Annotated in this window: 118 protein-coding genes and 1 tRNA gene (1 of these 119 running past the window's edge); 44 read left to right on the top strand and 75 right to left on the bottom strand. The window is 43.7% G+C overall.

The features are described 5' to 3' along the window. Positions 1-65 carry the end of an ABC transporter substrate-binding protein gene (locus DLD82_RS01315; protein ID WP_146199652.1) on the top strand. 1,129 nt of this gene lie to the left of the window's left edge, so the window shows 65 of its 1,194 coding nt (coding positions 1,130-1,194); its start codon lies beyond the left edge, outside the window; its stop codon occupies positions 63-65. Positions 66-212: 147 nt separating this feature from the next. Here DLD82_RS01315 and DLD82_RS01310 read toward each other — a convergent pair. The 6 genes from DLD82_RS01310 to DLD82_RS01285 form a co-directional block, all read right to left on the bottom strand. Beyond that, positions 213-286: transfer RNA gene (locus tag DLD82_RS01310), tRNA-Val, on the bottom strand. Between the two features lie 67 nt (positions 287-353). Further along, positions 354-1,940 (bottom strand): phosphoglycerate dehydrogenase, encoded by a 1,587-nt coding sequence (gene serA / locus DLD82_RS01305; protein WP_109939293.1) that lies wholly within the window; start codon positions 1,938-1,940, stop codon positions 354-356. Further along, complete coding sequence (locus DLD82_RS01300; protein ID WP_109939292.1) at positions 1,937-2,263, bottom strand: HEPN domain-containing protein; 327 nt, start codon at positions 2,261-2,263, stop codon at positions 1,937-1,939. Before DLD82_RS01300 ends, serA begins: the two co-directional genes overlap by 4 nt. Before the next feature lie 191 nt (positions 2,264-2,454). Further along, on the bottom strand, positions 2,455-3,876 hold the full coding sequence (gene purF, locus DLD82_RS01295) for an amidophosphoribosyltransferase (protein ID WP_109939291.1): 1,422 nt from the start codon (positions 3,874-3,876) through the stop codon (positions 2,455-2,457). A gap of 2 nt (positions 3,877-3,878) precedes the next feature. Next, on the bottom strand, positions 3,879-4,061 hold the full coding sequence (locus tag DLD82_RS01290; RefSeq protein ID WP_109939290.1) for a 50S ribosomal protein L37e: 183 nt from the start codon (positions 4,059-4,061) through the stop codon (positions 3,879-3,881). A gap of 12 nt (positions 4,062-4,073) precedes the next feature. Further along, entirely contained in the window at positions 4,074-4,301 is a 228-nt protein-coding gene (locus DLD82_RS01285) for an LSM domain-containing protein (protein ID WP_109939289.1), read from the bottom strand. A 130-nt stretch (positions 4,302-4,431) separates the two neighbouring features. Between DLD82_RS01285 and DLD82_RS01280 the strand changes: the two genes are divergently transcribed. From DLD82_RS01280 to DLD82_RS01270, 3 genes are all read left to right on the top strand, one after another. Continuing rightward, the gene (locus DLD82_RS01280) at positions 4,432-4,929 is read left to right on the top strand and encodes an RNA-binding protein (protein ID WP_109939288.1); all 498 of its coding nucleotides are present in this window, start codon (positions 4,432-4,434) and stop codon (positions 4,927-4,929) included. A gap of 70 nt (positions 4,930-4,999) precedes the next feature. Continuing rightward, entirely contained in the window at positions 5,000-5,362 is a 363-nt protein-coding gene (locus tag DLD82_RS01275; RefSeq protein WP_109939287.1) for a cell division protein SepF, read from the top strand. A 2-nt stretch (positions 5,363-5,364) separates the two neighbouring features. Next, positions 5,365-5,889: a ZPR1 zinc finger domain-containing protein gene (locus tag DLD82_RS01270; protein WP_109939286.1), complete on the top strand. Its 525-nt coding sequence runs from the start codon at positions 5,365-5,367 to the stop codon at positions 5,887-5,889. Here the strand turns inward: DLD82_RS01270 and purM are convergent. Next, the gene (gene purM, locus DLD82_RS01265; protein ID WP_109939345.1) at positions 5,886-6,878 is read right to left on the bottom strand and encodes a phosphoribosylformylglycinamidine cyclo-ligase; all 993 of its coding nucleotides are present in this window, start codon (positions 6,876-6,878) and stop codon (positions 5,886-5,888) included. The two genes, DLD82_RS01270 and purM, sit on opposite strands and share 4 nt — an antisense overlap. Positions 6,879-6,880: 2 nt before the next feature. After that, positions 6,881-8,278: an aspartate kinase gene (locus tag DLD82_RS01260; RefSeq protein ID WP_109939285.1), complete on the bottom strand. Its 1,398-nt coding sequence runs from the start codon at positions 8,276-8,278 to the stop codon at positions 6,881-6,883. Between the two features lie 120 nt (positions 8,279-8,398). Here DLD82_RS01260 and tfrA point away from each other — a divergent pair, with 120 nt between their 5' ends. From tfrA to DLD82_RS01245, 3 genes are read left to right on the top strand one after another with little or no spacing between them, the layout of a single operon-like run. Continuing rightward, the gene (tfrA, locus tag DLD82_RS01255; protein ID WP_109939344.1) at positions 8,399-10,021 is read left to right on the top strand and encodes a fumarate reductase (CoM/CoB) subunit TfrA; all 1,623 of its coding nucleotides are present in this window, start codon (positions 8,399-8,401) and stop codon (positions 10,019-10,021) included. Further along, complete coding sequence (gene tfrB, locus DLD82_RS01250; protein ID WP_181391183.1) at positions 10,018-11,466, top strand: fumarate reductase (CoM/CoB) subunit TfrB; 1,449 nt, start codon at positions 10,018-10,020, stop codon at positions 11,464-11,466. The genes tfrA and tfrB overlap by 4 nt, the downstream gene beginning before the upstream one ends. A 1-nt stretch (position 11,467) precedes the next feature. Then, positions 11,468-12,730, top strand: a complete 1,263-nt coding sequence (locus tag DLD82_RS01245) for a DNA methyltransferase (RefSeq protein WP_109939284.1) — start codon at positions 11,468-11,470, stop codon at positions 12,728-12,730. Positions 12,731-12,782: 52 nt separating this feature from the next. Here the strand turns inward: DLD82_RS01245 and DLD82_RS01240 are convergent, their stop codons facing one another. The 6 genes from DLD82_RS01240 to DLD82_RS01215 all read right to left on the bottom strand — a co-directional run bounded on the left by DLD82_RS01240 (position 12,783) and on the right by DLD82_RS01215 (position 19,877). Next, a complete protein-coding gene (locus tag DLD82_RS01240) occupies positions 12,783-14,564 on the bottom strand; it encodes an LIC_10190 family membrane protein (protein ID WP_109939283.1) in 1,782 nt (593 codons plus the stop codon). Positions 14,565-14,610: 46 nt separating this feature from the next. Continuing rightward, positions 14,611-15,765, bottom strand: coding sequence for an FAD-dependent oxidoreductase (locus DLD82_RS01235; RefSeq protein ID WP_109939282.1), 1,155 nt, complete (start codon positions 15,763-15,765; stop codon positions 14,611-14,613). A gap of 59 nt (positions 15,766-15,824) precedes the next feature. Beyond that, positions 15,825-16,346, bottom strand: a complete 522-nt coding sequence (locus DLD82_RS01230; RefSeq protein WP_109939281.1) for a hypothetical protein — start codon at positions 16,344-16,346, stop codon at positions 15,825-15,827. Between the two features lie 64 nt (positions 16,347-16,410). After that, positions 16,411-17,427 carry a hypothetical protein gene (locus DLD82_RS01225; protein ID WP_109939280.1) on the bottom strand — a complete coding sequence of 339 codons (1,017 nt, stop codon included), beginning with the start codon at positions 17,425-17,427 and terminating at the stop codon, positions 16,411-16,413. Continuing rightward, on the bottom strand, positions 17,424-18,974 hold the full coding sequence (locus tag DLD82_RS01220) for a hypothetical protein (protein ID WP_109939279.1): 1,551 nt from the start codon (positions 18,972-18,974) through the stop codon (positions 17,424-17,426). The genes DLD82_RS01225 and DLD82_RS01220 overlap by 4 nt, the downstream gene beginning before the upstream one ends. A gap of 120 nt (positions 18,975-19,094) precedes the next feature. Continuing rightward, the gene (locus tag DLD82_RS01215) at positions 19,095-19,877 is read right to left on the bottom strand and encodes a cache domain-containing protein (RefSeq protein WP_146199651.1); all 783 of its coding nucleotides are present in this window, start codon (positions 19,875-19,877) and stop codon (positions 19,095-19,097) included. A 204-nt stretch (positions 19,878-20,081) separates the two neighbouring features. On the opposite strand from DLD82_RS01215, the gene DLD82_RS01210 reads away from it, so the two are divergent. Continuing rightward, entirely contained in the window at positions 20,082-21,635 is a 1,554-nt protein-coding gene (locus DLD82_RS01210) for a tetratricopeptide repeat protein (RefSeq protein WP_109939277.1), read from the top strand. A 20-nt stretch (positions 21,636-21,655) separates the two neighbouring features. Here the strand turns inward: DLD82_RS01210 and DLD82_RS01205 are convergent, their stop codons facing one another. Then, entirely contained in the window at positions 21,656-22,102 is a 447-nt protein-coding gene (locus tag DLD82_RS01205; RefSeq protein ID WP_109939276.1) for a hypothetical protein, read from the bottom strand. After that, positions 22,096-24,087, bottom strand: coding sequence for a M13-type metalloendopeptidase (locus tag DLD82_RS01200; RefSeq protein WP_219968279.1), 1,992 nt, complete (start codon positions 24,085-24,087; stop codon positions 22,096-22,098). Before DLD82_RS01200 ends, DLD82_RS01205 begins: the two co-directional genes overlap by 7 nt. A 173-nt stretch (positions 24,088-24,260) precedes the next feature. On the opposite strand from DLD82_RS01200, the gene DLD82_RS19100 reads away from it, so the two are divergent. Continuing rightward, positions 24,261-25,550 (top strand): PKD domain-containing protein, encoded by a 1,290-nt coding sequence (locus DLD82_RS19100; protein WP_109939274.1) that lies wholly within the window; start codon positions 24,261-24,263, stop codon positions 25,548-25,550. Between the two features lie 47 nt (positions 25,551-25,597). Then, positions 25,598-26,620 carry a tetratricopeptide repeat protein gene (locus DLD82_RS01190; RefSeq protein ID WP_109939273.1) on the top strand — a complete coding sequence of 341 codons (1,023 nt, stop codon included), beginning with the start codon at positions 25,598-25,600 and terminating at the stop codon, positions 26,618-26,620. Here the strand turns inward: DLD82_RS01190 and DLD82_RS01185 are convergent. Genes DLD82_RS01185 through DLD82_RS01170 form a run of 4 tightly spaced genes read right to left on the bottom strand, consistent with a single transcriptional unit; the run spans position 26,612 to position 31,140 of the window. Continuing rightward, a complete protein-coding gene (locus tag DLD82_RS01185; protein WP_109939272.1) occupies positions 26,612-26,992 on the bottom strand; it encodes a response regulator in 381 nt (126 codons plus the stop codon). The two genes, DLD82_RS01190 and DLD82_RS01185, sit on opposite strands and share 9 nt — an antisense overlap. 27 nt (positions 26,993-27,019) lie before the next feature. Further along, positions 27,020-27,415 carry a response regulator gene (locus DLD82_RS01180; protein WP_109939271.1) on the bottom strand — a complete coding sequence of 132 codons (396 nt, stop codon included), beginning with the start codon at positions 27,413-27,415 and terminating at the stop codon, positions 27,020-27,022. 19 nt (positions 27,416-27,434) lie between these two features. Further along, positions 27,435-28,502, bottom strand: a complete 1,068-nt coding sequence (locus tag DLD82_RS01175) for a sensor histidine kinase (protein ID WP_109939270.1) — start codon at positions 28,500-28,502, stop codon at positions 27,435-27,437. A gap of 4 nt (positions 28,503-28,506) precedes the next feature. Then, positions 28,507-31,140 carry a PAS domain S-box protein gene (locus tag DLD82_RS01170; RefSeq protein ID WP_109939269.1) on the bottom strand — a complete coding sequence of 878 codons (2,634 nt, stop codon included), beginning with the start codon at positions 31,138-31,140 and terminating at the stop codon, positions 28,507-28,509. A gap of 113 nt (positions 31,141-31,253) precedes the next feature. Between DLD82_RS01170 and DLD82_RS01165 the strand changes: the two genes are divergently transcribed. Next, the gene (locus DLD82_RS01165) at positions 31,254-31,676 is read left to right on the top strand and encodes a DUF2178 domain-containing protein (RefSeq protein WP_109939268.1); all 423 of its coding nucleotides are present in this window, start codon (positions 31,254-31,256) and stop codon (positions 31,674-31,676) included. After that, positions 31,666-31,869, top strand: coding sequence for a helix-turn-helix transcriptional regulator (locus DLD82_RS01160; RefSeq protein WP_109939267.1), 204 nt, complete (start codon positions 31,666-31,668; stop codon positions 31,867-31,869). Before DLD82_RS01165 ends, DLD82_RS01160 begins: the two co-directional genes overlap by 11 nt. 8 nt (positions 31,870-31,877) lie before the next feature. Here the strand turns inward: DLD82_RS01160 and DLD82_RS18345 are convergent, their stop codons facing one another. From DLD82_RS18345 to DLD82_RS01145, 3 genes are all read right to left on the bottom strand, one after another. Further along, positions 31,878-32,168 carry a hypothetical protein gene (locus DLD82_RS18345; protein ID WP_109939266.1) on the bottom strand — a complete coding sequence of 97 codons (291 nt, stop codon included), beginning with the start codon at positions 32,166-32,168 and terminating at the stop codon, positions 31,878-31,880. 79 nt (positions 32,169-32,247) lie between these two features. Continuing rightward, positions 32,248-32,622, bottom strand: a complete 375-nt coding sequence (locus tag DLD82_RS01150; RefSeq protein ID WP_109939265.1) for a response regulator — start codon at positions 32,620-32,622, stop codon at positions 32,248-32,250. Positions 32,623-32,707: 85 nt separating this feature from the next. Next, a complete protein-coding gene (locus tag DLD82_RS01145) occupies positions 32,708-33,979 on the bottom strand; it encodes an ArsB/NhaD family transporter (RefSeq protein WP_245920330.1) in 1,272 nt (423 codons plus the stop codon). 58 nt (positions 33,980-34,037) lie between these two features. Between DLD82_RS01145 and DLD82_RS01140 the strand changes: the two genes are divergently transcribed. The 3 genes from DLD82_RS01140 to hxlB all read left to right on the top strand — a co-directional run bounded on the left by DLD82_RS01140 (position 34,038) and on the right by hxlB (position 37,356). Next, the gene (locus tag DLD82_RS01140) at positions 34,038-35,111 is read left to right on the top strand and encodes a DUF3821 domain-containing protein (protein ID WP_181391181.1); all 1,074 of its coding nucleotides are present in this window, start codon (positions 34,038-34,040) and stop codon (positions 35,109-35,111) included. Between the two features lie 75 nt (positions 35,112-35,186). Then, on the top strand, positions 35,187-36,674 hold the full coding sequence (purH, locus tag DLD82_RS01135) for a bifunctional phosphoribosylaminoimidazolecarboxamide formyltransferase/IMP cyclohydrolase (RefSeq protein ID WP_109939263.1): 1,488 nt from the start codon (positions 35,187-35,189) through the stop codon (positions 36,672-36,674). A 49-nt stretch (positions 36,675-36,723) separates the two neighbouring features. Further along, positions 36,724-37,356 carry a 6-phospho-3-hexuloisomerase gene (gene hxlB, locus DLD82_RS01130; RefSeq protein WP_245920329.1) on the top strand — a complete coding sequence of 211 codons (633 nt, stop codon included), beginning with the start codon at positions 36,724-36,726 and terminating at the stop codon, positions 37,354-37,356. A gap of 10 nt (positions 37,357-37,366) precedes the next feature. Here hxlB and DLD82_RS01125 read toward each other — a convergent pair whose 3' ends face one another. The 23 genes from DLD82_RS01125 to DLD82_RS01015 form a co-directional block, all read right to left on the bottom strand. Further along, the gene (locus DLD82_RS01125; RefSeq protein WP_245920328.1) at positions 37,367-37,933 is read right to left on the bottom strand and encodes a HemK2/MTQ2 family protein methyltransferase; all 567 of its coding nucleotides are present in this window, start codon (positions 37,931-37,933) and stop codon (positions 37,367-37,369) included. Next, positions 37,926-38,696 (bottom strand): 16S rRNA (adenine(1518)-N(6)/adenine(1519)-N(6))-dimethyltransferase RsmA, encoded by a 771-nt coding sequence (gene rsmA, locus DLD82_RS01120; protein WP_109939261.1) that lies wholly within the window; start codon positions 38,694-38,696, stop codon positions 37,926-37,928. Before rsmA ends, DLD82_RS01125 begins: the two co-directional genes overlap by 8 nt. Then, on the bottom strand, positions 38,693-39,253 hold the full coding sequence (locus DLD82_RS01115; RefSeq protein ID WP_109939340.1) for a DUF655 domain-containing protein: 561 nt from the start codon (positions 39,251-39,253) through the stop codon (positions 38,693-38,695). The genes rsmA and DLD82_RS01115 overlap by 4 nt, the downstream gene beginning before the upstream one ends. 10 nt (positions 39,254-39,263) lie before the next feature. Further along, positions 39,264-39,617 (bottom strand): RNA polymerase Rpb4 family protein, encoded by a 354-nt coding sequence (locus tag DLD82_RS01110; RefSeq protein ID WP_109939260.1) that lies wholly within the window; start codon positions 39,615-39,617, stop codon positions 39,264-39,266. Between the two features lie 22 nt (positions 39,618-39,639). Next, complete coding sequence (locus DLD82_RS01105) at positions 39,640-39,933, bottom strand: 50S ribosomal protein L21e (protein ID WP_109939259.1); 294 nt, start codon at positions 39,931-39,933, stop codon at positions 39,640-39,642. Next, positions 39,920-41,167, bottom strand: coding sequence for a tRNA pseudouridine(54/55) synthase Pus10 (locus tag DLD82_RS01100; RefSeq protein WP_109939258.1), 1,248 nt, complete (start codon positions 41,165-41,167; stop codon positions 39,920-39,922). Before DLD82_RS01100 ends, DLD82_RS01105 begins: the two co-directional genes overlap by 14 nt. Then, complete coding sequence (trmY, locus tag DLD82_RS01095) at positions 41,158-41,742, bottom strand: tRNA (pseudouridine(54)-N(1))-methyltransferase TrmY (RefSeq protein ID WP_109939257.1); 585 nt, start codon at positions 41,740-41,742, stop codon at positions 41,158-41,160. Before trmY ends, DLD82_RS01100 begins: the two co-directional genes overlap by 10 nt. Further along, the gene (locus DLD82_RS01090) at positions 41,742-43,055 is read right to left on the bottom strand and encodes a signal recognition particle protein Srp54 (protein WP_109939256.1); all 1,314 of its coding nucleotides are present in this window, start codon (positions 43,053-43,055) and stop codon (positions 41,742-41,744) included. Before DLD82_RS01090 ends, trmY begins: the two co-directional genes overlap by 1 nt. Then, positions 43,055-44,113, bottom strand: coding sequence for a signal recognition particle-docking protein FtsY (ftsY, locus tag DLD82_RS01085; protein WP_109939255.1), 1,059 nt, complete (start codon positions 44,111-44,113; stop codon positions 43,055-43,057). The genes DLD82_RS01090 and ftsY overlap by 1 nt, the downstream gene beginning before the upstream one ends. 34 nt (positions 44,114-44,147) lie before the next feature. Next, positions 44,148-44,597 carry a prefoldin subunit alpha gene (gene pfdA, locus DLD82_RS01080; RefSeq protein ID WP_245920327.1) on the bottom strand — a complete coding sequence of 150 codons (450 nt, stop codon included), beginning with the start codon at positions 44,595-44,597 and terminating at the stop codon, positions 44,148-44,150. Positions 44,598-44,602: 5 nt separating this feature from the next. Beyond that, a complete protein-coding gene (rpl18a, locus tag DLD82_RS01075; protein ID WP_109939254.1) occupies positions 44,603-44,797 on the bottom strand; it encodes a 50S ribosomal protein L18Ae in 195 nt (64 codons plus the stop codon). 1 nt (position 44,798) lies between these two features. Further along, positions 44,799-45,461 carry a translation initiation factor IF-6 gene (locus DLD82_RS01070; protein WP_109939253.1) on the bottom strand — a complete coding sequence of 221 codons (663 nt, stop codon included), beginning with the start codon at positions 45,459-45,461 and terminating at the stop codon, positions 44,799-44,801. After that, positions 45,462-45,725, bottom strand: coding sequence for a 50S ribosomal protein L31e (locus DLD82_RS01065; protein ID WP_109939252.1), 264 nt, complete (start codon positions 45,723-45,725; stop codon positions 45,462-45,464). It abuts the gene before it with no gap. 6 nt (positions 45,726-45,731) lie between these two features. Continuing rightward, positions 45,732-45,884: a 50S ribosomal protein L39e gene (locus DLD82_RS01060; protein ID WP_109939251.1), complete on the bottom strand. Its 153-nt coding sequence runs from the start codon at positions 45,882-45,884 to the stop codon at positions 45,732-45,734. A gap of 8 nt (positions 45,885-45,892) precedes the next feature. After that, positions 45,893-46,486: a DUF7411 family protein gene (locus tag DLD82_RS01055; RefSeq protein WP_109939250.1), complete on the bottom strand. Its 594-nt coding sequence runs from the start codon at positions 46,484-46,486 to the stop codon at positions 45,893-45,895. Then, the gene (locus DLD82_RS01050) at positions 46,483-46,815 is read right to left on the bottom strand and encodes a DNA-binding protein (RefSeq protein ID WP_109939249.1); all 333 of its coding nucleotides are present in this window, start codon (positions 46,813-46,815) and stop codon (positions 46,483-46,485) included. Before DLD82_RS01050 ends, DLD82_RS01055 begins: the two co-directional genes overlap by 4 nt. Positions 46,816-46,834: 19 nt before the next feature. Continuing rightward, entirely contained in the window at positions 46,835-47,257 is a 423-nt protein-coding gene (locus DLD82_RS01045) for a 30S ribosomal protein S19e (RefSeq protein WP_109939248.1), read from the bottom strand. A gap of 174 nt (positions 47,258-47,431) precedes the next feature. Further along, positions 47,432-49,621, bottom strand: coding sequence for a PKD domain-containing protein (locus tag DLD82_RS01040; protein ID WP_109939247.1), 2,190 nt, complete (start codon positions 49,619-49,621; stop codon positions 47,432-47,434). A gap of 193 nt (positions 49,622-49,814) precedes the next feature. Continuing rightward, positions 49,815-50,066, bottom strand: a complete 252-nt coding sequence (locus DLD82_RS01035; protein ID WP_109939246.1) for a YhbY family RNA-binding protein — start codon at positions 50,064-50,066, stop codon at positions 49,815-49,817. Then, on the bottom strand, positions 50,041-50,385 hold the full coding sequence (locus DLD82_RS01030) for a ribonuclease P protein component 4 (RefSeq protein WP_109939245.1): 345 nt from the start codon (positions 50,383-50,385) through the stop codon (positions 50,041-50,043). Before DLD82_RS01030 ends, DLD82_RS01035 begins: the two co-directional genes overlap by 26 nt. 6 nt (positions 50,386-50,391) lie before the next feature. Then, on the bottom strand, positions 50,392-51,003 hold the full coding sequence (gene purN / locus DLD82_RS01025) for a phosphoribosylglycinamide formyltransferase (protein WP_109939244.1): 612 nt from the start codon (positions 51,001-51,003) through the stop codon (positions 50,392-50,394). Further along, on the bottom strand, positions 51,000-52,289 hold the full coding sequence (locus DLD82_RS01020; protein WP_109939243.1) for a hemolysin family protein: 1,290 nt from the start codon (positions 52,287-52,289) through the stop codon (positions 51,000-51,002). Before DLD82_RS01020 ends, purN begins: the two co-directional genes overlap by 4 nt. Before the next feature lie 103 nt (positions 52,290-52,392). Beyond that, entirely contained in the window at positions 52,393-53,205 is an 813-nt protein-coding gene (locus DLD82_RS01015) for a sugar phosphate isomerase/epimerase family protein (protein ID WP_109939242.1), read from the bottom strand. 44 nt (positions 53,206-53,249) lie between these two features. Between DLD82_RS01015 and xseA the strand changes: the two genes are divergently transcribed. The 4 genes from xseA to DLD82_RS00995 are packed head-to-tail and all read left to right on the top strand — an operon-like array spanning position 53,250 to position 55,601. Next, entirely contained in the window at positions 53,250-54,644 is a 1,395-nt protein-coding gene (gene xseA, locus DLD82_RS01010) for an exodeoxyribonuclease VII large subunit (protein ID WP_109939241.1), read from the top strand. Next, positions 54,628-54,813: an exodeoxyribonuclease VII small subunit gene (xseB, locus tag DLD82_RS01005; RefSeq protein ID WP_109939240.1), complete on the top strand. Its 186-nt coding sequence runs from the start codon at positions 54,628-54,630 to the stop codon at positions 54,811-54,813. The genes xseA and xseB overlap by 17 nt, the downstream gene beginning before the upstream one ends. Next, positions 54,810-55,235, top strand: coding sequence for a hypothetical protein (locus tag DLD82_RS01000; protein ID WP_109939239.1), 426 nt, complete (start codon positions 54,810-54,812; stop codon positions 55,233-55,235). The genes xseB and DLD82_RS01000 overlap by 4 nt, the downstream gene beginning before the upstream one ends. A gap of 48 nt (positions 55,236-55,283) precedes the next feature. Next, positions 55,284-55,601, top strand: coding sequence for a hypothetical protein (locus tag DLD82_RS00995; protein WP_109939238.1), 318 nt, complete (start codon positions 55,284-55,286; stop codon positions 55,599-55,601). An 18-nt stretch (positions 55,602-55,619) separates the two neighbouring features. Here DLD82_RS00995 and DLD82_RS00990 read toward each other — a convergent pair whose 3' ends face one another. Together DLD82_RS00990 and hmgA are read right to left on the bottom strand one after the other, a co-directional pair. Next, positions 55,620-56,555, bottom strand: coding sequence for a carboxypeptidase-like regulatory domain-containing protein (locus DLD82_RS00990; RefSeq protein ID WP_109939237.1), 936 nt, complete (start codon positions 56,553-56,555; stop codon positions 55,620-55,622). A 53-nt stretch (positions 56,556-56,608) separates the two neighbouring features. Further along, entirely contained in the window at positions 56,609-57,814 is a 1,206-nt protein-coding gene (gene hmgA, locus DLD82_RS00985; protein WP_109939236.1) for a hydroxymethylglutaryl-CoA reductase (NADPH), read from the bottom strand. A 39-nt stretch (positions 57,815-57,853) separates the two neighbouring features. Here hmgA and DLD82_RS00980 point away from each other — a divergent pair, with 39 nt between their 5' ends. Further along, positions 57,854-58,771 carry a class I SAM-dependent methyltransferase gene (locus DLD82_RS00980; protein WP_109939235.1) on the top strand — a complete coding sequence of 306 codons (918 nt, stop codon included), beginning with the start codon at positions 57,854-57,856 and terminating at the stop codon, positions 58,769-58,771. A 10-nt stretch (positions 58,772-58,781) separates the two neighbouring features. Here the strand turns inward: DLD82_RS00980 and DLD82_RS00975 are convergent, their stop codons facing one another. Both DLD82_RS00975 and DLD82_RS00970 read right to left on the bottom strand, forming a co-directional pair. Continuing rightward, positions 58,782-59,120: a hypothetical protein gene (locus DLD82_RS00975; RefSeq protein ID WP_109939234.1), complete on the bottom strand. Its 339-nt coding sequence runs from the start codon at positions 59,118-59,120 to the stop codon at positions 58,782-58,784. A gap of 35 nt (positions 59,121-59,155) precedes the next feature. Then, on the bottom strand, positions 59,156-60,931 hold the full coding sequence (locus tag DLD82_RS00970) for a PEGA domain-containing protein (protein ID WP_109939233.1): 1,776 nt from the start codon (positions 60,929-60,931) through the stop codon (positions 59,156-59,158). Between the two features lie 76 nt (positions 60,932-61,007). Here DLD82_RS00970 and DLD82_RS00965 point away from each other — a divergent pair, with 76 nt between their 5' ends. After that, positions 61,008-61,364: a transcriptional regulator gene (locus DLD82_RS00965; protein ID WP_181391179.1), complete on the top strand. Its 357-nt coding sequence runs from the start codon at positions 61,008-61,010 to the stop codon at positions 61,362-61,364. On the opposite strand, the gene DLD82_RS00960 is transcribed toward DLD82_RS00965, so the two are convergent. Together DLD82_RS00960 and DLD82_RS00955 are read right to left on the bottom strand one after the other, a co-directional pair. Further along, complete coding sequence (locus DLD82_RS00960) at positions 61,351-62,622, bottom strand: PAS domain S-box protein (protein ID WP_109939232.1); 1,272 nt, start codon at positions 62,620-62,622, stop codon at positions 61,351-61,353. The genes DLD82_RS00965 and DLD82_RS00960 overlap by 14 nt on opposite strands. 107 nt (positions 62,623-62,729) lie before the next feature. Further along, entirely contained in the window at positions 62,730-63,206 is a 477-nt protein-coding gene (locus DLD82_RS00955) for a pyridoxamine 5'-phosphate oxidase family protein (protein WP_109939337.1), read from the bottom strand. Between the two features lie 192 nt (positions 63,207-63,398). Here DLD82_RS00955 and DLD82_RS00950 point away from each other — a divergent pair, with 192 nt between their 5' ends. After that, a complete protein-coding gene (locus DLD82_RS00950) occupies positions 63,399-64,349 on the top strand; it encodes a tetratricopeptide repeat protein (protein WP_181391178.1) in 951 nt (316 codons plus the stop codon). Here the strand turns inward: DLD82_RS00950 and DLD82_RS00945 are convergent. Then, positions 64,340-65,185, bottom strand: a complete 846-nt coding sequence (locus tag DLD82_RS00945) for a thiamine pyrophosphate-dependent enzyme (protein ID WP_109939230.1) — start codon at positions 65,183-65,185, stop codon at positions 64,340-64,342. The two genes, DLD82_RS00950 and DLD82_RS00945, sit on opposite strands and share 10 nt — an antisense overlap. Beyond that, positions 65,182-66,822, bottom strand: coding sequence for a 2-oxoacid:acceptor oxidoreductase subunit alpha (locus DLD82_RS00940; RefSeq protein WP_109939229.1), 1,641 nt, complete (start codon positions 66,820-66,822; stop codon positions 65,182-65,184). Before DLD82_RS00940 ends, DLD82_RS00945 begins: the two co-directional genes overlap by 4 nt. 208 nt (positions 66,823-67,030) lie before the next feature. On the opposite strand from DLD82_RS00940, the gene DLD82_RS00935 reads away from it, so the two are divergent. Further along, positions 67,031-67,591 (top strand): flavodoxin family protein, encoded by a 561-nt coding sequence (locus DLD82_RS00935; RefSeq protein ID WP_109939228.1) that lies wholly within the window; start codon positions 67,031-67,033, stop codon positions 67,589-67,591. Positions 67,592-67,600: 9 nt separating this feature from the next. Here DLD82_RS00935 and DLD82_RS00930 read toward each other — a convergent pair whose 3' ends face one another. The 5 genes from DLD82_RS00930 to DLD82_RS00910 all read right to left on the bottom strand — a co-directional run bounded on the left by DLD82_RS00930 (position 67,601) and on the right by DLD82_RS00910 (position 73,987). Next, positions 67,601-69,169, bottom strand: coding sequence for a Ppx/GppA phosphatase family protein (locus tag DLD82_RS00930; protein ID WP_109939227.1), 1,569 nt, complete (start codon positions 69,167-69,169; stop codon positions 67,601-67,603). Next, on the bottom strand, positions 69,160-69,741 hold the full coding sequence (locus DLD82_RS00925) for an HD domain-containing protein (RefSeq protein ID WP_109939226.1): 582 nt from the start codon (positions 69,739-69,741) through the stop codon (positions 69,160-69,162). Before DLD82_RS00925 ends, DLD82_RS00930 begins: the two co-directional genes overlap by 10 nt. Further along, complete coding sequence (locus DLD82_RS00920; protein WP_109939225.1) at positions 69,741-71,687, bottom strand: CHAD domain-containing protein; 1,947 nt, start codon at positions 71,685-71,687, stop codon at positions 69,741-69,743. Before DLD82_RS00920 ends, DLD82_RS00925 begins: the two co-directional genes overlap by 1 nt. Positions 71,688-71,761: 74 nt before the next feature. After that, entirely contained in the window at positions 71,762-72,460 is a 699-nt protein-coding gene (locus DLD82_RS00915) for a VTT domain-containing protein (protein ID WP_109939224.1), read from the bottom strand. Between the two features lie 117 nt (positions 72,461-72,577). Then, positions 72,578-73,987: a response regulator gene (locus DLD82_RS00910; RefSeq protein ID WP_109939223.1), complete on the bottom strand. Its 1,410-nt coding sequence runs from the start codon at positions 73,985-73,987 to the stop codon at positions 72,578-72,580. Positions 73,988-74,217: 230 nt separating this feature from the next. Between DLD82_RS00910 and DLD82_RS00905 the strand changes: the two genes are divergently transcribed. Continuing rightward, a complete protein-coding gene (locus DLD82_RS00905; RefSeq protein ID WP_109939336.1) occupies positions 74,218-75,117 on the top strand; it encodes a phosphate ABC transporter substrate-binding protein in 900 nt (299 codons plus the stop codon). A gap of 294 nt (positions 75,118-75,411) precedes the next feature. On the opposite strand, the gene phoU is transcribed toward DLD82_RS00905, so the two are convergent. The 3 genes from phoU to pstA are packed head-to-tail and all read right to left on the bottom strand — an operon-like array spanning position 75,412 to position 78,783. Next, on the bottom strand, positions 75,412-76,062 hold the full coding sequence (gene phoU / locus DLD82_RS00900; RefSeq protein WP_109939222.1) for a phosphate signaling complex protein PhoU: 651 nt from the start codon (positions 76,060-76,062) through the stop codon (positions 75,412-75,414). Between the two features lie 4 nt (positions 76,063-76,066). Beyond that, the gene (pstB, locus tag DLD82_RS00895; RefSeq protein WP_109939335.1) at positions 76,067-76,828 is read right to left on the bottom strand and encodes a phosphate ABC transporter ATP-binding protein PstB; all 762 of its coding nucleotides are present in this window, start codon (positions 76,826-76,828) and stop codon (positions 76,067-76,069) included. 5 nt (positions 76,829-76,833) lie between these two features. Then, positions 76,834-78,783 carry a phosphate ABC transporter permease PstA gene (pstA, locus tag DLD82_RS00890; RefSeq protein WP_109939221.1) on the bottom strand — a complete coding sequence of 650 codons (1,950 nt, stop codon included), beginning with the start codon at positions 78,781-78,783 and terminating at the stop codon, positions 76,834-76,836. An 867-nt stretch (positions 78,784-79,650) separates the two neighbouring features. Between pstA and DLD82_RS00885 the strand changes: the two genes are divergently transcribed. Genes DLD82_RS00885 through comE form a run of 6 tightly spaced genes read left to right on the top strand, consistent with a single transcriptional unit; the run spans position 79,651 to position 85,368 of the window. Beyond that, positions 79,651-80,436: an ATP-binding cassette domain-containing protein gene (locus tag DLD82_RS00885; RefSeq protein WP_109939220.1), complete on the top strand. Its 786-nt coding sequence runs from the start codon at positions 79,651-79,653 to the stop codon at positions 80,434-80,436. Further along, the gene (locus DLD82_RS00880; protein WP_109939219.1) at positions 80,436-81,140 is read left to right on the top strand and encodes a GTP-binding protein; all 705 of its coding nucleotides are present in this window, start codon (positions 80,436-80,438) and stop codon (positions 81,138-81,140) included. The genes DLD82_RS00885 and DLD82_RS00880 overlap by 1 nt, the downstream gene beginning before the upstream one ends. Continuing rightward, positions 81,140-81,772, top strand: coding sequence for a (Fe-S)-binding protein (locus DLD82_RS00875; RefSeq protein WP_109939218.1), 633 nt, complete (start codon positions 81,140-81,142; stop codon positions 81,770-81,772). The genes DLD82_RS00880 and DLD82_RS00875 overlap by 1 nt, the downstream gene beginning before the upstream one ends. Further along, entirely contained in the window at positions 81,769-82,986 is a 1,218-nt protein-coding gene (locus DLD82_RS00870) for a methanogenesis marker 16 metalloprotein (protein WP_109939217.1), read from the top strand. The genes DLD82_RS00875 and DLD82_RS00870 overlap by 4 nt, the downstream gene beginning before the upstream one ends. Continuing rightward, on the top strand, positions 82,983-84,248 hold the full coding sequence (locus DLD82_RS00865) for a cysteate synthase (protein WP_109939216.1): 1,266 nt from the start codon (positions 82,983-82,985) through the stop codon (positions 84,246-84,248). The genes DLD82_RS00870 and DLD82_RS00865 overlap by 4 nt, the downstream gene beginning before the upstream one ends. Next, positions 84,241-85,368, top strand: a complete 1,128-nt coding sequence (gene comE, locus DLD82_RS00860; RefSeq protein WP_109939215.1) for a sulfopyruvate decarboxylase subunit beta — start codon at positions 84,241-84,243, stop codon at positions 85,366-85,368. The genes DLD82_RS00865 and comE overlap by 8 nt, the downstream gene beginning before the upstream one ends. Here comE and DLD82_RS00855 read toward each other — a convergent pair whose 3' ends face one another. Then, a complete protein-coding gene (locus DLD82_RS00855; protein WP_109939214.1) occupies positions 85,369-87,645 on the bottom strand; it encodes a methyl-accepting chemotaxis protein in 2,277 nt (758 codons plus the stop codon). It abuts the gene before it with no gap. A 76-nt stretch (positions 87,646-87,721) separates the two neighbouring features. Further along, entirely contained in the window at positions 87,722-88,342 is a 621-nt protein-coding gene (locus tag DLD82_RS00850) for a superoxide dismutase (RefSeq protein ID WP_109939213.1), read from the bottom strand. Positions 88,343-88,449: 107 nt separating this feature from the next. On the opposite strand from DLD82_RS00850, the gene DLD82_RS19095 reads away from it, so the two are divergent. The 3 genes from DLD82_RS19095 to DLD82_RS00835 are packed head-to-tail and all read left to right on the top strand — an operon-like array spanning position 88,450 to position 90,650. Continuing rightward, positions 88,450-89,277, top strand: coding sequence for a deaminase (locus DLD82_RS19095; protein ID WP_109939212.1), 828 nt, complete (start codon positions 88,450-88,452; stop codon positions 89,275-89,277). A 59-nt stretch (positions 89,278-89,336) separates the two neighbouring features. Further along, positions 89,337-89,543, top strand: coding sequence for a hypothetical protein (locus DLD82_RS00840; protein WP_109939211.1), 207 nt, complete (start codon positions 89,337-89,339; stop codon positions 89,541-89,543). A 3-nt stretch (positions 89,544-89,546) separates the two neighbouring features. After that, the gene (locus tag DLD82_RS00835; RefSeq protein WP_109939210.1) at positions 89,547-90,650 is read left to right on the top strand and encodes an FIST signal transduction protein; all 1,104 of its coding nucleotides are present in this window, start codon (positions 89,547-89,549) and stop codon (positions 90,648-90,650) included. Position 90,651: 1 nt separating this feature from the next. Here the strand turns inward: DLD82_RS00835 and DLD82_RS00830 are convergent, their stop codons facing one another. Continuing rightward, positions 90,652-91,068: a hypothetical protein gene (locus DLD82_RS00830; protein ID WP_109939209.1), complete on the bottom strand. Its 417-nt coding sequence runs from the start codon at positions 91,066-91,068 to the stop codon at positions 90,652-90,654. A 195-nt stretch (positions 91,069-91,263) separates the two neighbouring features. Here DLD82_RS00830 and DLD82_RS00825 point away from each other — a divergent pair, with 195 nt between their 5' ends. Continuing rightward, positions 91,264-91,854: an acetate uptake transporter gene (locus tag DLD82_RS00825; RefSeq protein WP_109939208.1), complete on the top strand. Its 591-nt coding sequence runs from the start codon at positions 91,264-91,266 to the stop codon at positions 91,852-91,854. Positions 91,855-91,905: 51 nt separating this feature from the next. Here DLD82_RS00825 and cofH read toward each other — a convergent pair whose 3' ends face one another. Beyond that, positions 91,906-93,009 carry a 5-amino-6-(D-ribitylamino)uracil--L-tyrosine 4-hydroxyphenyl transferase CofH gene (cofH, locus tag DLD82_RS00820; RefSeq protein WP_109939207.1) on the bottom strand — a complete coding sequence of 368 codons (1,104 nt, stop codon included), beginning with the start codon at positions 93,007-93,009 and terminating at the stop codon, positions 91,906-91,908. A gap of 162 nt (positions 93,010-93,171) precedes the next feature. On the opposite strand from cofH, the gene eif1A reads away from it, so the two are divergent. The 3 genes from eif1A (at position 93,172) to DLD82_RS00805 (ending at position 96,370) form a co-directional block, all read left to right on the top strand. Next, the gene (gene eif1A, locus DLD82_RS00815) at positions 93,172-93,501 is read left to right on the top strand and encodes a translation initiation factor eIF-1A (RefSeq protein ID WP_109939206.1); all 330 of its coding nucleotides are present in this window, start codon (positions 93,172-93,174) and stop codon (positions 93,499-93,501) included. 221 nt (positions 93,502-93,722) lie between these two features. Next, positions 93,723-95,150, top strand: coding sequence for a response regulator (locus DLD82_RS00810; RefSeq protein WP_219968278.1), 1,428 nt, complete (start codon positions 93,723-93,725; stop codon positions 95,148-95,150). Positions 95,151-95,224: 74 nt separating this feature from the next. Beyond that, positions 95,225-96,370, top strand: coding sequence for a response regulator (locus DLD82_RS00805; RefSeq protein WP_109939204.1), 1,146 nt, complete (start codon positions 95,225-95,227; stop codon positions 96,368-96,370). Positions 96,371-96,392: 22 nt separating this feature from the next. Here the strand turns inward: DLD82_RS00805 and msrB are convergent, their stop codons facing one another. After that, on the bottom strand, positions 96,393-96,863 hold the full coding sequence (gene msrB / locus DLD82_RS00800) for a peptide-methionine (R)-S-oxide reductase MsrB (RefSeq protein ID WP_109939203.1): 471 nt from the start codon (positions 96,861-96,863) through the stop codon (positions 96,393-96,395). 94 nt (positions 96,864-96,957) lie between these two features. On the opposite strand from msrB, the gene DLD82_RS00795 reads away from it, so the two are divergent. Together DLD82_RS00795 and DLD82_RS00790 are read left to right on the top strand one after the other, a co-directional pair. Beyond that, positions 96,958-97,371, top strand: coding sequence for a response regulator (locus DLD82_RS00795; RefSeq protein WP_109939202.1), 414 nt, complete (start codon positions 96,958-96,960; stop codon positions 97,369-97,371). Positions 97,372-97,496: 125 nt separating this feature from the next. Beyond that, positions 97,497-98,276 (top strand): YoaP domain-containing protein, encoded by a 780-nt coding sequence (locus DLD82_RS00790; protein ID WP_109939201.1) that lies wholly within the window; start codon positions 97,497-97,499, stop codon positions 98,274-98,276. A gap of 659 nt (positions 98,277-98,935) precedes the next feature. Here the strand turns inward: DLD82_RS00790 and DLD82_RS00785 are convergent. Continuing rightward, positions 98,936-100,162: a C45 family autoproteolytic acyltransferase/hydolase gene (locus DLD82_RS00785; RefSeq protein WP_181391176.1), complete on the bottom strand. Its 1,227-nt coding sequence runs from the start codon at positions 100,160-100,162 to the stop codon at positions 98,936-98,938. 188 nt (positions 100,163-100,350) lie between these two features. After that, complete coding sequence (locus DLD82_RS00780; RefSeq protein WP_109939200.1) at positions 100,351-103,572, bottom strand: S8 family serine peptidase; 3,222 nt, start codon at positions 103,570-103,572, stop codon at positions 100,351-100,353. A 229-nt stretch (positions 103,573-103,801) separates the two neighbouring features. Here DLD82_RS00780 and DLD82_RS00775 point away from each other — a divergent pair, with 229 nt between their 5' ends. Continuing rightward, positions 103,802-105,490 carry an ATP-binding protein gene (locus tag DLD82_RS00775; RefSeq protein WP_109939199.1) on the top strand — a complete coding sequence of 563 codons (1,689 nt, stop codon included), beginning with the start codon at positions 103,802-103,804 and terminating at the stop codon, positions 105,488-105,490. A gap of 28 nt (positions 105,491-105,518) precedes the next feature. Here DLD82_RS00775 and DLD82_RS00770 read toward each other — a convergent pair whose 3' ends face one another. The 3 genes from DLD82_RS00770 to DLD82_RS00760 all read right to left on the bottom strand — a co-directional run bounded on the left by DLD82_RS00770 (position 105,519) and on the right by DLD82_RS00760 (position 109,532). Beyond that, entirely contained in the window at positions 105,519-107,210 is a 1,692-nt protein-coding gene (locus DLD82_RS00770) for a C1 family peptidase (RefSeq protein WP_146199647.1), read from the bottom strand. A gap of 189 nt (positions 107,211-107,399) precedes the next feature. Then, the gene (locus DLD82_RS00765; RefSeq protein WP_109939197.1) at positions 107,400-108,986 is read right to left on the bottom strand and encodes an ATP-binding protein; all 1,587 of its coding nucleotides are present in this window, start codon (positions 108,984-108,986) and stop codon (positions 107,400-107,402) included. Positions 108,987-109,130: 144 nt separating this feature from the next. Beyond that, positions 109,131-109,532, bottom strand: coding sequence for a tetratricopeptide repeat protein (locus tag DLD82_RS00760; RefSeq protein WP_109939333.1), 402 nt, complete (start codon positions 109,530-109,532; stop codon positions 109,131-109,133). Between the two features lie 135 nt (positions 109,533-109,667). Between DLD82_RS00760 and DLD82_RS00755 the strand changes: the two genes are divergently transcribed. Then, the gene (locus tag DLD82_RS00755) at positions 109,668-110,648 is read left to right on the top strand and encodes a hypothetical protein (protein WP_109939196.1); all 981 of its coding nucleotides are present in this window, start codon (positions 109,668-109,670) and stop codon (positions 110,646-110,648) included. Between the two features lie 20 nt (positions 110,649-110,668). Then, positions 110,669-111,772 (top strand): HEAT repeat domain-containing protein, encoded by a 1,104-nt coding sequence (locus DLD82_RS00750; protein WP_109939195.1) that lies wholly within the window; start codon positions 110,669-110,671, stop codon positions 111,770-111,772. Between the two features lie 192 nt (positions 111,773-111,964). Here DLD82_RS00750 and DLD82_RS00745 read toward each other — a convergent pair whose 3' ends face one another. After that, positions 111,965-112,156 (bottom strand): hypothetical protein, encoded by a 192-nt coding sequence (locus DLD82_RS00745; protein ID WP_109939194.1) that lies wholly within the window; start codon positions 112,154-112,156, stop codon positions 111,965-111,967. A gap of 98 nt (positions 112,157-112,254) precedes the next feature. Here DLD82_RS00745 and DLD82_RS00740 point away from each other — a divergent pair, with 98 nt between their 5' ends. Beyond that, on the top strand, positions 112,255-113,556 hold the full coding sequence (locus tag DLD82_RS00740) for an ATP-binding protein (protein ID WP_109939193.1): 1,302 nt from the start codon (positions 112,255-112,257) through the stop codon (positions 113,554-113,556). A gap of 281 nt (positions 113,557-113,837) precedes the next feature. Here the strand turns inward: DLD82_RS00740 and DLD82_RS18340 are convergent, their stop codons facing one another. Continuing rightward, positions 113,838-114,044 carry a hypothetical protein gene (locus DLD82_RS18340; protein ID WP_109939192.1) on the bottom strand — a complete coding sequence of 69 codons (207 nt, stop codon included), beginning with the start codon at positions 114,042-114,044 and terminating at the stop codon, positions 113,838-113,840. Here DLD82_RS18340 and DLD82_RS00730 point away from each other — a divergent pair. Next, positions 114,039-114,359 carry a hypothetical protein gene (locus tag DLD82_RS00730; RefSeq protein ID WP_109939191.1) on the top strand — a complete coding sequence of 107 codons (321 nt, stop codon included), beginning with the start codon at positions 114,039-114,041 and terminating at the stop codon, positions 114,357-114,359. The two genes, DLD82_RS18340 and DLD82_RS00730, sit on opposite strands and share 6 nt — an antisense overlap. Positions 114,360-114,449: 90 nt before the next feature. On the opposite strand, the gene DLD82_RS00725 is transcribed toward DLD82_RS00730, so the two are convergent. Next, a partial coding sequence (locus DLD82_RS00725) for an IS1634 family transposase (RefSeq protein ID WP_455323776.1) occupies positions 114,450-114,974 on the bottom strand: 525 nt, incomplete at its 5' end.

Below are 114,974 nucleotides of genomic sequence, written 5' to 3'. Positions count from 1 at the left end.
TTTCTGAAGAGATAAATAAAGAGGTCGGAAACTTTGCGCTCAACAGAATTCCGGTCTTTACCTGAATAAAAAATCCGGTCAATTCCTATCCGGATCAATAATCTTTTTTAAAAGTTACCTGGCTGGTGGTAGCGGATTAAAATCGGAAAAGTGCTATGCAGAATGAAGGAATCGTAACTGAATGTGTTATCTGAAAATTATATGAAAAAAGATGGGCTCGCTGAGATTCGAACTCAGGATCTCCGCCATGTCAAGGCGACGTCATAACCAGCTAGACCACGAGCCCCCGGTTGTGCCTTACAATGTTACCTTCTCGCACATTTATAGATTATGATCTGATATTCAAAAAGAGATTATATTCTGGCAAATTTTGCAGAATAGATCCCCTGCATTCCCCGAATCGCTTCCATTACACTCTCCGGGACATCGCCATCTACATTCAGAACCATAATTGCATCCTCTCCTGGCTGGAACCGTCCGACCTGCATGCCGGCAATATTGATCTGATGTTCTCCAAGGATGGTGGATGCTCTTCCAATTACTCCAGGTCTGTCAAGGTGTCGTGAGATGATGACTGCCCCTTCAGGAACCATATCCATGGTGTATCCTGCTATGGATACAATTCTGGCACCGCCCTTATACAATACCGAACCGGATATTACCAGTTCTGTAGTATCTGTGGTCACCTTCATGGTTAGGAGGTTTTTATAACCTGCAGATTCTCCGGTTGTTGTTTCAGATACGTTAATTCCTCTGTCTTTGGCAATGTATGCTGCATTTACCATATTTACCGGGAACCGGAGGATGGGATCGAGAAGTCCCTTGATTGCCATATGGGTGATGAGTTTAGTAGACTGACCAAGGGTAGCAAGTTCTCCCCCATAAATCATCTCAAGATTTAATACCCGGCCCTCAATTATCTGAATCATCAGTCTGCCCATCCGCTCACCTAAGGATGCAAATGGTTCAACCGTTTCATGGAGTTCGGATGGGATAATCGGTGCATTTACCACATATTTCGCATCCCCGCCACCCAGCACTTCAAGGCACTGTTTTGCAATTGAGATGGAAACATTTTTTTGTGCTTCCACCGTGCTTGCTCCGAGATGCGGTGTCAGAATGATTCCCGGGATACCAAGCAGAGGAGAATCCTTTGGTGGTTCCTGTTCAAAAACATCGATTGCTGCACCGGCTACCTTTCCGGATTTCACTGCTGTTGCGAGTGCAGCCTCATCAATAATACCTCCACGGGCACAGTTAATGATCCTGACCCCATCTTTCATGGTGGCAATGGTCTTTTCATTGACAATGTGGCTTGTTTCTTTAATGAGAGGGGTATGGACGGTGATGATATCTGCCTTTGTAAAGAGTTTATCAAGGCTCATCGACTCAATGCCCATTTCTGCAGCTTTTTCCGGAGAAATAAACGGATCATACCCGATGATGTGCATATTAAATGAGGCTGCCCGTTTCGCAACTTCACGACCGATACGTCCAAGACCCACAACTCCAAGGGTTTTTTCGTTCAGTTCAACACCCATGAATTTGGATCGTTTCCATTCTCCGGCCTGCATGGATGCATTTGCCTGTGGAATATTCCGGCAGAGAGACTGCATCATAGCCATGGTATGTTCGGTTGCTGCGAGGGTGTTACCTTCCGGGGCGTTGGCAACAATAATTCCGTTCCGGGTTGCTGCGTTCATATCGATATTGTCAACCCCTGCTCCTGCACGCCCGACAAAACGAAGTTTTTTTCCTGCTTCAATTACCCGCTCGGTAACCTGCGTCCCGGACCTGACCAGCAGCGCATCATAATTTTCTATCGTGGCGACCAGTTCATCTTCAGAAAGACCGGTGTTAACATCCACCATTGCATGATCACGGAGGATATCAATCCCTTCTTCTGCAAGTTCATCACTAACAAGAATTGAATATGTCACAGTACTCTGTAAGTTATCAGTTTTTGTTTTACTTGATAGTTCGCAGATATGATGATAGGACTATCCAGAATATTCTGACTAAACCGCAAGATTGTCCCAGCACTACTTATTGCTGCTTCTGCATCTTCCCTGGTGAAATGTTCATGGGGTGTTCCATATATTAACCCATCCGGATATCTGCTGATAATATAGAGACGATCAAGGCGCTTTGCATGATACAATAATTCATGAGATATTTCAAGAGAGTCATCAAGCACTGCCATGAGTTTTTCAACAGAATGGCCCCAGGCTTCTCCCCCTAAAAATTGAGAGAGTGCCTTCATAGCCTTCTTTGCAGCCTGTTGAGAGATAAAACACGTCCTTTCCTAATTACCAGCAGCACAATTATCTTCAGCGGCTTTCAGAAAAAAACTGCCTGATCCATCCAGTCATGGCTTCTCTCGGGCATAGGCTATAAAGAGGGGTTTTTGATAATTACTAACAAATTATCACCTTTCCCCTTATTGCTCTTTTCTTATGATTCTCTTTCAAACAGCGAGGTCTGAACATCCCTGTCAACCAGTGTTACACACCGATCATCACATTGCTCGTTCCTTATCTCAACCGGATAGCATCCGGTAAGACATCCGAGGCAGAGATCATGGCAGGGCAGACCGATTGCATTAACGAGGGATTCTATTGAAAGGTAATGGAGACTTGTCGCAGTAATACTTTTCCGGACCTGTTCAACATCTTTGTCACTCCCGATAAGTTCTGCCCGTGTTGGCATGTCAACACCGAGATAACAGGGAGCCTTGATTATCGGTGACCCGATTCGCATGTGTATCTCCCGTGCCCCGGCATCTTTCATGCTCTCAATGATTCGCCGCGAGGTGGTTCCCCTGACAATCGAATCATCAACCAGAATAATCGAGCGATCACGAAGATGATCCGGAATCGGATTGAGTTTGATACGAACCGCCCGCTCACGTTTCTCCTGTGTCGGCATGATAAATGTCCGGCCCATATATCGGTTTTTAATAAGGCATTCTACAAAGGGAATGGATGACTTCTCTGAAAATCCTACTGCATAAGCAGTTCCCGAGTCCGGGACCGTGCATACGGCATCTGCCTGTATAGGTTTTTCCTCGAAAATTTGTGCGCCGATTTTTCTTCGTACATCATAGACCAGTGATCCGTCGATGTACGAGTCAGCACGAGCGAAATAGATGTATTCAAAAACGCAATGTCCTTTCCTGGAGGCAACAGCGATTTGCTTAAACCTGATTTCATCCCCGCTGATATGTATCATTTCACCGGGAAGAACATCCCGTTCAAGTTTTCCATTAAGAGCATCAAGAGCGACACTTTCTGATGCCACCATATATCCGGATTCTGTTCTGCCAAAACAAAGTGGCCGGATTCCGTGCGGATCACGAAATGCATAGAGATCTCCATCATACAACATAACGACGGAGTATGAGCCCTTCAGACAGGCCATGCATTTTTTCACCGCATCCTCAATCGTCCCTCCTTTTCTGATGGACTCGGTAATTATCTTTGAAATTACTTCCGTATCAGATGTCGACCAGAATATTTGTCCCCGGTTTTCAAATTCTGCACGAAGTTCACGATAATTAACCAGGTTCCCATTATGCGCTATTGCGATAACATGACCATGAAAAGTGAATAAAAAAGGCTGGATATTCTCCGGACGATTCTCTCCTGTGGTGGGATATCTTACATGCCCAATCCCGACTTTTCCAACAAGCGATTTTAGCACCTGTTCATTAAATACTTCAGAAACGAGACCGTTTTCTTTGTATTTGCACAGGCCGGAGCCGTTAAACGTTGCAATACCGGCACTTTCCTGTCCACGGTGCTGAAGAGCATATAATGCATAATAAAGAGAAAAAGAGACGTCGGCAGAACTACTAATGCCAACGATCCCGCACATAATTAATGAGTTGCGATTTTTGGCCGCTTGTTTATCCAGCCATAGGAGCGCATGCGAGTGGAGCGGCCAAATCCACATGATGAACAGATTTTATGCCGCTTGTGGTAGGACATCTTCCCGCATCTTCTGCAGGTCAGATGAGTCTGTGTCTGTCGTTTTCCTCGTGATGGTGTTCCTTTTGACATTATCTTTCCTCGTTATTGGGGATTCGGGGAGATGTAGATGACATTATCGCCGCGAATAATCAGGGTACCAATACTTTGAGCCTGTCCACTTACAATCTCTTCTGCTTTATCCAGAACAAGATTCATGTGGACATCATATCCCTGGAGAACTCCTTTGATTTCCCTGCCCCCTTTAAGGGATATCAGTACTGGTTGCCGATTCAGGACCTGATCTAAAATATCCATAGGTCTTTTAGTCATATCAATACCCTGCACTACTCAAAATGAGTGAATAAATTGCGCCGGGATAATTCATAAACATTCCCCGTACTGATTCCGGACAGTCCGACGTATCGTTTATGAGAGTGCAGGTTTTGATTATATAGAGAATATGGGAAAACTGACTTCAAAAAGAAGGCATTCAATACGCAAATCACAGGTAAACGGGATACTTGAAAGACTCCGGGAAGAAATCAGAGACGGTGCAGACCTGTTTTCCGGTAAGATGATCGAAATAATTGAAACAAACCAGGATGTACATTTGTACCTTATTGATAAAGAGCCTCTTATCCTGGAAAAAGACGGGATTCTCTTTCCAAGTCTGCGTGGTGCATTAAGCCGGCCATTCCCTCAGAAGAAAATTATCGTGGATATGGGCGCCGTTTCTTTCGTGATTAATGGTGCAGATATCATGCGGCCCGGTGTTGTGGATGTAACACCCGATGTCAAAGCCGGTAAACCGGTGCAGATCGTAGATGAGCGTCATGGAAAGCCATTGGCCCTTGGAATCGCATTATTTGATGCTGAAGATCTCCTCGCGCAGGAAAAAGGGAAAATTGCCCGGACATGGCATTACGTCGGTGATGATATCTGGAATCTTGAGTTCTGAATAGGCAAAGAAGGCTCATCAAGCCTGAAATACCAGTATCTTTAATACAACTGACAGAAAAGGTTCTTATATGGGACTTCGCGACCTTCTCTTCGGAAGCAAGGATACCGCTTCCCCGGACGAATATAAAGATCTCACCCTGAAGGATTATGAACTGAGTGAAAACCCGGCCCTTCTCGTCAAGGTCGCCACCGTAACAGGTCTGCGGGAAAGCCAGATTGTCAAGGACCAGGTTTATGACGGAAACATCGTCATTGTTGACATTACCCGCCTGAAAATGGATAAGATCAATTATGAACGGGTCATGAAGGATTTCTACCAGGTTGCCCGGGATGTTGACGGGGATATTGTAGGTCTTGGCGACCAGCAATATGTCGTTATCACCCCGAAAAACGTTAAAATTTCCCGTGACCGCATCGGTGGCGGTGCCTGAGTTTGGAACAGGAAGTTAGGGGAACCTGTCCTGCCTGCGGTGAGGAGACTGACTGGCTATATAAAACAGAGAATATTCCTTATTTTTCTGATATTCTGATTATCTCCTGCTCTTGTCCGCTCTGTGGGTACCGGTTTTCAGATGTCCAGAATATCAGCACAAATGAACCGGTCAGATATAGTTTCCATGCGTGTAGTGTAGAGGATCTCTCGGTCAGGGTTGTCAGAAGTAGTGCGGCACAGGTGAGGGTTCCGGAACTTGGTGTTGAAATCAATCCAGGTCCGGCATGTGAAGGATTTGTATCAAATGTTGAAGGGGTGCTCTGCCGGATAGACAAAATTCTTGACAATGTGCTCATCGATGGAGATGACATTCAGCGAAGAAACGCACTTGCATTAAAAGAAAAAATTGCAGACATCCAGAATGGAAAGGGGAGTATCACTCTGATCATTGAGGATCCGCAGGGTAATTCTCTGATAGATTCAGATAAAGCTGAAAAAGAAAATTATACTCCTGAAAATGATTAAAAAAGGGGTTTTCCTTTCAGACTGATTCCCTTGTTTTCCATTACGGTTCCAACTATCTGTGCATCAGGATAGTATTTTTTAATTGTTTCAAATCCCTCTTTTGGGAGGATGAACACATAACCCATTCCCATATTAAAGGTCCGGTACATTTCAGGCTCACTGATGTTTCCTGCCTCTGCAATCCAGGAAAATATCTCCTGTGGGGGAAGCGGTGTATCAAATGCATAGCCATGTGTTCCAAGCCGGTTCAGATTCAAAAGACCTCCGCCGGTTATATGACACATACCATGAACATCTGTTTCACTGCAGATTTTGAGAACCTCCGCATAGATCCGGGTGGGTTTCAAAAGGAGAGACCCGAGTGTCTCTCCTGAAGGGAGTTTCTTATCTAACGATCCATGCACTTCAATCATGCGTCTTGCAAGGGTCAGACCATTGCTGTGGATTCCTGACGAAGGGATACCAACCATACAGTCTCCGGGAGTAATGGCAGAACCGGATATTATTTTCTCCTTCTCCTGGATACCAAGGCATGCTCCCGCAAGGTCAAGCCCGGTTACAAGACCTTTCAGGGTTGCTGTCTCTCCTCCGATAATGGAAAGGTTAGCAAGTTTTGCTCCTTCATTCAATCCTTTTCCAATCTGTTGCATCTGTTCTTTGGAAAGGGCAGAGGTTGCGATATAATCAACAAAAGCAACCGGTTCAAGGTTCATCACATAGAGGTCATTCACATTCATTGCAATGCAGTCTATTCCGACGGTGGACCAGTCTTCGAGGGCATCGGCCACCAGCATCTTTGTCCCGACCCCGTCAACTGCCAATGCAAGTGCATATTTTCCAAATGAAATGAACCCGGCAAAGTGACCGATTTCTGATGCCATTCCAAACTTGCCAGTTCTCCGGTATGTCAGTTCGGATATGAGACTTTTCACCGCTGCAGCTTCGAGATCAATATCCACTCCGGCATCACGATATGCATCCTGCTCCATTCTCATACCTCTTCATTTGTCAGGTTAAATTCATCGTGGAGAACCTGAACCGCCTTTGGTCCGTCCTCCTGCCTGACGATAAATGAGATATTCACTTCAGAAGAACCCTGTGTTATCATCATGACATTAATTCCTGCTTTTCCAAGCGCTGAAAAGGTTCGCCCGGCAGTTCCTGCCATACCGGCCATACCTGATCCGACGACTGCGACTGCACAGACATCCTCGTTTGCGGTAATATCCCGGAACACGCACCGTTCCTTTAGTGGTTTTAATGCATCCATTGCCGTTCTGACCTGATGGGCTTCGATTATCAGGGTGATATTTGCTTCAGATGACCCCTGTGATATCATCATGACATTTATCTGGTGTTCGGCAAGCAGGGAGAAGATATGGCGTGCGACTCCTGGTCTTCCAACCATCTGGGCACCGGCGATGGTAATGGCAGCAACCTTATCGATATAGGTGATTGCCTTTACAACCCTGGAATCTTTTTTCTCTCCTCCCTCAATGACTGTTCCCGGATAATCCGGATTAAAGGTATTTTTTACCCGTACCGGAATGCCTTTTTGCATGGCCGGCTCAATCGATCGTGAGTGCATGACCTTTGCACCAAAATACGAGAGTTCCATCACTTCCATGTAGGAAATCCTGGAGATAACGCGGGCATTTGGCACCATCCTCGGATCTGTTGTCATGATACCGTCAACATCGGTCCAGATCCATATCTCATCAGCGTCAAGAGCAGCTCCGATGATTGTTGCCGAATAGTCAGATCCGGAACGCCCGAGCGTTGTGACGACTCCTTTCTCGGTGCATCCCATAAATCCGGTGATTACCGGAACCGAATGTTCAATTACCGGTTCAAGGCGGGTTTTAATTCGGATTTCACCTGCAGGAAGGGCTATCGCATCTCCATGGTTTTCAGTGGTCAGTATCCCTGCTTCACACCCGTCAAGTACCATGGAAGGTATCCCTCGCTGACGGAGGGCAGCACTAATCAGGGGTGCGTTGAGCCGTTCACCAAAGGATATGATATAATCGCGGGATCTGACGGTGAGTTCCCGGAGGTGGTATACTGCATAGAGAAAATCACGCAGGTTTTCTATGCGTCGGGTGATGATCTCGCTTATCTCAGGATAATGATCCGGCGCTATCTCTTTGAGGGTAGTGAGGTGCCCTTCCTGAAGAAATGAAATAAGTTCAGGAACCTCTTCTGCATCCCGGGAAGTAACCATTGCTTCTGCGCATGCAATGAGCCTGTCCGTAACACCCCTCCTGGCAGAAACAACTATTGCCAGGCGATCGCCTTTGGAATATCTATCATATACGATATCTACGGCCTTTCTGACCGATTCTGGATTCTGGACAGATGTGCCCCCAAATTTCATGATGAGTTTCATGCGGCTCTAACTCTCCGTTACTATGTGTCTTATTTTCTCAAAAGGGATGCTGAGGGATTACCTGCATGGATCCGGATTCTATAGAAACTTCAAAGAGGTTCTGATTGTGACGTGTATATAATGCAGAATCAGGAGTTCATCCGATCCCATGTTCTGGTCATTGGGAGCGGGGGTGCAGGTGTCCGGGCTGCCATCGAAGCTTCCGGCTCTGGAACCTGTGTGTTATTATCACGGACAATTGTCGGGAAGGGAGGGTGCACCATCATGGCTGAAGGAGGGTTTAATGCGGTGATGAATGAGGCAGATAATGTCTCTGATCATTTTGCAGACACCATGAAAGGTGGCGCTTATCTCAACGATCCTGAACTGGTTCGAGTCCTGACAGAAGAGGCCCCGGCGCGTATAAATGACCTTATTGCATGGGGTGCCGTTTTTGATGTCACTGATTCGTGTACTCTTTGTCAGCGCCCATTTGGAGGCCAGTGCTTTCCCCGGACCTGTTATGCAGGAGACCGGACCGGCCATGAGATGATGATAACCCTGATGGAGCGACTTTCACAAACCTCTGTCAAGGTGTATCATGAGATTTCAGTATTTGATCTCATCCTATCACAGGGGAGAGTTATCGGAGCTTTTGGGCTTGATCGGAAAGGAAAATTGTATGTTTTTATTGCCGATGCAACCGTGATTGCAACCGGTGGTGGAACACGGGTATACGATATCTCGACAAATTCCACCAGCGGGACTGGTGACGGCTATGCAATGGCGTGGCGCGCAGGCGCTGAGCTTATCGATATGGAACAGGTACAGTTCCATCCCACCGGTGCAGTATATCCCTGGGATGCACGGGGAAGACTGGTTACAGAAGCAGTTCGCGGGGAGGGAGGTGTTCTGAAAAATTCCCTGGGTGAACGGTTCATGGAAAAATACGATCCCGACCGGATGGAACTCTCTACACGGGATGTAGTAGCACGTGCCTGTGCAACGGAGATCCAGGAAGGGCGGGGGACACCGCATGGCGGTGTCTGGCTTGACGTTTCTCACCTTCCGGCAAAACAAATAGAAGAAAGACTTCCGGTAATGCTGGAACAGTTTCTGAAGTACGGTGTGGACATTCGGACAGAACCGATGGAAGTGGCGCCGACTGCCCACCACATCATGGGTGGACTACGCATCGATCCCTTCTGCCAGACTACACTTCCCGGTCTTTATGCATGCGGTGAAGCTGCCGGTGGTGTTCACGGAGCAAACCGTCTTGGTGGCAATGCACTGGCAGAGACACAGGTCTTTGGAAAACGTGCAGGATCTATGGCAGGAACAGAACCTGAACATGAAATTAATTCAAACCAGGAACAGGTTGATTCTGCAAAAATGATGCTTGAAGGGTATCTTACGGGAGATGTTTCTCCTGACATGGTAAAATTCGATCTCCAGAGAATCATGTGGCATGGGGCAGGAATTTTCAGAACAAAGAAAATGCTTGAAGAGACCAGAATAGCACTTGATGCTCTTTCCCGGAAAAAACTCAAAGCGGTTGATCCTTCCGGGTTTATCTCCTGCTGCACGACCAGGAATATGATAGATACTGCAAGACTGATTGTGACCGGTGCACTTCTCCGGGAAGAATCACGTGGTGCACATGTCAGAACCGATGTAATACAGGACTGGGATAACCAGAGTTCACCTTTTGGCCATACCATTCTGACAAGGACCGGGGCTACCATCGAGCGGAGGAAGGCATGATGAATATAACCGTAACCATCTCCCGTTTTAATCCGGACACTGATGAAGAGCCCAGAATGGAATCCTGGACTGTGGAGATGGAGGAAGGGGCGCGTGTTCTGCATGTTCTGGATAAGATACACACGCTTGATCCAACGCTTGCATACCGTTCAAGTTGTCATGCAGGTCAGTGCGGAAGTTGTGCGGTCAGGGTCAATGGAGAACCTGCTCTTGCCTGCACGAAAGAAGCGTCTGATGGAATGGTCATCGAGCCACTTAACCTTCCGGTAATAAAAGATCTGATGGTCGATCTTGTTCCGGGAATTAATGCGATTCCCCGTTTTCATTCTTCCGAATGTGGTACACTGCCTACCCTGGAAGATGTTTCAAAGATAAAACCCCTGCGCGATTGCATTGAATGTCTTTCCTGTGTTTCGGTCTGTCCGGCTATGCGGGTTACTGATTTTCTGGGCCCGACTTCCATGAGGTCACAAATGCGAATAGCTCTTGATCCAAGAGAACCGGGAAACCGGATCCGTGAGGCGATCACACAGGGCCTTTTTACCTGTACCAGTTGTAACCGGTGCTGGCGTGTCTGTCCTAAAAATATCGAGACTCCGGGAAAGGCAATAGAAAAACTCCGTGAGATTGCCAACCGCGAGGGACTGACACTTCCAAGGCACCAGGAGGTTGCAGAACTTGTCAGGACCACCGGAAGATCGGTAGAATCAGGCAAACATACCTTCCTGGACCTTGTTGATGAGGTCATTGAACCCTATGGGGAAGTCAAACGGGAGGTTGGTTTTTTCTGCGGTTGTATGTTTAATGCCCGGCTTCCTGAGCGGGCCATGGATATGCTTGAGGTTATGCGACATGCAGGTATCAGGGTAATCATTCCCAAAACCCAGGTCTGTTGTGGGTCGCCTCTTATCAGAACCGGACAGACATCATTCATCGATGAGTTAAAGGACAAGAATATCCGGGCATTTCAGGAGAGGGGAATTACCACCGTAATGACAATGTGTGCCGGTTGTGGTGCAACACTCAAAAATGACTATGACACTCCTTTTGAAGTAAAGGACGTGTCGGAGATTCTATCAGAGACTGGCCTTCCTCCTCTGACCAAAGTCCCGATCACCGCAACCTATCATGATCCCTGTCATCTCAAGAATGGACAACAGATTACCCGTGAACCCCGGGAAATCCTGGTAACAGCGGTTGATAAATTTGTTGAGATGCCTGCTTACTGTTGTGGGTCCGGTGGAGGTGTCAGGTCAGGGATGCCCGATGAAGCAGCAGCGCTGGGTGAATTACGAAGGGCTGAAATCAATAAAACCGGTGCAGATGTTGTCGTTACCATCTGCCCCTTCTGCGAATATCACATCCAGGAACACAGTGACCGGCCGGTGAAAAACCTCATGACTGTACTGGTTGAGGCGCTTGGGAAAAAGCCGACCGAACTATGATATGAATCGTTCCACTTCATATGTGCATGATTACCTGCAAAATTTCAGGCTTCCTTCCCAGGATGGTCAGACCACCCTGACCGCGGCGAAGGAGACACAGTGTGATCTCCTTCATATTCAGGATGTAGAGTGTTGCAGGTACATTGGTGAGTTCTGGACTGCGCGACAACGACAGGCATCTAAATTACAGGAGATCTCGTATAGAGCCTGTTTTAAACCCCAACTTCCCCGGTTTTTTATAACCCTTCTGACCGAACCGGATGATATCATTTATGATCCCTTCGCCGGCCGGGGAACAACCCCCCTTGAGGCTGCCCTCCTGGGTCGTTTGGTCATCTCAAATGATATCAATCCGCTCTCCCGCATCCTGACCGAAGCCCGGTTAAGCCCTCCGGCATATGAAGACATCAGGGCACGGCTTTATGCAATCCCTGACCTCAATTCCGTTTCCAGTGAGATGGATCTCTCGATGTTTTACCACCCTGATACATTGAGGACTCTGTGCAGTCTTCGCGCATATATCCTTGAACAGGAGGAAAAGGAGAAGTGCGATATGACGGATCGATGGATCAGGATGGTTGCAACAAATCGGTTATCCGGCCACTCACCCGGGTTTTTTTCCGTTTATACCCTTCCACCAAACCAGGCAGTATCACCTGAACGCCAGATTACCATAAACCGGGACCGCAGCCAGACTCCCCCATACCGCGATGTCCGGGAGATAATCCTGAAAAAAACCAGATCATTACTGCAGGGGATTAGCGAAAGACAGAAAGAGAACCTTTCAAAAGTAGCACCATCATCGCTCTTCCTGACAAAAGATGCACGAAATACTCCCGAAATTTTGGATAATACCGTGTCCCTGACCGTGACATCCCCTCCCTTTTTGGATATTGTACAGTATGCAGCCGACAACTGGCTTCGATGTTGGTTTAATGGTCTGGATGCAGAATTAGTCGGGAAAAAAATATCCACCACCAGGAAACTTACAGACTGGGAAGGAATCATGCGGGATGTCTTCAGGGAGTTATTCAGGATTACCAGGCCCGGGGGATATGTTGCGTTTGAGGTGGGCGAAGTCCGGAATGGCTCGGTCAGACTGGATGAACATGTGATCCCCTTGGGGATTTCTGCCGGTTTTTCCTGCACAGCAGTAATTATCAACCAGCAGGACTTTACCAAGACTGCAAACATCTGGGGAGTGAATAATATGTCAACAGGTACGAATACAAACCGAATTGTGTTATTTTACAAAGATTTTTGACTGGTTTTTCAAATTCGAAACGATATTTCAAAAAAAGTTAGAAATTTTCTCCTTATGATCTCAATAAACTATTGTTAAACGAAAACATATGATAACCTTTGTTATTTGGATTTTTTTCAATAATTATTTTAGAATATATGTCCTCTGGAGTATTTGGGAGAGGCATGTCCCAGATTTGGTCCCATGAATGTGAAAAAAAGATCAATTCATCATTTGCGGATTTTTCAAGACTATAAGATATATCAGGATAATGGGGAATCGTAAATCCCCATATTACAAACATGGCAATGATCAGCAGTCCAACCATAACTAAATAAAAACAGAGGATCCTAGAGATAAGATTTACAAACCATCTAGGATTCGGTTGTTCTTTTCCAACAATTGGAAAAACAATGAGAAATAAAGGTAAAGCATAGAGAAAACCATATCCAAATCTAGGATCTGGAGCAGAAAAAAACCAGAATACTAATGCAATTATCAAACTAAAAAAAATTAAAATTTTTTGAATTTCGATAATATTTAGCCTTTTAATATTTAATGGCCTTTCATTGATAAGGAAAGTGATAATACTTACAATTGTTGTCATCCAGATTACTAACAGAGTAATATTTTTTTTAATAAATACTATTGACCATGGAAAGACCCATTTCATGTCAGATAATAATGATAAATCATTATTTGTATAGAGACGAGCAGGAATAATTACTTCATTCATCGTCTCAATTGTGATTTCTTTCGGTACATTCCATGGTAGATTAAATTGAATAGGAGTATTCATCGGGAACAGTGGATTACCTGATAAAATAAGCCCTCTTAATAAAAAAATTACAATTAATGATGCTATGATTGCAAAAAATAAAAATGTGGTTTTTGTGTGTGAAAAATTTTTTAATGTATGAAAGTTATTCTTTAGTCCATTTTTATTAAAAATAGCTTTGATAAAAATCAATCCAACAAGGAAAAAAACAAGGGGGATTGATGATGTTTTAATTGATAATACAAAAAAAATTAAAAATCCTATAAACAAAATCTGATTATACCAGGAAATGCCAGATAGTTTTTTATTAATTAATTGAATGCTAAAAGCAAATATCATTATAATTAAAATAAATACTGGAAAATCTGGCGATGCAGTTGAAATGAAGTATCCCGTCATTAATATTACCGGAAAGATTGAGAGAATTAAAAACATTTCTCCTGCTGTAAGATATTGGAAAGTGGTTTGAATTTTTTCAAAACAACTCATATTTTTATTGTCTTTAAATGAATGGTTGAATATTGAAATTATCACCGAACTATATAAGAAAAGAAGCATTCCATTCATAATAAAGAGAGGTCGGTGAAAAAAGAAAACCAATTGTTCAAAGCATGCCTCTCCTAAAAACCAGGTTGTATTAAATCCAAGTCTTGAATATAAATTTGCAAGACCAAACGGTATTTGTTGAGTGATGATCCAATTTATCGCAGTAAAATGGTAACCCCCTGTATCATGAATTGGATGAAACCAAGTAAGAATTGCACAAAAAATTATTGATCCAAGGAATATTTCTTTTTTTATTGAATTTAATGAAAATTTTTTTCGGGGATAAAAAAAGAAAAATCCCGATAGTCCACAAAGAAACAGAATTAGTGAACATGTCAAAGAAAAACCATCCCAGAAATTTACAAATCCAACAATTATTATTATTATTGCGATTCCAACAATTCCAAATTCAAATTGTTGATATTCAATTAAATTTTTAATATTGAATAATTTGTATATACTTTTGCCAATTCCAATAACTGCAATAATCCAAAGAAAAAACCACAAATAAAAAAATAATATATCCAGCATAAATTATTAAATAAAAAATTGACCTTAGGAGAATTTGATTAGTTTCTTACGATCTCGTCATCAGGTAATCAAACGCTGAAAGAGCTGCTTTTGCGCCTTCTCCGCAGGCAATAATAATCTGTTTTCCGGTAATACTGGTAACATCTCCGGCAGCAAATATTCCGGGGGCACTTGTCCTGCAGTTGATATCAATCTCAATCTCTTTCTGATCATTCAGTTTCAAAAGCCCTTCAACAAAGGAAGTATTGGGTATCCATCCGATTTCAGTAAACAGGCCATCCATATTCAGGGTTTTTGTCTCTTCGGTATCCTTCTTTTTTATTACTATTCCGGATAACCGGTCATCTCCTAAAAGTTCAGATACTTCGAATCCAATGTGAGTGATGATATTCTTTTTCTGCTCGAACTGCGTCCTATAGATACTATCTGCCCGGATACTGCTTCTGACAATAAGGTGAACTTCTTTAGCGATACCACTCATCTCAATAGCGGTTGTGAGTGCAGAATTACCGCCACCAACAACCCCGACTACTTTATCATGAAATATCGGCCCGTCACAGGTTGCACAGACCGAAAGACCTCTGCCGATGAACTGCTCTTCACGAGGTGCTCCAAGCTTTTTGGGTTTTTTCCCCTGGGCAAGGATAACGGTTTTTCCCTTATATTCCATATTTGAAACTGTTTTAACCGCAAAACCTCCGGAAACCGGGAGGAGAGAGTTAACTTCGTCCAGTTCTATTCTTATCTCAAGTTCCCGGATCTGTTCCTCAAATTTTGATATGAGATTATCACCGGTGATCATCCGATAACCCATGTAATTTTCAATATTCCAGCTCTCAAGAGCCTGGCCTCCAATATCTGGAGAGATGATCAGGGTCCTCAGGTTTTTTCTGACACAATAGAGGGCTGCTGTAAGTCCGGCCGGCCCGGCCCCGCTGATAATAACATCAAACAGATCAGTTTTTTTATCCGCGGCAAACAGTTCACGAAGCCGGTCAGTATCAAATCCGATGACTACTTCATCCCCGGCCACGATAACCGGAACCCCGTATTGTCCAGATAGTTCAACCATTTCTTTGGCTGCTTTCCGGTCAATACCCACGTCTATTGATCGGTAGGGCACATTATTCCGGTCAAGAAATGCTTTAACAAGCCGACAGTAAGGACAGTTCTGAGTAGAATAAACTGTAACCTCAGGCATATGTGATAGTTATGTATCGTTTACATAAAAGAGAGATGGAAAAAGGATAATGGCCCTGTTTACTCTCTCCGGTATAACAGGAAAATCGCAAGTCCGGCGACAATCGGGGCTATTAGTAACGGTGCCTGTGTTGAGGTAGGCCCAGGTGTTTCACTGTCTGTTGGAACATCTGCAATGGTTCCGCTCTGAGATGGAACAACGGATGCATCAATACTGCCCTCTTCTCCGGGAGTAAAAGACAGATCAAGATGCTGTGATTCTCCGGCATAGAGTTTTACCTTCTGCGCTGCCTGCAAATCACCGATCCAGAACGTTATGTATTCACCTATCTGTTCTTCAGCACCATTTACTACAAGTCGCCGGTCAAAGGTAGCAGGCCCTCCATAAATTCCGGTTGTGGTTGTCGTAATATTCCCTACTTCAGTCCCGTTAATTTTTGCGAGAATGACAACTCCGGCATCAGCATCTGTTCCGTTTACGGTGACATTTCCATAAAACTCGTATGGCAGCGGGGGAATTGCATGAACACCGGCTACCAGGAGAGTAACTAAAAGGAGGCATGCTCCGATTTTATAGTACATTTCCTTAGGTCTCCTATCCAGATTTCTTATAATAAAAGGTTCTGTAAAAATATAGGATTTTGTTTTATGATGATGGGGAAAGGGTTCCTGGTGAGTTCAGGTATATCCAGAATGCCTCGTATGGTTCAAGTATTACCGGTGCATTTGTGTTTCCCCTGATGCCTGCATCCCGATATTTTTGTGCAGAACTGTCATATGGTATGATGTATGTCCATGATGAAAGACCTGAAAGCGCAACATCAGCCGAACGGGGACTGGTGCCACTAATTCCCGCAAGGTTCCATCCGGTAGCAAGAGATTTCGATCCGGTAGGAACGCCCTTCACCGAGAGGGAAACACTCAGGGGTGTTGTGGTGTAAATCCAGTACCCGGTCATGGGGGTGAGAGGGTCATTTTTGCCAACGGTAACCCATCCGGATGAACTGTCATATGCCAGGATGGAATGACCTGCACTTTGTACATTCCTGAATATCTCAGCAGTGTTTGATCCTTCGGAGAGTTCCACGGGAATATTAACGAGGTTCCATCCCGTGTTCAGGGTTATTTTGTTTTCCTGCGGACTTGATGTAGGAGTAAGCGTTGGCATTACTGTTGGAACAGATGTCGGGACCGGTGTTGATCCGGGAATGGTAACCGTACCTGGCTTTATCTCTGCCTGGACCGGATTTCCTGAATCATCATCTATCTGCACTCCGCCCATTGTTATCTGTGCACTCCCTGCACCTGATGCCTGGATGTTCAGGGTTGCAAGAGTGATACTGCCTGCTCCTTTCTCCACTTCACTGTTCAGATCAATGGCGCTCAATGCAAATGAGCCACTCTCTCCTGGTACTGCCTCGGAAAGAGATGCCCATTTTGGAAATGATACCCCGGTTACTGTCACAACTGCCGGATTATCTGATGATACGGTCATCCGGTATCCAGATAATCCTGCAGGGACTGAGTCAAGGGTAATATCAGCATTTCCCTGAGTTCCTGCCTGAATACTGATGGGCGCGATTGAAACAACTTCTCCTGAAGAAATTGAGATGATACTTACTGCTGCAAGGAGCAGCACGATTAATGTCAGATGATAATTCATGATTGTATCTCCGCAAAGAGCGCCTGCACATCACCGAGGTCCAATGAACCGTTCTCATTAAAATCAAATTCATACAGGTAGCCCTGCTTTTGAATCCATTCAAAATTCTGGAAGAAAACGGTTGGATCCTGTAGATCGGTCTTACCATTTCCGTTCATGTCTTCATATCTGCCGTCACCATCCGGATCAGTTGGTACGGGACCATCTCCGTTTAAGGGGATCATCAGAAGTTGTGCAGCACTCTGATTACTTTCCGGAAGAACTGGCTCTTCTTTTCCATTCGCCTGAACCTCCAGAACCCAGAGATCCCCACTGGTGTGGTTCCCGGAAAGATCCCCATCTGATGACGCAGTCATACCGGTTATCATAAGAGAATTGTTGTGAGTTTTTTTCACCCATGAACCCCGGTCAACAAGCGAACCTCCTATCTGCCTATGCCAGAGCAGGGTACCGTCTCCATCAATTTCACCAATCAGCAGATCTGATTCTCCATGATTACCGGTGAAATTTCCGTCCATGGAATAACTGTCTCCGACAAAATATGCTCCCCCTGATGAAGAAGGTTCCAGTTTCCAGACATTATCACTAAAACTGCCCCCAAATGATTTTTCCCATACGAGAGAACCATCAGGGGTAAGTCTCATGATCCAGATATCTCCCGCCCCATGATTCATGCTTACATTGCCATCACCAGAAGCAGTGACAGCAGCCACCATAAGATCTCCTGAAGAGAGTTCTACAATTGAATGCCCCCAGTCAAGAGCAGAACCCCCATAGGATTTTTCCCAGAGCGGGGTGCCATTCAGGGAAGTTTTCAGAATCCAGACATCATTGCTGGTCTGGTTTACACGATCGGGAGAGTCCGTGGAATTTGTATTTCCACATACAGCAATTCCATTGTCACTGGTTTTGGTTATACTTGTACCACTGTCACGTCCGTTTCCTCCATATGCACGTTGCCAGACAATATTTCCGGAGGGATCCAGTCTTATCATCCAGAGGTCGCCATTTCTGGATGACATAGTATATCCACATACTACAATATTGCCATCCGGAAGAACCACAAGATCTGACCCCTCATCAGTCTGGTTTTCTCCGAGTGCCAATTCCCAGCGTATATTCCCATCAGGGCCGAGGTTTAAAACCCACATGTCACCATTTCCATGGTAATTGCTCACGTCCCCGTTATATGATCCGGTCGTGCCTATAAGAGCTGCTCCTCCGTCAGGCAGATTCCGAACAGACAGGGCGTAATCGGTTTCATTTCCCCCGTATAATTTTTCCCAGAGAACAGTCCCGTTGGCATCAAACCGAATTACCCAGACATCTCCGTTTCCAAGATATCCAAGGTCAACCGAATCATCCGGATAAGCTACTCCGCAAACCGTGGTATTTCCATCCGCGGATGTATCAAGCCCATAACCCCATTCAGGCCCTTCCGGAAGACCAAAGGCTTGATTTTTAAGGATATCGCCTGGAACTGCTCCATAAGCGGTTCCTGACACGGTTATCAGCATACAGAATGTAAGAAAAATATAATACCTCATCACGGTACACTCCCCCTTCAGAAATATTCGGAGATAGCCAATATAAAGGTTCTTCAATCTGACTAATTTTCTGGTTTCAGAATGAGACCAATCGGAAAAAATATAAAAAAAAGATCCTGCTTATGCAGAAGCAGTTGAGTTTTCAGCGGTTTCCTGGGATACCAAATCTTCAGCTGAAGGGCTTTCCCGTTCTACCTCGTCTTCAAGGAAAATACCTGAACCAATAAACCATGACCCATCAACAGAGCTCACGTATACCATCTTTTTCATGAGTTTTCCCTGATCAAGGATGTTGGAAGCGGTGTATTCTACAAATCCTCCTCCATTCTTTGCAGTGTCAATCATCATCTGGACATAGCGTATTCCTTCAGGAGAAGAAACGCTGATCTGATTTGTCCCGACGGAATTAGGGTCCATTGAATTTGCCAGAACTTTTCCGGTGATGTCATAGGCGAAGACCGGCATATCCGGATTTGCATATTGCCCTGCCCGGTCATTGAAGGCAGAGATTGCAGCATCCTTTCCTGCTTTCAGTGCTACCATTCTGGTATCTGCAACAAAAGCTGCAAGTTCATTCTTTTTTTGTTCAATGAGTGAAATTACTGGTGCCGGAGCTTCTGATTCAACGGTTGTGTTTGGTACTACTTCTGCGATGATTTCAGAAGGTACTTCCTGAACCTCATCAACTTCCGAAGTGATCTGCTCTGACTCATTAACTGGTTGAGCAGGAATAATTACTGCTTCATCTACAATTTCAGTGACATTCGTATCATTGGTAATAGTTTCTGAGATATTCTCTACTATTACTTCGGTTTCATTCCCGATTGTTTCGTTTGCCATACAAAGGCTTGTACAGCCAAGAAGAATGAGAAGAATACATCCAATCCATAAAGTTGCTTTCATGCCCTTACCTGTAATACCCGAAAATATATATGCCTGATTATCAAAAAACAAAACTCTGATAAACGGAATCGTTGATTCAGGATTGTAGATTCATTAGATTGAGTAATGCTGAAATGGATGGCTGGGTATGTTCGGTGATATTTTTTGGCATCAGTTTTTAAACCGGCATACTGAATTACCGTAAAAAAATAACCATGTGGTACTGTGGAAGAGGAAGAAGTACAGAGTCTCTATAAAAAAGGCATTGAAGCATACCGGAGGGGAGAATTAAACCGGGCAGTTGATTCTCTAATGCAGGTCGTGGATGCAAAAGAAGATGATCACCGGGCCTGGAATGCTCTGGGTGTGGTTCTTACAAAAACCAAAAAATATGATGATGCAGATGTCTGTTTTGAGAATGCACTAAGTCTCGACCCGTCAAATGAAGTGTACGAAAGAAACCGCACAAAAAATAAAAAGTTTATAAAAAAAGGTCTTGCGGATTATCTTTCAAAAGACTCTTTTGCTCTACCATTACCGGTAAAACCACTTTATCTGGCAGGAGGGATTGCGATGATTCTGATTCTTGCTGTCGTCATCTTTGGCATTATTCCCTTCCTGTTCCCGGCTCCGGTTTCATCAACCGTCGGAGAAATTCCGATAACCATAGAATTGCTTGATGATGTGGCATTAATAAAAAATACCGGAGGGCCTGATTCAGACAAGGTCAGTTATTTTTCTCTTACCGGGAACAACCAGACAATTCTTTCCGCTGACAAAAGAGAGAGGATCCTTGGAACTGATATCGGCTCAACACTTGCGATACCTTTTGAGGAATTACGTGGTTTTGCTACTGAAAACATCATAACCTTCCGTATCACTGCATTTTTTTCTGACGGGACTAATAAGCAGGTGAAGACAGAAACTGTGACTCTTCCGCCAGTACCTGCTGTGGAAACGGTAGTGCCAACTCCAACTCCGGTTCAGTATACAGCGCAATTTAAGAGTGGAGATATTGTACTTGACAGTAAAAATGGTAGTTACAGCCTTATTTTTACTACTCTTCCCGACCATCAGTATCTGGTAAACTCATTGTCCAGGCGTAATGATGGCCTGTTTATCATGCAGGAAGATAACCGGAACATAAGTCAGATGGACTTTGATGCCATGGTCGTATCCACAGGTCTTTCATTTCCACAAAAAATGCCAGAACCGGGTATTCCATTGCAGGCTCATCGGAGTTCATCTCTTTCAGGGACCAGGGCATATCCGCTTTATATTCCCGGGGATATTGTATCGCAAGGTTCCGGCTCGGTGAATGAAGCGATAGTAATTCTGGGATATGACTCCGGAACTAATGAATATGCAACAGATACACTGATAAAGTATAATTCCGGTGAGTGGGGATACCGGTCTGATGCGATAACTGAGTGGACACTTCAAAACGAGATTGAACAGAGATATCCCTCCCGGATAAACCGGGTCGCACTCAGTCTTATTGGAATTGGTTCTGATTCATCACCACCCGGAACTGCACCCAAGTACGGTGAAGGGGACATTGTTGCAAAAGACAGGGGTGCTGAACCAGACCAGGTAATTATCCTTGCATACGAAAAGAATTCCAGCATGTATAATACAGATGTTATTTATCGCTCGTTTGGAGGAAACTGGGAACGAACCGGAGTGAATCTACCCGTAATCAGGTCTGTTCTGGAACAGGATTACCCATATAAAGTAAGGAACGTGGATGTATCCCTGGTAACAGTCAATAAAAGGTAATGGGGTACGAATTCCCCTTTTTATAAGTGTAAAAAATCGTCCGGAATTACACGTTCAGGAGCGAGTGATGAGGGCTCACTCATGATGACAACCGGAATCGTGAGATATTTATCCAGGTATCCAAGAGACCTGGCTACAATATCCATCTTGTACAGGTTCTCAGGCATTGTCGGTGAACTGGGCACGGTTGTCAGAAACTTTCCTTTTAGGCCGGAAGAGATTGTTTTATTCATCTCCTGAAAACTGAACTGTAGTGTCGCATTTATTGGTTCATTTTCTGAATTTGTGATGGTTCCCCGAACCCTGATAAGATCGCCAGGGGAGTAATATCCCTGGTCTGTCTTCACCGACAGGATGATTGTTGGCTTTAAAACATTCTCCTCTGCAAAAACAGGAGAAATTGAGAATACTTCTGATACTATTAGTAATAATGCAAATATTGGAATGAATTCTCTCATGTTTACCATAATCGTGCTCGTTCACTTTCATTCAGGTATAAAGCATCCTCCGGATTTATCTCTGGAAATGCCGTATAAAACGCATCAAGGTGATATGGAATAGTATTTACCCTGAATTTGTTCCAGGGATGTTCATCCGTTTCGGTCACATTTCGCAGGTTTTCATCAGTAATGTTCCCTCTCATAGCCTGGGCAAAGGCGATAAAGAATTTTTGCCGGTCAGTAAATCCATCATCTCCTGGCAGATCAAGGGTTTCCGGATCCTCTCGTGATTTAACAAAAGCTTCATAGGCAAGAGTCATCCCTCCAAGATCTGCAGAAGCTTCAATCAGGGTCTTTGTTCCATTCAGAGTATAGTTAGGAAGAATTTCGGTAGAATTTATCTGGACAATCAGCGGCCATGCTGCATGGAAATAATTATTCGCATCTGCATCTGTCCACCAGTTTTCCCTTTTTCCATCCGGACGGTACTGCTGACCCCCGATATCTATCATATGTATGAGTTCATGCCCGTAGATCCATCCGAATGAACCATAATTCCAGGCATCATCAACCTCAGGATCAAAAAATGGGGTATTCAAAAAACCAGCCGGGGTGATGATCCTGTTATGAATTAGATCGTAATGAGCCTCGACCCCATGAGGAGAGACATACCAGACATCCGGGTCTGATGGTTCACCAGAGAGCTGAAGGCTCCCATTGGTGAAAAATTCAGTGAGTGCCAGCATGTTTGTGAGATACGAACGATCTGTAATCGTGAGGTTTTTGTATTCACCCCAGATTTCAGGGTATCCTGCCTGTTCTTTTAAAAGGTCCATCTTTTCGAGGGCAGTACTCCGGGTCGAATCACTCATCCAGCTCAGATTATTAACTCTCTCACGCATCACTTCCCGGATATTCGCAATTATTGCCTCTACTTTTTCCTTATCATCTGCACTGAAATAGTTGTCAACGTACAGGTGAGCAATCGGATTTCCAAGATAGAGGTTCATTACATCGAAAATTCTGTCTTTTTGTGGAGTAATCTCTCCTTCAGAGAGGTCCACATCATAAAACCGGTAGTACCTTTCCTGCATCTCCGGACTTGCATATGGCGCAGCAAATTGTAGAATTCGCCAGGTCAGATATATCTTTAAGTCATCAATCGGTTCAGAAGACAGTATCCTGCCGACCTCCTGCAGGTACTGGGGATTCATGATATACACCGAAGCCAGGTCAGGACTGCCGGAATGAGCGAACAATAACTCCCAGTTAATGCCGGGGAAAAGATTGTCCAAATCTTCTGTCTGGTAGGTTCCGGATTTTAGATTTTCAGATGAATTATCAGCAACCGTGCTCATATTCATCTCTCCTCTCGCCAGGCGTGTTTCTATTCGAAACACGGTTTCTGCTGCGTTTAATGCATCTGCAGCATCCATTCCCTGTTCCTCAAAGGTTGAAGCGATGTATTCTTTCATCAGATTCTGGACTCTTATCGCTTCGTCTATCTGAAGAACATAAAAGGGCGCAAAACGTAGGGTAAAATCTCCCGTCTCAAGTGTTGCAATGAGTTCGTCTCTTTTTTCCGGATTTTCATCAATGTACATAACAAAAAACGGATCCAGACCAGCTGCGGTAAGGTTGGATGAAACATTCCTTACCTCCGTCCGGTTTTTTGCCTCATTTATCTGGGCAAATTTATTCTGTAGCGGGATAAGTCCGGTCTCTTCGTTGGCTTCATCATTGAGAGCCGCCCGGTAAAATGATCCTAAAAGCTGACGGGGTGTTCCGTTCTCCGTAGAATAATCTGTAGCAGCTTCTTCTACAAGATCTCTTACACGGGTGTCCACCTTTTCTTCTACCTCTTCAAATGCGGAATAAAAATTATTCTTGGAGGGAACAGGATGATCTTTGATCCAGTAATCATTTACATAGGTAAAAAAATCATTACCTGGATCAACGGAGACATTCATGCCAGTTGGAACGGTAGGAGAAACAGAATCTGCTTGGACCATGGAAATCAGGAGTACAGCAGATAAGATAAGGATTAAAAATGAATGGGCTCTCTGAAACATCCGGGTCTTTTTCTTTTCCGGTATGAAAAAGAGGGTCCTTATAGTATGAAATACTTTATTGGTCATATTCATGATGTAATATCCTTGTAAAGATGTCATGATGGAAAGCCATCATGGCTGATAGCGGAGAATATGTAAGAACTGTTATGGATCCAATGGATAACCGGTATCATTTTGTCCTTATTATAATCCTTATATCACTTATTATTGCTACAGGAATATCTGTTTTTTTTTCCGGAGAAACTGATAATTCTCCTCCATCATCAGCCCATGATTCCATTCAGATCTCTAAAGAGAGGAATCCGGAATCAGAATCAAACGGATCTTATATCGTGAGGATTCTGTGGTATGACGATCAGAACCGGACTTACTCATTTCAGGATTATCCTTCATCGGGGCGTCCTGACCCTGAAACCTACTCCTATTCAGGTCTTCCTCCGGTGTCAGGGGCTAAAACAGCCATGATCCGGTTTCTTTCATGGGACGGGCATACTGAACGGACATTAGGTGCGCGATATATTGTAAACCAGGAGACGGTTACTTCCATATTAAACAGATACAGCCTTACACAGGCAATCCTGCCAGAAGTGTCGATGACTGTTTCTCATACAAGGACGCCTGAACCAAGTGCAACGCCGACACCGGGGCTGCTCATCCCTGAGTCCGGGACCATCTGTAGAAATGCAGATGGTTCGTATACTGCATATTTCGGGTATTCCTCCCGTCATGAGTATCCGGTAAAGCTACCTGTTGGTGAGCAGAATCTCTTTTTTCCTGGAGAAAAAGATCGGGGACAACCGGAGGTTTTTCTCCCCGGAATTCACCATGAGGTGTTTTCAATCACCTATCCGGCAAATGTTACAAACCAGGTCTGGTCATTGATGGGTAAATCGGTATCAGCTGGGACGGTGCCCATGGTTAATACCTCCATTGTTATTGAACCAGATTCAGGTTATGCTCCATTGGAAGTCTGGCTTACTGAACGGTCTACTGGTGGAACGATGGATAATCCTCTTTATGGGATGTGGGATTTAGGTGATGGCATGAAAACAGAAAATACCGGGTCATTTACCCACCGGTATGAGAACCCGGGTGTATACCCGGTCACGTATACCGTGCAAAACCGATGCAATCAGGTATCTGCATCTGCTCATGTTACGGTATATCAGACATCATATTCTTTAGATGTAGACAAAAAAGACCCTAATACGGTACATTTCATGGATACTTCCGGAGGTGAGCCCTCGGTCTGGTTCTGGGATTTTGGTGACGGATATTCTTCATGGGATCAAAATCCGGTTCATACATATCTCAAGCCCGGAACCTACCGTGCCGGACTCACCGTATCAGGGAAGTATGGAAGGGGCACTGTTGTCCGGTTAATTAAGATACCGGCGAAATAATTCAGAACAGCGGTAGTATTAAAAAAACACAAAGGCTATACTTGATTATGGCACAGTTTCCGGCTCTCTGTGGTTTTATCGCAATACTTGCGCTTGGCCTTTTAAGTATCTCTTTTGTATGTGCAGAAAATCTCACTCAAAACCAGACAGATCTTCCTGTTGAGAATAATACCCTGATACCTGAAGAGCCTCCTCTCCCTGCAGCTCCGGAGAATAGGAGTGATAATGCAACTCCTCCTGTCCCTCCAAAATCTTTCATAGAATGGATAGATTATGGAAGAAATCTTTCAGATGCAGACCACTATGAAGAGGCATTAATAGCATTTAATGAGGCAATTACTCTTAATTCTGCATCTTCATCCGGATGGATAGAATATGGTAAAACCCTTCTGGCACTTAACCAGCTGGAAGATGCACGGGTTTCATTTTCACGTGCGTTAGACCGTGATAACTCCTCACCGGAAATTGAGAGATTACTTGGGACAACCGAACTTCTTTTAGGACAATATAGCGCAGCAGCAAAGCGATTAGAAAATTCCTCTATCCAAAATCCTGAAGATCCTCTAGTCTGGAATTATTTAGCTCAGGCATACAAAGGACTTGAGAAATATGAATCTGGTCTTATGGCTATTAGAAGATCCCTGGAACTGGATATGAACTCTTCAGAGGGATGGAAAACGCTTGCAGATATTCTGACCCTGCAGGGTAAATATCCGGAAGCAATTGCAGCGTATGAAAAATCCCTGACACTTGATCCGGCATGCGGAGATACGCTCACCAGTCTTGCCGATGTGTATTATAAGGCTGGAAGATATGATGAAGCAGTTCTCTTATATAATGAATCATTAACGACAAATCCAGAATCAAAAGAAATATGGCTTAAGATTGCAAAGACGTTTGAAAGTCTTGGGAGTTTTGACGAAGCCGCAGATGCATATACAAAAGGAGGAGTCGAAATTCTTGGAGAAGAGACTGCAGCTAAAAATCTCACAAATTCATCCGCTTTTACTGATGAGTTAAATCTCTCCTCTGCAGAAAATATAACTGAAACAGAGGGAAATTTAACCTGATACTTTTTCTGCAGGCGGACCCATTACTTTACTTACTGCGCTCAGCAAATTTTCTGCAATATATGGTTTAACAACATACCCGCGTGCCCCCATCCTTCGTGCAAGGTCAACCATTGTATCCTCTCCCACAGAGGTACACATCATAATTTTTGCATCAGGTTGAAAGACACGAATTCTTCTGAGAACTTCAATGCCATTCAGGTCAGGCATTATCAGATCAAGTAAGACGAGGGTTGGCTGTAACTCTTTAAATCTGAGGATTCCCTCTTCTCCGGAGGAGGCCAGACCAGATATTTCATAACCGGCAGAGAGAAGTATCGAACGAAGCAGGTTCCGATCAAAGTCCGTATCGTCAACAATTAATATTCCCATATTTTCATTACCTGGATCAGATTTTTATTAAAAATTCCAAATATTCATCCGGGTCGGATCCGGTTCTCCAATTACATCTTTTACTGTTGAAAGGAGTGATCTTGCCTGAAATGGTTTGATGATAAATCCTTTTGCTCCATATCTCATGGCCAGATCAACAACCGGATCTGAGTGAGCTGATGTGCAAATGAGTGCATTCGTATCTTTATTATCTTTCATCAGTTTTATAAGAACTTCCATTCCGTTCATATTTGGCATCATCAAATCAATCGTCACCAGGTCAGGATGGAGTGTACTATATAATCTGATACCTTCTTCACCACTGCGTGCAGTTCCAACTACTTCATATCCAGCGGAAAGAAGAATGGAATGGAGTACTTTTCTATCAAGTTCTTCATCATCTACTATCAATACGGTTGGCATATCCTCCTCCTGCCTTTTTTTATTCTGCCTCTTCGGGAAGGGTGAAGAAGAATGTTGCACCGTTATCTACAAATCCTTCTGCCCAGATTCTTCCCCCGTGACGGTGAATAATTCGCTGCACTGTTGCAAGTCCGATTCCGTTTCCCGGGAATTCCTGGGGCGAATGAAGTCGCTGAAGAGGAATGAAGAGAAGATTGGCTTTTTCCGGGGGAAAACCGGCTCCGTTATCTTTGATAAAAAACACCCTGGACTGACCCTGCATCGTACTTCCTACCTGAATACGGGCATCTGGAGTGTTTTTTGTATACTTCCATGCATTACCAAGAAGGTTTTTCAGTGCAATTTCACAGAGCCCGGGATCTCCGAATGCCTGCAGGTCTTCTTCAACTTTCCAGTGAACGCTCCGGTCCGGATCCTGCGCTGCAAGCCCTCCGAGGATATCCCGGGCAAGTTTTGAGACATTCAGCGGTCCAATCTGAACTGGAGCCCGTGTCACCCGAGATAACCGCAAAAAGTCATCAATGAGCTGATCCATCTGATTTGCAGCCTGCCTTATCCGGTTTAAACATTCAATACCATCAGGCGGCAGATATCCTGCATATGTTTCTTCAAGAATCCGGGAAAATCCATCGATTGCGATAAGAGGGGCACGAAGATCATGTGAGACTGAATAACTAAATGAATCAAGTTCCTTGTTTGCTGCTTCTAGTTCTGCTTCAAGACGGGATCGTTCCCGTGCCATTTCGATAGTAACATATAAATCACGTTCCCGGAATGGTTTAACAAGATACCCAAAAGGACCGGCATCTTTTGCCCGGGCTATGGTCTGTTCGTCTGCATAAGCAGTAAGAAATATCACCGGGATGTGATAGAGACTTGCAATCCGGTCTGCAGTCTGAATGCCATCCATCTCTCCTGCCAGGTGAATATCCATAAGGATTACATCCGGCCTTGACTTCTCCGCAATTTCCAATGCTTCTTCTCCGGAAGGCGGAGTGTCCAGAACTTCGTATCCGTACCGCCGTAATTTTGAAGCGATTGATTCTGCAACTATTGCTTCATCCTCAACAACCAGTACCCGTGTCATCTTCTCATCCTTCCTGTTTTGGGAACATAACGGTGCATCTCATCCCTGCACCGGGATTATTTTCAATAGTTAACACTCCTCTTATCTGTTTTGCGAGAATCCTGACAAGACGCATTCCAAGGCTGGATATTTTCTCAATGTCAAATCCCTCAGGAAGTCCGATACCATCATCTGAATACTGAAGTATACATCTCTCATCTTCACATGATAGTCTGATTCGGATTATCCCGGAAGGCCTGTCAACAAATGCATATTTCATTGAATTAACCATCAGTTCATTCACGATAAGACCAATGGTAACCGCGGTATCAAGACTGAGCCTTGTTCCTCCGACATCAATCTCTGTCCTGATATCCCTTACGGTTGCAAATCCTTCGGTAACTGCCTGAGCAAGATTCTCAACGTACCTGTCAAAAGGAATATCAGCCAGAGATTCTGTCCTGTACAATGTTTCATGAACCAGGGCCATGGAATCAATACGCTGCTCACAGTCATGCAGGGCTGAGAGGACTGCATCATCTGATATGTAATCTTCCTGAAGCTGGAGCATGCTTGAAATTATCTGCATATTATTTTTTACCCGGTGATGCAGTTCACGGAAGAGAACATCCTTCTCTTCTATCATATGGTGCAGCTTTTCCTGGTATCGTTTAATCTCTGTAATATCAATTAAAATTCCACGTGTACCGGAACAATTTCCATCACGGATGACAGGAGCAAGTGAAAGATGGATGAAACGCAGATTATCTGAATTTCCTGCCGCAACAAATTCTCCAGCCATTGGTACGAGATCTATTGAGACCTTTTTCAGCAGGGTAGAGAAGCGGGATTGTTCTTCTGCTGATACCAGGTCAGAGGCCATGCATAACGAATGTTCTGAATCAGTCTGGCGTTTTAACAGCGCAATTACACCCTGGTTATAAAAGGTCAGTTTTCCATCCACATCCGCTTCAAAGAGGGGTTCCGGCAGAAAATCAGCCATCTCACGGAATCTTTTTTCACTTTCAATGAGGGCCTGTTCCTGTAATCGCTGGCTGGTTTTATCCCGGATGATCAGAAGGACTGCTTCTTCTCCGGCATGAGAAATAGGGACGGTGATTAATTCCCCATATAATGTTTTATTCTGCCGTGTTTTTAAAAAACCTTCACAACTTGACGGCCCTTTTCCTCGCTCTGTGGTTTTGATTATAGTATCGAACCATTCTTTCAGGTTTGGATCAAAATACTCACGAAGGGGTTTTTCAAGGAACTCATCAGGGGAATGAACCTCAAATAACATGGCCGCTGCCGGGTTAAGATATGCCACTTTTATTCCGGTCAGGATTGCAATGGCATCAGGAGAGGTTTCAGAGAGTTGCATGTAGCGCTCTTCACTCTCTATAAGGGCATCACGAAGTGCTTCTTCTGCCTCAATACGAGTAACAACATTTCCGATCTGTGAGGCCACACCTTCGAGTGGTCGTCTCACATCATATGGGACTTCAATCAGGTTTTCTGATGCCAGAACAAAATATCCGGTAACATCTTCATATCTTTGTATTGGAATAAACGCAAGCGCGGTAAAACGGCTTTCATACCGGCGCATATCGGTCATACTTAAGTAATAAGGATTTCCAGTTGAAAACACCGGTTCTTCTGATGTTTCCTGCATGAATCCTTCGATAAATCTACTTAACGCCGCCCTATATGGGCCCTGGTCAAGAAATAGAGATAATGTATCTGTGTCACGGTCAAGTAGGTAAATTGATCCGGTTTCCATCCCACTAATCTCAATTGCGGCAGAAAGGGAGAATGTAAGTGCTGACTCGAGGGTTGAACTGGTGGCAAGAGCTAATCCGAGATCTTTTAGAATGATCCCCTGCCGGTCTATTTCCCGTTGTTTAGAGATATCACGTCCGACGGCCTGTATCTCCTGAACTTCATATTTTTCATTGAATATTGCTCTGATTATCCACTGATGCCAGATAATCCTGCCATGTCCGGCATAAAAGGGAAGTTGTATCTCGACTGAAGGGTAGTCAGGATCGCAAAACGCGATAGCATCCTCTATCTCTTTTTGGTTATCGGGATAGAGTGAGTGAAAGGTGACTCCGGAAAGAAGGTCTGATGGAGTCTGAAGACTTTTCAGAAAAGCAGAATTTACAAATACTATCCTCCCTTCTCCATCCATCCTGCAGACAAATTCGGTAAGATCCTCAACAACCGCCCTGTACCTGCGTTCCTTTTCAACAAGTGACTGCTCAGCCCTGTACCTGCTTACACCGTTCCGGATATAGTGCGCGAGTTCTGAAAAGAGTTCTTCCGGGTTCCCTCCTTTCTTAACATAGTAATCCGCTCCCGCATTGATGGCATGCATGGCCACGTCCTCATGCCCTCTTCCGGTGAACATGATGATTGGAATATCCGCATTCATTGAGCGGATTTCACCAAGGAGCGTCAGTCCGTCAATATCCGGCATTTCGTAATCGATTATCAGGCAGTCAAATGAAAAGAGATCTTCACGTGTCAGGGCTTCTGCTGCAGAATTACAAATATCCACTCCGATAGAATGAACGATTGACAGATAATCACGGATTGCGTTAAGTAAACCTGGTTCGTCATCAATAAACAATACATGTATCGGAGTTTCAGTTTCCATTCACTTCTTCCTTATCTGTGCATCTCCAATGACCGGAATGAGAAACTCTCAGAGATACAGACGAATAATCTTATCCTTTTCCGGGTAGATACACTGATCCGTTACAAAGCATTATGAAGCAATACACATATTTCCTTCTCCTTGGTATCATCGCAATTCTGGAAGTTGGCATTTTCTACTGGTCGGTTGAAAACCTCGAGCCGTTTATCATGACTGGTGCGGTTGTTATCGGGGTTATAGCAGCCTGGATCTCCAGGCAGATGGTAGATGATGTGATTACTGATGAAAGGTCCCATCTGATCACCGAGAAAGCTTCACTCAGAACTCTCCAGGTAATGGGCATCACATTGTTTTCCTATGCTCTTGGAGGGGTGGTCATAAGCCTTGGAGGAGATACATTCGGTCCTTTTTCATACCAGATTGCCCGGTTTTCATTTTTACTTATGTTCATCGTCTTTTTGATGATTATTGTCTACATCCTTTTTATATCATGGTATGAGCGAAGATTTGGAGCCGGGGGGGAGGATGAAGAATAAGGTCAAGGTTTTTCGTGCGATGTACGACCTGACCCAGGAGGATCTGGCACGTGAAGTTGGCGTCACCAGACAGACCATTCTTGCGATTGAAAAAGGGAAATACGACCCTTCTTTAGAGCTAGCATTCAGAATGGCTCATCGTTTCCAGGTCACTATAGAAGAAATCTTTATCTTCGAAGAATTTTCTTCATGAATCTTTTTTTATGCTTGCATTATATAACAAAAAGCTGATTGTGCTTGTCCATGAGGAAAGTAGATATAACAGAATGTAAATATAACTATACATGCGCAGGGATTACCCTGCCCTGAAATTCCGGAGGTGATACCGAAGCTGTTTAACAAAGCCCCACACCTACCCATCCGGTATGCCATCCTCACCAGAGGAAATAACAAAACCAGAAGAGACATAACCGGTACAAAGGCAGAGACAACAAACCCCCCATCCAGCACTCCCCGCATAATATCTGCCTTATGTGCCGGAAATGGATACACCCCATAACCTTGTTTTCAGGTCCGGGATATACATTCCCGGATCTAATAATTACCAACAAAATCGGTTAATCAGAGATTCCTATTTTGATTCAGGAGAACCGAGGAGTTGTGATACTTTTGAAAGAAGAGATGAAGCCGAAATTGGCTTATGAAAAAGTGCGTCTGCTCCGGACCGGATTGCAAGGTCTGTAATCATTTCATGTGATATTGATGTGCACACAAGAAAGGAAGCAGAGGGACAATTGCCTTTCATCACTCTGAGCAAGTCCATTCCATTGATATCAGGCATAATAAGATCAAGGGTAACAAGATCAGGTTTCACCGTCTGAAAGAGTGATATTGCTTCAGCTCCGGAGGAGGCTTTTCCGGTGACCTTATATCCTGCACTACTCAGTATTGATGCCACATGATCCCGGTGTGCGGGTTTATCATCGACGACTAAAATTCCTGACATAGTACAACCAGATAGTGTGGTTTTTCGTTTCCTATTATCAGTTAATAATTATATGCCATGCAAAAGCCAGCATCTTCTTTCTGAATTACATGGGGAATACCATTAGAAAAGACGCATAAATCCCCGTCTGGACCAGTGTGACAGGAATTCCATATCTGCAAAAAAACCTCATGGATATATGAATGCCCTCCCGTTCAGCTTGTTGTATAATAATGACATTACTTGCTGCACCAAGGATTGTAAGATTCCCCGCGATTGTGCTACCTGCTGCAAGAGCCAGTACCAGGGATGGTGAAACCCCGGGTGATAATAAAACCGGTTGAAATAACGCAACAAACGGAACGTTGGAGATTACCTGTGAGAGAAGGATGCCTGCGGTGAGAATCCCGATAATATCACCCTCTCCTTCATGATGAACAATATCCAGAAACAGCCCGGTATCGTACACACTTTGCATCAGGACAAACATCGCGGCAAAAAAAATGAGCGTACACCAGTCTGTTTTTTTCAGAATAGCCATCCTGTCAGGTGTAAAAAGAATTACCGGAATTGCAGCGGATACTGCAATCCATTCGAAAGGGATCGATAATCCAATTCCGGTCAGTCCGTATACTATTTTCATCCCTACCCCGAGAAAAAGCAGGAAAATTGAAAAATAAATCACTTTTCTGGAAGAGTTATCTGTAGGTTCGATAATTTCATGTTGACTTGGTATCTGGCCGGCACTTTTAAACAGGGGTCGCAGTACTATCCAGACTATCCCCAGACTGAGGATGGTTGGAATAAAAAGCCCGGAAAAAAAGAGGAGATATGGTGACATATCCGCGACATAGGTTGTAATAAGATAATTTTGCGGATTTCCAATCGGGCTGAATACACTTCCTGTGGTTATTGCAAAACAAAGAGCGAGAAGAGCACCTGATTTTGAAATATTGAATCTATCTGCAAGAACCAACACCAAGGGACCACCGATTATGGCGATGGTGTCATTCATGAGAATTGCGGATAAAAAACCCATCACCACGATGATGAGTGCAAGTAATTGATCCCCGCTCCTTGCATGATTGGTGATCCAATTTATTGAGACTTTTAAAAGACCACTTGATTCAAATCCTGCCCCGATGATAAACATTGACAAAAGAAAGGTAATCACTCCCGGATTAATCGCTTTTATCGCTGCATCAGGGGATATCTGTCCGGTAACGAGCACTGCCAGGGCACCGGCAAGCATTACCTGCCATATTCTGAAATGAAACCGCCCGATCTGGCGAATAGCAATCAGAATAAAAACAAGACCTAGGATAAGAAGAGAAAGCTGCGTGATAGTACATATATTGTTCAGAGTTATCAATTTCACATTTTGGGTTATGGGTATCACGCAAAAATCTAAAATAAGAAAGATGGAACCCTATTATATGGGTTATCGCACATTTTTCTTACTTATCGCACTCATCATCTGTATCTTATCTCAAGATGTGCTTGCACTTGACTCTAAAATACCTAAAGAGGGCACGGTGTTCGTAGGAGAGAATGATATTGATATTTCTGAATGTAATGTGAGAACCGGCGAAGAAATTGCGTTTTGGAGTTCCGGCTCTCCTGAAGGCACCCCGGATTCGCGTGCAAAAGTCATGGATGCAACCCATTTTTTTGTGGATCCCACGTTCTTTTCTGGAAAAACAGGAACATGGTATGGACTTACCAGTAAAAAACCTGTTTTTAAAGTAGAAGATCCCTGGTTGCAACTTGATGTTATTGAGAATGGTATTGATCACGAACCTGAATGGATAAAAAAAGGAAATCTGGTCTCATTTAAAATATCCACGAATATGTATGCAATCAGTGAACGTGTGGGATCAGCCGGTGCTCCGGTAAAAATAAATCTCACCGGTCCGAATGAGACGACATATAGCCAGCTAAATTCTCCCACCGGAACATACAATCTTGAAAATATCTACGTTTATTATAGCCCGTTTGATACCGGTGCGATCTGGGAAACAAAATCTGAAACTGAGTACCCGGAAGGAGAATACACGGCATGGGCAACCTGTAATGTGAACGATATTAATGAAAAAAACTCTGGTGAGGGTGTCACTACCAGCACAAAAACAACCTTTATCCTCAGTAAAATAAAGCCGGAGGAAGAAGAAGAGGAAAAAGAGGAGAAGAATACAGATTCAGATAAAGATAAAACAGAAAATGAGGATGAGAATGATAATGAAGAAGAATCTGAATCTGATAATGAACCAGTAATTACCAAAGAGCCGACACCTGAACCAACAGAAGAACCAGTGCCTGAACTGACTCTGGATATAACACCGGAAGTAACCAAACCAATAGCGACCTTTACTCCAAAACCAACCAAACCTCCACTTCCCTCTCCTCCAAAAAACTCTCCTGAAAAAACCCAGAAACAACCATTAAACTTTGGTCTTTGTTTTCTGGCTCTTGTGGCAGGTCTTATTCTAACAGTCAGGAAAAAAGTATAATCTTTTTTTGAGATCTTACCAGATATTGCCCCCGGTCACTATCATGATATCATCTGGTGACCAAAGTATTCCTCCATGAAGCGTGCACTGCTCTCAGTATGGAATAAAGAAGGTATCACAGACCTCGCCCATGCACTCAATAAGGCAGGAACGGAGTTGCTGAGTTCAGGAGGTACTGCAAAAGTTCTCGCGTCCGCAGGAATACCTATCCAGGAAGTATCAGATTATACCGGATTTCCTGAAATGATGGATGGGAGGGTAAAAACTCTCCATCCACGTATACATGGCGGTATTCTGGGTCGGAGAGGTACTGATGATTCTGTTATGAAGGAGCATAATATCGGGCCGATAGACCTAGTTGTTGTGAACCTTTACCCGTTTGAGGATATGGCCGGGCAGGGTCTGCCTCTTGATGAACTCATCGAGTTTATTGATATTGGGGGGCCTGCCATGATTCGGGCTGCAGCAAAGAATTACCAGGATGTACTGGTGATTATTGACCCTGCAGATTATTCTCTTGTTATTGATGCAATAAATTTCGGAAAGAAGTTTACAAAAGAGGAAAGACTGTCTTTTGCCAGAAAAGTATTTGCACGCATGGCAGCATATGACGGGGCAATCAGTAATTATCTCTATGGTCTTGACAAGGATATGCCTGATATCTATTCTGTGCAACTTCGGAATGGCCGCATGCTCAGGTATGGTGAAAACCCGCATCAGATGGCTGCTGTGTATGGTGAAACCGGCATCGCCGGATCAATCCCCCTGCAGGGCAAGGCAATGTCATATAATAATTATCTTGATGTTGACGCTGCCGTTGGTCTTCTCAATGAATTTGATGAATGTACTGCAGTCATTGTCAAGCATAACAACCCCTGCGGAATTGCCATAGGCACTGATGTAACAGAGGCCTATAAATCAGCCAGGGATGTCGATCCGGTTTCAGCATACGGGGGGATTGTTGTGGTTAACCGGGAAGTTACCGCCAGTCTTGCCAGGGAGATTGTATCGACATTTATTGAGGTTCTTGCAGCTCCTTCTTTCTCATCCGAAGCACGGGACATCCTAAAAGCGAAAGAAAACCTGCGCCTGCTTGTGATATCAGAACACTCAAATGAGGATGCAGTCCGGACTATTGATGGTGGCGCCCTTGTCCAGCGAACGCCGGTCATCAGAGAAGAATGGACTGTAGTTACGGATAGGGATCCGTCCGCGGATGAGGAGGCAGCACTCCAGCTGGCTATGAAGATCTGTAAGCATGTAAAAAGCAATGCTATTGTTTTTGCTGATAAAACCCGCGCCCTTGGTATTGGTGCCGGACAGATGAGCAGGGTAGACAGTGCGAAGATAGCAATTTCAAAAGCACAATTTCCATTAAAGGGTTCAGTTGTCGCCTCAGACGCATTTTTACCATTTCCCGATACGCTGGAAGTCGCTGCAGATGCAGGAGCAACCGCCCTGATTCAGCCGGGTGGCTCAATCCGGGACAATGAGGTCATCGCAGAGGCAAACAAAAGGAAAATGGCAATGGTGTTTACCGGTGTCAGGTATTTCCGGCATTAACAAAACAAAGATGAACTAACACAAAAATATCCATTAGGCAGTACTCCTCATGTCTTCACATTCTTGTGGCGAACCCTGTATTCCCATCCGTGATATTATTCTCATGATGGTTGCACGTATCGGAGAAGTTGCACAGACCCTTGAGCAGGAACAGGTAGATTGTTTTATCTCTGAAATCACACGGGCAGAGAGAATCTTTGTGGTTGGTGCGGGAAGATCAGGTTTTGTTGCAAAATCATTTGCAATGCGCCTGATGCACCTTGGTTTTACTTCGTATGTTGTCGGTGAAACGGTAACTCCCGCATTCCATGAGAGCGACTCTTTGATTGCGTTCTCCGGTTCCGGTACAACAAAATCTGTACTTGAGGCTTGTGAAACGACCAGGCAGATTGGTGGACATATCTGTCTCGTTACCGGAACACCGGCATCTCCTATGATGGATCTTGCAGATTGTGTCGTGCTGCTGAATACCGAGGAACAAGGGAGCCATGTCGGCCCTGACCATTTTGACCTCCGTCAGCTCAGGGGGGAACACCGTTCAATATCTGCGGCATGTACTCCACTTGGTACCCTTTTTGAAACAGCCGCTATGATTTTTGCAGATTCTGTTATCAGCGCCTTAATCGAGATGAAACACTGTTCTATCGAAGAAATTATGGAACGGTACACGAATATGCAATAACCGGATATTTTTAAAAAATCATCTGATTTTTCCGGGTAAGTTTATACACTCGCAGTTCTTCTCCATCTTCCATTTTTTCAGTGTCCACAACCGTGTAATTAAATCCGGTTTTAGAAAAAATTTCTTCGCAGGATGAAAAATCCTGTAATGAAGAGATGAGCATTACTACTCTGCCTGAATCATTCAGAACATTCAAAATCCGGGTACAAAAAGCATTGACTGGTTCTCTTCCGTCCGGGCCACCGTCAAGGGCAAATTCCAGCCAGTCATCACCCCGCTCTTCAGGAGAGGTCGGAAGATATGGGGGATTGAAGATGACAAGAGAAAAATATTTTTTCAGACCGTCGGCAAAGTCCGTTCTGATAATATTTACTCCCTGTGTATGTGCAAGAAGTGCTGCATGTGGATTGATATCGGTTCCCAGAGCAAGTTTGCAAGGAGATAAATTCCAAATGATGTAGGCACTTCCAATTCCTACTTCAAGAACAGTGTCAGCAGGAAGGATCTCGTTATTTGCTGCTCGAAGCAGTAGAAAAGTATCTTCCCTGGGGGAATAAACCTGGTTTTTATCAGGCACTAATCCTGTTGGATATGGTGGCAAAATCTTCAAGGTACAGTGCCTCAGGTCTGGATGAAAGAATTTCTGTGTCCAGTGTTTCAATTAGATCTTCCATCTGTTTTTTACCAAATTTACCGGAAAGTGCATGAAGTGTTGATCGGACGGTCTTTCTCCGCCGTGAAAAAAGTTCCCTGACAATTTCTTCATACATTTTTTTGTCGGTTATGGGAAAGAGGGGCTCTCTTGGTTCAATCCACATGACGGTGGAATGTACTGCTGGAGGAGGAGAAAATGCTCCGGGAGGGAGATCAAAACACCGGTTTGCCCGTGCGTATGTCTGGAGCATAATAGAAAGTCTCCCACATTCCCTGCTTCCCGGTGGTGCCATCATCCGGTCTGCAAATTCTTTCTGATACATAAGTATAGCAGACTCAAATCCTATCTCAAGGAGTCGGAACGTGATCGGAGATGAGATTGAATAAGGCAGGTTTGCCATTACGATATCAAAAGGAGGAAGAGGAACCTTAACCGCATCACCGGGAATTATGGTAAGCTCACCGGATGCTAGTTTATCACTAAAACGAGAGGTAAGGAGATCTATCAGTCGGCGATCCAGTTCTACTGATATTACGGTAGCTCCCCTATCAAGAAGGGCTTTTGTGAGAATACCTTCCCCCGGTCCAATCTCCAGAACCCTTCTTCCTGAAATATCAAGGATATCAGCAATACGAGCAACGATCCTTGGATCGGTTAAAAAGTGCTGGTCCTTATAAGCCCTCATCGTGAGGTAAAAAGGTGATATTTCACATTCGGATCCTGGATTTCCTCAAGAACCCGATTCAGAATCATCCGTTCAGGATGCGGGATTGTTTTGATTCTTTGAGAAATATCTGCGAAACTTTCATAAGGTTTCTTCTCCCGATCCTCGATAATCTCCCACATCAGTTTCTTGCCGATTCCAGGGAGCAGGTGGAGCATATGCAGTTTTGGGGTAATAGGGATTGATTTATTGTAAAAATCTACAAATTCCTTTTCCCTGTCTTTTACAATCCGTTCAATTGCAAAGGAGAGCTCCTGAACTGCACTATGTGTCAGTTCATCAAATCTGAGCCGGCGTTTTACCCGCTCAATCTTCTGACGCTCTCCCCCTCCGATGTACACAAGCTCGCCGATATCCAGAGTGAGGTTTTTTGGTATGAGTTCAAGAAGTTTGAACTGTTCCACCCCTACAGCCTGGACTATCGGTTCCCTCTTATACATCGGTCGTGGATCGTTTGGATATCCCTTTGGGAGAATATCCAGAACTACTGCATTGATCTCCTTTCTCTCCTCTTTCATGGGCATCAACCTATCTGAAATGGGATATCACCAGATCAATGATTGCATCAAGTTCTTCAGGGGTGTGGGAAAATTTGTCTCTTCCGAATACTGCCCGCACTTCATCCCGTGTCCGTGGCATGATACTGGCAATACGGTATGCCACGTCAGGTTTCACTTTATCAAGCTGAATCAGGGCCTGCACGAGTTCTGCAGATTGTTCAGCAGATGTTTTTGAAATCTGATTGGCATGTTCAATACTCCGCCTAAGCTCATATGGCATCTCCTTGCTTTTTTCAAGTCGTGCAGCTTCCACATTGAGAAGCTCTTCTTTCAATTCAGGGAGAGTAATTGCTGTTTCCTGGAGGATTCCTTTAATTTTCATGCCAATCAGTCTTAATTTTCGTTTAGTACTGCTGTGCCCGCAGGTGCTGGGGACGGGAGATTACCATCTTGTTTTTGTTACCGTCACGGATCTCAACCAGCCAGGCACGACCACGCTGACCAATTACTGAACCGGTCTTGCCGTGGAACCTGCGGTGAGGCATTCCTTTCTGAATGCTCGGTTCACAAACAATATGAACCTTTTGTCCGATTTCAAACTTCTGAATGACCCGTGTAACCGGGAGAACTCCGCGTTCTCTCAGATCTTTCTTGAATTTATACCGGGTCTTTTTTCTTGGTCCGTTATGAAGTGCCATGAGATTTCACCTGATCTATCCCTTCCACATGTATTACATCTAACTGTACCACACGTGCAGGGGTTTTCAGGACCTCTGTCAGACTAGGCGTGGTCCTTCCCTGATCGCCTGATATCAATTCCTTAATATACAGTCCGGCTTCACCCGTGACCTCTATTACGAAGTCGTTGCCTTCCTTCCCTGTATATCTGATATCAACAACGCCCCGTTCACGTACCTTATCTGCCCTCCGGTGTGCTACTCGCGTAGGCGTGCGCTGATGAATTGTAGCCCCCGATAGTTGCTCTAGTGCTGATTGAAGGGTTTTTTCCGGGATGGAACCGTCTATATCGACCAGAATCCTGTATTTTTTATGCCCTTTGTAATTCTTTAAGGTTTCCACCTCTGAGCGAGCACTCCAATCCAGATCAATAACCCCGACCCGATCGGTATTCGCGGAGTTGATGGCTTCTTCGAGTGTTTTAGGGTCTGCACTCCTTATAAGCGGATGAACAATTTCAAGAATAAATGGTCTGCCTGAACCTACCATTACCGCATCAATATCTTCTCTCCCAGCCCCGTGCAGAATTGCCCGTTCGGCTTTAAAAATAGGCAGAAGTGGTTTTCCGATGAGTTCTTCGACAGAATCCTGATATTGTTTCCCGGTACCGTTACATGCCTCACATCCGGCACCTTTACACTTCGAACATGCCCAGTGAGTTTGTGGAATACCCCGTTCATATTTCAGGTATCGTCCGTAAAGGAAAAGAGACCGTATCTGAACTTCAACACGTTCTTCATGGATGTGAAGAACTGCTGTCAAATCAGGGTTTTTTGTGTCCCCCGCAAGTCCGGTCTTTGCAGCGACAAGTTTTCCAACCTCTCGGTTAATCTCTGATTTCAGAGGTTCTGGATCTGAAAGACCGAGATCGCTCCACACCATCTCTTCGGATTCACTCATAAGAGGCGGAACTTTTGTGCCGATAACAAAGGTTTTACCTTCCATACCCTGAAAAGCCTGAACTACGCGGTCAGCCCACACTTCTGCAGTGGTAAAAAAATCCCCGCAAATCCAGCAGGTTTCCTGCTGAGGGTGAAATGGTTCATTCAGGGTGAGTGCCGCTGCTATCCGGATTCCCTGGCCACGCTTATCATTTGAAAGCCCAAATGAACGTTTTGCGACCATGCGACCAAGGCAGTGATCACAAATTTCTCCATAATCTGTTATTTTCTGATATAGTTCTGTCAGATCCATCCTGACTCCCTCCGATCGATTTCATTGAGTAGCAGTGTTATCGCGTGATCTGCATGGACAATTGCCGGTCCCAGCGAAAAACAGGGAAGGTGGGCAGTGCAATTTTTCTCATCATCTGAAAAATTCTGGTTATCGGAGAGGAGAAAATTTTTTGGAAGATCCTCATCCGGAACTTTTCTGATATCAATGCCCGATTCATCCAGTACCGCATACTTTTGTTCTGTCAGCATATCTGCAAGTGTTCCTGTCCTGCAGGATAGTCCGGGTCCTGCTTCTCTGAATTTCTTCCCTGCAGGTATGGCAAGGCCCTTTTTAATGAAAGATGCGATATTGCGTTCATCAGGTGAAAGATTTCTTATTTCATTGCCTGAAAACCGGATGATGCGACCCGGATGAGGCTGTCCAAGAAGAAGAATATCACAGGTAATATTCTGCCTTATTCCGTGAGATAAAAAAAGAGAGGACCCGATTGCCCTGCAGAGGAGGTCCATCCTCCCCCCGGCCCCCGGGAGATCGTTTAAAGAAAACGATGCATCAGTACTGGCTGTGTGTCCGATTATGAGAAATGAAATCATCAGGACATTTTCCCGAATTTTTTCATCAGCCGTTGCATCCCTTTCTCTCCTCCTTTAAAACCCTTGAATGTCCGTTTCATCATTTTATAATATTTGATTAATTCACGGACCTCATCCAGATTAGCCCCGGCACCCATGGCAATACGATGAACCCGTGACCCGTTGAGGACAGTCGGATCATCAAGTTCAATTGGTGTCATAGAATCCATGATTATCTTGTATTTGTTCATCTTTGATGCGGTGACATCAAGGGCTTCAGTTGGAAGATCCATTCCTCCCATTGGAAGCATGGACAAAACCTGTTTCAGCGGGCCCATTTTATTGACCGCTTCAAGCTGCCGGTACATATCACGGAGGGTAAACTTACCGGAGAGCATGGCATTCACATCGATATCCTGCTCATCGATGGACTCCTGCACACGCTCGGCCAGAGCTTTTAGATCTCCCATGCCAAGCAGCCGTGAGATGTAACTGCTTGGATCAAACCACTCAAGATCTTCGATGGTTTCTCCCTGCCCGATAAAGACGATACCTGAACCGGTTTCAGCAACGGCAGAGAGAGCACCTCCTCCTTTTGCGGTTCCATCCATCTTGGTGATGATGACACCGTCAATATTCACCGCGTCATGAAATCTTCTGGCCTGTTCACGTGCCTGCTGTCCAAGAGCTGCATCAAGAACCAGCCACCGGTGAGTGGCACGGGTTATCTCATTCAGGTCAATGATCTCGGTGATAAGATCGTCCTCAAGGGCATGACGACCCTGGGTATCGACGATGATAACTTCATCTTTCAGAGAGGCCAGACCATCACGGACAATTTTTCGTGCATCCTGTTCAGCAGGATTTCCATAACAGGGGACCTGGATCCGGTCACAGAGAGTTTTTATCTGGGTGTATGCACCTGGCCGGAAAGTGTCAGCGCATATCACTGCAACCCGCATCCCTTTTCTTTTAAAGAACCGTGCGAGTTTTGCAGTCGTTGTGGTTTTTCCTGAACCCTGCAGACCTGCCATCAGGATAATCTGCTTACCAAGAGTAATCTCAACGGTTTTACCAACGAGCAGGACAAGTTCATCATATACAATACGAAGCACATGTTCCCGGGCTGTAACCCCTTTCGGGGGTTGTTCATCAAGAGCACGTTTCTTAATGGTCTGCGAGAGCTGCATGACCTGTTTGACATTGACATCTGCCTGCAGAAGGGCCCGCTGAAGATCCTTTACCAGATCTTCTACTGCTGCCCGGTCAATGACGGTTTTTCCTGCAAGTTTGCGCAATGCATCCTTCAGGTTAGAACCAAGGTTATCAAGCATCAGGCATCACCCAAGAGATCTGCAACCACTGCGGAGGGATTGAATGCCATGACATCCTCATATGCCTGACCGGTTCCGATAAACAGGAGAGGTTTTCCAACCGCATGGGCGATTGAGATGGCAGCACCACCTTTTGGATCCATATCCACCTTGGTGAGCATTACTGCATCGATTCCGACGGATTTAGAAAATTCTTCTGCCCGGATGACTGCATCATTTCCTGCGACCGCTTCATCAACGTACACAATGAGATCCGGTTTGATAACCCGCCTTATCTTTGCCAGCTGGTTCATCAGGTTAGCCCGGTTATGAAATCTTCCTGCCGTATCTCCAAGAACTACATCTATCTGATGTGCCCGGGCGTATTCAACGGTATCAAACAGGACAGCAGTAGGATCAGATCCCTCCTGGTGCTGAATTACCTTAATTCCAAGTCTTTGTCCATGGACATCAATCTGCTCAATAGCACCTGCACGAAATGTATCTCCAGCTCCTAAAACTACAGAAAAACCATTGTTTTGTAAAAATTTTGCAACCTTTGCGATGGAAGTTGTTTTTCCAGTCCCATTTACTCCGGTAAACAAAATTTTGACCGGGCGATCATGCTCTTTGATATAAGAGACAATGTCAACTCCTTCCCCAAGTACACCGAGGAGTGCATCTGCAAGAGCGCTCCGGACAATGGAATCTACCGATGTACCGATCTTCCTTTTTGATCCTGAAAGGTCGGATTTTATGTGGGAGAGAATCTCCTCAGTTACCGAAAAAGCTACATCACTTTCAAGAAGACCCATTTCAAGTTCGTCCAGAATGTCATGAATATCTTTTTCAGATATGATAAATTCCCTGTCACGAACGAAAGAAACGAGTTTTTCGGTGAATTTCGGAGCAGATTTTCGTTCAGATTCCAAAGAGGCAGGAGTACTAACGCTCTCTGGTAGAATATCAGCATCAACAGCAGCGTCCGGTATTACTGCTATTTCCGGTTTTGCTTCTTCAAGAGAATTTTCAAGTTTTTTTCGGGCAGAAAAAAGTTTTTCCTTCAGTGCTTTGAACATTTTCCATCACCTGCAGCCAAACAGGAAGCAGGGGTTACTGAAGGGAACCTGCACCCTGTTGTTCAGTCTGAGCCTGCCGGTAGAGCAGTTCAAGACGTTTTTGGATGTCCTTTACCTGGGCATCAATTTTCTGGAGGACTTCTGTGAGGTTTTTTGCAGAGGCCTCCATCTCCTTGATACGATCCTGAAGGTAAGAAATGGCACCATTATTGGTCTTTTGTACAATGATATCTGAGCCAATACTGACGAACACTTCATCCGGCTGCACGATGGTTGCCCTGATATTCAGTCCGCCGCCAATTGGCATGAAAACTGGTGCTTCCCCTGCATCTGCGAGGGCATTTAATGTCTCTATGGAGGCATTTGCCTCACGGATACCTTCCTCCATAATACCAAGCTGTCGTGAGTAGACTTCAGCCTGCTGTGTATACTGATTCAGGTAATTCTGAAGAGACTGAACCTCTCTGGGATCAACGGGGGCCACCAGTATCACTCCCCACTCACTTCAGATACGGTTTCAACCTTAATGTAAGGACGGGCAAGGCGGTGCTTGCTTCCGATTACTGAAAGAATCCGCTCTTTAGCCTGAACCGGATTTGGTGCAGTGAGAACTTTGGTGAATGGTTTCCAAAAGTCGGGTTTTTCCCGGTACGTTCCTTTTACCTCAAATTTTTTCTCATCCATGTTATTCCTCAAAACCTAAAATATCTTCAATTCTGCTGAGTTCATAACCGCTGGTCCCGATTCCAGCAAGATATCCACGGCTATTTGCAACAAGACCTGTTCCAACCATCCCGCTACCCATTGTTACAGAGCCTTTCCCCACGGGGAGGTCACACACCCGTTCCAGTTTCTGGATTTCTCCGGGTGTGCTCCGGGGATTGATGACAACGCCGGTCTTTGTGGCAACTGCCGCCATTCCAACGGTTTTTATGTCACCTAACGTAAGAGGGATTACCGGCACCTGAAGGAATTCACTCATTGCCTCCATAAGTTCCGTATCCATTTCCGGATGGACCGCTGCAAAAGTATCATTTGCTAATATAATGTTCCCTGCAGCGTTCATCCCCTCTTCAAGTAACATTAATTCACGGTACTCGGAGAGGGTCTGAATCTCTTCTTCTTTTGCCATTCCGGTGATTATTAGTCCATGACTGTTTCCAGCAATGAGAGAACCGATAATCGGGCTGCCCTGGATGGTGGTTTTTATGACTTCCACCCTGAACGCCTCTTCATATCGTTCAATGAGTTCCGGTGCTGTTTCTGGCGGGACTATCGCGATATCTTCAAATACGCGGGTGAAAACGCCGATGTAGGGGTCTCCTGCAATCGAGACAGTACGGTCCATCTACTCCTCAGCTAATTCTGCCTGTACCTGTCCGTCTTCGAGCTTCATCGCCCGTACACGAACCCGTGCAGGTGGCTTTTCAGTACCTCTGGCCCAGATACGTTCATTGATATCCTGTCCGAGACGTACGTCATCGCTTTTCATGTGTTTACCCAGGAATGCACGAATGTCTTTCATTGCTTTTGCACTCCGGCGCCATCGGGGAACCCGTTTTACTCCCCCAAGAGGGATTACATACATCTGTTCCTGCAGTTTTTCAACCATGTATCATCACACCTTCAATGTGCTCCGCCGCCAGCTGTGGCGGGCCGGATGGGCCATAACTGCTCGGGCTGTCTTTACCATAACCCACTGAGGAACACGCCTGTTCTGCTGGGTCTTTTTTGATAACCGAATCTTTCGGCATTTTGTAAGTTTACTCATAATACACCTCAGGTAAGAATTAATCTGCCAGTTATCAGGGACTGCTGATGTGCCGGAGGGAAATATTGCTCGGGAGAAAGTCCTCTTCTCTTTAATTCCTTGCGGATACCCGTCTCATAATCCCCATTGGAGATATTTCCGGTTTCCCCATACTCCACTGTCAGGTATCTGGATACCAACCGTTCAACTTCACGTTTTGGAAACCCGATTAGCGGTCTGACATAGGAGCACCCAAACCGGTCGCTGATGCTGCGGATTTCATCATCTGAAAGAAGAGGCACCCGATCACCAAATCTGGTACCATCCGCCACAACATCATACACACCACACAGATGCCTGATCGCTTCACGATGAACCTGCTGGATTGCATTATTCGGAAACCCGTCTTTCACAATCATATCTGTTATTTCGGCGAGAAAACCCTCCGGAAATGAACGAATATGATGTTTGTATCCTAATGATGCAGCAGCTGCTTTGACATCGGAAATGCCGGCATTATGGCTGAAGAGGAAGGTGTTCAGTTCGACCTCATACCAGGTAGAAAGAAGTATTGCTGCGAGAGAACTGTCTTTTCCACCTGAGAAGAGGACGCCTGCCTTCATCCCTTCCGCCTGATATTAAACTCCCGTTTTGCCGGGGTCACCTGCTGAAGGATGACCTTTAGCTGGTCATCTGATATTTTCGTCTTGATTCTGCCATTCTGGGCAAGCATTACCAGTTGTTGTTCAACCGCCCGTGCAAAATCAGGACGGGTGAGTTTGATGGTATTGAGTCGCTCCCTGGCTTCAGGCTCCAGGATTTGCATGAGTGCCATCTGCATTTGCGCATCGTACTGTTGCTGACGGTCAATCTCCTGCTGTTGCACGGCAGCCTGTTGCTGCATCTCTGCCATTTTTCTCCGGCGGATATCAGCCAGTTCATCGTCACCCATCGTTAATCACCAACACCACTTACTGGTTTTCTGTACTGACAGTATAGGCAATTCCGTCAAGGAATGAAGTCCCGGCCGGAGTTACAACCCTGCCGTTCTTCTGTTTTGCAATAAATCCTGCTGCTTCAAGTTGTTGTAATGATTTTCGCAGGATAGAGCCACTCCCCTTGACTGATTTGTTCGGTTTTGAACCGCGGTTCTTTTTTCCGCCATAAACCGAACGCATTCTCTCAACACCGACCGGTCCATCAACATATACTCGCCTGAGGACTGCTGCTGCCCGGGTGTACCACCAGTCCGGATCTTCCGGAGGCATCTCACGGTGTGTACCGGTCTTTACAAATGGTGCCCATTCAGGCGCGGTTATTTCTGGTTTTTCCTTCAGTTCCATTGCCGCTTTTGCAATGAGCTTGTCAGCCGGAACATCATATACAGTAGTCATCGATAGTCCACACTCTCAATACGGATAGTAGTCTCTACATATTAGTTTGAAGTATTCTTATATATTTCTAGAGAAAAAAGTTGATGGGAAAGTGCTTATTTACCAAGATTCTTTGAGGTAAGTGAAAAAATGTAATATTTTAAAAAAATCCTGCTGTTTATTATTATGAAATATTTAGGTTCCATTAACTACTGAAATCTGTTCAAAGTCATCTATAATGTTCTTAGCAAACTCTCCGAAAACCGGCGAGTCATTCAATGAAATTATTCCATCTCTAAATTTTGAATAATTTTCATCAAATGATATGTTATCTTCTAAAATTAGGTCTTTCATTGCATAGTAATAATTATTCATAGATTTGTAGAGAATATCTGCATCCTGATATCCATCCTGATAATATACAATATCTGACAAAATTTCTTCATATTCATCAGATTTCAAGAAATCCCAATTTGGATCTATTTTTTTCCATTGTTCTTTAGCTGAATCTAATGACACTATTGCTTCATTATTTTTTTGTATACTCTCCTGTATCAACTCACCAGCATTTGGTAAATCTCCTTCAAAAAATGAGTATTCCGACTGAACATATGAAATAAATCCATAGAAGCCTAATAATTGGGACTCAATTATTGATTTATATACTTTCATGATACGTTCATGGTTTTCGAGATCAGCACGTTCAGCAATATCCGTGCTATTACCGATCAGATCCTTTATTTGAGTGAGATTTCGATCTGCATGCCTAATCTCTTCAAGATAATAATCAATTGATTGATTGACTAAATCATTTCGTTGACTATTGTTTTGTGCATTTTTATCAAATGCCTTTGTTTTTACCAAATTTCGTGTTTGAGCAATTTCATTATCGACCTTATTTATTGCTTTATTTAATTCTGCCTTATCTTTAAGAAGTTTGATGCCATCAGCACTCGCATGTTCAAGTGTCCAGACGCTCGAAACTGTCATCATAGCCGCACCAATAGGTGCAAGAGGTGTAAAGAATAACATTGCACCAGCGCCCATCCCCACGGCGGCAATATTATCTATAGTTTGAATGCTCCAAAAACTATCTTTGGCTTTTTCAGGATAAAGGGGTGTAACTGTTTCAATCGTAGTTGCTTCTAGGTCATATAAAACTTGACCAACTTCCCCACCATATTTACCAATCACCGCACTTTGTCCAAAAGTAATAATATTAATTAAAGACTCTCGAATCCACTTCTTCTGTTCATTAGTTAATTCCCCCTTCATTTTTTCAAGAATATCTCTTATTTTCTTTAAATCCTCTATTTTTTTATCATTTTTTTGGCAGTTTTCATCACACTCATTATTTTCAACGGGGGGTTTGTTATCATCTGCGTTTGATTTCTCATCAAATGTGGTGTGTTTATCGTTTACGGTTTTTATACCTCCTTCAACTGCTTCTTCGTCTTGTAATATTTCAGGTTGCTGCTCATTAACGTCCTTTGATTGCGTATTTATGTCCATTGGGGGATATTCTTTTGTTCTTTTCCCATCCCATGATAATTTATAGGTATACACTACACCTTGATCATCAACCACTGTAGCCAAAACTGGGTAGGATTCCAAGGCAAAATAAATTGGTTCACCACCAAAAGTTGGAGGAGCAAACTGAAAAGACTCTCCATCCCTCGTCGTATAGGTCAATTTTGATAAACTCATTGCATTAGGATCTCCTCTCCCCTCTAGCCAATTATCAATTGGGTTACTATAATCATCTGAATAGATATCTTCTTCACTACTTGAGAGTTCATTCTCCATCTCTGCAAAATCGCTGTTTGCGGAAGGTGTCTCTTCCTGACTAGATGAGCTCTCTGATTCATCAATTGGGTTATTATTATCATCTGAAAAAGTATCTTTTTCGCTGCTTGAGAGTTCATCTTCCATCTCTGTAGAATCGCTGTTTGTGGAGGGTGCCTCTTCCTGACTAGATGGGCTCTCTGATACAACCACCCGTTCCTTCTTCGTAAAGGTCTCTCCAGATGTATCTGTTATTGTTACTACTACCGTGTAAGGACCAGCTTTTGTATAGGTGTGTTCAACCTCTGATCCTTCTCCACTCGAACCATCACCGAAATCCCAGATAATACTACTTGGTGAACCCTCTAGAATTGTTGAACTAAATTTTACTTCTAAAGGAGCTTGACCTACCCATGATGGTGACAACTTAATTTTAGCAGATATTTGGCTTGAACTTGAAGCTGCTGGTGTAGTTGCACCATTGTCAGAATTACTAGTTCCCATATCTGAATAACCAGTTCCTCCACTACATGCAAGAACAGGTGCGATATTTGTCAGAATCAAACAAATTGCAACAAAAATTGGAAAGAATTTCCTCATTAAGAAATTTCTGTTACATATGTATATATATTATTTTAAATGAGGCCTCTATATCAGAAAATCAGACTGGAAATAGCGTATATCACATAACATGAGAATATAAAAATTTATTGAGGGCAAGAAATTATTCCAATTCTGTTTTTTATCGAGAGACTGATAAATACAAATAATTATTGTTCTCTAACTCTTGCCACTATTTATTTTCTTTTTTCTTTATTACCATCGTTCTTCCGCGAATCTGAAGGAGTGTTGTTCCACTATCCTTGACTATAGATTGTGGATTGATCTCTATTGATGAAAGCCATTTTATCTTGATAGCATCCCTGGTTTTTACTTGCAATCGTATTTCATCAATTATTGTGTCTGTAACTCCGTGTTTTCCTATCCATATTGTAGGTTTTAGTTCATGATAAGCAGTATCAGACATTTTTTTCTTCTTTTCCATGGTTATTTTTTCTCCTGGATAGGGGGAATCTCCGGTGCCAGCCACAGGAAAGACAGGTGATAATTACTCTCCCCCTGTCTATCCGGACTCTTCCTGTTTTACCCGGGACAAGATAGGTTTTGCACACCCGGCAATATCTCCTTTTTAAAGGGAGAGGTATCCTGATCCTCTCTTTCATTGCAATCAGGCAGGCATGCCTGATACACCGATTACTAAATTCACTGTCCCAGCTCAAGAATTCATCAGCTTTATCAAATAATATCCGGATCCTTTCCAATGCAATCTGTCTGCGATCAGAGCGCGGGGACTTTTTACTCATGAGTGATCAGGACAGGATTCGAACCCTGCGTTCTTCAATAAGAAGTCTTTTCTCAAAAAACAATTTTAAAGCATCCGGAAATGCCTGATGTTCCTCGATTAAAATGCGGTCTGCAAGACTTTCCTCATCATCATCATCAAGGACCGGAACTGTTCTCTGAATAATTATCGGACCGGCATCCATATCTTTCGTAACAAAATGGACGGTGCATCCGGAGACCTTAGTTCCATAATCCAGCGCCTGCTGCTGGGCATGGAGACCGGCAAAGGAAGGGAGGAGTGATGGGTGGATATTGATCATTTTTCCTTCATATTTATCCACAATCAGGCTTCCAAGCAACCTCATGTAACCGGCAAGGACGACAAGGTCCGGGTTATACCGGTCAATTGCAGAGATCAGCGCATCTTCATACCCTGTCTTGTCCGGGAATGACTTGTAATCAACGACCTCGTGTGCAATCCCCATCTTTTGAGCACGTGAAATTGCATAGGCTCCCGGATTATCTGTAATCAGGGCAGTGCACCGTGCCGGAATATATCCATCGGTTGTTCGATCAAAAAGCGTCTGGAAATTTGTCCCTCTTCCTGAAGCAAGTACTACAAAAGTTCCTTCCCTCATCTGTTTTCACCCTGTCCTGATTCTGGTTTATGAGGCGAGTTTAATAACAACTTAAGCCGGTTGATTCTCTTTCCTGTCATCTGAATAACAACCAGGCGGATATTTTCCTCAGTAATATCACAGACATCTCCAATTCTGGGAATATTTCCCATGCGCTCAATAAAGAGGCCGGCTATTGTCTCATATGTCTCACTCATCGGGAGGGAAATGCCAAGTTCCTTGTTTAAGTCTTCAACCCACATCCTCGCATTGACAGAGTAGACATTATCAGCAATCCTGACCAGTTCATGTTCCTCTGTATCAAACTCATCAAGAATATCTCCCACCAGTTCTTCAAGAATATCCTCAACGGTAACAATCCCTACAAAGGATCCGTACTCGTCCAGGACGATGGCCATATGGGTTTTTTTGACACGGAGTTCTTTCAGAAGATCATCAATATTCTTTGTTTCCGGAACAAACAACGGCTCGGAGCAGATCTCCTCGACGGGCGTGGTATCCTGTGCATTCAGAACCGAAAAGATAACATCCTTGACATTGAGCACACCCCGGATAGTATCAATATTCTCATGCCAGACAGGTAGTCTTGAAAATCCGGTTGTCTTAAAAATTTCAAGGGCCTCTTCAGGGCTTGCAGAATCCTCAATCATCACCACATCAATTCGGGGAGTCATGACTTCCCGGACCCGGGTATCTGAGAATTCAAAGACTGAATGAAGCATTTCCTGTTCATTCTTCTCTATTGTTCCTTCTTCCTGGCCCACGTCTATCCATTCTTTGATCTCCTCTTCGGTTATCATATGGTGAGCAAATCCGATGCTTCCGGTTACTTTCCCTGCCAGGGCATTGAATACATAGGTTATTGGACTCAGTATTCGGGAGAGTAAGAGAATTGCAGGGGAAAACCGCAATGCGTACTCTGTTGCATTCCTTGTCGCATACATCTTGGGTAAAATTTCTCCAAAGACGAGGAGGAGGAGCACAACTACGATGGTTGCTACCGAAACCGCGATGCCGGTTTCACCAAAAAATCCGATTGACACTGCAGTTGCAACCGATGCCGCAAGGATATTCACCACATTATTCCCGACCAGGATGGTTATCAAAAACTTATCCGGAGTTTTTTTCAGGGTCGCAAGAGCTTCAGATCCCTGTGATTTTTCATTTACAAGAGTCCTGACTTTAGCTCTGGTAATAGTGAATAATGCAACTTCTGAACCCGAGAAAAAACCGGACAGGATGAGACAAAAAACGAAAATAATAATGTATATGTAATATTCTATCATTCAGCGTTCACGCCGGAACACGGCATATTAGTAATGGAGTCATAGGTTTTCTTTATGGCTGCCTGATTCACCATAGATATCCTTCCTGAAGGATAAAAAATGTTTATTGTAAATATGTCCTGATACCGGAAATTTCATTTTTGAGAACCTGAATTTTTTCCTGATAATTATGTTGCTTTGAAAGAGTAAGATCGTTTAATTCAAGTGTTAATGGTCCGGAAAACCCTGATTCCTTAATGCGGGGAAGAAACTCTAATGCTAGCGGATCCTGGGATACCAGTCCGTGCATTTTTTGTTCATTGCTGCCGGAGATATGGATATTTGCTATCTTTTTTATTTTTAGAAAATCCCCGGTAACGGTCAGACCACGTCTTAGTGCATGAGCAACATCAAAGGTAAACCAGAGCCATGGGCGCCCATCAAGGATCTTTTGAATCTCTTCAGGTGATGTGAGAAGAGCATTTACTGCAGGTTCCATGTTTTCAATGGCGACCTTTACCTGAACTGATTCAGCAAGGGGCTCAATTGTATCAAGCATGTGTCCAAGTCTTTGGTAATCAGTAATGGTTGGAGGCCTTTTTGCAGTTCTTCTTCCCGGATGAATAGTGCACACCGATGCACCAATTTTTTCAGCAAGTTTTATTGAACGCTCTATCCATAATATCGAAACCTCCCGGACATCCGGATTAATGGAACAGGGGTTCAGATCGAGAACAGGCGCGTGAACTGATAGCGGGCAGGAAATGTTATGAGTATTGATAACTTCCATCAGATAATCCTCGTTGAGACCATTTAGCCAAAAATACGGCGTCTCAAGCCAGAATTCTAGTGTATCTGCACCTGATTCATTGCAGGCCTGGAAAATATCATCAAGTACAAAATCATGAAAGAACATGCTCGAGAAAGAAATGACCATTACCAGACATTATCTATCTGAGTGAAGATAATCAATCAGGCACCATGGATCAGGTAACCCTTGATAAGTGGAACAAGAACCAGGATCCACATATTTTTCGTGTATCCGAAGTTTCTGCAATCATTTCACACCTGCTGGAAAATGAAGACCTGCAGAACATCTGGATTAGCGGGGAGATAACAAATTTTAAGCGCCATAGTTCCGGACACCTCTATTTTTCACTGTTTGAAAAGAAATCCGGCAAGGAATCTGTAATATCGTGTTCAATCTGGAAGAGCAAAGCACAATATCTTGACTTTTTACCCGAAGACGGAATGGAAGTCCGGGCATATGGTTCAGTCTCTCACTACGAGCCTGGTGGAAGATATTCATTTCAGATTACCCAGATGCGGCCTTCCGGAGCCGGAGAAAAGGCCCTTCTTATTGAACAGTGGAGGCGCGAAATGGCCGGGAAAGGGTGGTTCAACAGTGAAAGAAAAAGAACTCTTCCAAAGTTTCCGGAAAAAATCGGTGTTGTCACTTCCCCTACCGGCGCGGTCATACATGATATTGAAAATGTAATCTCGGGTCGTTTTCCTGCAGAAATAATTCTCTCCCCAACCATTGTTCAGGGACCTTTAGCTCATGAGGATATTGCCCGGGCGATTGGAAGAGTGCAGGGCATGGTCGACGTTCTCATCGTTGGACGGGGAGGAGGAAGCAATGAAGATCTGTTTTCATTCAATCACCCGGTGGTTGTCGAAGCAATTGTGAACTCTCCGGTTCCGGTAATTTCTGCTATAGGTCATGATGTGGACATCACTCTTGCAGACCTTGCCGCAGACATCAGTGCTTCAACTCCTTCCCATGCCGCTGAGTTATGTGTTCCTGATCGGAAGAGTGAATATGAAAACCTCGTTCATCTGAAAAAGAGAATGTTCCTCAGACTTATTCAGAACCTTGAAAGATCACAGGAAGATCTGAATGCTGTTCGTGACAGACTATCGTTTTTCCGGCTGCAACGTGAGATGGGAATCCGGAGAGAGAATCTGGTTGAAATTTCTGACCGGTTACTGCGTGCAGGAGAAGCATCCCGGCAACGGGCACATTCTTTGTTACTTGAATTGAAAGGGAGAATAGATGGCAGAAATCCCCGGAATATACTGATAAGAGAGCTCCCGGACCGGAGAGCATTCATGATAGAACTTACCGAGCGCCTGACAAAAAGTGTATCTGCACGAATTGCCCGGGAAAAAACCGAACTCCGATCGATGAGCGCAATTCTCGCGGCCCATGGGCCAAAAGAGGCATTTAAACGAGGATATTGTCTAGTCCACTCTGATGGAAAGGTTGTCCGGTCAGTTTGCGACATACATCCTGGAGCGATGGTTCAGTTACGCTTTTTAAATGGAACCGCCGATGCAGAAATAAGGAAGGTACAGTATGACGAAAAAATATGAAGAGATGATTACTGATCTAAAAGAAATTGTTCGAAAGATTGAGGATAACGAGACCAGCCTTGAAGAAATGATTGTTCTCTACGAACAGGGTACCACTTTAGTCCACCAGTGTGAGGAAAAACTTGCCGAGGTTGAAGTAAAGATTACCGAACTCGGGAGGGAATCATGAAAAAAAATATCACGCTCATCTTTATTGTTTTATTATTCGTTGGCAGCATCCTCTGTGCCGGATGTAACACCTATGCTGAGCCTGAGTTAATCTTAAACTCAACCCTGCAAAAGGTTCATGTATCCCCGGAAACGCAGGAAATTACCTATGATGTCACTGTCGATGTAACAAACAAAGGCGGCAATAATGCGTATGATGTCAGTGTTATGGTCATTGTCAGTACTCCAAAAGACCTACCTGAATACCGGTTTGTGAATGATAACTTTGAAGTCGGGACCGTTCCAAAGCAGGAGACAATATCAGTATCAAGACAGGTAACTCTTCAAATGACAGATAGCAATTTTGACCTGCTCTCCCAGGGAACCAGGGATGCTGAAATAGAGGCAAAGGTAACCCGTGTGACTTCAAACATCATGGGATAAAATAATCTCTCCATAACCTTTATCCTAAATAAACCGGAAGGTAACATCGTGAATGCAAGAAACCGCACATTGATCTTTGTTGACATCATTTTTGCAATCCTGGCATTGATTTCTGGTACCTTTTTTTTAACGTCTATAGTCCGATATGTGGTATCTTCAATAAACTTAGGATCTGCAGCTCCCTGGACATGGACATGGGTTGGTGCCATGATTGTCCTGCTGATAATTACCGTTATTGCGTACCGGAGGATTGATAATTCCCCTCTCCGGATGCTGGTGATAATCGGTCTGTTTGTTCCACAGATTGTAAATCTTCTTATGGACCAGACAATACCATTCCCGGAGGTCTGGTTTTTAAATCCCTAAAAAAAGAAAATTAAATTTTTATTCCGATGCGTAAAAAGTCAGGGTATTACTGGTTGATGCAAGGAAGTCATCATCCCCTTCAAAGACTGCTCTGACAGGGACTCCCCCACCTTCCCAGGTATTGATTGTTGCAGAAAACCTTCCGTCACCATCGGTTGATGTGGTCAGGAGTGGTTCAAAATCAGTCCCATAATCCGGCACTTCAATCGTTATGGTTGCCCTTGAAACACCCTTTCCATTGCTATCGACAAGTCTGCCTGAAAGCTCAACACTATCTCCAACCTTTGGTCTTACCGTATTGGCTGAAAGGGTGAGGCTGGTTATCGACGGGACTGATGATTCAGGCTGTGTTACCGCTACTATTGTGGATGAGGGTGTGCTACTTCCTGTTTCTGCCGGAACATATCCGGATAATCCGGAGGTCGCAACAATCTCAGATTTTGCTATAGCACCACTAACCTTTGCAATCGCCTGGAAGTATTTGACATTTTTGAGCGTGTCCGGCACCGCCCAGACAAAGATACCGTTTTCCTGTGCTTTTATCGTCACAATCTCACTAAATTCATCCTCTACTGCCATCTTACCGGTAATAGTAACTTCTGCATTGTAATTCCGGCCACCCACATATCCTGCAAGGATTGCCGGTTGCCCCTCTTCTTCCCCCGGAGGATAATAGGCCATTTTTACCCAGGTATCTGAGGTGGTTGATTTGGGAAGCGGTCCGCTCGTTGGTTTTGCAGTCCAGTCCACTTCAACAGTCGGGAAAAGACCTATTCCGGCAACAGAAGAGAGTTCAATATCCCATCCCTCATAGGGATTCCAGTAATGAGTCTGGGGAAATCCATCTTCAGCACTGACCAGAGGAATTCCAAAAGAAATTAGTCCCCCAATCAGAAGGACAATAAAGAACCTGATATTAAATTCAGGTGTTGTAATACATCCGTCTGTTTTCATATCATACGGTTAGATTAATGAAAAGAAAGAGTTGTTGACAGAAATGTGCTGGTTTATCTGCCAAGAGTGCTGTGAGCGCGGGCCAGATGCTGTGCAGCCAGTGCCCCGAGAAGGGATAATTCCCCTGCAAGAACTCCTGCAGCAACAATCTCTGCAAGTTTTCTGGCATTGCTCCCCGGAGGATCGCCGCTTCCTGATACCCCGAGCATCCGAAGACATTCTGCCTGTGTTTCAACTCCGGTTCCTCCACCCACTGTCCCAACCGGAAGGGCAGGAAGGGTCACTGAAACATAGACTCCGTCATCAGCCGGATCCACGGTAGTAATACAAAGTGAGCCTTCAACAACATGGGCCGGATCCTGTCCACAGGCAATAAACATGGCTGCGATAATATTTGCCGCATGTGCGTTAAATCCCAGAGAGCCAGCACGTGCTGATCCCACCAGGTTTTTCCGCATGTTAACTTCAAGAAGGGCAGATGCCGTTGTTTTCAGAACTTTACCAATATTATCGTTTGAAAGATAAACCCCTGCCATGACTGTTTTGCCCCTGCCGAGAACCATATTGATGGCAGCAGGTTTTTTATCCGTGCACCAGTTTCCTGACAGGGCAATTATCCTGGCGCCGGTCTCATCACAAATGAGTTTCGCAACTTTTTCTGATGCTATGGTGACCATATTCATCCCCATCGCATCACCGGTTGAAAATGCCAGTCTGACAAATACTGAAGTGCCAGCCGTAGTCACCTCAATATGGGTAAGTTTTCCAAACCTGGTGGTTGCTTCAGCTTCAGTTCTGATTTGGTCTTCATGTGTATGGATCCAGTCGGTAATGTCTTTTGCATGAACGATGCTTTTAGCAGCAAAGACCGGTGCCCTCGTCATACCATCTTTCATTACCCTGACATCCGCCCCCCCGTTTGCTGAAATCAAACTGCAACCTCTGTTAACTGAAGCAATGAGAGCTCCTTCTGTTGTTGCAAGGGGGAGATAACATGAGCCTTCCGCATATTCTCCTTTTATTAGAACAGGTCCGGCAACTCCAAGCGGCACCTGGATGGTTCCAATCATGTTTTCACAGTTTTTCTTCACTACTGCGTCAAGAGAAATGGAACAGTCACCAATCCTGTCAAGTGTCACACCTGTCTGTTCTTCGATGAATGAACGCCTGACCGATACAGCATCATTTGGAGAGAGTTCTTTTTCAAGAGCATATAATTTCAGTGAGCCATCCCGTAACCTGCGGATGTATTCATCCATACATACGTGTTATACCGGGCCCGCTATAACACATGAGGGATGGAAAAGAGGTCCTGGTCTTTGCGGGTGCACCGGTCAGAAGGAGAATGCATGCGTCAAAGACTCATCGATGAGGGGCTGCTTAACCGGTCATGCAGGATCAGATCTGAAGGTGAATACCTGTTTATCCCTGTCACAAGACAAGTTGAGGGTACTACCTGTGAAATTTTTCCTGGTATTCCTGAACAAAAGGAACTACCCAGGTTTGAACAGGTAGGCGGTATTGCAATCATGCAGGATGATGATCCAAAAGGAGCTGGGGAGATACTCGCTTCCAAAGCTTCATATCATACTGTCCTGTATGCTGAAAGTGCAGTAAAAGGAGAATTTCGAACGAAAAGTTACAAAGTTCTTGCAGGTTTGAACACTACTTCAACAGATTATATTGAATATGGGCACCATTTTACCATAGATCTCTCCCATGCGTATTTTTCTGCTCGTTTGTCCGGAGAACGTCAACGGATTCTCCGGATGATGAATGAAGGAGAACGGATAATTGACATGTTTGCCGGGGTTGGTCCTTTTGCCATTACCCTCGCACGAAAAGCATCACTCGTCTTTGCCGGAGATTTAAACCCGGATGCAATAATCCTGATGATTCATAATATTCATAAAAACCATAGCAGGAATGTGGTACCTCTTCTTGCTGATGCAAATCACCTTCCTGATATTATTCCGGTTCCTGCTGACCGGATTATCATGAATCTTCCGATGCAGGCAAGTCCGTTTCTTTCTGCAGCATTTCGTATGTGCAGACCCGGGGGTACAATACACCTCTATGCCCTGGTAAGATCAGAGGATGAATTGCTGGATCTAATTCATCAGTATCCGGTTTTGAAAGTTGAGACAAAATTTGTCAGATCCTATTCTCCGGACCAGTTTCATGCCGTATACGATATTACCCGTGGAGATGGGTAATGATGGGTAATCAATGATTATTGGTGTTGATTACCCTTAACGGAAGACAAAAATGACATTCCATTGGAATACCCAGGATATTGAGGTGGAGAGGACTGATATCTGATTCTTCACTCATTCTGTTATAATGGGCCTCTGCTGATTCCAGTTTTTCTGATGTGCTATAATTTCCATTGGACAGGGAGGAATTTGTATCTTCGAACGGGTTTGCCTTGGTAAATGTAAAAATCACTGAAGAACCGTTGACACTTTTATTTGAGTCTATTGTCTGATTTCCGTCAGCTCCCGCCACCCATGCAAGAAGAATGATGCTGGCAATTACCAGGAACAGGCGGAATGGAAAACCCATATACTGTTATCTGCAAAAAAAGAGATATTTCTTTCCTACTTATGAATCCTACCTGCATATCCTGCGATAAGTAATACAATAATTACTCCGGACAGGGAAGTCAAAACTGAGACAGGAGTGTTTGTGGGTGTTGGTTCAGATGTATGTACCGGTTCTGTCGGAACTGGTGTTACCGGTATCATATCAATCATCAGATCGGTGGTTGATCCTCCGGTTATGGTGACCGGACGGACAGCGTCATGGTAATCATTCATCCGGAGTGTGACAGTGTATGTACCCGGCAGGACTGAAGGAAGCATAACCGGAGTCATTCCCCTGAGGATATTGTCAAGAAATACATATGCTCCGGACGGATGAGAATTAACCGAAAGGGTACCATTTATCGCTGAAGGTCTGATAGCTCCCTGAAGAGCAATATTCACCGTGCTTACCTGTCCCCCTGTTATTTTAACAATCCCGTTATAATCCTGGTTTTGTGGATGAGTTATTGAAATGGCATATGAGCCGGGGGTAAGATCCGGAATATCCAGGTATCCTGATACAGGAGTAAGGCCATAGTAATTCCCATTCAAAAACACAGCAGAATTTCCTGGTATGCTCGCAACCTGCACAGACCCTGAAGTCTGCTGTTGTGGTGTCAATGTTCCTGATATTCTGTCCTGTTCCCCTGGATAAATAGTGACTCCTGATTTCCAGGTCTGATAGCCTGATAATTTCAGAGTTATGTCGTGATATCCTTCATATGCGGAAAGGGTATACGGTGTCTGTCCCTGGTATATCCCATCCATGAGAATATCTGCTCCGGAGGGATCAGAGGTTACATACAGGGTTCCGGTCCTGACCACCGGATTTAACTGGATATTAACTGGTGTTATCCCTGCTGAAGTGACTCTTGCCTCCGTTGAATATGGCTGATATCCATCTTTGGTGATTTTTAGATAATGAATGCCGGGTGTGATGTCAGAAAAGGTGCATGGTGTCAGATCCTGGTTTCCTCCATCTAATATGACAAGACTTTGTGAAGGGGTTGATGTTACCTTTATGGATCCATATTCTGCTTCCGGGACAAGCCTGGCGGTTATCGGAATTGTTTCCCCCGGACCTGGATTTCTGGACAGGGATGAGATATAATCATAATACCCTGCCATCCGGACAAGAATCTGATGAGAAGGAGTCCCTGTTGTGTATACCTGAATGAGAGCGGGTGCAGAACCCTGGAATACTCCGTCAAAGGTTACTTCGGCTCCTTGAGGAATTGAATCAATCGATACCCATCCATAGTCAGGGCCGATTAATGTGGGAGATGGTGTAACAGTTGGTATGAAAGTAGGAGGAAGGGTAGGTGTGGATGTAATGGTTGGTGTTTGTGTAGGAATAATTGGAACCAGGTAAGCATTGATTGGAATCGTTTCGCCCGGTCCGGGGTTTTCAGAAAGGGAGGTACTCCAGTCCTGATATCCATCCATTGAAAGAAATATCTGATGGAATGGAGATTCTGTTGTTATCACCCTGACCTGAACCGGCGTAATCCCCTGATCCAATCCATCAAACATAACTCTGGCACCTGAGGGGATTGAATTGACAGATACCCACCCGGCCTGTTCTCCTACGGGTTGTGCATTTACGATGATGGGGGAGTCATCTCCGGATTCTGTCGGGTTATCAAATGAATTTATATCCTGTTCATCAGGAAACCCGTGTGTTTGAGAATTATTTAGAGGGATTTCATTTTCATCAGATACTGCTGTGCAGAAAAAGAACATTCCCAGCAAGATTATTACAATAATACTCCCTGAACGGATCTGTATCATAAGATAGGATCAGGGCAGGATAACATAAGTATATTGATAATTCACGGCGTGAAACGTACTTAAACCGGAGTAAATAATGGAGAAACTTCCCTGTGAAACAATAGTGTGGGATTTACTTCCAGCAATTCGTGCAGTCATTGCCGTGGAAATGGTAAAACAAGGTCTTTCCCAAAAAATGGTAGCTAACCTGCTCAATATGGCTCCTTCTGCAGTGTCCCAGTATCTTTCTGGTAAAAGAGGTTACCGGATAAGTTTTACACCCGAAGTATCAGAAGCCATTGCCCAACTATCAAGTGATCTGGTGAAAGGAAAAGTAACAGATCCAAGAGAGAGAATATGCGGGATCTGTTTACTGATGCGAGGGGGAGATGCACTTTGTTCCGCCTGTACTGTTCCTGATGAAGAAAAAAATCACGAAATTAATGCTCCCTGATTACAATACAGACTCCGCTGATTATCCCCCCCTGGATTGATACCGGTGATGTGGAGATAAAGGCCTTCTTTTTTCTTCCCCCTCTCGCCCTGATGGTTGCTTTCAGGTCAACAATCTCAATGCCTGAAACTGTTTCTGAAACCAGGTCTCTTCCGGCATTTAATTCAGGAGTAATAATCGAAAGAGCGGAGCTTCCGATAAGTTCATCCCGGGGATAACCGGTCATCAGTTCAGCTCCTTTATTCCACGAGAGGACTTTTCCGGCTGGTGTTGTCGTTATTACTGCTTCATGCAGCATATCCATGAGCATTGAAAGCAGAACCGGTGCTGACCCTCCTTCCTGAAAACCAGAAATGTCCCGGGATATCCCGATTATTTCACGGACATCTCCCTTATTATCCGGAACCGGAAACAGCCGCTCATCAAACCATCGGAGTTCATTGCACTCTTGCATTGAAAAGATAGTCCGATATGGTTCTCCTTTGGCACAGACATAACCTACAGCATCCTTAATAAGGTGCAGGGAATGGGGATCACAATATGAAGAGCGGGAATCACCTAGAAAACTCTCTGCATCTTTTCCATGAACGTTTGCATATCCCGGGTTTACATATGTGAAGATGAGGTCAGGTGTTGTTACAAAGATCCGCTCTTCCATCTCTGCTGCCAGAGCGTGAAATAGGGCGTGATACCTGGTTTTTCCTTCTTCTGCTTCTTTCCAGTCATTGACATCTTCGATAACAAACACATGACCCCCGGTGCCGTTAAACATTACAACGTCAGTGATGGTCAGCCACACCAGTCTTTTTCTATCAGATTTCATGAGTTCGACATCAGATGCAAAGACTGGCGGTCGATCCGCTGAAAGTATTTTTAAACGCATTTCATGTTTCAGGCCTTGCATGGTTAACAGATCAAGAATATTCCGGCCTATTAACTGGGGTTGTTTTGTTTCAAGAAAATCTGCAGCACTGATATTCATATTTTTTATCTGGTATCGTTCATCGGTCTGGATTATCGCGATTGAAAGATATGAAAAGAGGGAATTGAGGGGTATCTTGGCGGCAAGATAATAGATTTTTGCTTTCCCGACAGAACGGACATCCACCATTCCAGACTGAAACATAAGTTCAATGTATTTTCCAATGGTGTTTCTTGACATGGACAATCCGGCTGAAATCTCTGAAATTGTCATTCCTGCAGGATTAGCACGTAATATGCCGGTTATCCTGGAAATGTAATAATGGGCATTGTCCATTGATGGAAATGTGTTGAGGGTATGATATTATATGGTTTTTGGTGCGTGTTATTCAAAATTCCCTTAACAATAATGAAAGTTAAGGAAAAAAGAATCGGAAAAAAAGGTTACATATTTTTCAGAGCAACAAGGTTTCGAACACCATTCAGTCTCCAAACAAGTGAACGTTCCTCAGTACATATTGACTCTGGCGGGTCCTGGGGTGAATGACCAAGTGCTGCAAGAATATTATTAGAGAGATTCTGCTGTTGGATTAAATCAACAAACATGCCCCGAATCAATTTTTTCTCAATGGAATCATTTACTTCTTCCAGATATCCCTGCAAAGTGACAAACATGTAACAGGACAGATCCTTTGTGTATTTATCAATTTCAACAGATACATATGGTGATTTTCTAAAATACTCGATCTTTGCCCCATATTTTGTTGAAAGGAAATAAATGTGTTTTCCATCGAAAACATAGAGGAATGGAGCAATATATGGATATTTTTCCCCTGAAAAGGCGACTCTTGCCATAAAACGATTATGAATTAATGCATCATATTCATCTTTTTCCATCCGGGGAATCTTCACAATCTCCATGATACCTAAAACAACATTTACTCCACCGTTAATAAAATGTGCAGAACTTACCTCCACTGGAAATGGCACTTGATTTTCTTACATTCCCTGATCAAAAGTCTGAACAATCTTCTTTTTGAAAAGGGAAACTTCTTTATTGTATGCGTCACATCCTGATTGGAATCTTTGTTCAGAAAACAGATGGAATTACCTATGACCCGACATCATCGTGTGATTTTTATTCTCTTCCTCTTCTGCCTGTTCTGGGTTATCAGTGGCATCTCCTTTGGTGATACTATCCAGGATGCTACGGTATGGATTAATAATGGAAAAGAAGCATTTAAAAATAAAGATTATGTAAGCGCGATTGCCGCATATGATCAGGCCCTGCTTCTTGACCAATTTTACACAGAAGGGTGGAAATTACGTGGTGATGCCCTTTTGGAATTACAGCGGTATGCTGAAGCAGCGGATGCATATGACCGCGCCATTGCAATAGACAAAACCAATGCCGAACTGCTAGGAAAGAAAGGGAGAGCACTTTTTCTTCTTGGTAATTTTCAGGATGCAATTGATCAGTATACTCGTGCAGTTTCATTAAATCCGAATCTGTTTCAGAATCAGGATGGGTATGGTGATGTTCTGACCGCCCTTAACCGGTTTTCTGAAGCTGATTATGCCTATACCAATGCGCTGAAAATCCAGCCGGTAAATAACGCAACCTGGAATAAAAAAGGAGAGGTTCTGGCGAAAATGTATCGCAATAAAGAAGCAATCTCTGCTTTTAACAAATCAATTGAGATTTATCCAGAATCTGCTGAAGTGTGGAACAGCCTTGGCAGCGTCTATTTCACCATGGGGAATATGCAGAAAGCCCTGACTGCATTCGAGAAAGCAATATCCCTTGATGAAAGTTATATCCCTCAGAAATACGGGGATACTTTGAGCAGGATAGCAAAGGACACTCAGACAGGTTCCAATAGAATATCTGAGTCAAATGAAACACCCGAGGAGGTAAAATCATTTTCTTTCACCCTCCCCCCTGCAATATATATTCTGAATTATGTGATGATCATCATAGGAGTCACGGCAATCATTGTCATCACGGTTCTCGGATTTGTCCGAAGAAGAACTGAAAAAAAGGAAGGAAAAAATCAGGAATAATTCTGGAGAATCGTTCTTACTGCCTTCAATCTATCTATCTCTCTTTCTTCTCTTTTTTCCGGAAGTGGCGTTCTGAAGGTTTTATAGAAGATCCCTAATGGAATTGGTCCTTGATCAGAATAGTCCCATTGCTGGCCGGTTCGGCAGGCTACGTCAAACTGAGATACGTTTGCTTCTGATGACTCATATGTCTGTTCGTCATAAAACCGGGTCATGTTAAAAAAAGTAGCACAGATCTGAAGGACATCTATATGGGCAAACCCAGGATGCATTATTGCTTCCCGGATAATCCTTCGGAGGTGCGGAATTTTTTTAGAGTATGCACGGGCAACAAAACTTGCACCTGAACCAAGAAGCATCTCGATAATATTTAACGGTGGTTCATGGATTCCGTCAGGAGTAGATTTTCCCCGGAACCCGTACGGTGATGTGGGAGTATATTGGCCGGTTGTAAGACCATAGACTCTGTTGTTGTGACAGATAACCGTGATGTCAATATTTCGTTTTGCAGCATGGATAAGATGATCAAGACCCTCGGCATAGAGATCTCCATCTCCGGCAAAACAAATAACCTTAAGATCTGGATTTGCCATTTTAATCCCTGTTGCAACGGGAATGGTCCGTCCATGCAGGGAATAAAAACTATTAAGGTTGAAATAATCAACAATTTTTGCGTGACACCCGATTCCGGAAACCAGAACAAATTCTTCCCGTTGGACTCCTTCTTTTTCCAGTTCTTCAATGACAGATTTTACTGCATGCTGAATAGCAAAATTTCCACAACCCGGACACCAGGTATTTTTTGCATCTGAAATCAGCGAATTATCTGAGTTCATATATGCCTCCTGATTTTTTCCTGCAGTTCTTCAACGGTTGATGGTCTCCCATCACATCTCAAAAGAAGTTCATCCGGGAAAAATCCATGTTCTTTGAGGATTTTGTCTATCTGGCCGTTGGCACTCTCTTCTACAACCAGGAGCTTTGTAACTCCCTTCATCGCGTTCTGGAAAGTAATGATGGGAAAAGGCTCGAGTATCAGTGGTGACACGATTCTTACATCAAGATCGTTTGCGGCTTCTGTTACCTGTCCTCTTACAGATCCCCAGCAGACGATACAGATTGTTGCATCCTTTTTCCCGGAGATACAGACATTTTCCGGGTTATCAATCAAGTCTTTCAGGGCATCATTTTTCTTTTTTCTTTTCATTGCCATAGTAACGGTCATACCGGGATCTTCCGTGGTGATACCCCGGAAATCATGGGTATAACTGTTCACCTTTATCACCTCACCATGAACTGGTGGAGCCAGAATCGGAGAGATGCCATCCGCTGCATCCTCATATCTCCGGTATGGAAATGAAGGAGATACCTCTACGGGATTATCCGGGATCCCGGGATTAATATCTCCGGTAAAAATACCCTCTGAAAATGATTTATCTGAAAGAATAAATGCGGGAATCTGAAATTTCCAGGCTATTTTTACCGCCATGGCACTTAACCGGAACGCTTCAGATGGTGTTGCAGGTGCAGCTATCCACCGGGGAAATTCTCCCTGACCTGCATGGCGGACAAAGAGAAGATCTGATTGCCCGGTATAGGTTGGAAGTCCTGTAGAAGGTCCGGTTCTCTGTGAAACAATGATGACAACAGGGATCTCTGCCTGACCGGCAAAGGAAAGACCTTCGGTCATCAGACAGAATCCTCCCCCTGATGTGCCAATCGCAGTCTTTTTTCCTGCATAGGCTAGTCCCATGGCCATTAAAATGACTGCGATTTCACTTTCCGGATGATAGACAATGATATCAGTTTCTTTCGCCACATCAGCAAGAAAGTGCAGCACTCCTGATGAAGGTGTCATGGGATATGCAACATATGCATCTAAGCCCCCTGCAAGAAGACCAAGTCCTATCCATTCATTTCCTGACATAAAAGGGCGTGAATTTTCACCGGTTTTATCTATGGAGGTTTTTTTCAGTATTTCATCAAAAGCTGCTCTGGCGATTTTCAGATTATCTTCTGTCTTTTTTGTCATCTTTTTCGTCAGGACCGGTTCTATTACCTCCCAGGAAATACCAAGATATCCTGACAATGCACCAATCATTGCCGTATTTCCCATAATTGGCAGGCCCTGAAACCGGTCAACATAGGAGGCTAAAGATACTCCAATTCCTTTTGCTTTTGCCCGGTTTGAGTCAAAAATAATCTCCCCATCCGGAACAAGGCGATGAGAATGAAAGTTCACGGTCTGTTGATCAAATGCCAGAATTACATCAACATGACTTCTGAATGCCGTAACTGGATGATCTGCAGCCCGGATAATACAAAAATTATGACCTCCCCTGATAAGTGATGGATAATCGGTATATTGATAGACATGATATCCCATGGAAGCGAAAACAGAACCGATGATCTGTCCGGCCTGAGAGATGCCATCTCCTGCTTTTCCTCCAATAAGAACAGAAAAATCTGTCAATTATATCAGCCTCTATGAAGGGACATTAACCTTTGCCCATAATGAATCTTTTCCATAAAATGGAGAGAAATTCCGATCATGTAAAACTGAATCTCCTGCTAAAAAAAGACATATCCCTCTATATGAAAACTGAATTATCAGATTTTATTACCGAAAAATTTCAAAACCAATCAAAAAGTATATATTCTCTACTGGCGTGAAGATATGTATGCGCGCCTTATGTATTTCAGGTAGTCAGGTAAAGAAAGGAAATACAACCCAATTAATCGATATTCTTATTGATAATATTGAATCATCCAATATTCCTGATCTGAAAATAAAAAAAATGTCCCTTTCCGGTCTCACCCTGCGCCCATGCAAAGCATGTGAAAAATGCAAAAAAACCGGGAAATGTGTAATTAGAGATGATTTTCATAAGGTCATCCGGAGAATGCATAAAAGTGACCTTATCATTATCGGATCCCCGGTATACTTCCATGATGTATCGGGACTTGTAAAAAACTTCATTGACCGGACCTTTTCTCTCTGGCATGAAAAACAATTGCAGGGAAAAAAATTCATCCCGATCGCAGTCTCTGCAGAATCAGGAGAAGAGAGAACTCTGGAGACGTTGCGAATCTGGGCCCAGGTGCATGAAATGAAAATTGTCAGTTCCCTGTCAGGTCATGGGCATAAACCTGGAGATGTAAGCCATGACCAAAAAGCCCTGGCGGCAGTCAGAGATGTGATTCAGGATTTAATCGGTGAAGTAAAGAACACCGATTCATAAGTCCATTCTCTACCCTGCAGGATCTCCTGTCTTTTCTATAAGCAGAGGTTTTCTGAATATCCTGAAGAACCCTTCCTTTTCTGATTCAGCAGCCCACAATTCTAAGGAACAATCTGAAGCACTGCTTATCTTCAGGACAATATGTTCTTTTCTCTGGACAAATTCTGCTGTTTTTACCCGGAGATCATGACTTCTGTCAAGGTTTTCTGCAAGCCTGAGGAGAAATGAGAGCACCTGGACCATCTTTTTGTCTGACCTGTTTAAATCCCTGAAAACGCTGTCACGTGGACGGGGTAATTTTTTCCGGTGATAACGTGCAATCAGGGCCATGATTATAACCTCATGCTGATTAAAGCCTAAAAGGGGTACTTCGGTGATTAAATAAAATGAGTGCTGATGATGATTCGGGAATGAGATAAACTGACCGACATCATGCAGGTACGCTGCATGAGAAAAAATCTCTTCGATATCATCGGTATAGGAAAATAATCCCGATTTTTTCCCTGATTGAAACATCATGAGGCAGAGTGATACAATATGCCCTGCATGCTTTTCATCGATATGACAGGTTTTTCCTAAATGTCTGACGGATCGTTCCCTTACCGAAACATGTTCAGCATGGGGAAAATTAGGGATTCTTGAGATAAAATCCACCAGGAGACCGTCCCGAAGACTTCTTGAAGAGGTATAAATCCCTTTTATTCCCGATGATTTTAAAATTTCATGGAGAATGACTGCACCGGCGACGATAATATCCGCTCTCTCCGGGTTTAGTCCCTGAACCTCTCTTCTTATCTGGAGGGGCAATCCTGCCAGGTATGGAATAAGGGTTTCAAGCTCTCCTGTCCCCAGAAATCCGGGATTATGCCTGCCTGCCAGTGGTTTATATGATGCTGCAATGGATTCCAGGGAGAGAATTGTACCGGAACTGCCAAACGCACGAGCTATTTTTGAATCGAGGATAAAGCGGGTACTATGCACAATTTCATGATCAATATGTCTGCGTAATCGGGAGATTGAATCATCCGTTATTCTGCCGTCTTTTTCTACGGAAATGTGTGTACCGGTACTCCTGATAGCCCCGAGTTTCAGACTTCTGAGAAAGTGGGGTTCATACTGGTCCCCGATAATTATTTCAGTGGATCCCCCGCCTATGTCAATGAAAAGAGCTTTTTCATCCCGTAAATCCACACCACTGGATACTCCAAGCCAGATAAGTCGTGCTTCTTCTGTCCCTGATATAATATTGATACGAACTCCGGTTAACTTATCAATCAGATTACAGAGTTCTTCACCATTGCTCGCTTCCCGTGCTGCAGATGTTGCAACAGCTAGAAATTCTTTAACTCCCCTGCTTTTTGCAAGATCAATAAGTCTTGTAATTACATCCGTTGCCCGTTCGATTGCTGATGCTGTAAGCCTGTTTTCACCAAATTCTCCATCACCAAGTCTGATAACTTCCTTCTGCTGTGTCAGAATAGAATAAGAACCATTAGAGTCAAGTCTGACGATGAGAAGTCTGACAGAATTAGTCCCAAGGTCAATAAAACCGACAATCCGGGGGGTAGTTAGTTGCATTTGAGATAAATCCTATGATTAGTGAGTAATTCAAGAAGACCTGCTTTTTCTGAAAAGATTTCCGGGGCAATGATTAAAGGAGTAGTGGCAGTGCAGGAAATGTGGATCTCATCTGGAGTAATATTGCACTCCAGGGTTTGAACCTGGGAGATATGCTTTCTATCAAGCATATCAGCGATCCTAAGGATCGCTCCACAGTACCGGACAATCTCCTGCTCCGCCGGATCAAGGTCGCGGTATAGTGCATGTCTCGCGTCCGGATATGATCTCCTGTGGTATCGTGCAATTAATGCAACGATTGTCCTTTCCCTGTTTTTAAATGGCAGTGATGTATCTGCCAGAATCTGGTCACGGGAGGCTTTATGATGTGGTTTGCCGGGAAAACTCCAGCCGATATCATGGAGAAGAGAGCCGGCCCTTAGCAGATCACGAGTCTTTGCACCCATGTGATGGAGATCTCTCATTTCATCAAAAAGCATGAGTGAAAGGGTGCAGACCTGCATGGCATGACCAGGGTCCGGATCATATTTCTTTGTATAGGCGATGATTACCGGCCAGATATCCGGATCCATCACTCCTTCTCCTCCGGTTCAATAACCATTTGAAGAGGTTTTCCTTCAGATAATATCCTTTCAAAAGATTCTGGCAGATGTCGTTCATGAATCGCTTCAATTGCCCTTGTTATCTCATATGGTACCCTGATATGGACTATTGAAAATGGATCAATAGTCAAAAGAGCATAACAGGCACGGGGATCACCATCCTCGGATCTCCCGACACTCCCGCAATTTACAAACCATACTCCGTCAACATGGGTAATTGAAGGAAGATGAGCATGACCGGTGATAATAATATCCGCATTGGTTTTTTTTGCAATCTCTGAAAACCTGGATTCCGGTGTTTCAGAAACCAGGTATTCAGTCATGGAATCCGGACTTCCATGGGTGATAAGAAGAGACTTGTCCTTGAGTTTAAATTTTATCTGCTTTGGAAGATTTTTAAGATATGCCCTGTTATTCCGGGAAAGATGCCTGAAAGCATATCGCATTGCGATGTATTTATCCCTTGAGTGCAGTTTTTTTGTCTTCCACTTTTTCATGAGGACAGACTGGTCATAGTTACCGATGACTGAAAGGACGTTGGATTTTCTTAAGTAACTCACTACTTCATCCGGAAATGCACCATATCCCACACTATCCCCGGCATTAAAAACTGCAGTGACCCCTCTTTCTTTTGCATCATTAAGGACTGCCTCAAGAGCCGGCAGATTTGCATGGACATCAGATATGAGAGCAATACTGACGGTTTTATCCTTTGATATCTGATCCAATCCACCAAAGGAATAGTGTAAGGGGGTAGTGATCTTTTCTTCGAGCTGGTCCCAGAATTTATCCTCTTTTAAGGAAAACCAGTAATCATGAAGATTTTTGAATAATTCTATCCGGTTTGCTTTCCTATCCTCAAGTAACTCATCAAATCCGGGTTTTAACAGGGTAAAAAAGGAGTGGTTTCCAAAAAACTCACATGATCTTTCTTCTTCTTTGTGATAAATATCCGGTAAATTAGCAATCCAGACATCACAATCATGCATCTCCCCAAGGATGTCCTGTAATGACTTAAATGTCTTAATCTCTTTCTTTAATTTACATTCAAAAAGACCGGAGAAGGATTCAAGTGTGTACCTGAGTTTCTTCCCTGCTATTCGCATTTCATGATGACGAGTAATCATCAGAGGTTCCATAAGCCAGGGTTCATATGAAAGGAAATCAGAAAGGGCGGTCATGATGTGAAAAAACGCCTGCTCATAAGAATATGGGGTGTTCACATCCGATCCTTCAAGTTCAGCCAGCACTTTTCGTTCATGAAGATAGGTCTTCATGGACTCTGTTGTCCTGCTCTTTTCCAGGCGATTTATCGTTTTTACAACATCCGGCTGGATTTCCTGGCGTCGTTTTTTAAAGCGTAATAACAGGGCTTCAAGCCCGGGCCTGTTGATATCTGCAGGGTAAAAAGTAAGAGGTGTCTCATGAGTCTTATCATCGCCTTCAGGGTTCAAAAAAGAAAGATACAGTAATATTTTTTTATTAGGTGGGGTTTCTGTCTCACTTGCGTCAGGTTTTGTGGATAATAACGCTGGGACTACTTTATTTCCCGGGCTTTCCATCTCATTATAAAATAAGAAACACTCATCGCTGATATCCTGTACATGTGATGAGATGAATGATTCAATGAACTCAATCTCCACATCAAGGTCACGTGCCTCACCTAATGAACGGGTGATGAGTTTTATATCATCTCTCCATTCTGCCGTCGCACGATTAGAAAAGCACGAGGAAAAGTTTGAAAAACAGGCACGAAGCCGACGGGTTGCAACCCTTGCCCGATGAATATATTCGATATCATCCGATGTCACAATACCAGATAATTCCTGTTCAAGCCCAAGTATGAGAGGAATCATTGTCTCTGCAGCATACCTGCAAAATCCCGGTTCTTCGATATTACCTCTGTCCCAGTGCATTCAGCCTGTCACCCGTATGATAGTATAATTCCTGTTGCATCTAAAAAAATGTCCGTTCTCAAAAATCAGAGACATTATTTTTTTGTTTCAATCCGGTAACAAAAGTCGGCTGCAGATTCTCCTTTTGGTTTTTGTTTTTTCAATAGTGCAGAGATTATTGATTTTATAACCATGGCAATTGAAAAGATACAAATTCCTAAGACAAGCCACATCAGCATTGACACATGTTCCTGAACAACTGGAACATTTCCTATGAGGTACCCCCCGCCAACAAGTCCGATTGTCCAGAGAAGTCCCCCTCCGATATTATAGGCAAGAAACCAGCGATAGTTCATATTTCCGATTCCTGCAAGAAAAGGAGCGAAGGTTCTGACAATTGGAACAAACCTGGCTATAACAATGGTAATCCCCCCATATCGGACAAAAAAGTGATGGGTTTTTTCAAGCCATTCTTTATGAATAAATGCAGAAAGACGCCCATCAATTATTTTACATCCGGCATATCTTCCTATCCAGAAATTTGTTGTGTCACCAATAATTGCTGCCGCACTGATGATAAATAGCAAACCCCAGATATTGAGAACACCAGTACCTGCCAGTGCCCCAGAAACAAAGAGAAGAGAATCACCGGGTAGAAATGGGGCGATAACAAGCCCGGTTTCACAGAATATTATGGCAAATAAGATTGCATAGATATAAATTCCCATCTCTCCGGCCATTTCCTCAAGTGAAGAGTCAATGTGAAGGATGAGATTAAAAAGAGTAAGAATCATTTCTTTGAATAATATCCGCTGTGTGAGGTGTTAGGTCTTCTCATAGCCAGTTGTGTCTAACAGATATAATGCAAATTTTTATGTCGAAATTGGGGGTTGCCTGGGTTTTCAAACCGGTTATTTACCGTTTTTATTAATTATATTGATATCGTGATGTCTGCGTAAAAAATTTAAGATTTTACTTGATTCATGCCATCTCTGGTCAAGCTGATTTATCATCTGGTCAATTACTTTTACCTGTTTAACGATATTTTCGGCCCCGTCTCCAAGAGCTAGTTCTGCCTGGCAGGCTATTACGGTAAGGGGGTTTCTGATACCATCATTCAGAATTGCAAGTTCTGCAAGATTTTTCTGTATTTGGGAAAGTGCTTCATTCTTTAGGGATTCTACCAATTTTTGTTCAGAGATGTCAGTAAAAGTCCATAATGTCCTTATTTCTGTTCCTGTCCCGGTTTTCAAAATCCTTCCGGTGATGACAATGGGGATAATCTTCCCATCCTGACAGATTATTGCAAGTTCAGATAGATCAATAGTTCCCCGATCATTCAGTTCTGAAAGGTACTGCTGAAAGAATTCAATCTTTTCAACGGGAATATATTTTTGAAATGGGTTGCCGGCAACATCTTTCTTTTCATAACCGATGAGTTTGCTCCATGCTTCATTTACTTCAATAATATTTCCCCATTCATCAAGAGACTGATAGGGAACTGGCGCTTGTTCAAAAAGTAAACGAAACCTCTCTTCACTTTCCCGGAGTGCAGTTTCAAAGGCATTTTTTATGGTGATATCCCGATAACTCCAGACTTTTCCTACGAGTTCTCCATCAATCATCTGGGGCTGGGAATATCGTTCATAAATCCTGCCATCATACAGGGTTATGATATCAAGACCGGGCCTTATACCATTACGTGGCTGATAATCATTGTGGTGAAAGAACTGGTCCCGGTTTGAGATTTGTGGAAGAAGATAACTCAGAATTTGTGAATAATCTCCTCCCTCTATAAGATGGTAGGGAACATTCCACATCTGGACAAATTTTCGGTTCCATGCAGTCACTTTTCCCTCAACATTTACAACCAAAATACCATCTGCGGTGGATTCGAGTGTTGAGCGTAATAATGCTGATGTCTCTTTTACTCGCTTTTCTGCATGAAACTTGTAAATAGCCTGCGATACCTTGGAGTACAGGTCAGCAAATTCACGTGTTGGTTCACCTTCTTTCTGAAGGTAAAAATCAGCACCATTATTGAGTGCGTCAATGACGACTTCTTCCTTTCCCCTTCCGGTGTATATGATTATGGGGCACTCAAGACCATTCTGCCTGACTGCTTTTAAAAAATCGATGCCATTAATGTCAGGCATGTAATAATCAAGGACTATGGTATCATATGCAGTTTTTTCAATCAGTTCTCCTGCATCATCCGCTGATGGACATGTGTCAACCAGCATATTCCCGAAACTTTCCAGGTACATCCGGACAAGTTCAAGGATGCCGGGTTCATCATCTACATACAGCACGCGATACATAAGAGGTCCAGATTATTCATGAATTAATATTGGTTCAATAATTTGTGTCCGGTTCTACAAAGACACGAATTAGGTAGTCTATCAATTATCTTGCAGAATCTATTAATAGTCATCCTGATGTCTGCCATAGGTGCTCTATATACCTATTGAGATATCTGATGTCACCATATTCTCATGAGGTAACCTGTTTATCTGTATGTTTCAGTATAGGTGTTGATACGTGGTATACCATGAGGTGTAACAAAGCGACAATATCAGGAGCACTCCTGATTGGATTATGTATTTTTGCGGTTCTGCTCTGCGGTTGTACCGGAAACACAGGAGAAACGACCAGTACTGAATCAACCAATGTTAACCCGATAAAAGCAGCACAGGAAGAATCCGGTGTGCTTACTATCACCGGGTCAACGACGGTTCTTCCGGTTGCCGCCCAGGCTGCTGAATTATACATGGATAATCATCCGGGTGTTGATGTCCAGGTTACCGGTGGAGGTTCCGGAGTAGGAGTTCAGTCTGCCGGAGAAGGAACTGCCATGATTGGAATGGCTTCCCGGGATTTAAAGAAAGAAGAGACAGAAAAGTATCCTGAATTACAGGAACATCAGATTGCAATAGACGGCATTGCAATTATTACGCACAAAACCAATCCGATTTCCTCTTTAACTCTTGACCAGGTGAAGGCAATCTACAATGGGAATGTTACAAACTGGAAGGATGTTGGTGGCAGTGATGCAGAAATTATTGTTATCGGTCGTGACAGTGCATCCGGAACAAGAGAGTTCTTCCATGAGAAAATTATGAACAAGGAAGATTTCGCACAGACCCAGCTTGAAAAGAATTCAAACGGTGCTGTACGGCAGAGTGTAGAACAGACTCCTGCTGCGATTGGATATGTGGGTCTTGGTTATATCGATGAAAACATCCATGCAGTTCCGATTCTTGTCGATGGAAAGGCAATCGTGCCATCTATTGAATCTGTAGAGGATGGTTCGTACCCGGTCGCCCGGCCTCTCAATCTCCTGACTAATGGAGAGCCTGAAGGTATCATTTCTGAATTCATTGGTTTCATCTCAAGTCCTGAAGGACAAAAGATAGTAACTGAAGAAGGGTTTGTACCAATTACCCGGTAATTTTCTTTATTTTTCTCTCTATTTTTTATCCGGAATAATTTTCCCTGTTCAAAATATTTCGGGCTCATCATCGGTTGATGGGATACCAACGGGGATTAATCCTAGATGTGAATTGATGTTTGCAGGCAATGTAATAATACGAGAATTGCACTCTCCGGTTTCAGGATTTAATAACTGAAGATAAAAAAAGGTCTGCAGGCAATAATGAAACATAATACTGTTTCATGAGAAGCATGATATGAAGCAATAGGGAGTTAAAAAAGATTATAGATTTTGGGTGGATTTTTTTATTCGTTAAATCATTTCGATTCGCTCACCGGTAACCATGTAGGTAGTCATCTCGGCAATGTTACAGGCCTGATCACCACACCGCTCAAGGTACCGGTTTATGATAACATAACGGGCAAGTATCGGAACACTCTCTTTTTCCTCTTCCATTCTCCGGATGATGTCCCTCATAACTTCACAATATAACCGATCAATTTCAGAATCACGCTGACGCATTGTTTTTATCTGTGCAACTTCACGATTTGAGAAAGCATCCATGGAATCTTCAATCATGGTCAGGACTTTTCTGGCAACCATGATCAATTTTTCAGGATCAACAAGGCCACAGCACTGGGACAAGACTTTAATAGTTTCACTGATATCAAATCCCATCCTTCCGATTCTCTCAAAATTATAGATTATCCGGATAGATGCCACGATTTCCCGCATGTCCCGTGCAACCGGTTGGTACAGAGCAAGATATTGAAACATGGACTCTTCAGCAGTAATGAATTGTCTTTTCAACTCCTTTTTCCTGTCACAAACATCTGCAGCCAGTTTTGTATCTCCCTTTTCAAATGCATTGATGCTGTCATGAAGCATTCCAATGGCAAAATGACCAAGGTTACATGCTTCTTCATGTATCTGTATGAGTTCAGATCGAATTTTTTCGGTCATAGAATTACCCAAATCTTCCGGTGATATAATTTTCAGTCAGTTCTTTGTGGGGGTTTTCAAATATCTGTCTTGTATCTCCAAATTCTATCAGGTCTCCAAGATACATAAACGCAGTATAATCTGATACCCGTGAAGCCTGTGACATGCTGTGTGTTACAATAATGACACAATACTCCTTTTTCAGTTCCTCAATCAGGTCCTCAATTTTTGATGTTGCAATCGGATCAAGGGCACTGCATGGTTCATCCATGAGAATAATTTCCGGATTTACTGCCAGTGTTCTGGCAATACAGAGCCGTTGCTGCTGACCTCCTGAAAGTCCCATTGCAGATTCATGAATACGGTCTTTGACTTCGTTCCAGAGTGCTGCTTTCCTGAGGCAGTTTTCAACGGTTTCATCAATTTCTCTCTTGTTTTTCATTCCATGAATCCGTGGTCCGTATGCAATATTCTCATAGATTGATTTTGGAAAGGGATTTGGTTTTTGAAAGACCATGCCTATTTTTTTCCGGAGATCAACCGGATCAGCTCCGTCATCATAGATATTTTGTCCATGAAATATAACATTCCCTGATACATGGCATCCCAAAACCAGATCATTCATCCGGTTAAAACACCTGATAAGGGTTGATTTTCCACATCCGGATGGCCCTATAAGAGACGTTACTTTTTTGTTTTTAATCGGGAGAGTTACCTGGTGAAGGGCATGATTTTCACCGTACCAGAGGTTTAAATCCTGAACATTCAGAATAATTTCATCATTCATGTACATTACCACCTGACTTTTTTATCGTAATGATGCCGAATCATGATTGCAACACCATAAATCATTATTACTAGGACCAACAGGACCACTGCCGTAGCATATTGGTTGTTTCTTGCACCCGGAACATTTGTTGCCAGTATGAAGAGGTGATAGGGAAGAGCCATCACCGGGTCAAGCAGAGAGTCAGGAAGACGTCTTTGCATGAATACAACCGCAGTAAACATAATCGGTGCAGTCTCTCCGGCCGCTCTTCCGATAGAGAGGATTGCCCCGGTAATAATCCCGGGAACTGAGGGAGGAAGTACTACCCGTTTTATTGTCTGCCACCTGGTCGCTCCAAGGGCATATGATCCTTCGCGAAGACTGTCCGGAACACTTCGAAGTGCTTCCTCCGTTGTCCGTATGACGGTAGGGAGGACCATAAGGGTCAGGGTTATCATCCCTGCAATAAGTGAGATCCCAAATCCCAGATAAAGTACCAGGAATGTAAATCCGAAAAGACCGAATACAATGGATGGTGTTCCATTTAGCAAATCAGTAGCGGTCCTTATTATCCGGGTCAGAAAATTTTCACTGGTGTATTCAACCAGGTAAATTGCGGCCCCGATACCAAGAGGCAGGGCAATTACTATTGAACCGGTAACAAGGAGGAATGTTCCCACAATGGCCGGAAAAATTCCTCCGGCACGACCGAGGTTTTTTGGAGTCCCGGTAAGGAAATCCGGTGTTACATACGGAAGTCCGTTTGAGAAGATGTCATAGAGGATAAAGATCAGAATTAAAGTGACTATGGTCATCATGAGCGTGATAATTGCAAACCATATCCTCTGAACATTCTGCCTGGCGAGGTATCGGTTTACTGCCCATGTAATACTGCAAACAAGAGCAATGAGGCATGCTCCCTGCCATAATCCGGCCAGGATGAGGAAGAGAATGAGCAATAATCCAAGGCCTGCAGGAATGTATTGTCTGATTCCGGTGAGCTGATCCGGCATTTTCACCCTGGAAAGTATGCCTTTCTTTTTGCTTCCTCCCATCTGCGAACTATTCAGTCTTTTCATTACTGATAGAGCGGTAAGATTGATGAGCAGAGTAATAAAAAGCAGAACGACTGCTACTCCGAACAGGGCATGGTAATGTAGAGATCCGACTGCAACCTCACCCATTTCAATGCCAAGTGTTCCAGTCAGTGTTCTTACCGGTGAGAGAATATTCCACAGGGGTTCAGGAATTATGGCGGCATTTCCTGTTACCATGATGACCGCCATTGTCTCACCAACTGCTCTTCCTATTCCAAGAATTACCGCTGCGGTAATACCTGAGAGGGCTGCAGGGATTATTACCCGGGATATCGTCTGCCAGTGTGTTGCTCCAAGCGCCAGGGATCCTTCTTTCAGGTACTTCGGGACTGAACTGATGGCATCTTCTGAAACGCTGATAATTGTTGGAAGTGCCATGATTCCAAGAAGTATAGAGCCTGCAAGTACTGATTCTCCACTAGGGACATCCAAAAAATCCTGAAGTGCTTTTACGAGAATAATAAGTCCGAAAAATCCATAAACCACAGAAGGGATACCAGCCAGGAGTTCCACGGCTGGTTTTAAGATATTCCTCATCTTCGGAGATGCAAGTTCTGCGATAAATATGGCACAGGCTAATCCAAACGGTACGGCAAACACCATCGCTCCAAGGGTAACCAATAATGTTCCCACAATGAGGGGCACAAGGCCGTATTTTGGAATAGCACTCCCCGGGTCCCATCTGTCTCCGGTCAGAAATGGGATCAGGCCAATGTCCAAAAATGCCGGCACGGCATCGTACAGAAGAAACACCAGGATAAAAAAAATCCCGATTATGGATGATATGGCACAGGCAAACCACAAGATATGAATAATATCTTCAAGTGGCTTTCGCTTCCGGCAATTTTTCAGGGTTTTATGGATTCCGGATATCACGTTTTCTCTGACTCCTCATTTCCAGGATTTGTCAGGTTTCTGATTGCCTCGAAAATGTGTGATGGATAGTGAATATATCAGAAAACCTGATAACATAGGCTGGTTATCATACTCCGGGAAGGTACATCAGATTATGTTCTATAGATTATTGTGAACTATTGTGTTTATTGAGTCCACTATAGGCATCATAGTAGTTATTACCTGTTGAAGCATTTCAGGTATTTTTTTTTAAACAGAGGAAAAGTCATTTGATGTGCTCTATTTTGAATCAGTAGAAAAAACAAAAGGATCATGACCCGGTAGAAAGAAATCTCTCCAAATCCATCATATGTATTCTTTATATGAATAAACTAATATAATTAAATGATGAAATTCCAAGTCTTTTTCCTCCATAAATATGCCCAATATGCCGTTATTTCTTGAAAAAACCTAATTTTTCATAGACCATATAAATGCAAAATATGAAACCCTCAATTTTTCGATATTTTGACAATATCTGCTTAATAATCGTTTTTATAAAGGGGTTTTATTCCTCCATTCATGTGATACATATAAAGTATCGACTGAAAAAAGATCGGGGCATAGCGGCCTTCCAGTGAAGACAAACGAATAGCCATTTTTGATGCTGATGCCAAATTTGAGAGAGTAGTTTTCTTTTTGTACTTTGTCTGTTCTTAAACCAAAAATAAGAATTTGCCTGTATGAGTGTGATGAACAATTAATCTGATTTGAATGAATACAATACATAAAGATAATTCATTTGCATTAATGTATCAATTATTTGTAAAAGTTTAACCCAATAAGCCTTTAAATTTAGGATTTTAAGATAGTATCATATACTCACCTTCCCTAATAACTTTGACAAGCATGACAGGGGAAGATATCAGGGAGATAACGATTCTTCCGGGGAAAAACCGCCAGGGAGAGAAAGAGGCCTTTGATGAGATCACCATCCGGCCGGGTGATACTCTTTCGATAGTCGGCCCTACCGGTTCAGGGAAAAGTGCATTCATCAATGATATTGAGATATTTGCAAACCGGGATACCATCACCGGACGCCAGGTCCTGGTAAATGGAGTTCTACCTCCGGAAGCATATGTCCGGGATCCTGCAGCAAAACCCGTAGCACTTATTACTCAAAACACCCGGTGTCTGTGCGATCTGACCGTTGCGGATTTTCTCTTAATGCACCTTACATCCCGGGGATATACGAAAGATTCATGTATCAATGAGACCATCCTGCTTGCAAACCAGTTTACCGGTGAACCAATCGCAGGGCATGTCCGGATGACCAGTCTTTCCGGTGGTCAGACACGGTCCCTGATGGTAGCCGATGCCATACTCATCTCCAACACCCCGATAATTCTTCTGGATGAGGTGGAAAATGCAGGAATATTTAAGGAAAAGGTAATTCAGGTCCTCCGGCAGCACCAAAAAGCCCTCCTGTTCGTAACCCACGATCCTCTCGTCTCACTCCTCTCGGAAAGGAGGATAGTTATGCAGGATGGGGCAGTTGCGAAGGTAATTGAACCGGATGGAGCAGAAGAGCACGCAATACGCCAGATGCTTCATATGGATGGTATTATCGGCCAGATGAGAGAGATGATCCGGGCCGGAGAAATTATCACTTCCCCTCTGCCGGTATCATACTGATGAAACTTATCATAATTGCAGGCCCTCCCTCGGCAGGAAAAACTGCAGTTGCAAAACAGATTATTCGATCTCTCACAGATCTCAAGGCAGCCTATCTTAAGATAGATGTTGTCTGTGCAACCGAGGATGAAGAGATCAGGGAAGAATTTCATATTCCATCCAGGAAAATTTATTCCGGTGATCTCTGTCCGGACCATGCAGGTATCATGATCCTGGATGAGGCAATCAGCTGGGCAATGAATGAGAGGGCAGATATGCTGATTGTTGAGAGTGCCGGTTTATGCCTGCGGTGTACCCCGTATACTACCCAGTCATTTGGAATCGTGGTATTATCTGCCATATCCGGCATCCAGTCTCCGGCAAAAATGGCACCGATGATAGCTCTTGCCGATATTGCCGTGGTTACCCGGATTGACCTTGTATCACAGGCTGAAAAAGAGGTCTTCCGTGAGAAAATCCGGGGTATCCGAAGTGACATAGATATCGTCGAGACCAACGCCGTGCAGGGAACCGGGATGCGGTATCTTACCCGGGCAATAGAAAATGCCGCTGACATTACTGATCCATCCATAATAACTCTCCGGGGCATTCCCCCTCTTGGAGTCTGCACCGTCTGTATCGGGAAGAAAAATATCGGATGGAAGAATCATTCCGGAGTTCTCCGGCAGCTTGACGGTGATGAACTCATGTTCAGAGGAGACTGATGGAAGAGAACTGGACTCCTCCGGGGAGAAACTGTGGTGCCTGCGGGTATGGAACCTGTAAGGAATTCCTCTCAGTTGTCTGGAATGGTTCCCGGAAGAAGGAAGAATGTCCATTTTATACCGAATCATCCAAAAAGACCACCTGTTTTTCTGACGAAAAGGATAATCCTGAAACAGAAGACATTCTGGGACTCCCCTTTGATTTTATCCTTCATCCACTTCCGGGAGAGTGTTCGGCAAGAAAAATTCTTCTTCCCTTCAGGCCGGACTTAGTTGAACGATGGAATATTTGCCCGGGTGATATCCTCACCGGAAGGCCGATGGGTGCCGGATGTCCGGTTCAGCATGTTCTCAGAGTTTTATCGGCCAGCCGGATATCCGGAGTTATCACGACTCATGTTGTAGGTCCGTTATTTTCACGGGGAAAAGAAGTCAAAGACCTTGAAGCATATCATATCATCGGGTTTGAGGGTCTCACACAGACCGTCAGGGATGAACCGGTTTTCGGAAAAAGAATGAGGTTTCTTCCGGCATATTGTATGATGAACCTTGGTCATACCGGAGTAGTCAACCAGATTTTTAAAAGGAAAGAAGGGCTGCAGGTACGAGTAGAGGATATCAGGATACTATGAGAAAATTGGAAGAAATTCGTGCCCGGATAAAAGTCGGAGATGCAGTAATCCTCACGGCATCTGAATTAAAAAAAAGGATTTCACATGAGGATGATATAACTGATGTTGATGTAGTCACCTGTGGCACCTGCGGTGTCATGTCAGGCACCTATGCTGTCCTTTCGGTTCCAGTCGCCCCTCCCGGAACATTTTCCCGGGCAGAAACAGTAACTCTTCAGGGTGTTCCGGCAATTCCAGGTCCTTGTCCGAATGAGCGGCTTGGATTGGTAGATCTGATGGTTTTCGGAACTGCCCATGCCAATGAGCGATACGGAGGTGGTCACCTTTTTCATGACCTTATCGCAGGAAAACCCATTCATGTAGAGGTATCCGCTGAAGGAAGGCATTATGACGCAGATATTACTCTTGGCGATCTTCCCTTTGCACGGTTATTTACAACCCGGAGTGCATTCAAAAACTACTCTGCAATAACGAACCGGGGAACAGAATCCATATCAACAATTTTTTCTGTCCTTCCCCTTGAAGGTCCGGCTACAGAGGTTACGGTATCCGGATGTGGAGAGATAAATCCGCTTGAGAATGATCCTTCATTGAGATTTCACTCCCCCGGAGATCCGGTTGTGGTAAACGGGGTGAGTGGCAGGATAATCGGTACCGGGACCCGGAGCACTCCTGAAAAACCAAACCTCTCGGTTCATGCAGATATGAAAGACATGAGCCCTGAATTTTGTGGTGGATTTGTGACCTCTGCCGGACCGGAGTGCATTACCAGCATCGGAACAGCAATACCGCTGGTAGATAAGACGATCCTCCAAAACCTCTCCGTCCTGGATGACGAAATTATGCTGCCGGTTGTGGATATTAAAACCCGCCAGCCATTTGGTACTGCCTCCTATGGTCAGGTCTGGAACAATACCGCTTCCCGGATAGGATATCATCCTGAAAAATGTCTTCATTGTTCTCCCTGCATTGCTCATGAATCATGTCCGGCTCAGGCTATCCGGGAGGATGGAACGATCAATCAGCATACCTGTTTTGTCTGTGGAACCTGTGTCCGGGTCTGTGAAGGTCTGGTTTACGAAGGTAATTTTGGATCTCTCTCTGTTTCAAATCAGTCAATTCCTATCGTCCTCCGGCAATCTGATAGAAGAAAAGCAGAAATTCTCTGCAGAAAAGTGAGGGACATGCTAAATCATGGAGAATTATTAATATGACGTATACACTCAAATGCCCGGTATGTGGGCAGTCTTTTCCGGACACCCATCTCCTCTCCTGTCCGAACGGGTGCAATGGACTGCTTAGGGCAGAATACTCATCCCGGCAACTGACTATCCGGGAATCTCCTGGGATTTTCCGGTATTCTGACTGGCTGCCGGTTACCGGCTCTCTGCCCACAAACGCAGAACCGGTCTGTTACAAGTGTTCAAATCTTGCAAAGGTGCTTGGACTATCTGATCTCTGGATTGTATTCTCTGGTTACTGGCCGGAAAAAAATGCCTTTGCCGTCAGTGGCTCATTTAAGGAGTTTGAAGCTTTTCCCACCATGCAAAGAGTAGTGGATCTTGGTGGTGGGGTAATTCAGGTCTCTTCAGCCGGAAATACCGGACGAGCCTTTGCAGAGGTCTCTGCCCGGACCGGACAGCCGGTAATCATTGTCGTTCCGGAATCAGCACATAATCGGATATGGACAACAGTCCCTGCCCATGATGTGCTGCTTATCACGATCTCCGGTGACTATACCGATGCCATCATACTGGGCAATGAAATATGCAAAATTCCGGGTATTTTTCCGGAGGGGGGTGCGAAAAATGTTGCCAGAAGGGACGGTATGGGAACTGTGATGCTGGCTGGAACCCTCGCAATTGGCAAACTTCCTGACTGGTATGTGCAGGCGGTCGGGAGTGGGACCGGAGGGATTGCAGCATATGAAGCAGCACTCCGGTTGATTGGAGATGGCAGATTTGGAAACGAACTTCCCCGCCTGATGCTATTCCAGAATGAACCGTTCATCCCAATGGTCAGGGCATGGAAGGAGAAAAGGCGTGACATTAGGGATGAGGATATGCCTGATGCAAAACGGGCAATCTCAAAGGTTTATTCAGATGTCCTTACCAACCGGGCTCCCCCGTATGGAATCGCGGGAGGAGTTTTTGATACTCTCGTTGCAACGAATGGCCTGATGGAAGGTGTATCTTCCGGAGATGCACAAGATGCCGGAAACCTCTTTTTATCAGAGGAAGGAATTGATCCTGATCCAGCTGCAGCGGTCTGTGTAGCCGGACTTATCAAATCTGTTCAATCAGGTATTATCCGGCCTGATGAAACCATTTTATTAAACATCACCGGTGGTGGATATGAAGCAGGAAAGCGGGATCTTAACCGGTATGTAAAGGAGCCGGATATCATGACCACAAAGGATACCGGGTTTGATGTTGTATCAGAAAAAATCAGGCAATGGATGAGAAAATATGTATGAAAAAAGGGTATCGGATATACTCACAACAGAAAATATAGAATATATCGTTTCTCTTCCCTGTGACCGGACAAAGGATCTGTGTGAAATCCTTGAAAAAAAGTTCCATTATATCACCATTTCACGGGAGGAAGATGGTATTGGTATCTTATCCGGCCTTTCTCTTGCAGGAAAAAGGGGAGTTCTCCAGATGCAGAGTTCAGGTCTTGGAAATTCACTCAACGCCCTGATGACCCTCCCCTATCTCTATTCGCTTCCTCTTCCAATCCTTGCAAGCTGGCGTGGATACTACCGTGAAAGTATCCCTGCACAGATCCCGTTTAATGAAAAAATCCCTGTTCTGCTGAAATTATACCAGATCCCCTGTACAATTATCAGAGAGCCGGCTGAATTCGACCTGATTACCTCGGTTATCAGTGATGCCTGGATGAATAACAGGCCTCATGTGGCTCTTATCTCCCCGGAGGTCTGGGAAGGAGATAGAGAGATAACTGATGATTCAGAATTCCCTGCCCGTGATCGGCTTATAACCCTTAATTACCATGGAGTTTTTAAAGAACCGGTAATGCAGCGGGGAGATGCTATTTCGATCATTGCATCACTCTTAACCGATGAACTTGTGGTCTCCAACATTGGTGTTCCGTCAAAAGAGTTATACCATGTCCGTGATAATCCGGCTCATTTCTACATGCTTGGTTCTTACACCCAGGCAAGTCCCTTAGGTCTTGGAATTGCACTAGGAACCGACCGGAAGGTTGTTGTTATTGATGGTGACGGAAGTCTTCTTGGAACGGCCGTAATGCCGGTAATTGCAGCTGAGTCACCTGAAAATCTGGTAATCATCTGTCTTGACAACGGGGTGTATGGAAGTACGGGAAACCAGTGTTCACCTGCATATGAAACCGTGGATCTCGAACTCCTGGCAAAAGCCAGTGGATTTAATCATACCTTTAAAGTGCATACTCCTGATGAGTTATCTGATGCTTTTAAAAAAGCCCGTGTCCAAGGGCCTTCATTTATCCACGTGATAATAAAACCGGGAAACCGGAATGTCTCAAATATTCCGCTTGGACCACTTGATATAAAAAACAGATTCTCGGCTGAAATTTCCGGAAAAAAATAATTATATGGTAAATTTTTTTGTCTCGACAACAAGTGTTTCAGTAACTTCAGTGACCTGATTAATCTGGTCAGATATCTGGTCAATTGCTGCTGCTGCTTCTTCACTTGCTGCTGCAGAAGCAACTGCATCTTTGGCCGTCCCGGATACCAGGGTATTCACCTCGTTAATAGATGCCGTAATCTCTTCTACTGCTGCAGCCTGTTGTTCAGCTGCCTTTGCCACATTATCCATCTGAAGACTGACGGTGTTCACCGAATCAATAATCTGGTTAAATACTCCGAGGGTTTCATTCAGGGCTTTTCCGCCTTCCCTGACAACCAGTACACTCTTGTCCATGGTATCAGATGCTGCCTGTGTCTTTTTTGTCAGACCTTCTATCATCTCGGAAATGTTTTCCGCTGACTGTCTGGATTCAAGAGCCAGTGATTTTACTTCACTTGCAACGACGGCAAATCCTCGTCCGGCTTCACCTGCACGGGCTGCTTCGATTGCAGCATTTAATGCCAGAAGATTTGTCTGAGAGGCGATGTCTGAAATGACCAGTGAAATTTTACTGATTTTGCCCATCTCTTCCATGATCTCATGAACAAGCCCGGTAACAAGATCCGTGGAAGAGGTAATCTCCATCATACCCCGTTCGGCTTCCTGTGCAAGTGATGATCCCTTTTTGGACAGGGCATTCGTGTCTGAAGATATCTGGTTTACCTCACCGGTTCGTGAAGATACATCAGATACATTTACTGCGAGATCCTCCATCGCACGGAGGATCTGCGACAGACCATCACCTCCCTGTTCTGCTTTCATGCTCACATTCTGGGCTATTTCAGCCAGGACTGATGAACCGGAGGAGATATCCCTTATACTAGATGCAGCCTGGGATGTTGCAAGGTTTAGTATCTCAATCTGTTGTGATATCAGGGAAATCGCATCAGATACATGATGACCTACATCATCCAGTGCCTGCTGAAATGCCTTCCAGTCACCTGCATAAGTGACAGATGAGTTCATTCTCCGGGAGAAGTCATATCCGGCATATCCTTTTGACACATCCATGGCTTCCCTGACCGGTTTTACTACTGTTTCAAGAGTCGTGTTAATTCCCTCGACGATTGTCCTGAAATCTCCCTGATGTTTTGAAGGATCTGCCCGGGTCATCAGTTTTCCTTCAGTTCCTGCGGTGACCAGCATATCCACATCAGAAATAACACTTTTCATATTGTCCCGCATGAGGACCAGAGGGCCATGGAGTTGATCATTATCTGATGCTTTCCGGAAATCAGCTGTCATATCTCCTTCAGATATCCGGGTGACGTAAACGATTAATTCATTTAGCCAGTCATGCACTGCATTAATTGCATCTTTTATTTTTGCATGGTCGCCTACACATTCTATCTCAACCCTTTCACGGAGATCCCCCTTGGAGATCTTCTGGAGGATACGATTCCCTGCCCTGATGGGCGCCAGGATTGCATCCAGCATCTCATTAATTCCCCGGATTGTTTCGGCATATTCACCGTCAAATAATTCCGGTTTTCCTCTTACCGCAAGGTTTCCATGCCGTGCTGCATCTACCATCCGGCTAATTTCCTGGTGCATCAGCCTGGTCACATCAGCAACACCATTTACTGCATTCCGGATTCGTTCATGCTCTCCAGAGAATACCTGATCTATATGGGCACTCATGTCACCTTTAGCAATCTTCTGGAGCACCTTGTTCATATCTCTGAAGGGATGGAGGATACCATTCAGCATCTCATTAATACCGGTGATGAGTTTGAACATATCTCCTGAATATCCCTCATCTGACAAACGGGCCCTCAGGTTTCCTTTCTTCATCTCTTCAGCAAGATTGAGAATATCGGTTATTGCATGATGTTCTGCGGTATTATCTATAATGGATACGATGGCATGGGATGTACCGATATATTCTGACAATCGGATGGTTACCTTTCCGGATAGTTCTTTTCCATCAAATTTCCTAAAAACCCATTCAAATCTGGTATTTTTTCCCTTTTGCGATGACTGCAAAAGCGTTCGGATACCCTCAACGGAAGAGGATCCATCTGGTTGCACTGAAGGTGAGAGGTCAGAGAGATCTAAATGTAATATTTCATCAGGCGACCGCGCCTTTAGCAGCCTTATGGAAGCATGATTTCCATAGACTATTTTACCATCTTTGAGAATCAGGACCGGAGTTGGTATATCATTGAGAATCATCTGGCATTCATGATTCTGATAGCCGATAGATTCTGAATTGTCTGGTATTCCTGCATTCATAAATTACGTATCGCCTCTATTTACAGAAATCAATACATTCGAATGGATTGATAAGAAGAAAAAGGTAATGGGAAACTCAGTTTTTCAGAGCATCTGTAAGGCGCTTTTGTACAGCATCCCAATTGACAATATACCAGAAGTTTTCAACGAATTTTCCCCGGTCATTTACATAATCAAGGTAATACGAATGCTCCCACACATCAAGAGCCATGAGGATCTTAAACCCAGGGTAGACATTTATATTGTGTTTTTCCACCTGCATAACAAGGAGTCTTTGAGTTAACAGGCAAATTGATAAAACGGCCCACCCTGATCCCTCAACAGAAGAAGCTGCCTGGTTAAACTCCTTTTTAAACCGCTCCAATGAACCAAAGTCTTTTGTTATCCATTCTGCAAGGGTTCCTGAGGGTTTTCCTCCTCCTCCTTTTCCTGCAGGAGCGAGGTTCTCCCAGAATAAGGTATGAAGCCGGTGGCCTCCGATGTGAAAGGAGAGTTCTTTAAGAACTGCTTTTTGGTCTAATTCTGAACCTTCAGCTCGTGATTTTTCCAGTTTTTCAAAAATGGCATTTGCCCCGTTTACATATGCCTGGTGATGTTTCTGGTGATGAAGAGTCAGTTGTTTTTCCGAGATGTAAGGTGTTAGATCTCCATACCCAAACGAAAGTGCCGGAAGTGCATACTTTTTTGAGTCGTCCATGTTTGATTCCTCCTGATTGAGGATTATTCATGTGCAGTACTTAAGATTACCGGATCTTGGAAAAACTGTATCCATAGAACCATAACATCCGGGAGGACTGTACACATATGGACATTTATGATATCAGGGATCCTCACACGAGAGTTGCAGATAACAGCCTGTTAGTCGAATTATTTCATCCATTGCGTCTTGAAAAGGAAGTTTCTTGCAAGTACAGCATTGCTCACGCCCGGGTTTTAGCCCATGAGAAAACACTTCCTCATCGTCTGATTCGGTCATCTGAGGTATATTATATCTTATCCGGCAGGGGTATCATGCACATCGGGAATGAACAGAAGGAAGTACAGAAAGGCAAACTGGTATATATTCCCCCCGGATCATCACAGTGGATAGAAAATACCGGTGATTCAGAACTTATTTTCCTTGCAATATGCGATCCCCTCTGGAGAGAGGATGATGAATTAATTGGTGAACAGCATTTTCAGACACCTGCCAGCTCTGATCCTTTCATGGAAGCAGCAATCGAGGAGGCAGAACTTGGAAGAAAAGAAGGAGGTATTCCCATTGGTTCAGTTCTTGTTAGGGACGGGAAAATTATCGGGAGGGGACATAACCGGAGGGTTCAGAACCAGGATCCTATGATGCATGCCGAGATAGATTGTCTGCAAAATGCCGGAAGGATAGGCAAATATCAGGATTGCACTCTTTATTCAACTCTGATGCCCTGTTACCTGTGTGCAGGAGCGGTTGTCCAGTTTCAAATCCCCCGGGTCGTCGTGGGCGAGTCACGGACATTTCCCGGAGCACGTGAATTCATGGAAGCACATGGGGTTATCGTAACTGATTATTCCCTTTCCCGGTGCAGGGATATGATGGAATCGTTTATCAGAGAAAATCCTGAACTCTGGAATGAGGACATCGGAGCGTTGGAGTAACAATCCCGGCAATTCATATCGGGAACTATATTCATAAGAAATTTTAAAAACTAAATATCATGGCCGGAAAGATTAAGAAATTAATCGATACTCTCATTGAGAAAAGGGCACAAGGAAACCCCTCAATAGCCTCTACTACCAGAACAAAACTTCTTCTGAAAGGAATTGACGGGAAAAAATATGATGAACAGTCAACCGATGATCCGGTAGTAATCGCCAGTATCATGAAAATTGCAGAAGAGATGGGTATCAGTCTTAAGGTGTAATATATGTCAGTACAAGTTGCAAAGTCACAAAATCCGGACCCAAACGGAGCAGCAGATGAACTTTTAAAATCTCTTTCCGGGAGTAAACCGGTGATGATCCTGTTTTTTGCATCATCAGTGTATAACCCGGACAAGATTAGTGCGGCGATGAAGAATGCATTTCCTGATGCTACAGTTATGGGCTCCTCAACGGCTGGAGAGATAATATCCGGGCACATGTTAAAGCAATCCATTGTAGCAATGGCACTTGATGCAGATGTTCTGAAGGCCGTACATGCAGACACAATACCACTGGATTCACCTAAATCTATTGATACGGCGCTGAACAATCTTTCAGGCGGTTTTGGGTCATCCCCCATCTCTCTTGATCCTTCAAAATATGTTGGCATTATTCTCTTTGATGGCATGAGTGGTGCCGAAGAGAGGATGATGGAGCGTATTGGCGATTTAACAAATATTAAAGTGGTTGGAGGATCAGCCGGGGATGATCTTGCCTTTTCTTCAACCCATATTTACCTGGACGGAAAAGCGTACTCCAATACCGCTCTCCTTGCAATCCTTGAACCTGCAGCAGAATTTGAAATATTAAAAACCCAGTCGTTCTGTTCACTGGGAAGGAAACTTACTCCTACCAAAGTAGATACCGAGAGCAGAAAGGTCCTTGAATTCGATGGAAAACCTGCAGTAGCTGCATATGCAGAGGCATTACGAGTGCCATCCCATGAGATAGCATCACAGTTCATGAAATATCCGGTAGGTCTTATGGCAGATGGAGAGCCGTTTGTCCGGAGTCCTCAGCGGGTTGATGGCGATGCCATCAATTTCTACTGCCAGGTCCGGCAGGGAGTAGATCTCGAGATTCTTTCATCGACAGATATCGTTGCAGATACAAAATCATTAATTGATGATACTAATAAAAAACGGCCATTAGCAGGAATAATCAATTTTCACTGTATTCTTCGAACACTCCAATTGGAACAGGAAGGAAAAACAGAAGAGTATGGCCGGATTTTCTCGGCAATTCCCACGATTGGTTTTTCAACCTACGGGGAGGAGTACATCGGTCATATCAACCAGACTGCAACGATGCTGGTTTTTTATAAATAAATCACTTTTTTGCCGTTACAACTTCACTTTGAGAGGCTTCGTAGGGATAGAGCCCTTTAAACCGGACCATAAGATCTTCAGGGGGTGATGCTGCCGGACGGAAGAACGAATATGAGCCATCCCGTTCTGTCCTGGTAACTTTCAGATACTGAAATTTTCCGGGGGTAGCTCCTGCAGCAGTTGATTCAAGGGTGATCCACTTATTTCCCAGGGGTTCTCCGGTATCGGTAATAAGCGTCCCGGTTATGAAAAATCCCTGGTCTGCAGCTGGTTTTGCCGGGTCCAAAGCGATTGATATCGTTGTGGGTATTCTTTCCTGTCCGGCTGCTGAGGCAGATCCGAAAAGGACCAATGCGATGCCTACTATCAGGAGGAGCATGAATACTCTGCCTGCCTTCAGATGATGCTGTGATACCATGCCGAATCTTTTATCGTGACAGCTCATCAGGTTGTCTGTGTAATTCACATTTGATCATCCGGTGCTATAAACACAAAATGATCAGCACCCATTGGTTCAGATCACAACATTTAGATGATGATCTGGTTCAATGATCATGAGGAACTGCACCATCATACCTGATAACCATCCGGATTGACTGGTCAGACAGATAACATGGAACACATAGATGAAAAAAGCAGAAATAATTTATTTCTGGTAGATGATACCGCAAACCCTGCTCCACTAGGATTATGCGCATTTGGTATGACAACAATTCTGCTCAGTCTGCACAATGCCGGACTTACCGCAGCAGGAAGCCCGATATTTTCAATGGCAATGTTTTATGGGGGAATTGCCCAGATCATAGCAGGCATTTTTGAGTGGAAAAAAAACAATACTTTTGGAATGGTCACCTTTGGGAGTTTTGGATTTTTCTGGATTTCATTTGCATTTATTGGCTTTTTACCAAAACTCGGCCTGACTGCCCCACCAACAAACCTTGAATTGGCGGCTTTTCTAAGTGTATGGGGACTATTTGCTATGGGGCTTTTTGTCTGCACATTTAAGATGCACCGTGTCCTTCAGGTAACCTTGTTTACCGTCGTTCTTCTGGTGGTTTTTTTAGTGGTTGGAGAGATAACTGAAATCGGACTCTTTTCAAATCTTGGGGGAGTTACCGGAATAGTTGCGGGTCTCCTGGCACTATACATCGGAATGGGGCAGGTTATTAACGAAGTATTTGGAAAAAAAGTATTTCCTGTCTGATTTCTACTCTCTTTTTTTGATTCTTTATATTGTGGGATTAAACACAAATCTCTATACCGATGAATAATCGGTTCTCCGTTGTACCAGTTCCCTGCCGATGTCTGTGACAATATATTCCATATCTTTTGGATCAAGGTATTCACCCGCCGTTGCTCCGGCAGATTGTGATATACTCTCTTCATAAAGGGTGCCACCAAGATCATTTGCACCAGACATCAGACCTATCTGCACCATTTTAAGCCCAAGTTTAACCCATGAAACCTGAATATTCTGAAAGTTATCAAGAAACAGGCGTGAAACAGCAATCATGAGCATATCTTCTCTTCCGGTAGCGCCCGGTCTTGCTCTCCCACTTTTGTAAATCGGTGTCCCCGGGTGGATAAAGGACAACGGAACAAATTCTGTAAAGCCATGTGTTTCATCCTGAATTTCCCGGAGGAGAGAAAGATGGCTGACCTGATCTTCTATAGATTCACAATGGCCATACATGATGGTGGCAGTGGATTTCAGACCTATCCTGTGAGATTCCCTGATGATCCTGGCCCATTCAGCCGTCGGGATTTTATCCGGGCATATGATTTTTCTAACATCATCAACTAGGATTTCTGCTGCAGTCCCACACAGGGTACCAACTCCGGCATCTTTGAATGCCTTAAGCACATCTCGGGTAGAACATCCTGATTTTCTCGCAGCATATGCAACCTCCATTGGATTTGCGGCATGGATATGGACTTCCGGTGCATACTTTTGGATGGTGCGGTAGAGCGAAGTATAAAAATCAAGATTATAATCGGGATGAAGACCACTCACGGTGCAGATCTCAGTTACCCCCCGGTTTTTCGCCTCCTCTGCTTTTTTCCCGATCTCCTCAGGATCCAGTTCAAAGGCACGGGGATCACCAGGTTTGCATGAAAATCCACAGAACCCGCATTGATTTACACAGATATTGGAACAATTTATGTTCTGATTTTTTATCCAGGTGACGCGATTACCGTTTTTTTGTGTTCTCATCTCATCTGCATATGAGGTAATTAAAAAAGCAGCCCTATCACGGATTTTAAAGAGAGCAATCGCTTCAGTATTGGTTAACCGGTGTCCGTTTATCACATCATCAAGAAGGGTTTTCAGATTCCTTTCTGACAGGGGGGTTTCCATGATCACGTATTGTGGTGCAATAATATGAACATTTACATCTATGCTGGTGCAGTATTAGTTATAACCCTGAATCAGGTGTTGATGCCCAATTACGCCCATACTTTCTTCTGCTATAACTACTATACATAAAAATATTATTCCGGAGTGGATCCGATTAGTCTTATGGAAGAAGATTATACAGAGGAAGCAACGGTGTCTGACAGGGAACCCCTGGAAGATGAAGTTATCCGCGTCCGCCTGCCAAAGAAATCTAATAATGAACAATTTGCAATTGCAGAGCTCATGATGGGTGCCAATCACATTCGTGTCAGGTGTTCGGATGGCGTTACCCGTCTTGGCAGAATCAAAGGCAAAATGAAAAAGAGAGCCTGGATACGGGAAGGGGACATCATCATTATTGTTCCCTGGAGCTTTCAGGATGATAAGTGTGACATAACCTATCGATATACGCCCCCTCAACGCGATTGGTTACGCAGGAATAATTACCTGTAATAACTTTTTTCAAAAATTTGTATTTCAGGGGAGGAGGACAAATTATTTTATTGACAGGTAACGTAAGATGATTCCTCATGTAATATTTTAAAAGCTTTTTAAGCATTTTTGGTGAATCCTGTTGCGATTTATTTACTTATTACGGTAAACATGGTGTTGCTGGTTTAAACTTTTTTAAGGGAAGCAAAGATTATAAATCTCATAAATGGATGCATATGGTAATGATAAGCGTCCTCTGTGTCGATGATGAACCAAATATTCTCTATCTTTCCAAAATATTTCTTGAAAAGACAGGGAATTTTCAGGTTGATACAGTCACATCTGCAGAGGAAGCACTTCTGCTACTCCGGGAAAAAGAGTATGATATTGTAGTTAGTGACTACATCATGCCGAAAATTGACGGCCTCTCATTTCTGAGGGATCTCCGAAAACGGGGAAATCAGATCCCATTTATTCTTGTATCGTGCCGTGGGCAGGAAATGAAGGTGGTTGAAGCGATTAATGAAGGTCTTTCCGGTTATCTTGCAAAAGAAGGTGATCCGGAATATAATTTCGCGATGTTATCACACCGGATCATGCAGATAGTCCAGCTCCGGAAGACAGAAGACGGATGGAAAAAGAGTGAAGAACAGTTCCGTCTTTTATATGCCCACATGGCTGAAGGGGTTGCACTGTTTACCCTGGTTTTCGATGAACACGGAAAACCGATTGATTACCAGTTTGAAAATGTAAATCAACGGTATGAAGAGATCTTTCGACAGCCTGGTTCTCTTTTACAGGGTAGGTTAATTTCAGAGATTATCGGATATGTTCCATACCTATATGAGTGTGCAGGAGTCGTTGATTCCCAAAAACCGGTTTCTTTTGAGAAATATCTCCGTGGCCCTTCGAGATACTACTCAATTTCCGTTTCTCCATGGCTTGAAAACGGATTTGCCATGATTTTTTCTGATATTACCAGGCGTGTTCTGGCTGAAGAAAAACTTATTGAAACAAGTCAGTATTTACAGAACCTGATTACTCATGCCGGAACTCCAATTATTGTCTGGGATACGAATGGTTTTATTTCCCAGGTTAACCGGTCATTTGAAGAATGTACCGGATATACTCATGATGAACTGCTCAAAAAACCAATCCAAACCATTCTTCCGGTGGGAGATGCTGAATTGCATCTCTCGAAGATTCGTCTCACCACTCTGGGAATGCAACTTGAATCAACTGAAATTCCCATTCAGATAAAGTCCGGAGATATCCGATTGTTACGGTGGAACTCTTCTAATATTAAAAATTCGGACGGTTCTCTTCGTGCAACCATTGCGATTGGTATTGATATTACCAGACAAAAAAATCTTGAGGAAGAGAATGCAACTGCAGTGTTCCAGTTAAAAAAGAATATCGCAGAACTTGCAATTCTCAACGATGGGATCAGAAATCCTCTTGCCGTGATACTGGCATGTGCGGAATTTGCTGACGAATCTTCCTTTTCACGAATTACTACCCAGGTCTGGGAGATAGATAAGATGATTAACCAACTGGACAGCCGGTGGATTGAGTCTGAAAAAATCCTAAAATTTTTAGAGAAACATTATCTTATCGGATATCAGGATACGATATCCAGGATAAAGGAAGACGAAAAGCAGATCTGTTAAATCCTTTTAGATATTGTTTCAGTTTTTTATAGCCAACCTTAAATTCCTGTAACGATAAAATCCCTTCTTTATTTATGATCTCGGTGCTGCTCGTTGATGACGAACCTGTTCTTGTCGATATTGGTCGCCTTTTTCTTGAAAAAGTCGGAAATTTCTCGGTATTTGGGTGTCTCTCTGCGGAGGAAGCGGAAAAACTTCTTGAAAAGAATTCATATGATGCAATCATTGCTGATTACCAGATGCCAAAAATGAATGGTATCGATCTCCTGAAAATTGTCCGGGAAAAGTATGGAGACATTCCCTTTATTCTTTTTACCGGGCGGGGCAGAGAAGACGTTGCACGAGATGCGGTAAATATCGGAGCAGATTATTATATCCAGAAAGGGGGAGATCCAAAGCTCCAGTTTGCTGATATCGCACATAAGATCGAAACCTCCGTTGAAAGACGAAGGGCTTTGATTGCAATAAAAATATCAGAGCAGCGGTTTTATGACATTATTAATTTCCTTCCAGATGCAACTTTTGCCATTAATACCAAGGGAACTATCATTGCCTGGAACCGTGAGATGGAGAGGATCACCGGGGCACCAGGAGCTCAGATGATGGGAAAAAGTGGTTATGCACATGCAGTTCCATTTTATGGATACGGCAGACCGATGATCATCGATCTCCTCCTCCGTCCGGACCCTGTCATTGAGTCAAAATACCGGTCACTCATCCGTGAGAATGGTATCATTACTGCCGAAGGAGCACTCCATCTTCCGGACAGAACACATTTCTTCCTTGCCCGGGCATCTTTTTTGTACGATCAGAATGGAAAACCGGCTGGTGCAATAGAGAGTCTTAGGGATATTACCGGCTTTAAGGAGACCGAAGAGAAAATGAGTCGGATTATTCATCATCTTCCGGTAGGAATTCACCTTTTCAGAATTCAGGATGACGGAAAATTACATTGCCATGGCGGAAATACGGCATCAGGAGAAGTTTTTGGGATTGAGGACAGGTGTATTAAAGGGACTCTGATTGAGGATCTCTTTCCTGGAGAAGAAGGAACCAGAATCTGCTCTGCAAGCATCCTGATCGCAAAAGAAGGCGGGCGAAAGGAGGTGGAAAATGTTCACATCATACCAGGAACTGACACAAAACAGTTCAATCTTACAATTTTTCAGTCTGATACTGAAGAAGTTGCAATAATATATATGCCGGTGTGTGGAGCCTGAATCCAGGGCTCCAAGGATATTATCACTCATGTCTGATTACAATTATTCCAGGAAAAAAGCTAAGTGATGCCGAATTAATGCAGTACCGGTGATATAAAGGGGGTGGGACATCATCAAATACATGACCCAGATGTGCATCACACCGTGCACATATCACCTCCGTTCTTTCCATGCCATAACTATGATCTGATTTCGTTTTTATATTCAAGGGTGAAACCGGGCAGGTAAAACTCGGCCAGCCTGACCCTGAATCGAATTTGTCATCTGAAGAAAAAAGGTCAGTCCCACAACAGGCACACCGATATAACCCTGCATTTTTTGTTGCATAAAATGCACCGGTGAATGCCGGTTCTGTCATTCCCATTCTGGTTATCTCATAGGTTTTTTTATCCAGTATCTTCTGCCATTCTTCATCAGAGGTTTTGATTTTTGCAACTTCCCTGATAATTCCTGTTTCGGCATAGTAGATAGGAAGAATTTCAGGATCACACATGTGCAATAGTTAGAAGATGTAGGGGATAAAATTCCTTATTAAGGATGATAACTTAGGGTATCAATAGGCAACCATAACCAATTGGGGAGCAATCATGGGATCAGACATTCATCCTGAGGATACACCAGGGAATCATAATAAATTTGGAAAGAAGATTCTGGTTGTTGATGATCGCTATGAAAACCGGTACTTTTTAAAAACCCTGTTATCGGCACATGGATATCAGGTGGTAACAGCCAAAAACGGAAAAGAAGCACTTGATCTAATAAAATCTGAACATTTTGATGCGATTCTCACCGATATTTTAATGCCTGTCATGGATGGACATGTTCTTTGTAAGACTATGAAAGAGGATCCGGAATTAGCTAAAATTCCCTTTATTTTTAATACTGCATCATATACTGAGCCAAGGCACCGGCAACATGGTCTTTCTCTTGGTGCTGATGAATACATCTGTAAACCGATAGAAAGCGAAGAATTGCTTCGGATTATCGAAAGGTTTGTCTGATAGGACAGTTTTTTATAATTTTTGTCAGGAAAAGGTACATCCTTTTGGAAAAAAATCCCTGAAAACCCCGATTATCCTGTACATACAAAATCTTTTTTTATAAGATTCATTACATAGATCGTTCTATGACAGAAATTGAAATAATAGACATCACTCCGGACAATATCGCAGATTATGGTGTCTGTGGATACAAGGATATTAAAAAGCATGTAGAACTCCGGCGAAAAATTGCCTGGTTTTCAGAGAATTATCCGAAAGGACTCAGGATGAAGGTACTTTTTTCCAGAACCGACGGGTACCAGGGAATGATTGAGTATATGCCAGGAGAGATCGCACACCGGCCGGTCGATGCAGACGGGTTTATGTTTATCCAATGTATCTTCACAGGATTTAAAAAGGAATACAAAGGGAAGGGATATGGAGCGATGTTAATCCGGGAATGTATCCGGGAGGCTGAACAGGGCAAATTCCTGGGTCTTGCGGTGGTTACCCGGATCGGTTCATTCATGGCGAAAAAAGATATCTTCCTGAAACTTGGATTTTCTGTTGTTGATTCTGCTCCTCCGGACTTTGACCTGCTTGCATTGAAATTGGATTCAAATGCACCTGCACCCCGATTTAAACCGGATCTCATATCCCGGGCAATAGAGTATCCGAATGGGCTGACCATAATCAGATCTCCCCAGTGCCCGTATTCTGAAAAAAACGTGGATGCTATCATCAAAACCGCAAAGGAGACATATAACCTGAACCCGACTTTAATTGAACTTGAAGATCCAAAGGCAGTCCAGGATTCTCCCTGTGCATTCGGGAGTTTTTGTATTATTTATAATGGAATGGTTATCAGTCATCACCCCATCAGTAATACCCGGTTTGAAAATATCATGAAAAAACTGGTGAAATAATTTTTTACTTATCATGATGGATAATGTCCCCGCGACATATCATTATCGTGACAACAGGGAATGCCAAAAAGACTACGGCACCCTCCTATAACAGAGTGTTGCAACCAGTTGCAACTCCAAAAACCACTGAATTTTCTAAATTCCATCAGCATAATTTGTTAATTTTTTCATTCTTAATCTCATCCGGAAATCAGATGCAACAATTCAATTCTCACTTTTTACTCCCGGACCGGTAAGGGGAGTTCACTTTTTAAATAATATAATAAAGATATGCCCGGATTTAGTTTCAGACTACTTTCCAGCGGTTTTGCCGGCATCACTTATACACTGTTTCATACAACACTTGTATGTCACAAAGAGGCCTGTTAGGCAGGGTGAAAAACCCAACCAATATTCAGGTTCTCTTTTAGGTGAGCAGCGTTCAACATGTCCTCCTACAAGTGTTGTACCCCTCTCATCAATCATGTAAACTGAAATTCTCCGGTCAGGAGGGATTTTCAATTGTCCTCCGTTTTACCCCCTCCTTCCCTCCTGACAAAAACTTCCGCCCGGCCAGATAAAGTGGCCGGTTTTTCCTCCTCTGACTACCAAAACAGGAGATGTTTCATTTTTCTGCCTCCTTACATGGTTGATCCTTTTTTAAAATTTCATTCTGACAATCATTTGAGAGTTTCATTACTAAATAACGAAGGAAGCTCGACCTTCTGCCAATCCTTGTCCATGACATTCATCCAGAGTGTAAGTGTTGCCGGTTCAAAAACAACCTGGTGGTTACTTGAGTACTTCCCACCTCCAAGGTCAGAGTGACAGAACTTCGATCCTCCGTCCTCGATGCAGACATCGCGGATTTCCATCATCTTCTCTGCATCAATCATTCCCTTTGCCTCTTCTGCCTGGCGGAGGAGGTTACTATACCGGGAGAGTGAGTGTTCAGGAGGTTCAGGGAGGTTCCAGGACGGATCGACGAAATGGTTCGCTGCTGCAATAACTCCGTCACCGGTCCTCTTCACGGTCCGGTTTGTTGACTTTTCATACACAAATGCCTCGTCTGGTCCTGCGACATCCACTATCCATCCAGTATCAGGGATAGTTCCGTTAATTGCAGCCTCCAGTGCATTCAGGTCAGAGTAATCGAACATAAACCGGTAGTATTCGGTGATAAATTCAGGACGAGTCTCTGGTGCATCATCTTCCCGGCCACAGTTGTCATCAGCGATGAAGAGTCCTTTGTTGTTCATGAAGGTCTCGGGTCGTACTCCGGCAGGACTCCAGGTCGCGATAATGTTGCTGCCATCATTCGGGCGGTAGATAGCAAGGACATACCATTCCGTGAGCGGCAGAATCGAGTCACCAAGATCCCAGTTTCGGGAGAGAATCGGAGAGCCGCCTTTTGTGTAATCTCCCCAGGCAGCAAGGTAAGAACAGGAAGCAGGGACGGCCTCCTGGTTCGGGGTGGCAAATAACAGGAAGATGGGCCCATAATAAAGAAACGCAATATCATCAGTTGTAAGCCCGGTCGTCTCCGCCATACCTGCAAAGATCTCCTTTATACGTTGCGGGTAAAATTGAGGAACCTGTCCGGCCTCCTCTATGATCTCTTCCCGGGTAATTCCCTGATTTGTCAGAGAATCCATGAGGAAGGAATATTCCTCATTTAGTTCTGGTTTCATGAGACCACCATACTGACAACCCATCTCACGATATGAACCGGAAAGAACGATTACCGGGTAGATACCAGCCTGGTAGCGTTCCCCGCCCTCGAAGGTTGCGATGAGAGGGAGATCGGCGACCGACGTTCCGGCAGGGGATTGTTCCTGCTCTGCAGAGAGGACAGAAACAGGAATCGTCAGCATGCAGAGTAACATTACCAGGAGAAGAGTTTTCATAATGGTATCAGTTATTTTCAAAGGATATAACATATTTTAAGATTTAAAAATCTTGAACAAAACCTGATTCCAAAACTTTCCAATTATCTACCGATAACTAAGGTTATCGTTTTAAAGAACTCGTAATAACTCTGCAACCATACAAAAAAGGGGATATTTGGACATCCTGAATTCAGGGAAAATCCATTCTATCTCCCGACCGTCAACTGGACAGTCATTGTACCGGTTTGGTAAAATGTTTTTACCGGATTTTTGACGGTTGAAGTGTTCCCGTCACCAAAATTCCAGTTCCAGGTAGTCGGGCTTCCTTCCGATGCATCAAAAAACCTCACCGTGAGAGGATATACAGTAGTGTCAGGGATTCCATAAAACCTGGCAACCAGTGGTGTGGTTGAACTGATACTGGAATATGCATTCACCCGGCCTCCGGTCAGACATTTCCCGGAAAGACCTGATTTTACGTCAACCCCGTTCATTATTGCCGATTTAACTTCAGAGACGGTTGCCGAAGGATTAACCGATTTCACAAGGGCCGCAACTCCTGCAACATGGGGTGTAGCCATCGAGGTTCCGGATTTATAGCCGTAGGCACTTCCCGGAATTGTACTGTAGATACTCACCCCGGGAGCTGCCACGTCAACCGATGTTGCCCCGTAATTTGCCCAGTATGCCCGCTGATCATACCGGTCTGTCGCCGTCACGGACAGGATATTCGCATTCGGAAGTGATGAGGGTGAATGTGGATATGTATCGGTGTTATAGGGATTGCCATACGCATCCCCATTCCCGGATGCACAGATAAAGAGGGCATCAGGATAGAGATTTATTGCATCGCGAAGTGCATAATCGATACCGTATCCCCCCCAGGAATTGGAGAAGATTCTTGCACCATGTGAATATCCCCAGGCAAACGCCTCGATTGCATCACTGGTGTACCCGGACCCGCTTGAGCTCAGGAATTTAAGCGGCATGATTTTTACATTCCAGTTGACACCAGTGACACCAACACCATTATTCCCGACTGCACCGATAGTTCCGGCACAGTGAGTCCCATGACCGTTATCATCCATGGGATTATTATCATTGTTCCGGGTATCATACCCTGCAATCATGTTTGCAGCAAGATCCGGATGATTATAATCTACTCCGGAATCCACAACCGCAACAATGACACTCGATGAACCGGTTGTCAGACTCCAGGCCTCTGGTGCATCAATATCTCCATCAACGGTTCCACCGCTCTGACCGGTATTATGAAGGCCCCAAAGAATGCCGAACGATGGATCATTCGCGAATTTTTGAGAACCCGGAGTTGCCTGAGTCAGAGTTGCAGATACTGTTACAGTATTTCCCTCCGTTACCGATACCGTCGTTGCATATGAATTATACCCGGACAGAACAAGGGACACTGAATGGGTACCGACCGCAACTAAAGAGAGAGTATTCGGAGTATTTTTTGAGGTATCGGCCCCATCAAGCCATATCCGCGCTCCGGACGGACTTGAACTTAATCCAATGCTTCCTGTAGGAGTTGGAGTCAGAGTTGCTGACACAGTAGAGGTCTGACCGGAAGTCACCGTAACAGATGTTGAATAATCCGTATATCCGGCAAGTTTGTATGTCACTGAATAGGTTCCGGCCGGAACCGATGTCTGGGTATAGGGCGTGGTCATGCCGGTATTTGCTCCATCCACCCATATCTCGGCCCCTGAAGGTGTTGAACCGAAGTTTACGGTGCCTCCTGTCGGGTTGGTAGCAGTATACTTGAAATATGCAGCACCCTCTCCAATCCGAAGCCGGCCCGAATAAATTCTGAACCAGCCGGATTCTCCCCAGGATGTTCCCCAGCTGTTTTTACAAATCCAGTACGTCCGCCCGTTTGATGTTCCCCATCCAACAATGATAATCGCATGGTTTGCATAGGAGGCACTTGCAGTACTGTCAAGGATCCCCGAACTATAGGAATCAAACGTGCTCTCGGCATAAACTCCGGCAGCGACCGGACCATAGAGATAAATGGCTGTTTTTATTGCATCATCGGAGGGAATACTCCACTCATTCCCGCCTCCGACATATCCCCAGGTCTCACCTGCAGAGGTGTCAACAGTATACCGGGTGTACCCGGAAAGGCTCTTACAGGTTCCGGTTGTGGCAGTATATGGAAAACTGGTTTCGGTCACGGTCCCGGTTCCTCCACTTGATCCGGCCTGATTTACAAAATAAGCCATTGAATCAAAGTACCCACCATTACATCCATACTGATCAGCTGCACAACTAACCAGGTACTGCTCGGCATAATTCGGATTCAGACTGGGGTTTCCGGCTTTAATCTCTTTGTATGATTCAAATGCACCGGTTGTCGCAAATGCCCAGCAACTTCCACAGCTCCCCTGGTTTTTAATAGGCGTAGTATAATCTCCGCCATTGTTTCTCCAGTCAAACGAAGTTGGAAGTCCTTCCATCGGGGTTACCGGAATATCCGAGGAGACCATTTCGGAGCGTTCCAGGTCATGTTTAAGGCCTTTTAAGTGTTCCCGTGCATCTTCAGATAAAAGCATTATGGGATTTACTGCTGCGGTCCAAGAGAGATTGTTTTCTGCGACATATCCATTGATTTCATCCACTTCTGCACGTGCTTTTGCATATCGCTCATCTTCAGTCAGGGAATCTTCAACACTCACGGCATTGGTCTGTAATACCTGGTTAGAACATGCAGGACAGGACTCTGAATTTGAATCCTGAGCACTCGGTTCGGGCGTTTTTGAGGTGGAGAGTTTTGTATTGATGGTATCACGATACGATACTGCCTGTGGATTAATGACAACCGGAGCGGTAAATGAGGATGAATTAATCGTATAGAGATAATCTGGCTGGGCATACTCTACCATCGGATTCATTTCATAGAGCTCAACTGCCTTTTCGGTCCCGGTACTATTTGGGACACTGACAACCTGAAGTCCCTCAACACCAAGTGTTTTCACATCAGCAATCACCGAGGCACCAAGAGCGCTGTTTGCTTCAGTCTGAACCTGGTTTATGGATTGAGTAGATATTTGAGAGGTTTTATATTTTACGATGACCCGGTCCGGAGCATATGATAAGGAGCCCTGTGAATTATTTTGAACTGCGGTTACTATTTCTTCATGCTTCTCCTGTGTGTTTACCTCCGCCATGCTGTTCCTCACCGGAGAATGAACAATACCTGCGGATGGATTTTTTACCAGGGAATTTTCCACTGGAGAAACTGGTTTTACAGGAGAAGGAACCATAAAAGAAGATGACTGGAGCGGATCAAGAGGTCCCCCAACTACTCTTCCGGGTATAACAATATCAGGAGCTGCTAATGCCGGCTGCACAGCTATGCACATGATAAGGATGAGAATTGAGAGAATTATTAGTGATTTTGCCATGATGTATCACCTTTCGGGTTTTCGTATCTGGGATATAAAATCCGGATGTCTGAATACACCCCCTTATTTAATGGAAATTGTAAAAACTCTTTACTTGAAGTGCATAGTGCGACAAACAGATAAATTTTTGGTGAAAAAACCGGCATACCAACTCGCCCTGTAGTGCATCCGATATTTTTTTATACAACACCCGGATGGTTTCTTGTACTGTTATAACCAATATATTATCATGACTCTTCAAAAGATTCCATACGGAATCAGCAATTTCCGGAAAATGCGTGAAGAGGGTTACATATTCATTGATAAAACACGGTATATCCGCCTCCTTGAGGAAAGTCCTCCATATATTTTCTTTTTAAGACCCCGGAGATTTGGAAAGAGCCTCTTTGTATCACTTTTACATTATTACTACGATATCAGTGAAAAAAATAATTTTAACAACCTCTTTTCAGGAACAAAAATTGGAATAGACCCGACAATAAAACGTAACTCCTATTATATTTTAAACTTTGATTTTTCTGCAATTACAACTGAAACCGACAGAGAACTTCAAAAAAGTTTTTCTGCAAGGATACGGGATTCTCTAACCCAGTTTATCGACCATTATAACCTTGCCATTCAATTAGAACCTTCAGAATCTGGTGCAGATATACTGAGTACCTTTTTTTCACGGCTTCCTGATGAGATGAAAGGGAGAATATACGTAATTATTGACGAGTATGATCATTTTGCAAATGAACTCCTGAGTTTTAATATCGACCTTTTCCAGGAAACCATAAGCAGACAGGGGTTCATCAGGAAATGGTACGAAGCATTGAAGATGGGAACAAAAAACTATGTTGACAGAATCTTTGCAACCGGTGTATCACCAATTACTCTTGATAGTCTGACGTCCGGTTTTAATATCAGCAGTAACCTTACCAGGAGCCCGAAATTAAACGAGATGATGGGCTTTACTGAAGAAGAAGTGATCCTGCTCATGGAACAGACACTTCCACAGGAATATGGATCTGAAACGCTGCTCCCAACTATGCGAAGATATTATAATGGGTACCTGTTCAGTGAAGGTGAAAATACGCGGATTTTCAACAGCGATATGATTCTGTATTACATGAGTTCTTATCTTGAATGGGGGAAACCTCCCGAACAATTACTGGACATGAATATCGCCAGTGATTATGGAAAGATAAGCCGCCTTATCAGAATTAAGTCTCCGGAAAGAAACATTTCAGTACTCAAAGACATCGTATATTCCGGTGAAGTGTCAGCACAAATCACCTCACAGTTCTCCATGGAAAAGGATTTCACCAGGGATGATTTTGTTTCGCTCCTTTATTATCTTGGATTACTAACCATAAAAAGGGCCATTCCAGGTGAAATAAGCCTGAACATCCCAAATTATGTTATCAAGGGAATATACTATGATTTTTTTCTCAGGATTATCGCCAGGGAGGGAGACTTTGACATCCATAATGAAAAAGTCAGGGAAGCAATGCGGGAGATCGGATATGAAGGCAGATGCACAAAACTCGTCAGTTTAATAGAAGAACTTCTTCATGCTTTTTCAAATCGTGACTTTATCGGGTTTGATGAGAAGTACATCAAGATTGCACTTTTCACCTATGCAAACATGAGCAACCTGTACCTCGTAAAATCCGAATATGAAGTTTCAGATGGATACATCGATATTGCTCTCCTTAAAAGGGATCCCTGGCATCCGGATTATTACGCGGTTTTTGAACTAAAATACCTGAAGATGACTGATTCGTCAAAAAAGAGTATTGAAACAGCAAAACGTGCAGGTGAGAAACAACTCATGCAATACATCTCTTCACCTGAACTGACGGTTATTAAAAATCTGAAAAAATGGGTGTTGGTCTTTGCCGGAGACCGATGTGTTTCCATGTCAGAAGTATGACAAAAAAGCAAAAATTATTTTCTGGAACTTACGATACCAGACCCTGCTCTGAACTTACTTCATATCCGTCATCTACCGCTAAAGTGACAGTATAAGTTCCGGCCTCTGTATAGGTCTTCGTGGGGGAAGATTCGGTGGAATGTGTTCCATCACCAAAACTCCAGGTCCGGGAGACCGGGTTTCCAACCGATACATCAAAAAACCGGATGGTAAGTGGATGAACGGTAGGCTCCGGAACCCCATAGAACCGGGCCTTGACATCCGAAACAACTGAAAATCCATCGGTAAGATTGGCAGATTTTCCATCAGGATTTACTACTAGTACTTTCCATTTACCTGGAGTGCTCCCGATAAGAGGAAATGAGCAGGTTACCTGACTCGTGGATACGAGGGCAACATTGGTTCCGGTAATATCATTATACCCTGCTCGGGTGAGAAGAACTGATAGCCCGGTTTGGAAATTCGACCCTGAAAGATTGGTAATTGCGACGGTGCTATTCCTAGCCCCGGAAGATGGAGTTATCGAACTGATAGTCGGGGCTGGCATGTCAGGGAGGTACATATAACAGGCCGAATATCCGATAAGGTTCGATCCGGCGTAGATTCTAAACCACCCGGATTCTCCCCATCCGGTCCCCCAGGAATTTTTACAAATCCAGTACGTTCCTCTGGCATCTGAGCCCCATCCGACAATAATAACCGCATGATTCATATTCGTTGACGAACCGGAGAAGACGCCATTCCTGTAATTTTTGAAATAATTATCCGCAGCAATTCCAGCAAAGACCGGCCCATGTGTGTATATTGCGGATTTTATCTGATCAACAGACGGAACCCCGCTGCTACTTCCAGCATATGACCAGTACGCTCCTGCAGGGGCAGAATACCGGACATATCCGCTGAGAGATTTACAACCGGAAGTGGTTGCCGTATAGGGATAATCACCCTCCGTTACCGTCCCGACCCCACCACTTTTTCCGGCTGTATTGATGAAATAGGGAAAAGATATCCATCCGCCTGAACAACTCCATCCATTCTGATTACAACTGACCAGGTACTGTTCAGAATAATCCGGATTCAGATTTGGATTGCCATACCGCCGTTCCTGGTATGATTCAAAGACTCCGGTTGAAGCAAATGCCCAACAGGAACCACAACCCCCCTGATTCCGGATTGGAGTTGTCCAGTCACCACCATTATTTCTCCAGTCAAATGATGCAGGAAGTGACTGTATATCGACGGGAGTTGAAGCAATTTGCATAACTGCTCCGGGGATTTCCTGTGGTACGGCTCCAAGAAGTTGTTCATAAGCTTCATCGGAGAAATATGAAACCGAAGTTATCCCAGCGGTCCAGTTCATGTCATGCTGGTCAATATACTCATTAATATCTTCTATCTCCTGATTAACAGCATCAATACTCATCAGGTTTTCAGTGGACAATTCTTCCTCTGTCCGGACAGAATCAACACAGGTCTCGCAATTTGTTGTATTGACCGGGTTTATTTCACTGATTCCGGTTTTTACAGGGTCTGTTCGTGAGGGGGATAACGCAGGCGCCGGTATTATTCCGGATGGCTTGATTTGTTTATCAATGACTCCGGATATTTTTCCTGCTGCCGGGTTCTCCGGACTCGTTGTGTTCAGCGAAGCACTGGCGATATGAAGACATATTAAGCAGATGACGATGAATACAAAAAGATAATGAAGATGCCTATTCATGAGATTTGTCCAGGTAATCACCAATATTTTACAATCATCAGGAATAATATTGTGCAGGCGCCTTCGAGTTTAAATAAAATTTCAAATGATTTGAGGGATATTAGGCAGATGCCCTATGAAAACTTTTATAATTCTGGGAGACCAGTTTTTCCCAAATCTCTTTAGGAGCCATGTACTTTAAACTGATTATTACACGCTTAGTTCTTCTGGACAGGCTCCATCTCTTCTTTTGATTTCCCATCCGGTTATATTCCGGGTCTCTGGGTCAAAGATGATACCTATTAGGAAAATGGGCAGATTATTTGCCATGTATTTCCGGGAATAATCTTTTTTCAGGATTTGTTCCATGGGTTTTTTAGTATCTCTTCCGTCAGAAGAGAGTACCTTAAATTCAAATATCCAGACTGCCTTTTTTGTCCGGACTGTGAGATCGATTCTTCCCTGACTGGTAATATCTTCAGCGATGAGATCATATCCAAGACTGGCAAAATAAGTATAAAAAATACTCGCATAATACCCTTCAAACTTTGAGATCTGGTTTTTCCGATACCAGTCATAGGGGATTGATGCGAAAAATGAATGAAATAATTCGCGTAATCCAGAGATATCCGCACTTTCAAGCAGTCCATACAGGCGACTCCGGTTAGGAGAAGTATTTATCCCACAAAGGACTTCTGAAAACAGAGTATTTAAAGCGGTTCTGACTTCGATATTGGGAAATCCAAGAACACAGACAAGTCCTTGCACGGGATCTGCAGACCATTCTTTAATTGTCAGGTAACCACTCTGAAAAAGAAGCGTTTCCATCCGGATATGTTCAGGATCAAATGAGCCTAAGCTTTCCTCTCCCGTCACCATTCTCTCATATTCAGCAGGTACCCGGGGATTCGTTTTCCATAATTTTATGAGAAATGAAGGAGTTCCGGTTTCAAACCAATAGGGCCTGAAAATACCTCGATCCAGGTATAAGAGAATATCAAAGGGATTGTAAACCGACTCTCCAGTCCAGGAATATCCATTATACCATGATTTTATGTCATCAATACTTTCAGAGGTGAACATATCACCAAAAACACGACTCAGATCTTCTTCAGTATAACCACAAATGGCCGAGTATCGTGTGTCGATGGTAATATCAAGCAGATTATTCAGTCCGGAAAAAATTCCCGTTTTTGCAAATTTTGATACTCCGGTGAGAAATACAAATCTCAAATATTGATCAAGAGGTTTAATCGCCGCATAGAAGCCTTTGAGGATATCCTGCAATTGTGCTGCAAGAACCGGATTATTTATATTATCCAATATTGGTTTATCATATTCATCAATGAGTATGACAACCTGTGTGCAGGTTTTTTCTGCGATTTGAGGAATGAGTTCAAGTAACCGTTCACCAGGGGACCCCTGAGTTCCTTTGGTAGAATACTCCGTCTCCCACTGGGTTAGAAGGCGATCAAGTCTTTTCACTAATTCTTCCGGAGAATCAACGATTCCTGCTGAAAAATCAACCCGGAGAACCGGGTACGTTTTTGAAAAATCCCACCCGGATTGTGAAGTAACAAGATACAGATTATGAAAGAGTTCCTTTCTTCCGGAGAAGGCACAATACAAGGTGTCAATAAAGAGACTTTTTCCAAACCGACGTGGCCGTGAGAGAAAGTAGTATTTTCCGGAATTGACAAGGGCAGAGAGAAAATGAGTTTTATCCACATACCGATAATTGCGGGTTCTGATTTCTGTAAATGATTGTATCCCTATTGGAAGGTTCAAAGAAACCATATCTGATCCTCGATTTTACTTCAGATATTTACAAAGAGAATGATACAGAATACTTTCCTCACAAATCAGTCCGCTAAACTTTTTTTATGATGCATTTAAGGGATAACTGCATCATGATTACCCCAGAAGAATAAAAAATATTAGTTATTTCTTTTTCTTATCCATCGCCTGCTGTTTGACCAGGCTTCTGATCCGGTCAGCAGTACTTCCCTTAAAGTCAACCAGATCCTTTTCATGCACAGTCATTCCTTCTGATGACGGAACATCAGTAATTGCATCGGCTAGGACATGATCAAGTTTCTTTGCACGCTCCCAGCACTCAAGCGCCTCTTCGTTTCTCCCTAGACCCCCGGATAAGGTTATTGCTTTAAATGCCCAGAGGTCAGGATTTGAGGGATATATTGCAAGCGCCTGGTCATATTTGTCAACCGCCTCCTCGTACTTCCCCTGGTAGGCCAGTTGATCTGCTTCAAGCGCAAATGCATCCGCTTTATTGAGCAGTACATCGCGCTTACTCAGGAATTTGTGGGTAGTATTTTCTGCCATATGATCCGTTTCTTCCTCATTGGTTCCATCAATATATATGCATTTCATTATTCATGCAAGCAGAATACTCAATACCATAAGGCCAAACATATCGCTGCCGTGATATACGATGATGACTAAATAACGTTTGAGTCCATGGAAAATAAGTACGAGATATCATCTTCCCTTCAGTCACTTCTTGATCATATCGAAGAGCAACTGGGAACGACAGTCCATCTTCAGAGGAAACAGGAGGCCCCTCGAAAAGGAATCCTGCTTGACCAGTATACCTACCAGGGTTCACGCAATGTCATTGCCTTTTCCAACCAGCAGATAGGTATGCTCAAGGACTTTGTCATTGCCCAGAATGCAATCCGCCTCCTCCTTCGGGGCATTGCAGCAAAAAACAATGCATATAAGGTCCTCTCATTTGATGCAAAGTCAGCAACCGCCGGAATGGAGCAGATTTACCTGGATGTTCTGAAGGATGAAAAGACCAGGCATCTTGATTTCTGGATGAAGAAGAAACTGATGTTTTACCTGTACATGCTTTTCCATGAATCAATCATAGAACTTCCATGGACTCTGCTGGCAAATGTTGTGGTTGCAAAACTCTGTCCGGTCATGCGTAACGCGCAAGTCTATTATCTCATGAAGGAGAGTATGCGTGATATGCATGATCTGGTTTCATTCAAAGATTTTATTCCACGGCGGTATTTTGTCATGCATAACGGGATGTTCTTTGCCCGTGACCTGATGCTGGGTGAGGTCATGAGCGAGATGAAATTAAACCCGATGATCAATATTCCGGAGCTGAAAAAGTTCAAGAATCTTAACCTCATGGAGATGCTCACTCACCGGTGGCAGAAAAATCCATGGTACCAGACCAAACTCGTTGGTGATGCCATGGTCAATATCCTGAAAGAATTAAAAGTCTCCGCGCTTTGTGAGCACCCCCGTCCGGACACCTACTTCCAGATATACCAGATTGGTGAGGAGATGACCAACCGATGGATCCATCTCATGCAGATAGAGAAATATTATTTCTGGGACTCTCCGGCTCATCAGGCAGCGGCTCTGAAAAACCAGGAGGAGTTTGAAAAAGAAGCACGAATGGCAATATTCGGTGAAGTATAGTCTTTTGTCCGGAGTAAACCGTGCTTGAAAGGCTGCTCAGATTAATCCAGAAGCACCGGGGACATATCGAAACCGGAAAACTACTTTTTATCTCATTACTAGCACTTATTGCACTGTTTGTCTCGATTTATGTCCTGTGGGAAAGCCCCTGGACAGGATTTCGGTTCATCTATGTTTTTATTCCACACCTCTATCTTATCCCGATAATTTTCCTGGCTTTGTGGTACCCAAAGTCCGGGCTAAAATTGGTAGGTATCATTTTACTATCGGTGGTTTTTTTTGCATTTTTTGCCGAAATTTTCGGATACCAGTTCAGTATTGCATTTGTGATGCTCTACACCGGTTTAGATTTAGCAACCATCATGGTCCTTCTTTTGTATGTCAAGGACCGGCGGCTTGTTGAGGCAATATTAACTGACCTTATCGAAAGAGGGGAGAGAAAAAAAGAGGGAGATACATCACGGTTTGGTGGAGACTTCGATGTTATTATCGCTGCTCTCGGGAGTTCTGATGAACATGACCGGGAAGAAGCAGTCGATGCATTATCTGAACTCTCAGATCCACGGGTTGTCCTGCCCCTTATCCGGGCATTGAGTGATGATAGCCCTTATGTCAGGCGGAATGCAGTTGAAGCATTGGGGCGAACCGGAGCAATAAAAGCAGTTCATCCGCTGATGAAGGTATTGGCAGATGATGACCGGTATGTCAGGGAAACGGCAGCTGAGGCACTCGGACACCTCGGAGATATTGCCATTCCAGAACTCATCCAGGGATTGTCTGATAAGGATTGGAGAATCCGGGTAGGAACCCTTGTTGCACTCCGGGTTACAACCGGCACCATTTCATCCCTTGACCTAATTCTTGAGACATTAAGCGATGAATCATATTATGTCAGGCGCGAAGCGGTGAAAACAATTGGGAGGATCGGGAACTCATCAATTGTTCCATATATCATCCAGTCAACGAAAGATAGTGATGCAGGGGTCAGACTCCGGGCAATTAAAGCACTGGGAAAATTGGGTAATGAAGGAGAAATTATCCAGGTTTTAAACCGGTGTATGCAGGATACAGATAGTGCAGTAAGAGTCAGAGCACAGGAAGAACTGAATAAAATTAACCAGTAAATTTAGTTGATCTTTAGGTTTCCAAAGAGAAATCATTATACCATTCTTTGATTATGGAACCTTATTCCGGGATCTCGCCTGGCGATTTCGGGAGATCCTTCGACAAGCCTTTGTTATGTGCTATGTATTCTATTGATACCCCCCACAATCTCTATTGTTTCGCGGTCAAATGATATCCGGAGATGCAATCAATTAAGGCTTTTTTGAAGCGTTGAATCGAGATTTGGGAGTTTCGTCAATCTTTACCCGGTCATCGTTACTGGTCACCAGGATGAGTGTGGGGTAATTGGCAATAAAGGTACGATAAATCGGCGTTTTATTAATATCCCGGATACAGCATGACAAACAGTCAGTCCGGATTATGGTTATTGCCTCAACTCCCATCAATGAAGAACCGTTCTATATATTTGACTAACTCTTTATTATAACCCGTTCTATTTTAAAGAACAGTTATAAAATATAAGATCTATATTTAGTATATCATGGATAAAGGTCAGTTATTAGATGTAATCCTGCAACAACAGGAGATCTTTAAAGAAATACCCAAAGATATCATTAATCGCGAGATAGATCCTGAAAAATACATGCGTGGAAAAGAGATCGTAATCATAACAGGAATAAGGAGATCAGGGAAAAGTACTGTCTTAAGACTTATAGCAAAAAAATATCAGGATAATAATGAGAATATTCTGTTCATAAATTTTGAGGACATCAGACTTACAGATATCAACATTGAAAATTATCAGGATATTGAAAATATTGCAATAGAACTATTTTCCACGCAGAAGAAGACCATCTTTTTCTTCGACGAAATTCAGTATGCACCTGCATGGGAGCGATGGCTCAATAATCTCCATTTCAAGGGCTATAAAGTATTTGTAACAGGATCAAATGCAAATATTCTGGGCAGAGAGATTGCAACATCCCTTACAGGAAGAAATGTTGTACTTGATTTTTATCCATTCAACTTTAGAGAATATTTACGGCTGAAAGAGATAGATATTCCCCCGGAAAATTTATTGACCTCAAAAAAATCCGCAGAAATATTACATTTTTTTAAAATATATCTTGAATATGGAGGATTCCCTGAGGTTTTGAAAGAAAACAATATTGAACTTTCCGGGTACTACTTCAACGACATTTTAAAGAGAGACATTGAAAATCGTAATAATATACGAGAGAAAACAGGTCTTTCCAGGCTTGCAACCTATCTGGCTACAAATTCAGGCTCCATTTTTACCTATTCTACGCTGAGAAAAGTTACTGATATTAAGAGCAATAATACAATTAGTCAGTATATTGAGTATTTAAGGGATTCATTCCTCTTCTATACTCTGCCGGCATTTTATTTTTCTCTTAAGAAACAGGCTCAGGCATCATCAAAGGTGTATATCGGAGATAATAGTTTTTTAAAGACAATATCATTTAATTTCTCTGAAAATACCGGACAAAAACTGGAGAACCTGTTTTTCTTATACTTATTACAATCAAAGAAGAACTATGACCTATATTATTATTCCGGCAAAAAAACAGGAAGAGAATGTGATTTTTTAATCATGAAAGAGACATCTGTTATTTCAGCGATTCAGGTCTCATCTGATATACGAAATGAAAAAACAAAAACCAGGGAGGTAAACGGGCTTTTAGATGCTTTGACCGAGCACGGATTAAAAAAAGGTTACATATTAACTATGGACACGTTTCGTGAAGAAGAAGTAGCAGGCAGACATGTGATAATGGTTCCGGTCTGGAAGTACATGCTTTATCCCGATTTTTATCCGTAGATGCCTATATGAATGGGGTGGCTCATCAGGCTATCCAGACTTTTGCTTCATCTCGCTTTTACTGGACGATCTTATTTGTATCAGAGGTTTTTTCATACGGTGTGAAAGTAATTACCAACATTTTATTGAGACGTTAGCATGGCAACACCCTCAATCGAAATAACATTTTTTCCGCAAACAATATTGTGTCCGGATGTTATTCGTTCCATACAATGATGAGGAATTGTGATAATCCGTACATCATCAGTTTCTTTCCTGGCATTCGCTACTCCGATGAGGTATCAGCACCGAAGTATGTGAGAATCCATCATTCCATCATGGCTAGTCTGAATCTCAACATAGACCTTCGATTCATTTTTGTCTGCTTCCTTAATCTCCAGGACGATATCCGGGAGATGCTTTGACAGGCCTTTGTAATATGCCATGTATTCTGTTAATACCCGCACAACCTCTGTTGTTTCGCGGTCAAATGATATCCGGAGATGCAATCAATTAAGGCGTTTTTTGAAGCGAACGATAGATATTTGGCGGTTTCGTCAATCTTAAAAATGGAGGAAAAAGAGATTATTAACAGAATTAAGAAATTTCCACCTAAAACAAGTGCCAAATTTTTTGAATATACAATACAGGTACATCAGGATGGCTTTACTCTCGACTGGAGAACCAATAATGAAGCAAGAATCGAGGATGAGCAATTGGAGGGTAAATATCTCCTATATTCATCAGATCCAACTCTTTCTACAGACGATGTTGTGAAGTTGTATTTTGAACGTGATTATGTCGAGAGAGTTTTCGAGATTTAAAAACGTTTGAAGAAATTGCTCCAATTCGACATCTGAAAGAATCGAGGGTTTTTGGGATCATCTTTGTATGTACCCTACATTCCCGCCCCCTCATAACGATGTAGGGGGAGTTACCCCAAGATCGTAATATAACTGCTTAAGTTTTTCCACCATCTCACCCACTTGCAGAGCTTTTCCCGGCTGTTCGAAGCATTCAATCACATCCAGCTTATCCAATAAACCAGGAATTGAAAATCTTTTGACAAGATCCTTCTCCTGCATCTGCTTTTTTATATATGAGAGATAAATCAGGGCCACAAACTGGACAAACAGTTTTCCATCAAGACTTTGTTCTGAAGAAACCAGGGTTCGACGCATGTTCAACCGTTCTTTGAGATTTCCGAAGGCCTTTTCGACCACATCTTTGTTCCGATAAAGTTCAAGGGCAGTTACTGCATTCATGGTCTCATTGGTAATCAGGGCAAAGAATCCAAAATAGCGTTTAGCTTCGATCACGCTCTCCTCCTTGACCATCACCTGAGTTCCCCGTTTAGGTGTTGTCTTCCATGTGAAAAATTGCTGATAGAGTTTCTCATGTTGTAGAACGCGTTCACCAGACTCTAATTCCTGCTTTAA

Origin of the sequence: Methanospirillum stamsii, from assembly GCF_003173335.1 — an archaeon.
Taxonomy (GTDB): domain Archaea; phylum Halobacteriota; class Methanomicrobia; order Methanomicrobiales; family Methanospirillaceae; genus Methanospirillum; species Methanospirillum stamsii.
Note: the sequence above shows the minus strand (reverse complement) of the source record. Positions and strands in the feature narration are given on the sequence as shown.

What these genes read in the sequence shown, in the direction of transcription:
- DLD82_RS01015 (WP_109939242.1), bottom strand. Translation starts at nt 53,205, where the DNA reads ATGGTCATTTCTTTCTCGAGCATGTTCTTTCATGATTTTGTACTTGAT.
- DLD82_RS01220 (WP_109939279.1), bottom strand. Translation starts at nt 18,974, where the DNA reads ATGAGGTATTATATTTTTCTTACATTCTGTATGCTGATAACCGTGTCA.
- DLD82_RS00740 (WP_109939193.1), top strand. Translation starts at nt 112,255, where the DNA reads ATGGATAAAGGTCAGTTATTAGATGTAATCCTGCAACAACAGGAGATC.
- DLD82_RS01200 (WP_219968279.1), bottom strand. Translation starts at nt 24,087, where the DNA reads ATGGTCCAAGCAGATTCTGTTTCTCCTACCGTTCCAACTGGCATGAAT.
- DLD82_RS01035 (WP_109939246.1), bottom strand. Translation starts at nt 50,066, where the DNA reads ATGGAAAAGAAGAAAAAAATGTCTGATACTGCTTATCATGAACTAAAA.
- DLD82_RS01070 (WP_109939253.1), bottom strand. Translation starts at nt 45,461, where the DNA reads ATGGACCGTACTGTCTCGATTGCAGGAGACCCCTACATCGGCGTTTTC.
- DLD82_RS00930 (WP_109939227.1), bottom strand. Translation starts at nt 69,169, where the DNA reads ATGCAACTAACTACCCCCCGGATTGTCGGTTTTATTGACCTTGGGACT.
- ftsY (WP_109939255.1), bottom strand. Translation starts at nt 44,113, where the DNA reads ATGTTCAAAGCACTGAAGGAAAAACTTTTTTCTGCCCGAAAAAAACTT.
- DLD82_RS01280 (WP_109939288.1), top strand. Translation starts at nt 4,432, where the DNA reads ATGGGAAAACTGACTTCAAAAAGAAGGCATTCAATACGCAAATCACAG.
- DLD82_RS01165 (WP_109939268.1), top strand. Translation starts at nt 31,254, where the DNA reads ATGAAGCAATACACATATTTCCTTCTCCTTGGTATCATCGCAATTCTG.
- DLD82_RS01175 (WP_109939270.1), bottom strand. Translation starts at nt 28,502, where the DNA reads ATGACACGGGTACTGGTTGTTGAGGATGAAGCAATAGTTGCAGAATCA.
- DLD82_RS00935 (WP_109939228.1), top strand. Translation starts at nt 67,031, where the DNA reads ATGCGCGCCTTATGTATTTCAGGTAGTCAGGTAAAGAAAGGAAATACA.
- DLD82_RS01260 (WP_109939285.1), bottom strand. Translation starts at nt 8,278, where the DNA reads ATGAAACTCATCATGAAATTTGGGGGCACATCTGTCCAGAATCCAGAA.
- DLD82_RS01055 (WP_109939250.1), bottom strand. Translation starts at nt 46,486, where the DNA reads ATGAAGGCAGGCGTCCTCTTCTCAGGTGGAAAAGACAGTTCTCTCGCA.
- DLD82_RS01290 (WP_109939290.1), bottom strand. Translation starts at nt 4,061, where the DNA reads ATGTCAAAAGGAACACCATCACGAGGAAAACGACAGACACAGACTCAT.
- DLD82_RS01065 (WP_109939252.1), bottom strand. Translation starts at nt 45,725, where the DNA reads ATGGTTGAAAAACTGCAGGAACAGATGTATGTAATCCCTCTTGGGGGA.
- cofH (WP_109939207.1), bottom strand. Translation starts at nt 93,009, where the DNA reads ATGGAAACCCCCCTGTCAGAAAGGAATCTGAAAACCCTTCTTGATGAT.
- msrB (WP_109939203.1), bottom strand. Translation starts at nt 96,863, where the DNA reads ATGTGTGATCCTGAAATTCTTCCTATCTACTATGCCGAAACAGGAATT.
- DLD82_RS01140 (WP_181391181.1), top strand. Translation starts at nt 34,038, where the DNA reads ATGGGTTATCGCACATTTTTCTTACTTATCGCACTCATCATCTGTATC.
- DLD82_RS00755 (WP_109939196.1), top strand. Translation starts at nt 109,668, where the DNA reads ATGGAAAATAAGTACGAGATATCATCTTCCCTTCAGTCACTTCTTGAT.
- pstB (WP_109939335.1), bottom strand. Translation starts at nt 76,828, where the DNA reads ATGAATGATGAAATTATTCTGAATGTTCAGGATTTAAACCTCTGGTAC.
- DLD82_RS01115 (WP_109939340.1), bottom strand. Translation starts at nt 39,253, where the DNA reads ATGAAAGAGGAGAGAAAGGAGATCAATGCAGTAGTTCTGGATATTCTC.
- DLD82_RS00870 (WP_109939217.1), top strand. Translation starts at nt 81,769, where the DNA reads ATGAGAAAATTGGAAGAAATTCGTGCCCGGATAAAAGTCGGAGATGCA.
- DLD82_RS00955 (WP_109939337.1), bottom strand. Translation starts at nt 63,206, where the DNA reads ATGGAGATTGTGAAGATTCCCCGGATGGAAAAAGATGAATATGATGCA.
- DLD82_RS01150 (WP_109939265.1), bottom strand. Translation starts at nt 32,622, where the DNA reads ATGTCAGGAATTTTAGTCGTCGATGATAAACCCGCACACCGGGATCAT.
- DLD82_RS01240 (WP_109939283.1), bottom strand. Translation starts at nt 14,564, where the DNA reads ATGCTGGATATATTATTTTTTTATTTGTGGTTTTTTCTTTGGATTATT.
- DLD82_RS01090 (WP_109939256.1), bottom strand. Translation starts at nt 43,055, where the DNA reads ATGCTTGATAACCTTGGTTCTAACCTGAAGGATGCATTGCGCAAACTT.
- DLD82_RS00970 (WP_109939233.1), bottom strand. Translation starts at nt 60,931, where the DNA reads ATGATACAGATCCGTTCAGGGAGTATTATTGTAATAATCTTGCTGGGA.
- rpl18a (WP_109939254.1), bottom strand. Translation starts at nt 44,797, where the DNA reads ATGGATGAGAAAAAATTTGAGGTAAAAGGAACGTACCGGGAAAAACCC.
- DLD82_RS00910 (WP_109939223.1), bottom strand. Translation starts at nt 73,987, where the DNA reads ATGTATCGCGTGCTGTATGTAGATGATGAACCCGGCATCCTTGAACTT.
- hmgA (WP_109939236.1), bottom strand. Translation starts at nt 57,814, where the DNA reads ATGGATGAATACATCCGCAGGTTACGGGATGGCTCACTGAAATTATAT.
- DLD82_RS01030 (WP_109939245.1), bottom strand. Translation starts at nt 50,385, where the DNA reads ATGAGTAAAAAGTCCCCGCGCTCTGATCGCAGACAGATTGCATTGGAA.
- DLD82_RS01245 (WP_109939284.1), top strand. Translation starts at nt 11,468, where the DNA reads ATGAATCGTTCCACTTCATATGTGCATGATTACCTGCAAAATTTCAGG.
- DLD82_RS19100 (WP_109939274.1), top strand. Translation starts at nt 24,261, where the DNA reads ATGGCTGATAGCGGAGAATATGTAAGAACTGTTATGGATCCAATGGAT.
- phoU (WP_109939222.1), bottom strand. Translation starts at nt 76,062, where the DNA reads ATGACCGAAAAAATTCGATCTGAACTCATACAGATACATGAAGAAGCA.
- DLD82_RS01045 (WP_109939248.1), bottom strand. Translation starts at nt 47,257, where the DNA reads ATGACTACTGTATATGATGTTCCGGCTGACAAGCTCATTGCAAAAGCG.
- DLD82_RS01100 (WP_109939258.1), bottom strand. Translation starts at nt 41,167, where the DNA reads ATGGATCTGACAGAACTATATCAGAAAATAACAGATTATGGAGAAATT.
- DLD82_RS01020 (WP_109939243.1), bottom strand. Translation starts at nt 52,289, where the DNA reads ATGATAGAATATTACATATACATTATTATTTTCGTTTTTTGTCTCATC.
- purM (WP_109939345.1), bottom strand. Translation starts at nt 6,878, where the DNA reads ATGGAGCAGGATGCATATCGTGATGCCGGAGTGGATATTGATCTCGAA.
- DLD82_RS00780 (WP_109939200.1), bottom strand. Translation starts at nt 103,572, where the DNA reads ATGGCAAAATCACTAATAATTCTCTCAATTCTCATCCTTATCATGTGC.
- DLD82_RS00730 (WP_109939191.1), top strand. Translation starts at nt 114,039, where the DNA reads ATGCAATCAATTAAGGCGTTTTTTGAAGCGAACGATAGATATTTGGCG.
- DLD82_RS00785 (WP_181391176.1), bottom strand. Translation starts at nt 100,162, where the DNA reads ATGAAAACTCTTCTCCTGGTAATGTTACTCTGCATGCTGACGATTCCT.
- DLD82_RS00855 (WP_109939214.1), bottom strand. Translation starts at nt 87,645, where the DNA reads ATGAATGCAGGAATACCAGACAATTCAGAATCTATCGGCTATCAGAAT.
- DLD82_RS00950 (WP_181391178.1), top strand. Translation starts at nt 63,399, where the DNA reads ATGACCCGACATCATCGTGTGATTTTTATTCTCTTCCTCTTCTGCCTG.
- DLD82_RS00850 (WP_109939213.1), bottom strand. Translation starts at nt 88,342, where the DNA reads ATGGACGACTCAAAAAAGTATGCACTTCCGGCACTTTCGTTTGGGTAT.
- DLD82_RS00770 (WP_146199647.1), bottom strand. Translation starts at nt 107,210, where the DNA reads ATGAATAGGCATCTTCATTATCTTTTTGTATTCATCGTCATCTGCTTA.
- xseB (WP_109939240.1), top strand. Translation starts at nt 54,628, where the DNA reads ATGACGAAAAAATATGAAGAGATGATTACTGATCTAAAAGAAATTGTT.
- DLD82_RS00795 (WP_109939202.1), top strand. Translation starts at nt 96,958, where the DNA reads ATGGGATCAGACATTCATCCTGAGGATACACCAGGGAATCATAATAAA.
- purF (WP_109939291.1), bottom strand. Translation starts at nt 3,876, where the DNA reads ATGTGCGGGATCGTTGGCATTAGTAGTTCTGCCGACGTCTCTTTTTCT.
- DLD82_RS00775 (WP_109939199.1), top strand. Translation starts at nt 103,802, where the DNA reads ATGACTCTTCAAAAGATTCCATACGGAATCAGCAATTTCCGGAAAATG.
- DLD82_RS00885 (WP_109939220.1), top strand. Translation starts at nt 79,651, where the DNA reads ATGACAGGGGAAGATATCAGGGAGATAACGATTCTTCCGGGGAAAAAC.
- hxlB (WP_245920329.1), top strand. Translation starts at nt 36,724, where the DNA reads ATGTCTTCACATTCTTGTGGCGAACCCTGTATTCCCATCCGTGATATT.
- DLD82_RS01230 (WP_109939281.1), bottom strand. Translation starts at nt 16,346, where the DNA reads ATGTACTATAAAATCGGAGCATGCCTCCTTTTAGTTACTCTCCTGGTA.
- DLD82_RS00905 (WP_109939336.1), top strand. Translation starts at nt 74,218, where the DNA reads ATGAGGTGTAACAAAGCGACAATATCAGGAGCACTCCTGATTGGATTA.
- tfrB (WP_181391183.1), top strand. Translation starts at nt 10,018, where the DNA reads ATGATGAATATAACCGTAACCATCTCCCGTTTTAATCCGGACACTGAT.
- DLD82_RS00765 (WP_109939197.1), bottom strand. Translation starts at nt 108,986, where the DNA reads ATGGTTTCTTTGAACCTTCCAATAGGGATACAATCATTTACAGAAATC.
- DLD82_RS01275 (WP_109939287.1), top strand. Translation starts at nt 5,000, where the DNA reads ATGGGACTTCGCGACCTTCTCTTCGGAAGCAAGGATACCGCTTCCCCG.
- DLD82_RS01225 (WP_109939280.1), bottom strand. Translation starts at nt 17,427, where the DNA reads ATGAATTATCATCTGACATTAATCGTGCTGCTCCTTGCAGCAGTAAGT.
- DLD82_RS00760 (WP_109939333.1), bottom strand. Translation starts at nt 109,532, where the DNA reads ATGGCAGAAAATACTACCCACAAATTCCTGAGTAAGCGCGATGTACTG.
- DLD82_RS00835 (WP_109939210.1), top strand. Translation starts at nt 89,547, where the DNA reads ATGTCAGTACAAGTTGCAAAGTCACAAAATCCGGACCCAAACGGAGCA.
- DLD82_RS01060 (WP_109939251.1), bottom strand. Translation starts at nt 45,884, where the DNA reads ATGAGTAAACTTACAAAATGCCGAAAGATTCGGTTATCAAAAAAGACC.
- DLD82_RS01185 (WP_109939272.1), bottom strand. Translation starts at nt 26,992, where the DNA reads ATGGGAATATTAATTGTTGACGATACGGACTTTGATCGGAACCTGCTT.
- tfrA (WP_109939344.1), top strand. Translation starts at nt 8,399, where the DNA reads ATGCAGAATCAGGAGTTCATCCGATCCCATGTTCTGGTCATTGGGAGC.
- purH (WP_109939263.1), top strand. Translation starts at nt 35,187, where the DNA reads ATGAAGCGTGCACTGCTCTCAGTATGGAATAAAGAAGGTATCACAGAC.
- trmY (WP_109939257.1), bottom strand. Translation starts at nt 41,742, where the DNA reads ATGATTTCATTTCTCATAATCGGACACACAGCCAGTACTGATGCATCG.
- DLD82_RS01105 (WP_109939259.1), bottom strand. Translation starts at nt 39,933, where the DNA reads ATGGCACTTCATAACGGACCAAGAAAAAAGACCCGGTATAAATTCAAG.
- rsmA (WP_109939261.1), bottom strand. Translation starts at nt 38,696, where the DNA reads ATGAGGGCTTATAAGGACCAGCACTTTTTAACCGATCCAAGGATCGTT.
- purN (WP_109939244.1), bottom strand. Translation starts at nt 51,003, where the DNA reads ATGAGGGAAGGAACTTTTGTAGTACTTGCTTCAGGAAGAGGGACAAAT.
- DLD82_RS01215 (WP_146199651.1), bottom strand. Translation starts at nt 19,877, where the DNA reads ATGAAAGCAACTTTATGGATTGGATGTATTCTTCTCATTCTTCTTGGC.
- DLD82_RS00875 (WP_109939218.1), top strand. Translation starts at nt 81,140, where the DNA reads ATGGAAGAGAACTGGACTCCTCCGGGGAGAAACTGTGGTGCCTGCGGG.
- DLD82_RS00825 (WP_109939208.1), top strand. Translation starts at nt 91,264, where the DNA reads ATGGAACACATAGATGAAAAAAGCAGAAATAATTTATTTCTGGTAGAT.
- DLD82_RS00960 (WP_109939232.1), bottom strand. Translation starts at nt 62,622, where the DNA reads ATGGACAATGCCCATTATTACATTTCCAGGATAACCGGCATATTACGT.
- DLD82_RS01235 (WP_109939282.1), bottom strand. Translation starts at nt 15,765, where the DNA reads ATGCCTGAGGTTACAGTTTATTCTACTCAGAACTGTCCTTACTGTCGG.
- DLD82_RS01180 (WP_109939271.1), bottom strand. Translation starts at nt 27,415, where the DNA reads ATGCCAACCGTATTGATAGTAGATGATGAAGAACTTGATAGAAAAGTA.
- DLD82_RS00915 (WP_109939224.1), bottom strand. Translation starts at nt 72,460, where the DNA reads ATGATTCTTACTCTTTTTAATCTCATCCTTCACATTGACTCTTCACTT.
- comE (WP_109939215.1), top strand. Translation starts at nt 84,241, where the DNA reads ATGTATGAAAAAAGGGTATCGGATATACTCACAACAGAAAATATAGAA.
- DLD82_RS00745 (WP_109939194.1), bottom strand. Translation starts at nt 112,156, where the DNA reads ATGGGAGTTGAGGCAATAACCATAATCCGGACTGACTGTTTGTCATGC.
- DLD82_RS01205 (WP_109939276.1), bottom strand. Translation starts at nt 22,102, where the DNA reads ATGGTAAACATGAGAGAATTCATTCCAATATTTGCATTATTACTAATA.
- DLD82_RS00975 (WP_109939234.1), bottom strand. Translation starts at nt 59,120, where the DNA reads ATGGGTTTTCCATTCCGCCTGTTCCTGGTAATTGCCAGCATCATTCTT.
- DLD82_RS00810 (WP_219968278.1), top strand. Translation starts at nt 93,723, where the DNA reads ATGATAAGCGTCCTCTGTGTCGATGATGAACCAAATATTCTCTATCTT.
- DLD82_RS00790 (WP_109939201.1), top strand. Translation starts at nt 97,497, where the DNA reads ATGACAGAAATTGAAATAATAGACATCACTCCGGACAATATCGCAGAT.
- DLD82_RS01285 (WP_109939289.1), bottom strand. Translation starts at nt 4,301, where the DNA reads ATGACTAAAAGACCTATGGATATTTTAGATCAGGTCCTGAATCGGCAA.
- DLD82_RS00865 (WP_109939216.1), top strand. Translation starts at nt 82,983, where the DNA reads ATGACGTATACACTCAAATGCCCGGTATGTGGGCAGTCTTTTCCGGAC.
- DLD82_RS01110 (WP_109939260.1), bottom strand. Translation starts at nt 39,617, where the DNA reads ATGAAAATTAAAGGAATCCTCCAGGAAACAGCAATTACTCTCCCTGAA.
- xseA (WP_109939241.1), top strand. Translation starts at nt 53,250, where the DNA reads ATGGATCAGGTAACCCTTGATAAGTGGAACAAGAACCAGGATCCACAT.
- DLD82_RS01190 (WP_109939273.1), top strand. Translation starts at nt 25,598, where the DNA reads ATGGCACAGTTTCCGGCTCTCTGTGGTTTTATCGCAATACTTGCGCTT.
- DLD82_RS00830 (WP_109939209.1), bottom strand. Translation starts at nt 91,068, where the DNA reads ATGGTATCACAGCATCATCTGAAGGCAGGCAGAGTATTCATGCTCCTC.
- DLD82_RS01050 (WP_109939249.1), bottom strand. Translation starts at nt 46,815, where the DNA reads ATGGGTGACGATGAACTGGCTGATATCCGCCGGAGAAAAATGGCAGAG.
- DLD82_RS01170 (WP_109939269.1), bottom strand. Translation starts at nt 31,140, where the DNA reads ATGGAAACTGAAACTCCGATACATGTATTGTTTATTGATGACGAACCA.
- DLD82_RS00920 (WP_109939225.1), bottom strand. Translation starts at nt 71,687, where the DNA reads ATGCACTGGGACAGAGGTAATATCGAAGAACCGGGATTTTGCAGGTAT.
- DLD82_RS01300 (WP_109939292.1), bottom strand. Translation starts at nt 2,263, where the DNA reads ATGAAGGCACTCTCTCAATTTTTAGGGGGAGAAGCCTGGGGCCATTCT.
- DLD82_RS00840 (WP_109939211.1), top strand. Translation starts at nt 89,337, where the DNA reads ATGGCCGGAAAGATTAAGAAATTAATCGATACTCTCATTGAGAAAAGG.
- DLD82_RS01000 (WP_109939239.1), top strand. Translation starts at nt 54,810, where the DNA reads ATGAAAAAAAATATCACGCTCATCTTTATTGTTTTATTATTCGTTGGC.
- DLD82_RS01160 (WP_109939267.1), top strand. Translation starts at nt 31,666, where the DNA reads ATGAAGAATAAGGTCAAGGTTTTTCGTGCGATGTACGACCTGACCCAG.
- DLD82_RS19095 (WP_109939212.1), top strand. Translation starts at nt 88,450, where the DNA reads ATGGACATTTATGATATCAGGGATCCTCACACGAGAGTTGCAGATAAC.
- DLD82_RS01040 (WP_109939247.1), bottom strand. Translation starts at nt 49,621, where the DNA reads ATGAGGAAATTCTTTCCAATTTTTGTTGCAATTTGTTTGATTCTGACA.
- eif1A (WP_109939206.1), top strand. Translation starts at nt 93,172, where the DNA reads ATGGAAGAAGATTATACAGAGGAAGCAACGGTGTCTGACAGGGAACCC.
- DLD82_RS00990 (WP_109939237.1), bottom strand. Translation starts at nt 56,555, where the DNA reads ATGAAAACAGACGGATGTATTACAACACCTGAATTTAATATCAGGTTC.
- DLD82_RS00965 (WP_181391179.1), top strand. Translation starts at nt 61,008, where the DNA reads ATGGAGAAACTTCCCTGTGAAACAATAGTGTGGGATTTACTTCCAGCA.
- DLD82_RS00805 (WP_109939204.1), top strand. Translation starts at nt 95,225, where the DNA reads ATGATCTCGGTGCTGCTCGTTGATGACGAACCTGTTCTTGTCGATATT.
- DLD82_RS00980 (WP_109939235.1), top strand. Translation starts at nt 57,854, where the DNA reads ATGGAAAAGAGGTCCTGGTCTTTGCGGGTGCACCGGTCAGAAGGAGAA.
- DLD82_RS00945 (WP_109939230.1), bottom strand. Translation starts at nt 65,185, where the DNA reads ATGAACTCAGATAATTCGCTGATTTCAGATGCAAAAAATACCTGGTGT.
- DLD82_RS00925 (WP_109939226.1), bottom strand. Translation starts at nt 69,741, where the DNA reads ATGGATCCGGATATCTGGCCGGTAATCATCGCCTATACAAAGAAATAT.
- DLD82_RS00880 (WP_109939219.1), top strand. Translation starts at nt 80,436, where the DNA reads ATGAAACTTATCATAATTGCAGGCCCTCCCTCGGCAGGAAAAACTGCA.